This is a genomic window from Neisseria musculi, assembly GCF_014297595.2.
GTDB classification, from domain to species: domain Bacteria; phylum Pseudomonadota; class Gammaproteobacteria; order Burkholderiales; family Neisseriaceae; genus Neisseria; species Neisseria musculi.
On record NZ_CP060414.2, the window covers coordinates 737,691 to 851,509 of the forward strand.

Consider the following 113,819-nt stretch of genomic DNA (forward strand, 5'->3'; position numbering starts at 1 on the left):
AAGAAAATATTGTCGGCCAGATATTCGTCGCGGTCTTCGGGGTCAGCGTATTCTTCTTGTTGTAATTGCCGGTATTTGGTCTCGAAGCTGTCGGAGATGTATTTCAGAAAAATCAGGCCGAGCACGATATGTTTGTATTCGGCGGCGTCAATATTGTTTCGCAGTTTGTTGGCGGCTGCCCAGAGAACGGTTTCAATGGCTTGGGGCGCGGCGGTTTTGGTTTGGGTTCTGGCCATAACGGGTACTTTCCGGTTTGTTTAAGCGGGCCATTATAAATCGGTTCGGCTTCTTTTTATCGGCAACGGGAAGTTAAATGCGCTGCGTTGGCGGGGCGGTTTTCATTAACGGCTTTTATCAGGCTGTTAAATACCTGTCTGAAACTTTCAGACAGGCATTCTGTTTTGTTTGGCCGTCTGAAAATTTGCACGGGCATTTCCGAATCATGCAGCCGATTATTGAATTTTTTTCACAGCGTTATGCGGGTTTTTCCTACTAAATCAGGCAGGAAAGTCGGGGCTATAATGGTTGCGTGTTTTCAGACGGCCTTCGGTAATTTTTTTAAGCCGTTGTCGGATAAAGGATGTTTTATGAGATTTTATGCGGTTTTGTCTGCCCTTGTGTTGGCGTTGGTGGCTTGCGCCGCGCCGGATGTGCCGCATTTGGCGGTGCGGGAGTAGGGCAGTTTTACCGTGGGCGGGCGTTACGTTACCGCGCCGGGCACGTTCAAGCAGGAAAACTTTCTGGCGCCCGATGGCCAGCGCGCTTACGGCGATTTTGCTTATGTGTTCTACCAAACGCCGGTCAATGCCAAGCGCCTGCCGCTGGTGTTCCAGCACGGCGGGGCGCAGTCCAAACGCACTTGGGAAAGCACGGCAGACGAGCGCGATGGTTTCCAAAATCTGTTTCTGCGCAAGGACTACAGCGTGTATCTGCTCGACCAGCCGCGCAGCGGCGAAGCGAATCTTTCCATCCGGGCGGTCGCCCCCGATACGCCGTGGGTCAGCAATCCGATGTATCACGATAAAACGTTTTATATCCTCTCACGCATCGGGCATTTTGATGCAGACGGCCGCCCTGTTGCCAACGCGCAGTTTCCCGCAGGCGATGCCGCTTATCAGGCATTCCAGCAAAGCTGGTCGGTGGGTTCGGGGCCGCTGGACAATGATTTGAACGCCGATGTGCTGGCGCAGTTGGCCGATAAAACCGGCGGCGCGGTACTGGTAACGCATTCGATGGGCGGCAACATTGGCTGGCGCGCGGCGATGCGCTTGAACAAGGTGAAAGCCATTGGGGCATGGGAGCCGGGCGGCACGCCGTTTGTGTTCCCCGAGAACGAGATGCCGCAGATTGTGCAGGCGAGTTTCCCCGCTTTGAGCGCCACCGCTATCGGCGTGCCGCTTGAAGATTTCCAAAAACTCACCCGCATCCCTATCGTGCTGTATTACGGCGACCACATCAAATTGGGTTCGGATAATGTGGGCGAAGACAAATGGGGCACCGAGCTGGCGATGGCCAAACAGTTTGTGGCCGCCGTCAACCGCCACGGCGGCGATGCCGAGCTGGTGCACCTGCCCTAAATCGGCATCACCGGCAATTCGCATTTTTTAAGGGGCTGACGTAGATTAGCAGTCATGACAAGCTGCTAAAACGAAGATAACAAACTGTAAATTAAGCAAAAAATCACAGAAGACACTACTCGGATATTTTGTGCCGGAAGTTACCGCCCGTTCGGCTGCCGATGTCTTGGGTATCCGGCCCAACACCGCCATACTCTTTTACCGCAAAATCCGCCTCGTCATCAGCCGTCATTCGGCCTTGGAGGCCGATCAGGTTTTTGAAGGTTCCGTAAAGTCAGATGAGAGCTGCTCCGGCGGTAAGCGCAAAGGAAAATGCGGCACAGGAGCCGCAGGCAAAGTGGTGGTTTTCGGTATCCTCAAACATGGCGGCAAGGTTTATACCGTGGTCGTGGATAACGCCAAAAAAGAGAGTTTGTTGCCTGTTATTGCGAAGAAAATCATGCCGGGCAGTGTGGTGTATACCGAAAGTTTAAGCAGCGATGATGTCCCGGATGTCGGCGGTTTTCACCACCATAGGATTAACCACGGCAAGACATTTGCCTAGAGGCAAAACCACATCAGCGGCATTGGGAATTTTTGGAATCAGGCCAAGCGTGTGCTGCGCAAATACAACGGAATCGACTGAAAGTCTTTTCCCCTATTCTTGAAAGAATGCGGGTTTCGTTTTAACTTTGGCACACCAACTAGCAGTTGAAAATCTTGCGGGATTGGTGTGGTATTTAGGGCTAAGCTACTTCAGCCCCTTTTTTAATGGGTGAGAAAACAATGCCCGATTGGCCGATTTGATGGCCGATTGGTTGAAGGGAAAAGGCCTGGATCAATAAAAAAAACCGGCCTGCCATCCACATCACCAAAGAAAAATCCATGCAACCGCGCCTTGTCTTCATGAAAAGCATGATGGTTTCTGCTGCGCTACTGGCTAGCAGTGCATACGCCGCGCCGTTTGCAGTGCGCACACTGTTGGCGACTTGCTGGCTGCACCGGCATTTGCACCCTTTGCCGTGCGCTTGCTGCCGTGGGACGGTAGAGCCGCCGATCAGGCCTTGCCCGTGTCGCAGATCGGGCGGCTGACGCCGTACCACAGCGCGGTGAATACAGCCGACATACTCGATGCGCTCAACGATTTGCAGCAGCGCGCAGCGCAGGGCCAAACCGTGTTTTACGAGCTATATTCCCCGTAGGAGCGTGCCGCCGATCCGGCCAAAGCGCATACCGGGTTGTTTTTCTACCCCGGCAAACCCGGCGCACCTTTTACGTTGATTGCGCCCGGCGGCGGTTTTCAGTACGTGGGCCACGCTGCACGAAGGGCTGCCGCTGGCACGGCGCATCGCGCAGGCGGGTTATCCCGCTTTTGTCATCAAATACCGCGCCGGACAAGGGTGGCGTGTCAATAGGCATGTAAAACTGGACCAGGGAATTGGGGAATGTGCATCTAAAAGTGCACCACCCCGATGATTGATAAACTCTCCGCTTTTGCGGAGTTTTCCTGGGAATGATTAACATAGAAACTATTATCAAGGTTCAATGTCTGTTTCATCAAGGCGTACCCATCCGAAAAATCGCCAAACAGTCCAACATCAACATTTGCCGCTGCTCAAACGCAAACCCGGTACATTGAGAAACGACGAACCGTTCAAACAACGGATAGTGCACGACGTTAGCACCATCAAAAGAAAACAGCATGATTTGCGGGCTGTTTTTTTTATGTCTATTGCCATCTAACCCCATAAACCAAGATGCAAGCATGGCGGGGTTTTCAGGCTGATTACCGATGTTTTCAGACGGCTTTAATTGTCTAACCTCGTGTAATCCTGTCTAATTGAATAAACCAAAAATTTACAGTATCTTTTACGATATCTGAAAAATACCGCTAAAAAAGTACCGTAAAAATGCCGTTAAACGACTGCCAAATCAAGGATGCTAAGCCCGCCGAGAAGCCCTATAAGCTGGCAGACGGGCGTAGCCTTTATTTGCTTGTCAAACCCAATGACGGCAAATACTGGCGGCTTGATTATGCGATAGACCGCAAGAGAAAAACGCTTGCAATCGGCGTTTATCCTACTATCAGCCTAGCTAAAGTCCGAGAAGCCGCCGAAAATGCCCGCCGCATGATAGCAGCAGGCCAAGCCCTCCAGTGCAGCCAAGCAATAGGCCAAACATTGGCTGCGGCTATAGACATTCAGGCAGCTTCGAAAGGATTCAGGGTGAGGTACTTCAATGTATTGATTGGATGAGCCATTTAGAGAAAGACCGTGACAGTTTGGAAGACAAAATGGCAGGGCAACTGAGCTGGTATGATCTTCTAATATTGGATGAACCGGGCTGTTTGCCATTCGGCCTAAGCCGAACAAAACAAGCGGCAAACAGCCCCCGGCTATCTTCAAGGCCATATACATAAAACGATTGAGAATCTGACAAGCCAAATACAAGAGGTAAAGGCAGATTTGCAGGCGTTCTATTCATCAAACCCGCGATACAGCGAAAACCGCCAACGCCTGAAAACCATAACGGGCATAGGCGAAAACACCGCCGCCGTTTTGCTCTCGACCATAACATCACGCTTTGATACCGCTGCCCAACTGGCCGCCTATTTCGGTTTGGGTCCAAAACGGCATCAGCCGGGAACAAGCGTAAACGGCAAAGAACGGATTTCAAAGGTAGGCAAGTCCGACTTAAGGGCAGCCCTATACATGCCCGCATCGGCCGCCTACCGCATGAACGCCTTTCCCGCCTTTATCGGCCGTCTGAAAGCCGGGAAAAAACCGCCGAAACTCATCTATTGTTGCAATTATGCGAAAGCTGGTAACCATCGCTTTCTACATTTTGAAAAACCAAACGGAATACGACAAAACCCGTTACGGATTAACAATATAAATTAACAATACCAAACAGAAAAATGCCCTGCAAAAGCAGGGCATGGCTTGGTTGGAATATACCAATGGCATTGATGCCTCAATAAACTATTTTTTGCAGTTAAGCCGGGCACATTAGCCTAATGCTTTGCGTGCGCCGGCAAACAGGCGGTACCAGCCGGAAAGTTCGCTGTTTGCCCATGACTCGGGGTGCCAGCTCATTTGCGCGGTGCGGTACACGCGCTCGGGGTGCGGCATCATAATGGTGATGCGGCCATCGGTGCTGCTCACGCCGGCGATGCCTTGCGGCGAGCCGTTGGGGTTGAGCGGATAGGTTTGGGTGATTTCGCCCAAACCATCGATATATTGCAGCGCGATGTCGAGGCCGTCTGAAACGACGGAGCTACCCAAGTGGCTGAAGTCGGCGCGGCCTTCGCCGTGGCTCACCACCACGGGCAGGGTCGAGCCTTGCATTTCGGCCAAAATCAGCGAGGGCGATTTTGGCACCCGAACCATGCTCAAACGCGCCTCAAACTGTTCGCTTGCATTACGCTTGAATTTCGGCCAGCCTTGTGTGCCGGGAATGATTTCGGCCAGATTGCTGACCATCTGGCAGCCGTTGCACACGCCCAAAGTGAGGGTGTCGGGGTCGGCAAAGAAGGCGGCAAACTGTTCGCGCAGCCCGGGGTGGAACAGAATCGATTTCGCCCAGCCTTCGCCCGCGCCCAGCACATCGCCGTAGCTGAAGCCGCCGCAGGCGGCGAGCATGTTGAAGTCGGCCAGTTTGACGCGGCCGGCCATCAGGTCGGACATATGCACGTCATACGCATCGAATCCGGCGCGGGTGAAGGCGGCGGCCATTTCCATCTGGCCGTTTACGCCCTGTTCGCGCAATACAGCGATTTTGGGTTTGGCACCCGAGTTGATAAACGGCGCGGCGAGGTCTTCTTTCAGGTCGAATTTCAGGTCGGCAAACAGCGCGCTGCGTTGGTTGTCGGCAAGCAGGGCGAATTCGCTGTCGGCGCATTCTGGGTTGTCGCGCAGGCGTTGGATTTGGTGGGAGGTTTGCTGCCAGGCTTGCTGCAGTTTCAGACGGCTTTCGTTAAATACCGTTTCGTTATTCAAACGGATGCTGAGGCCGTCTGAACCGAATGCGGGTTGGCCGATTAAGCCTGCTGCCAAGCCTGATTTTTCAAGCAGATCGGCAATGTGTTGCGCATCGGCTGTGCGGATTTGCAATACGGCGCCCAGCTCTTCGTTAAAGAGTGCAGGGATAACGGTGCTTTGTGGGTTTTCACCGCTAAGCAGCCCGTCCAGTCGGATATCTAAGCCGCAACGCGCCGCAAACGCCATTTCCGCCAGTGCGGCAAACAGGCCGCCATCACTGCGGTCGTGGTAGGCCAAGAGTTTGTTTTCGGCCACCAATTGCTGAATTACTTCATAAAACGCTTTCAGACGGCCGGTTTCGATATCGGGTGCTTCGCCGCCCAAGCGGTTATACACCTGGCTTAAAGCCGAGCCGCCCATGCGTGTCTTGCCAAAACCCAAATCAACCAGCAGCAACACGCTGTCTTCCATGTTTTTCAATTCGGGGGTAACGGTTTTGCGCACGTCCTGCACCGGTGCGAATCCGGTGATAATCAGGCTGAGCGGTGAAACCACGGCTTTTTGTTCGCCGTTTTCCTGCCACACGGTTTTCATGGAAAGTGAATCTTTGCCCACCGGAATGCTGATGCCCAATTCTTGGCAGGCTTGCGACACGGCTTCAACGGTGCGGTAGAGTTTTTCGTCTTCGCCCGCGTTACCGCAGGCGGCCATCCAGTTGGCCGAGAGCTTGATGTTGCCGATGCCGCCGATATTTACGGCGGCCAGGTTGGTGAGGGTTTCACCGATGGCCATGCGGCCAGAAGCAGGCGCGTCAAACAGCGCCACGGCGGGTTTCTCGCCCATTGCCATGGCTTCGCCTTTGTGGGTGTTGAAGCCCATCATGGTAACCGCAGCATCGGCCACGGGGGTTTGGTAACGGCCGACCATTTGGTCGCGGTGGGTCAGGCCGCCGACCGAGCGGTCGCCGATGGTAATCAAAAAGTTTTTGGCGGCCACAGTGGGCAGGCTCAATATGCGGTAGGCGGCTTCTTTCAAATCGATGCCCGATGTGTCGAACGGTTTTTCAGACGGCTTCACGGTGTGGTCGCTGCGGGTGGTTTTCGGCGGCTTGCCGAGCAACACGTTTAGCGGCAGATCAACCGGATAGTTGCCGTATAAATCATCGTGCACCTGCAAACGGCCGTCATTCGTGGCAGTGCCGACCACGGCAAACGGGCAGCGTTCGCGCTCGCAGATTCGGCGGAATAAATCGAGGTGTTCGGGCAGAATCGAGAGCACATAACGCTCCTGCGCTTCGTTGCACCAAATCTGCATCGGGCTTAAGCCGTGTTCTTCCAGCGGCACATCGCGCAGTTTGAACACCGCGCCGCGGCCGGCATCGTTCACCAGCTCGGGGAAAGCGTTTGAGAGGCCGCCCGCGCCCACATCGTGAATGGCGATAATCGGGTTGCCGCTGCCAAGCTGCCAGCAGCGGTCAATCACTTCCTGCGCACGCCGTTCGATTTCGGGGTTGCCGCGCTGCACGGAATTGAAGTCCAAATCGGCGGCATTGCTGCCGGTGTCCATCGAAGAAGCCGCGCCGCCCCCGAGCCCGATCAACATGCCCGGCCCGCCGAGCTGGATTAAGAGCGCGCCTTCGGGAATGCGGTCTTTATAGGTTTGCTGCGCCTGAATATTGCCCAGGCCGCCGGCAATCATAATCGGCTTGTGGTAGCCGCGCACCCGGCCTTCGTGCGCCTGCTCGAAAGTACGGAAATAGCCCAACAGGTTGGGGCGGCCGAATTCGTTGTTGAATGCCGCCCCGCCGATGGGGCCTTCGATCATGATGTCGAGCGCGGAAGCGGTGTGGCCGGGTTTGCCGTAGGGCTGCTCCCACGGCTGCAGCGCATCGGGCAGGTTGAGGTTGGACACTGAAAAGCCGGTTAAACCTGCTTTCGGGCGCGCGCCTTTGCCGGTGGCGCCCTCATCGCGGATTTCTCCGCCGGAACCGGTTGCCGCGCCCGCAAACGGAGCGATGGCGGTGGGATGGTTGTGGGTTTCCACTTTCATGATGATGTGGGTGTCTTCCTCATGAAAGCGGTAGCCTTGGTTTTTGGCGGCATCGGGGTAGAAACGCTCGATTTTCGCGCCTTCGATGATGGAGGCGTTGTCTTTATAAGCCACCACCGTGCCTTCAGGGTGGGCGTTGTGGGTGTCGCGTATCATGTCAAACAGCGATTTCGGCTGTTTTTCGCCGTTTAAGATAAAGTCGGCATTGAAGATTTTATGGCGGCAATGTTCGCTGTTGGCCTGTGCGAACATCATCAGCTCTACATCGCTGGGGTTGCGCTGCAAAGCCTGATAGTTTTCCAAAAGATAGTCGATTTCGTCCGGTGAGAGCGCCAGCCCCAGCCCGCTGTTGGCGCAGATTAAAGCTGTTTTTCCTTCGGCAAGAATGTTTATGCTGCCGAAGGTTTGCGCTTCGGGGTGGGCGAAGAGCCGGTCGGCCGTCTGAAAATCAGGCAGTACGCTTTCGGTCATGCGGTCGTGCAGCAGCGCCGCCCATTGTTGCCGTTGTTCGTGGTCCAGGCTGCCCTCGAGCCAAAAGGCCGTGCCGCGCTCGATGCGCTCGATTTCAGAGAGACCGCAGTTGTGTGCGATGTCGGTGGCTTTGGAAGCCCACGGCGAAATGGTACCGATGCGCGGGACGATTAAAAACAAATGCAGGCCGTTTGCCGCTTCGGGTGTGTGTTCGACACGTTCGGCGGCCAAAAGAGCCTGCAGTTTTTCTAAGGATTCATTATCCAAGGCGGCTCCGCTGCCCACGAAATACCAAAATTCGCTGCTCAAACGCACCTCGGGCAGGCCGACGGCACGTGCTTTCTGCAACAGTTTTTCAACACGGAAATCAGACAGGGCGGGTGCGCCGCGCAGGGGCAAAACAACGGACATAACGAGGCTCTCGGATAGCGGTTGGAAAGTCGTAATTGTACGCGAAAGCAGGGTGGGCTGCTCGGGTATTTCCGTTTCAGATGGCCTATTAAAAAGCTGCACGGGCTGATTGAAGAATATCGGTGTTTATGCTAAAAACAGGCCGTCTGAAAACCTTTGAAAGCAAGCGGGTAGCCATGAAAAAAATTGAAGCCGTTATCAAGCCGTTCAAACTCGACGACGTGCGCGAAGCCCTTACTGAAATCGGCATCACCGGCATGACCGTAACCGAAGTGAAGGGTTTCGGCCGCCAGAAAGGCCACACTGAAATCTACCGTGGTGCCGAGTATGCGGTGGACTTTCTGCCCAAAGTGAAGCTGGAATTGGTGTTGGCCGATGCCGATGTGGAGCGTGCGGTCGAAACCATTGTAGAAACCGCGCGCTCGGGCAAAATCGGCGATGGCAAGATTTTTGTGCTGCCGGTGGAAGAGGCCATCCGAATCCGCACGGGCGAGCGTTCGGATGCGGCGGTTTGACTGCGGTTTGCCGACAACCCGGGTAACTATACCCGAAAGGGATGGATTACATTTCAAAAGTAAGGTAAAAAATTAAATTTTGTTAATTTTTATATCGTTGTGGAAAATCTGTTCGATTTTTGCTTTGGCACTGTCGGCATTGATGATAATCGGCTGTGAGACTTTAACTTTGGATGCGGATCATGCCTTGTTGGGTAAAACCAATCCCAATGCACAACCTTTAGTGCCGCAGGATTATGCGGTCGAAGTGGAAGTGAATGAAAGAGTTGCACGGCAGGCAACTGCGGTAGGCATCGAGAAACTGGTTGGCCAAAACCTGCAAACGGCTTTGCACAAGGCCGATATTTTTACCCCGAACGGCAGGGGATATTACAAGATTCGGGCGAAAATCGTGCAGGCAAGCCAATCTGCCTTCAGTGTTGGGGGATTCCTCGGGAAAATGGAAATCGAATATCGTAACCAATCAAGATTCTGATCCGGTTTTTGTTAAGAAAATCTATAACGAAGGGGAAAGCGGCAAGAATTACTTTACGGGTGCCAAGAGACATATCCGCTCCCGCATCGTTACGGTTGCCGGCAATGTAAACCAATTCGTTCAGGAATTTAATGACATGGTGCAGGCGGATCAAAAAACACCTGAAAAAACGCCTGAAGAAAATAATTAAGAAGTAAAAGCCGTATCGGTAAAACCGGGATATATTCTGATTTATCGCGAAAATATAGTAATCCGATTCAAGGCCGTCTGAAAGGCTGTTTTCAGACGGCCTGAAGTTTTAGGCCTGTTGTAATGATGGGCGGAGATTTGCAGAAACACCCCGTAAGGCCGTCTGAAAAGCCAGATGCCGTTATTTCCGCCTGGGCAAAATAACGGCACTCGTTTTTGGTTTTTTTGGTGGGGGATGCTGTGGCTCTTGTAAAAGTTTCGGATAGTGCGCCGGCAAAACGGCAGGGCTAACCGTTGCCGGGATGTTCCAAATCGTAAATCTGTGCCACGGCATCGACCAGGTTTTGATTTTGCGTGCCGGCTTTGTTTAAGGTGCGGGTGGGCGAGTGCAGCAGTTTGTTGGTGAGCTGCACCGACAAACGCTCCAGCACTTCCTCGGGCGTGCTGCCTTTGGCAAGCTGTTTCATGGCGTTTTCGAGCACTTGGCGGCGGGCACGTTCCCCTTCATCGCGCAGGGCGCGGATCAGCGGCACGCTTTGGCGGCTGCGCTGCCATTCGACAAATTCGGCCACTTTCTGCTCGACCATCATTTCGGCTTCGGCTGCGGCTTTTTGGCGCGCCTGCCGGCCGGTTTGGACGATATTGGCAATATCGTCAACGCTGTAGAGATAAACATCGTTTAAATCTTCTACTTCGGCTTCGATGTCGCGCGGCACGGCCAAATCAAGCATAAACACAGGCATATGGTGGCGTTGTTTGAGCGCGCGTTCCACCATGCCTTTGCCGACAATGGGAAGCTGGCTGGCGGTGGAAGACACCACAACATCGTATTCGTGCAGGATTTCGGGCAGTTCGGCCAGCAGGCGTGGTTCGGCATTGACGCCCAGTTTTTCGCATAATTCCTGCGCACGGGGCAGGGTTCGGTTGGCCACGGTAATCAGGCGCGGGGTTTTGGCGGCAAAGTAGGTGGCGACCAGTTCGATCATTTCGCCCGCGCCGATAAACAAAACGTTTAAGTCGCCCACCGATGGAAAAATCTGTTCGGTCATCTTAACCGATGCGGCAGCCATCGAAACCGAGTTTTCGCCCACCGCCGTGCCGGTGCGAACTTCTTTGGCAACGGCAAAGGTTTTTTGAAACAGGGCGTTGAGCCAGGTGTCCATTGTTTGCTGCTCTTGCGCCACCCGCACGGCATCTTTGATTTGTCCGAGAATCTGCGGCTCGCCCAACACCATGGAATCTAAGCCGCAGGCCACGCGGAAAGCGTGGCGTATGGTGTCGCTGCAGCCGAGGGTGTAGAGATAGGGGCGGATTTCTTCGATATCGAGACGGTGGTAATCGGCCAGCCAGCGGATAATGTGTTCGGCATCGCCTACGCAGTAAAGCTCGGTGCGGTTGCAGGTGGAAAGAATCACTGCTTCTTTCACGGCCGGGCCGGCGGCCAGCGCACGCAGGGCATCGGGCAGGCCGGCAGCGGCAAAGGCCAGCTTTTCGCGTATGCTCAGGGGAGCGGTTTGGTGGTTGAGGCCGACGGCGGTGAGTTGCATTGTGATTCAGGGAAGGGGTAAGAAAATGGCAGCGCGCTATTATAGCTGAAGTTGCGATTGAAAAAAATGTTGGAGCGATAGCAGCACTTGATGGCTGCGGGCGGCATGAAAGGCCGTCTGAAAAGGCCTTTTAAAAGGTTGGGGCGGGGTGTTCGTATGCTGGGGTTGTTTGCCGCTTTTCATGCCGGGTAGTTTTGTTTTTTGCTGAATAACTGTTGCGCTATTTCCGGGCGCTCTCAAAAACAACGTGGCTTCGCCGTGCTTTCCGGCATTCTTGCCAATCCTCAAAAGCCTTAAAACGGGTTTTGAGACAAAAATAAAAAGTGTGGTTGGCTACAGTTTTTGCCGTTGCCGGAAAGCTCGAGTGCGGTTTAACGGCGTTGTCTGCGCAGCGGTAACTGCTGTTTTACCGGCCTGCCCGAAAGTTTTGAAGGCCGTCTGAAAAGGCACAAACTTTTTTCAGACGGCCTGAGGCCTTTGCAAAAATATCCTCAATGCCGTAAGCCTCTCCGCTCCCGCACAGGCGGGAATCCGGCCTTAAAACCATCAATTATTTTATTTCGATAGCTGACAAAAAACGAACGGTTTCCCGCCTGCGCGGGAATGACGGTAGTGGAATCTTTCAGGCGGCCAGAATGAGTTTTGCAAAGGTCCCGGCCTATTTGGGTTTTGAAAGGCCGTTTGCGGCCTGCCCGAAAGTTTTGGCGGCCGTCTGAAAGGGCAAAAGCTTTTTCAGACGGCCTGTGCGGGCTTGAAAAGCCTTTTGGGAAAATCTTTTGTCTGTAAGCTGTTGTTATAAAAAGTGTGATAAAACCCTGCCCGTATGTTTTCCTGCTTCAATAGCGGCGGTAGCGCGGATAGGCGGGCATCACGGGTTGGGCTTCCTGATAAATCACCGTGCTGCCGGGCGGGGCGTTGATGGTGATGTTTTTATTGACGGTGGTTTGGCTGTGCAGCGGCAAATCGAATGCCGCCGCGCGCCCGTATGGGGTTTCGGCGTAGAAACAGCCGCCAAGAGGCAGCGCGAGCAGGATAAGGAGTGTGGTTTTCATGATGGCGTTTTTTCAGACGGCCGGTGGCGGATTTCCCAACACTGGTGGATTTTTTTGTTACGGAAGTCTTCGGGAACGGATTGTTTGGAAATGTCTTTTACCAGATAGCGCTCTGTTGTGCTGCCGCTTAATGTGAAGCTGCGCAGGTTGTTTGAAAAATACATCAGGCCGTCTGAAGCGAGCAGTTTCATGGCATCATCGATCAGTTGGGGGTGGTCGCGCTGGATATCGAGGGTGGCGGGCATTTTTTTGCTGTTGGAAAAGCTGGGCGGATCCATCACGATCAAATCGAATGTTTTGCCTTCTGCGCGGGCGGTTTTGAGGTATTGGAACACATCGGCGCGCACGATGCGGTGCTGCCGGGCATCGATGCTGTTGAGCTCGAAATTGCGTTTGGCCCAATCGAGATAGGTGTTCGACAAATCCACGGTTTCGCTGTATGCGGCACCGCCGGTGGCGGCATAAACGCTGAAGCTGCCGGTATAGGCAAACAGATTGAGAAAGCGTTTGCCTCCGGCGGTTTCGCCCACTTTTCTGCGGGTGTTGCGGTGGTCGAGAAACAGGCCGGTATCGAGATATTTGTCGAGATTCACCCAAAACCGCCGGCCGTTTTCACTGATGATGAAGCCGCCGCCTTCTCTGCCGGTTTTTTGGTATTGCTGCAAGCCTTTTTGGCGTTCGCGGCGTTTGAAGTGAATGTGTGCGGGTGCAAAGCCGGTTACAAACGCAACGGCATCGAACACGCCGGCAAGCCAGGCTTCGTATGCTTCGGGCTGCATCAGCCGGCCGGTGTCGTATTCCTGCAAATGGATTTGGTCGCCGTAAATATCAACGGCAAAGGGAAACTGCGGAATATCGCGGTCATACATACGCCACGCTTCGATGCCGTTGCGCCGTGCCCATTTCAGATAATGTTTGATGTTTTTGCCCAAGCGGTTGGCAAAGGAAGTGGTGTCGGTCATAAGTTCGGTATGTTTTCAGACGGCCTTGAGGCGGCAAACGGGCTTATTTTACCGTAAAAGCGCGTGTATGGCCGCTCGGGCGGCGGTGCTGGTTTTGCGGATACTTTGTGTTAAAATCGTTCAGATTTTGTAAGTGAACTTTAATGACGATAGTTTGATGAAAAAAGTTTTATGTTTTTTGGCTCTGGCCGGCGCATTGGCACACGCCCGCGCCGATGCGCCCAAGCCTGCTGCCGCGCCGCCGCTGCCGCAACCCAAACCCGAGCCGGAACTGACCATCCACGCCGCAGAGCCGTCTGAACGCACGGCTGAGCCGGATGTGCCCGATGCGCAAAGCAGCGGGGGCAGGGTGTTGGAAGTGGATGAAACCGTGTTGCTGGCCGATACGGAATTACTGTCGCGGGCAATGTATTCCGCCGTGGTAACCATGAATGTTGCCGGCATCAAAGTGTTGCTGCCGATTTATGAAAAATGGCCGCAGCACGATAAAGAGTCGGCTATGTTCGGCCGTGCGCTGGTGCTGCAACACGAGGGGCGGGCGGCCGAAGCGGTGAAACTCTACCGCATTCTGATTGCGGCGCAGCCCGATTCGCCCGTTATCCGTCTCCAGCTTGCGCAGGCGCTGTTTGAAGACCAGCAGAACGAAGCCGCTGCCGATCAGTTTGACCGCCTGAAAACCGAGCAGTTGCCCGAAGCAGTGGTGCAGCGTATCGAGGCTTACCGCGAGGCGTTGCGCAAACGCGATTCGTGGCAGCTTTATGCGGGGGTAAACATTGCCCGCGAGCAGAATATCAACCAAGCGCCGCGGCAGCAGCGTTTGGGCAGACAGCTTGAAGGCGAGGAATGCAGGCAATACCGCCAAAGAATCAACGAGCCGGAAAACGACTGCTTTATCGGCTGGCGTTTCAACCCGCCCATCGATGCCGCCGGCCTCACCTATCAGGCAGGGGCGGAAAAGAAGCAGTCGCTGAAAAACGGCTTTTATGCCAAAGCGGGTGCGGATGTGTGGGGCAAGGTTTACCGCTCTTATTCGCAATATAATGATGCCACCGCGCGGCTTTCGGCAGGCTTGGGGCGTGCCGGCCAGCGCAACGATGCGGGTGCCGCCGTGTTTCACGAACGCCGCTTCTACGGCAACGATGCCTACAGCTACACCAACGGCGTGCGCCTTTATTGGAACCGCTGGTGGCGGCCGAACCTGCAAAGCCTCGCTGCTTTGGAAACCGGCGGTCTGAACAACCAGCAGCGGCAGAATGCCGACATCCAACACCGCTTGGCCAGCGCTTCGCTGGTGTTCCACCGCAACGCGCGGCAATATTGGCTGTTGGGGCAGGATTTCTACCGCGAACGCAACCGCGACGACCGCTCCGATGATTTCAACCGCTTCGGCCTGCGCGCCGTGTGGGGGCAGGAATGGAAAGGCGGCCTGTCGAGCCGTGTGCAGGTGGGCGCGGCCAAGCGTATTTATTACACACCGAGCCTGTTCAGCCGTCAGGAAAACCGCCGCGATAAAGAGTGGAATGCTTCGGTGAGCCTGTGGCACCGCGCTGTTCATTTTGCCGGTATCACTCCGCGCATTACGTTCGGCCACAACGGCATTTCGAGCAACGATGTATATTACGGCTACCGCAAAAACCGTTTGTTTGTCGAGATGGGTAAAACGTTTTAAAGGGAAATTCGCCTGAACCAGGCCGGGGCTTTGCAAAAATACCTTCAGGCCGTCTGAAAAGACCCGCTATGCTTTTGCCTGAAAGCCCGTTTGGAAATGGCTGAGGGTTGCTGAGAATGCCCGAAAGCACGGTGGAGCTGCATGGTTTTTGAGTATAGGCAAAATCACGCAGCCATCGTTTCCGGCAAAAAAACCAACAGCCGTGCGGCATGGCGGGTGTAAACACGGCCTTTTCGATATTTTAAATACCGTCATGCGCATAAGGGCAGTAAACCTTCTGCGGTGTTTTGGGGTTTGGCCGAAGCATCAGGCCGTCTGAAAGTGGTTTTCAGACGGCCTGTGTGTATTTTTGCAAGCGTGTTCGGAATCTTTATTCATCGGAAAACAGGCTCTTAAACCACAACACGATGCTGTCGTAGGCGCGGCCGAACCAGCCCGCTTCATCAACCGCGTTGAGCGCCACCACATTTTTTTCGGCCAAAATGGTGCTGCCGTTCATGATTCTGAGTTTGCCCAGCACTTGGCCTTTTTGAATCGGCGCAAGCACCGGCTGCACGGTTTCGAGCACGGGTTTGATGTTTTGGCCTTCGCCGTGGGGAATGGTAACGTAGGCGGCATTTAAAAAGCCCACGCCCACGGCATTGGCGCTGCCTTTGTACACCTTAACCTGAGAAATGGTTTGGTTGGCATCGTAGAGTTTGGGCGTGTCGTAAGACTGCAAAACCCAATTGAGCAGTTTGCTGCTTTCAGATGCGCGCGCTTCGGTGCTCTCTGTGCCCACCACTACCGAAACCACGCGGCGGCCGTTGCGCTTGCTGGAGGCCACCAGGTTGTAGCCTGCGCTGCTGGTGTGGCCGGTTTTGAGACCGTCGATGCTGGAGTCGCGGTAGAGCAGCAGGTTGCGGTTGGGTTGTTCGATATTGTTGTATTTAAACGATTTCATTGAATAAATCGGATAATACTTGGGAAAGTCGCGGATAATCGCGCCGGCCAGAACGGCCAAGTCGTTTACGGTGGTTAAGTGGCCGTCGCCGGGCAGGCCGGTGCTGTTGGTGTAGTGGGTGTGGGTCATGCCCAGGCGTTTGGCTTCGGCATCCATCATGGCGGCAAAGCCTTCTTCGCTGCCGCCGATGGCTTCGGCCAGCGTGATGGCGGCATCGTTGCCCGACTGCACAATCAGGCCTTTAATCAAATCGCTGACGCTGGCGGGCTTTTTCGGGTCGAGAAACATACGCGAGCCTTCGGCGCGCCAGCCTTGAGATGACACGGTAAGCATCTGGTCGGGTTTCAGGGTGCCGTTGTCGAGCGCTTTGAAGGTGAGGTAGGCGGTCATCAGCTTGGTGAGCGAGGCAGGCTCCACTTGGGTGTTGATGTTTTTGCCCGCGAGTATTTGGCCGCTTTGCAGGTCTTTCACCAAATAGGCGGAAGCGGCGATTTCGGGCGCGGCCACGGCTGAGACGGCAGGCAGCGCGGCTGCGGCGGTTATGTGTGCAGAAGCTTCGGCGGAGGCGGCTTGGGGTGCGGCGGCGGCCTGGCCGGCAATCAAGGCGGCGGCCGACAGGCCGAGTAGGGTTTTCTTCATCATTTGCAATGGTTTCTTCACGATAAAAAAGGAATTCAGTAGTGAAAAATGAAGCCGTCTGCCAGTTTCAGACGGCCTCAGTGGGATTGGTTTGCACCGGGCCGTGCATGAATGGCGGTCGGTTTTTGCAGAGCGGGCATTATACCCGTTAATGTTGGTTTTGCTAAGTTCCGCTTCAGATTTTTCTTGCTTTCAGACGGCCTGCGGGGTATGGTTTTGCCTTTGCCCGGGCCGGCTTTTCTGCCGCTGCGGGCGCATGATTTCCCATTTGAAGCCAAACCGCATGAACACCCTGTCTTATTCTGATTATCTCATCCGTATCCTTACTGCCGCCGTGTATGATGTGGCGGTGGAAACGCCGCTGGAGCAGGCGCGCGGGTTGTCGCGCCGCTCCGGCAACAATATTCTGCTCAAGCGTGAAGATTTGCAGCCTGTGTTTTCGTTTAAAATCCGAGGAGCCTACAATAAAATGGCCAAACTGCCGAAAGAGGCGCTCTCGCGCGGCATCATTGCGGCCAGCGCGGGCAATCATGCGCAGGGCGTGGCATTGTCGGCGCAGCGTTTGGGCTGCCGTGCGGTGATTGTGATGCCGGAAACCACGCCGCAAATCAAAATCGATGCGGTGAAAAACCGGGGGGGCGAAGTGGTGCTCAAAGGGGTGTCGTATAACGATGCCTATGATTATGCCGTGAAGCTGGCCGAAAAAGAGGGGCTCGCTTATATCGCGCCGTTTGACGACCCTGATGTGATTGCGGGGCAGGGAACGGTCGGCATGGAAATTCTGCGTCAAACGTCTGAAAACATCCATGCCATTTTTGTGCCTGTCGGCGGCGGCGGCCTGGCTGCGGGCGTGGCGGCGTTTATCAAGCAGGTTTGTCCGAAAATCAAAGTCATCGGGGTGCAGACTCATGATTCGTGCTGCATGAAGGCATCGATTGCCGAAGGCAGGCGGGTGGAGCTCAAAGATGTAGGCTTGTTTTCAGACGGCACCGCTGTGAAGCTGGTGGGCGAAGAAACCTTCCGCATCTGCCGCGACCTGCTCGATGAAATCATCACGGTAGATACCGATGCCGTTTGCAGTGCCATCAAAGATATTTTTGACGACACCCGCAGCATGATGGAGCCTGCCGGGGCATTGGCTTTGGCGGGATTGAAAGCCTATGTCGGCCGAGGGGGCACCGAAGGCGAAACGCTGGTGGCGGTAACCAGCGGCGCCAATATCAATTTCCACCGCCTGCGCCATGTGTCGGAGCGCAGCGAGCTGGGCGAAGGCAACGAAGGCATTTTTGCGGTGTCAATCCCCGAGAAGCCGGGCAGTTTCCGAAAATTTATCAATGTGTTGGGCAATAGGAACATCACCGAATTCAATTACCGCTACGGCGATGAAGAAACCGCGCACATTTTTGTGGGCATTCAAACCGCAGGCGTGCAGGATTTGGCCAAAATCAGCGCGGATCTTACCGCTGCGGGCCTGCCCAACACCGATCTCACCGACAATGAAGTGGCGAAAATCCACACCCGCTATATGGTCGGCGGGCGCACCCACAAAGTGGCGAACGAGCGTGTGGTCAGTTTTGAGTTTCCCGAGCGGCCGGGCGCGCTGGCGCGTTTTTTAACCCGTATGCAGTCCGATTGGAACATCACCCTGTTTCACTACCGCAACCACGGAGCCGATTACGGCCGCGTGTTGGTGGGGGTGGACGTGCCGCCGCAGGATACGCGGGCGTTTGCCGATTTTCTCAACGGTTTGGATTATGCTTATGAAGACGAAACCCACAATGCGGCCTACAAACTGTTTTTGGGTTAGCCCGCAGGTGCAGGCCGTCTGAAAGCCTGCAAAGCCTGCTGCGCCTGCTGTTTTGAACTGGTTGTTTTGAATTGAATGTATTGAGGGAGTATCCGGTATGGAAAATGAAAAATTAAATCCTTTGGTGTTACCCGATGAAAACGGTTTGTTCGGCAAACACGGCGGCAAAACCGGCCATCCCGAATTGGCCGGAGCCTTGGCTGAAATTGAAGCGGGCTTCCGCAACATCATTCAAGATGCCGGCTTTATCAGCGAAATGCGAAGGCTGCAGGCCACTTATGTCGGCCGCCCAAGCCCCATTTACCATGCGCGTACATTGTCGCGGCGCGGTGCGCAGATTTATCTGAAGCGCGAAGACCTCAACCACACCGGTGCGCACAAAATCAACCACTGCATCGGCGAGGTATTGCTGGCGAAAAAGCTGGGCAAGAAAAAAGTGATTGCCGAAACCGGTGCGGGGCAGCACGGCGTGGCTTTGGCCACCGCCGCCGCGCTGATGGGGCTGGCGTGTGAAATCCACATGGGCGTGGTCGATATTGCCAAAGAACACCCCAATGTTTCGCGCATGAAGATTTTGGGTGCGGAAATCGTGCCGGTGTCGGCGGGCGCGGGCACATTGAAAGAAGCGGTGGACAGCGCATTCGCATCCTATATGGGCCAGCTTGGCGAAAGCATGTTTGCCATCGGCTCGGTGGTCGGGCCCGCACCCTATCCCGAAATGGTGGCCTATTTCCAATCCCTTGTCGGCCATGAAGCGCGCGCGCAGTTTCAGACGGCCTACGGAGGTTTGCCGGACGAAGTGGTTGCCTGCGTCGGCGGCGGCTCAAACGCGCTGGGTTTGTTCAACGCCTTTATTGACGACCAACAGGTTGCACTGGTGGGCGTGGAGCCGGCCGGCGAGGGTTTGGACAAGCCCGGCCGCCACGCCGCTACCTTGACCCTGGGTAAATTCGGCAGCCTGCACGGTTTCAACTGCTACTATCTGCAAGATGCAGACGGCACCCCCGCCGCCGTACATTCCATCGCTTCGGGGCTGGATTACCCCGGTGTCGGCCCGCAGCACTGCCATCTGAAAGACAGCGGCCGCGCGCGCTATGAAACTGCCACCGATGCCGAATGTTTGGATGCCTTTATGGCTTTGTCGCGCGAAGAAGGCATTATTCCCGCATTGGAATCTTCGCACGCCGTTGCCTATGCGCTGCGCCGTGCCGCAGAGCTTGACAGCAGCAAACGCCTGTTGGTGAATCTGTCGGGGCGAGGAGATAAAGATATTGATTTTGTACTGGAAAAAATCGCCGTTTAACCGGCAGATGCTTTGTTTGACGGTAAGCCCGCTTCATTTCCGTTACGGCGCTGCTTGCACTCCCGCCCAAAGAGAACGGTTTGATAAACCGCCCTATCTGCCGCCTGGTGCCGGAAATGAATGCGGGTTGGCAATCACACCCGTTCAGACGGCCTGAATATCCTGCAAAACTTACTGGGGCCGTTTGAAACATTCCATTATCGTTATTTCCTTTCCCGGCAGGCTGAGGTTTGATTTAATTTCAAATATTTTTTCAACCCCGTCCGGCCGCTGAAATCAAGCCGCACAGCCGGCCCGCTTAACATCATGGCACCGGCTCTTGTTTGCGGCCACCCTTACCATAATGCAGCGGCTGGATGGCGCCTGTTTCCGTGGGCAGCTACCGTTGGCTTACCGGTTTGCGCTCCGGCGCGGCAATGGCGGCATAAAATTTTGGCCGGTATTTTTCGAATTTTTGCCCAAATTTCCACTAAAATTCCTACTTGGATGAATGTGCGGAGATTGGAGATTTCAGACAGTCAAGGCAAGCTGCTTTGCAGCCCGCCCGCTATTTCAGTGGATTGGGTCGACAAAAAAAAGGGCTCTGTTGCGCAGAACCCTTTTCAGACGGCCCGGTGGGGGCGGCGTGTTTAGAATTTCACGCGGACACCGGCAGAAAATTCGTTGGTGTGGACTTTTGTGGAAGATTCGTATTTGCCCCAATAGTTGTAGCGGTAGCCCGCATCTAAAGCAATATTGTCGGTTACATTCACACCCACGCCGGCCAAAACGCCCACGCCGGTTTTGGTTTCTTTTTTCGAGCGGTAAAGGCTGCTGGCGGCGCTGGAATAGGCGTATTTATCCGAGAAGTGGTTGATGCCGGCACGCGCTCCCAGATAAGGTTTGACTTTTTCGCTGACAGGGAAGTCGTAGAGGGCTGAAACACCGATGCTTTGAAATTTGGCTTTGCCGTTTTCAGAAACGCCGGGTCTTGTGTAATTGTATTTGATAGATGTATAGTGCGTGTAATCTACACCGCCGCGCCAGTTGTTGCCGAAATCGTAGCCAACGGTAATGCGCGGACTGAAACCGCTTTTAGAGGTTGAAAAACCCTCGTTGTCTTTGGCTTTTAACCTGCTGACACCGGCATCACCCTGAATATAGAAGCCGGGGTCGGCAAAAACCGGGGCAGACAACGCGGCAAAAACGGCAGCAGCAAAAATTTTCTTGTTCATAGTGAACTACGTTAATTTTGTTAAAACAATGATTTGTATAACGCACCGTCATTTTATGCCGCAGATAATGCTTATGCAAGCAGGGCAAAATAAACGGTATGGAATATCGATGGAAGCTGACATAGGTCAAACACCGTTGAACAAAAAACCGCAGATAATCCGTCTGCATTTTTTAACCCGAAAAGGAGTTGTTTTATGAAAATCTATTTAGCTTTGATTTCTGCTGCGGCTTTTGCCTTAAGCGCTTGTGGAGGGCAGGAAGCTGCCGCACCGGCCGAACAGCCGGCGGCTGCCTCCGAAGCACCGGCGCCGGAGATGGCTGAGCCTGCATCCGAAGCCGCACCGGCCGCATCTGCCGCCGACAGCGCGCAAGCCGCTCCGGCAGAGGGCTGCGAAGTGGTGGTAAGCTCCGATGACCAAATGAAATTCGACAAACAAGAGCTGGAAATCAAAAAATCCTGCAAAGAATTCAAGATTGTGTTGAAACATACCGGTACCATGCCCAAAGCGGCAATGGGGCACAATATTGTGATTTCCAAAGCCGAAGACGCGCAGGGCGTAGTAAGTGACGGCGCGGGCGCGACTGCCGAGAAAAATTTCGTGAAAGAAGGAGATGAGCGTGTGATTGCCTACACCCCGCTTATCGGCGGCGGTGAAGAAACCTCGGTTACGGTTGATACCTCCAAATTCGCCGAAGGCAGCCAATACGAGTTTTACTGCACGTTCCCGGGCCACTACGGCATGATGCACGGCACGGTGAAACTGATCTGACGCGTTGCATTTCGCGCAAAAACGGCCTGTTGCGATGCAGGCCGTTTTTTTCCGGCATATTCCTGCTTTCCAAGCCGGTGTTTTACACGATTCGAAAACATCACAAAAAGTTTCTTTCTATGGCCTCAACCCGAACGGGGGGGCGGTGAATCAACAGCTGGTCAAAATAAAAATGATACGGCCTTGCCGTAACGGAAATGAAGCGGATTCACTATCAGATATTTCAGACGGCCTCTAAGCCGCTGCTACACCGTAGGGGCATCATATTGCCCGTGCCGCGGCCTTGTCGGCCATGCTTTAACAACTGTGGCGCAACAGGGCAGGGTGGTGCCGTTTATCTGCCATACAGCAAAAAAACAGGCCGAACCAGCCTGTTTTGATATCTGCCGGGCGTTTATTGGAAAAGGCCGGCTATGCCCACCACAACCAATGTCAGCACGATGGCGAGTGCGCAGCCCACTTTGGCAATGACGCCTACGATAAAGCCGGCAAATGTGCCCAAGCCCACTTTTCCTGCCGACCATAAATCCCTGCGCGCCCAAAATTCGCCTGCGCCCGCGCCGATTAAAGGGCCGAGCAGCAAACCGGGCAGCGAGAAAAACGCCCCGGCAATGCCGCCGATCAGCGCGCCCCAAATGGCGGTTTTGCTGGCACCGGTAAATTTAGCCCCCAACATACCCGCCAAATAATCGGTGGCCATGCCTAAAGCGGCAACGATACCGAGAAAAACCAGCGTATTGCTGCCTATGGTTTGATAACCATCGGCATAAGCCAACAGCCACGCGCCGGCAAACATCAGCCCAAGACCGGGAATGGCCGGATAAATCGTGCCGAGTAGGCCGGCAAGCAAAGCAATCAAACCCAGAATAATCAAAATGGCGGTCATGAAGTTCTTTCTTAAAAATAAGCGATAAATAAAAAATAAAGCATAGAAAACAAAGAATAAGCAGGCCGTCTGAAACACGGGCAGCGCCGATGTTTTCAGAGGGCCCGGTTGTCATCAATAGCGGTGTGGTCGATATGACCGCAATAGTACAGATAATCAAGCGGGAAAAGGCATCATTGTGAAGCTGCGGTCTTTGCAAAAATTCAAAAAAACATCACAAGAAGTTTATCTACTGCCATTCCTGCACGGGAAAAATTCAAATATTTATCACTTAAACTTTTGTTTAAACAATACTGCAGTGTTTTATCCGAACACCTTCCGCGCGTGGGGCGCAGCGGGCTTGCGAAGCAAGCAATGGTGTTGGAACTAAAGTGTTTTGCAAAGGCTTGGTGGGAAAAGGCCGGGCTTTATACCGAACGGTTTTTGTATTTCAATGGTTTTGTGATTTTTGGATAAGTTAAAAACTACACGGCCACACCTTAAAAATTCCCAAATACGCCTCCAAGCCAAAAACAAAAAAGTAAAACAACGCCGGTTTTTTTATACCAAGCCGTCTGAAAATCTGCCCGGCACAGTTAAAAGAGCTTTTTTGAAATCACTGCATCACCGCGCAACCGCGTGTTCTAACCGCGTTCTGCGCTTTTGACCGACAAGCCTGCTTCGTGAGGGTTGATGCGCTCCCGGGTTTCCTGCCCCAAACCGGCCAGTTTGCGCAAGCGGGTTATATAGGCATTAACGTCCAACCCGCGTCCGAAGCGCTGCGCTTCCCAAATCGTTTCTGCCAGCGCATCGGCCATTTCGTGTTCGGCCCGCACCCAGTCGCCGTGTTTGGCGCACAACTGCTCGTGTATGGCGCGGATACCGGGCGGCTGGTCGATGGCGGCCTGCTCCTGCAGCGAAAGGTGTAGCGACATATGCAGAAACGGGTTGCTTTCGCCTTCTGCGGGTGTCCAGTTTTTATCAAGATACTCATCGATATTTTCTAAATAGTGGTGGTATTCGGGGTGCGCCTCAATAATCCGCAACGCTTTCTGCTGCAAGGAATCGAGCTGCAAGGGCTGCAGACGCTGTCGCCACACACCGGCAAAAAAACGGCGCACATCGTGCGTATTGACGTCATACATAAAATTACTGCCTGCATGGTTGTTCAGACGGTCATTATAACGGATAAGGCCGTCTGAAAAGGTTAAGCCGAGCTGGCAATTTATGCCTTAACTACGTATAATCGGCTTTTCCTATCTGGGGGCGATCTTGGTTTCGACGGGGGTTGCGAAGCAGATGCGGGCATACCGGGGTCTCAGATTCCCGTAAAACACTGAATCAAAATAGTCGCAAACGACGAAACTTACGCTTTAGCCGCTTAAGGCTAGCCGTTGCAGCAGTCGGCCGATGGGCTGTGCAGGGTAACACCTGCGGCAACGTCATCTGACATCGGCTGGTTTTCTGCCGGGTTACTTGGCAGGAAATAAGACTTAAGGTAACTGGCCTTCAAACAGCCCGTCTGCCGGCGGAATGGGGGCAAGATTCGAAATAGGCAAGACTAAGTATGTAGAACGCTTTGTAGAGGGCTTTCGGACGGGGGTTCAATTCCCCCCGCCTCCACCAAACACTATTTTCCTGAATATGCAGGAACACCTAAAACCCCTGAAAAATCAATAATTCAGGGGTTTTTTATTGCCCGGCATATTCAGCAGTATTCCAGCGTTTTCGCAATTTATGGGGTAATCTATGGGGTAATTTTTAATGGATATCCCTAAAATTGATTAAAAAATAGGCAAATATGCCTGAATTTATCAAAACAGGTTACTCCAAAACAGACTACCCCCTTTATCCATAAGGGTTGCAGCAAATCGTATCAATTACCCGAAATCGAAGTGAAATGCCGAGACCAATTACCCCGCTTACAGATAGCCAATGCAAAAAACTGAATACCGAAAAAGCGGGGTTACTCAAATATCAGACGGCGGCGGCTTGGTTTTGCAGGCAGATAAAAGCAGGAAATACTGGCGTTTCCGCTATTACAGACCACAGGATAAAAAGCGCGATGAAATACGACTTGGCACATATCCCGATATAAGCCTGAAAGAAGCGAGAGCCAAGCGGAAAGAAATGCGCGCCCTGCTAGTGAAAGGGATTGACCCCAAACAACACAAGCAAAGAGAAACGCAAAATCAGGCAGACCAAAAACCGCTAACACTTTTGAAGCCGTTGCCCGCAAATGGCAGGCAGGCCAAGCGGCCAAGCCCGACAAATGGAAGCCCGACCATGCACGGCGCGTTATCCGCAGCTTGGAGCTTCACATTTTCCCCGACATTGCCCGCAGACGATAGGCGAAATTATGCTGCTTGAAGTTTTGGGGCTTTTGCAGCGGCTGGAGGCACAAGGGGCAAGGGAAAAACGACACCGCCCACAAAGTGTATGGCGTAGTTAATCAGGTTTTCAGATTTAACCCTGCCGCCGAATTGCGGGAAGAGCTGGCCGTAGTCAATCAAGAGCATTACCGAACCGTTACAAACCCCCGAAATAGGCCGCCTGCTGAATGCCTTGGATAGCTACATAGGCAACCCGCAGACCCGCGCATTAATCAGGCTTTCCCCACATCAAAGCGGCAGATTTACCCCGTTGTAGATGAAACAGCAGAACAGAATTATTAGACCACATCTTGCAAACAATCATTGTTCGATAATTCAGGCAGGCATTGCGGCGGCGCGGCTGCCGTACCGCCTTTACTACACGATGCGCAGCAATACCATTATTTTCATGCTGATAGGCGGGAATAAAGGCAAATTGATGCAAGCAATCAATGCAGCCACCAAAACGTGGGGTATGTGCTTTGGCTGTTTTATTTGGTACATTATTGGCACATACAGACTTTTTATCTTAATTTTTTCTACTGTTTTTCTGTCATTTACCTATTGTTAATAATATTTAATCAGCATTTTTATACTGGTACGCCTTAGCTGAAGAGTTGCTCACATGGGACTCGCTCTAGCCATTAGATTCAGCATGGCAAATGTGTGCTACGTGTTGTAATGTATTGCAATACCTTATACTGGGTATTTTTATCGCATGTTGTCAAGGCCGCCATATTGATGTTTCATACACTATCTGTTTTGTATTCACTCCAATCAAGCTGGAAAATCAGGTTAGCTCGAATGCTTTGTGTAGCACACGGGTGGCCAGTTCCATGTATTTCTCGTCTATTAATACAGAGACTTTGATTTCAGAAGTAGAAATCATTTGGATATTGATGCCTTCTTCGGCCAGTGTGCGGAACATTTTTGAGGCTACACCCACATGCGAGCGCATGCCTAGGCCCACGATGGAAACTTTGCACACGGTGTCGTCGCCGTCGATTTCTGCTGCTCCGATGCTGTCTTGCAGGCTGTTGAGGGATTCCAAAACGGGTTTGTAGTCGCCGTGAGGCACGGTGAACGAGAAGTCGGTGGTGCCTTCGGCTCCCACGTTTTGAATAATCATGTCCACTTCTATGTTGGCTGCGGCCACTGCGCCTAAAATCTGGTAGGCCACGCCGGGTTTGTCGGGCACGCCCCGCACATTGATGCGGGCTTGGTTTTTGTCGAATGCAATACCGGATACGGCTGCTCTTTCCATGTTGTTGTCCTCTTCAAAGGTGATTAGTGTGCCGTTGCCGCCTTCTTGAAGGCTGCTCAACACGCGCAGGCGCACTTTGTATTTGCCGGCAAATTCAACCGAGCGGATTTGCAGTACTTTTGAACCCAGGCTGGCCAGCTCGAGCATTTCTTCAAAGGTAACGGTGTCTAGGCGGCGCGCTTCGGGCACTACGCGGGGATCGGTGGTGTAAACGCCGTCAACGTCCGTGTAAATTTGGCATTCTTGGGCTTTGAGTGCGGCGGCCATGGCAACGGCGGAAGTGTCGGAGCCGCCGCGTCCGAGTGTGGTAATGTTGCCCTGGCTGCTTACGCCCTGAAAGCCGGCTACAATCACGACATGGCCTGCTTTCAAATCGGCGTGTATGGCTTCATCATCGATGCTTTCGATGCGTGCTTTGGTGTGGGCGGCATCGGTTTTTACGGCAATCTGCCAGCCTGTGTAGCTCTTGGCAGGCACGCCGATGTCTTTCAGAGCCATGGCAAGCAGGCCGATGGTAACTTGTTCGCCGGTTGCCAAAACCACATCAAGCTCGCGCGGGTCGGGCAGGTTTTGCATTTCGTGCGCCAATGCCACCAAGCGGTTGGTTTCGCCGCTCATGGCGGATACCACCACCACTACATCGTGCCCTTCGGCACGGGTTTTGGCAATACGTTTGGCCACGTTTTTGATGCGTTCGGTGGAGCCTACCGAGGTACCTCCGTATTTTTGTACGATTAACGCCATGTTTTCGTGCTTTCTTGATTATTGGGATATTAGGAGATGCAACGGCAGAATCGTTGCTGTTTGGAAAGGTGTTGCATTATTACCTATTTTTACGCCGGAAAACAAGTTGGCGGAGCAGATTAACCGGTGTTTTACGGCGTGGCCGCCGTTTGTTTTGACACGCATCAAAGCAGGCCGTCTGAACGATGCTGTGCCTGAAAACCGGTGTTAGAAAATCCGTGGTGTTGACAGAGTGAGTTGGAGCCGTCTGAAATATTGATTGTCTGCCGTTGGTGCGGGCAGGGTTCCGGATGAAAGCCAACCGGTTTTTATTTTAATAATTGATAAAACACAAACAGAGTCTTTGCCTGCACGGACGCGGTTAAAGAAACTTGTTGTGATGTTTTGGAATGTTGCATTTGAGTTTTGCAAAAGCCACGGATTGATGTTTGGGCAGGGTGGTTGCCGCCACCGTTATTCTTTTTGGGTTTTAGCCGCCAGCATGGCCTGCAGGCCGGCCAAATTGCTTCTGCCTTCTTCTTTGCTCACGATGGGGGCACCTCCTTTGCGGCCTAGGATTTTCAAATCTTCCTGGGGCATCTCGCCGATAAAGCGGCTGGGTTCGGGAAACTGCCAGGTGCCTTGGCGTTTGCGTTTGATACAGTGGGTGATTGTGAGCCGGTGTTTGGCGCGGGTGATGCCCACATACATCAGCCGCCGCTCTTCTTCTACATTGCTTTCTTTGATGCTGTCGGCGTGGGGCAGCATGCCTTCTTCGCAGCCCACCAGAAATACATACGGATACTCCAGCCCTTTTGCGGCATGTAGGGTGGAAAGTTTGACTGCATCAGCTTCTTCTTCGTTTTTGCCTTCCAACAGCGTCATCAGCGCAATGGTCTGTGCGATTTCCATAATGTTTTTGCCGTCTTGCCTGCTTTTTTTCGCCAGCCAGTCGGTTAAATCGCACACGTTGCGCCATTTGCTTTCGCCCGCTTTGCCTTCTTCGTTGTTTAACAAATGCGCTTCGTAAGCGATGTCGTTCAAGAGATTGGTGATGAGTTCGCCGGCATCATTGTGTTCTGCGTGGGCGCGGTAGTTTTCCATCAGGGCGACAAACTGTTGCAGATGTTCGCGGTTGGCGGCGGCGAGTGCAGACTGCGCCTCTCCGCTTAAGGCGGCTTCATAAAGGCTGCATCCGTGTTGTTGGGCATAGGCATTGAGCTTGCCCAATGTGGCTTCGCCGATGCCGCGTTTGGGCGTGGTGGCGGCGCGAAGGAAGGCCGGGTCGTCGCCGGGGTTGGCCAAGAGGCGGATATAGGCGAGCACGTCTTTGATTTCGGCTTTGTCGAAAAAACTCTGGCCGCCTGAAAGTTGATAGGGAACGCGCGCGCTGCGCAGGGCTTCTTCAAATATGCGTGCCTGATGGTTGCCGCGGTAGAGTACGGCGAAATCGGCATAACGGGTTTTGTCGCCGCCCATGAGTTTTTGTTTCACAATCTGACCCACTACCCATTCGGCTTCGTGCTGTTCGTGCCGGCAGGCCACGACTTTGATGTGCTCCCCCATACCGAATTGCGACCACAAGGTTTTTTTAAACAATTTGGGGTTGTTTTCAATCACTTTGTTGGCCACTTTTAGAATCCGCGCGGTGGAGCGGTAATTCTGCTCGAGCTTAATCACTTTCATCTGCGGATAATCGGCCTGCATTTGGCGCAGGTTTTCCATATTGGCACCGCGCCAAGCGTAGATGGATTGATCGTCATCGCCCACAGCGGTGAACATGCCTTCGACACCGGTTAAGAGTTTCATTAAGGTATATTGGCAGGTGTTGGTATCTTGGCACTCGTCCACCAGCAGATAACGCAGGCGAAGTTGCCATTTGCGGCGTACCTCGTTGTTTTGCTGCAGCAGTAGGGCGGGCAGACGGATCAAGTCATCAAAATCCACCGCCTGATAGTGTTCCAGTGTAGCCTGATAGCCGGCATAAACAGCGGCCGTTTGCCTGTCCCATTCGTTGGAGGCCGTCTGAATAATGTCTTCTGGCGTTTTTAAATCGTTTTTCCACAAAGAAATCCGGTGTTGGGTCTTATATAAGGCCTCTTTGCCGGTGCCGCCCAACAATTCGTTGAGGATTTTGGCACTGTCGGTGCCATCGAGTATCGAAAAATTCTTTTTATAACCGATATGCAGCGCTTCTTCACGCAGAATGCGCATACCGAGCGAGTGGAAAGTACAGACAGTCAGCCCACGCGTGCTTTTTTTCGGCAACATTCTACCTACGCGCTCCTGCATTTCACGGGCAGCCTTATTGGTGAACGTGATGGCCGCCACATGATGCGGCGAATAGCCTATATTGGTAATCAAATATTTGATTTTCTGGGTGATTACGCCGGTTTTCCCACTGCCTGCACCCGCCAGCACCAGCAGCGGCCCGCCAAGATATTCCACAGCTTGCAGCTGCTGGGGGTTGAGCTTCATGGAGATAGGCCGTCTGAAAGAAGAGGCAGGATTATAGTCAATCCACTCAGTTTTTGCTATAGCACCAGCCCGAAGAAAAGGTTTGTAAGCCGATTGAGCACAACGGGATCATAAATAAATTAAAGAACTACAATAGAAATAGAATCAGTTTAATGTGCCCGTATTGCCTGTGGTCTACCACTTTGTTCTATCTTAAATTTAATTTACGATAAAAAAGAAAGGGGCTGAAGTAGATTAGCCCTAAATACCACACCAATCCCGCAAGATTTTCAACTGCTCACTTGGTGTGCCAAAGTTAAAACGAAACCCGCATTCTTTCAAGAATAGGGGGAAAAGACTTTCGGTTGATTCCGTTGTATTTACGTAGCACTCGCTTGGCTTGATTCCGAAAATTCCCGATGCCGTTGATGGTTTTTATAGTTTCTGTGGTCGGCAAACCTCTTGGAACGGTTAATGCGGTGATGGGTAAAACTGTTCACACTCAAAGTATCGCAACTACTCCGGCTGTCCGTATAAACGATACTGTCCGGCATGATTTTCTTTTTGATTACAAGCATTAATGCCTCGGATTCGGCATTGCCAGCTACAACCGTATCAACCTGAGTGTGCCGTTTCAAAATGCCGGAGATGACAACTTTTCCTGCCGTACCGCGTCCGCGTCTGCCTTTGCGTCTGTCACTGGAATAACTTTCGCTTGACTCAACGCAACCGTGAAAAATCCCGTTGACGGCCGGCAACAAATAATGGTTGATAACTTGGCGGATTTTGCAGTAGAACAATGCCGCCGAATTGGGATGGATGCCAAAAATATTGACAGCGGAACGGCAGTAACTTGAAGCACGCAAAACGCAGCAGTTATTTTTGCACTTTTTTCTTTAATTTGCAGGGTGTTATTTTTATTTTTGGAGGGGCATATCTGCTAAGCTAGTACAGCCCTTAAACTAGGCCGTCTGAAAAGTTTTTCAAACGGTCTGAGGTTTGCTGCCAAATAAAATCAAACAGCGGCCTACTGTTTTTTCAAACCCAAAACGTCCTGCATGTGTATCCGCCGTAATATCCAAATACACAGTAAACCGTGCCGTTCTTAAGCATGCCCGAGAATCACGCAGCCGTTATTTCGGCAGACAATGCAAGCTGTCCGGCATAGATTGACCACGTCCATGCCGGAAACCACTCTGCCGAATACGGCGTAGCCGTAACCTTGAACCGTTTTTATTTTTAAAGTTTAAGAAGTCGTTGTCGGCCACGTTGATGAAAAATTGGCTGGTGGCAGAATTCGGATTGGTCGTGCGCACCATGGCAATGGTGCCGGCGGTATTTTTCAGACCATTATCAGCTTCATTGACAATGGCTTTTTCAGTGGCTTTTTGAGTCATATCCGGCTTAAAGCCGCCGTCCTCAATCATGAAGCCATTGATAACGCGGTGGAAAAAAACCTTTGTTTACATAAGCAGTAAAATTGGCTACGGTTTCCGGTCTTTTTTTCGTCCAGTGCCAGCTCGATTTTACCCATATTGGTGTCAATAATGACGCGGGTTTCGGCCTGCACGGAGAAGGCGGTGCCCAATGTGAGGCCGGTGAAGATGAGTGCGGATAATTTTTTCATAAAAGGTTTCCAAAAATTCCAGATTGTTTGTGAACTGCGGAATTATCGTGGGTTTCTATGCAGGCTTATTTTTTCGGACAGGTATAACATATGTCATATTAAATCAATGATTTAAATGAAAAAACATGATTAATATGCAGTATGCCGATGCAGCGAAAAAGGCTGAAATCTTATCGGAAACTTTGCCGTATATCCGCCGTTTCTCCGGCAAAATATCGTTATCAAATACGGGAGCAATGCCATGAACAATCCGTAGTTGAAAGAGGGGTTTGCCAAAGATATGGCGCTGCTGAAGCTGGTGGGTATCAACCCCGTGATCGCGTGGACGGAGGAGGCCTGCAGATTAACGATATGCTCAATAGGGGGCAAAGAAGGCACATTTATGCAGGGGATGCGGGTTACCGACAGTGAAACCATGGATATTGTGGAGATGGTGCTGGTGGGCGGTCATGTAAACAAAGAAATTGTATCGCTGCTCAATCAATACGGCGGCAAAGCCGTGGGCGTTACCGGCTGCGACAGTAATTTTATCTGGGCTAAAAAACTGTTTATCGATGCGCCAGAGTGCAGCAGTGTGGACATCGGTCAAGTGGGCGTGCTGGAAAGCATCGACTGCTCGTTGGTTAAAAGCATCATCGCTTACGGCCATATTCCCGTGGTTGTCCCTATCGGTGTCGACAGCAACGGCGAAGCCTTTAATATCAATGCCGAATTGGATGCAGAAAAACTTTTGATGATGAGCAACACTGCCGGCGTGCTCGATAAAAACGGCAACCTGTTTACCAACCTCACGCCAATTAGGGCTGCAATCTAAAATTTAACATAATTATGATTATGCGAAATGTGGTAGAGTTGATACCGAGAGAAATAGTCTGATATGGGATTTTTATTTTGCGAAAGGTTGCATTATGTCCGTTTCAGTCGGTGTAATCGGTACCAAAGGAGGTATCGGAAAAACTACTATTGTAGCTAACCTCGGTGCCATCCTTGCAGACATGGGTTTCCGTGTTCTGATTATTGATGCTGATCCACAGGCATCAGTTTCAAAATATTTCAAACTGCATCACAAAGCGCCTAATGGCATTGTAGAGTTTCTTTTGGGTGAAAATTCTACCGATTTGATGCGGTCCGTTATCTCCAAAACAGTATTTCCTAATTTAGACATTATCTTATCCAACGACTTTAAAGATGACGTACGTCGCCGCGTTGATGAACGTATCGACCGTGCTTTTTTGGTGATGTCTAAGCTCGTCATGCCGTTTTTTGATAAGTCTTATGATTTCATTTTGTTTGACACGCAAGGTGCAGTTGGCCCCGTTCAGGACGCTGTCGCATTGGCATCAACGGTTTTACTGACCCCTATTAAACCGGATGTTCTGAGTGTCCGCGAATTTATTAGCGGCACCCAAGAGTCTTTAAACCGTATCCGTCATAGTGCGGTGATGAATTTAAAAGTGCCTCCAATGAAGGCACTCATATACGCACAAGATCGTATCCGCGACTCTCGTATGATTTCCGAGGAAGTTAAAAATTATTTTAAAGTCAACTTCTTGGATGGAAATCAAAAATTATTGAACACTATTATTCCGGCACAGAAAGCTTTTAAAGAAGCTGCCACTCTTCAAAAACCTGTTCATTGCATCGAGCGCGAACACCTGGGTAAAAGTGAGCCGGCGTTACAAATCATGCTTGATTTGGTCCATGAGTTGTTTTGTATCGATAATAAACCTAAGTTTTTCAATGAATTGAGCAACTTATTGCCTGAGTATGTCAATCCCGAGAATGCGGATAAGGAGGATACTCATGACTAACAAGCTCGATATGGGTGTTGTTGCAGCCAGTATATTGGCTGCAAACCCGTCTCAGTCAAAAATGGATATAGGTAAAACCCCTACCCTGCCCTCCGGCTTTTCTATGACTGTGCCTGTGTCCGAGATTGATTTTTTTAAATGGAATCCGCGCCGCATTCACGACTCTGAAGAATTCGAACATCTGAAAGAATCTATCCGTGAAGTTGGTGTGCAGCAACCTGTATACGTTACCACGCCTCCCGGATCTGACCGTTATATGCTGGCGAGAGGAGGCAATTCCCGTTTGCTTTGCCTGCAACAACTATTGTCAGAAACAGGTGACGATAGGTTCAGTAAGATTCCTGCAATTTACGTCGAATATACATCCGATGAAGACCTATTGGATGCCCATCTCATTGAAAACGAGCAACGCTCAGATATGTTTTTTTGGGACAAAGCTTACGCCTATGCGAAAAGACGTGATTTGTTCCAAGATGCCGAGGGTAAATCAATTGGGTTACGGCATTTGGCAGATAAATTTGTCAACAAAGGGATAACTAAGACCTCTTTTTCAAAATTGTCTGTCTATTTATTCGCTGCTGATACACTTCAGGCTTTAGGTAGCCTGTGCATTTATTTGTCAATTCCAAAAGCATCAGATTTGCGTAAAACTTACAACGATTTGGACTTGGTTTACAAGAATGAGGGCAAAACGGACGAGGAAGCATTTCAATTCTTTTGGAACAATTGCCTAGAAAACTGGAGCAATATCAACGCCGATACAGATGATTTGGATGTTCCAGCTTTGCAGCAATTCATTAATGAACGCTTTGCAGCAGAATTTGACATCAAAGTTGATGGTGGTGAATCAAAAACACCCCACTCTACTCCCCTGCCCCAACAGTTATCACAAGAAAAAACTGAGCTAGAAAAAAATGAACCAAAGCTTAGACCTGCTGCAACTTCAAAATCCGAAAATTCTGCAAATTCAGACGGCCTGACTGCCAATAAAAGCAATCTTAACTCAGGAACAGACAGGCCTCAGAGCGACAGCGTGGGTCGGCAGCCGGTCGATCCGGCTGGCGGCACAATCATCCCGGGCAATCTATCTTCCCCTAGAGAAAACGACACCGCGGCGGATATTTCATTCCGATATCAGTTTAGAGCGCACCCGTGATGCTATTCAGGAAGACCTGATTACTTCAGTCAGACGTCTGCTCGAATGTGTCAACTTGGAAAAGTACCTGATTATAGACCTCAATATGCCTTATGGCTTTTTACTCGGGTTGCCCAACTGCAATCAAGAACCTTTGGCCAGTAACTTCAATCCCGAAATTTTAAACGGCTATATTAATTGCTTGCATCCTGCTGCCGGAGCGGTTTACCACTACCTGTGGGTAATCAGTTCCGAAGATGCATTATGGGATGGTTTTCAAACTTTACCCAATAATCACAATCCCTTTGATAAACCCGGAATTCAAGGACAATTGTTCAAAGAAAACCGAGCCTCCGAAATTACTAAAGAACAAACGTTCAACGGCATTCTCAATTTTGCAATGTATAAGGAACGTTCTCAATGGCTATTTTTTGAGTTCGTTACACAGAGCAAGCTGCATTGTCGGCCTATACGGATTTTCTTCGTTTTTGCGCAGAGCTGGAAGCAAATGGCGGAGACAATATCGATTACATGGAAGCCGATGCCAATTGAGCCATTATAAAAACGAGTAATTGGGAGAAAAATCATGATGGAAAATAACAACATTGTAGTTGCTATACACAGCAAGCAAAATCAAGCCGGGAACCAACATCAAATTCAAATCCAAAATGAGACTGAATTGACCCGTATGCTTTTGGATATATTGGCCAAACCAACAACAAAAGACATAGAGAGCCTGAATCCGCTTACGCCTAAGAAGTATAGGGATGTTTTCATCAAGCTTGGCGAAATGAGTGCCGATGAAAAGGCAAAACTGTATCCGCAAATCGCTAAATCAAAGGCCATAAGTGTTTTATACCATATGCAAACTATTCAGCAAATCCTCGAAGAAGACGAGTTGCTGAAGAAAAAACATCAAAAGCAACTTGAAGAGGCACGCTGGCTTGTCCGCAACGGTGCATCAAATGCCTGTATCCGCGAAACTTGTACCAGAGTCAGCGAACTGGAGATTAAAAAAATCCGTTATGACACTGCCTGTCCTGTAAAGGTAGGCAGAAACAGGGCTTTGCCGGAAGAAGTGAAGCTGGATGTCATCAATTTTTGGAAAGCCGTCGTTAAAGTCGAACTCAATCAATATAACCGACTGAGACAGTTACAGGAAGCATTCCCCAATTACGATTTGAGTATGCTGTATCCCGCGACGCTTGAGAAATAAATATGGAAGAAGAAATGAATTTGTCACTTTTTCAATATCCGCAGCTGAGCGCAGAGGATCAGGGTATTCACGCCAATGCCCTACTCGGTTTGCTTTTTGAAAAAGAAATCCTGTACCAGCCATCCTATGCACAATTGGTTGGTGACACCTATGCCGCTTATTGGCTGTCATGGTTTGTCAGCCATTGCCGTTACGGCGAAAGCATCGAATTGAATGATGATGATATGTCGCATCAATTCGGCTTCAGTATGGCTCGTTGGCACACTATCCGCAGGTTGCTAAAAAAGCTCGGATATTTGAAAAGCAGCAGAAAATCCGGTGTGGTCTCCTACTCCTTGGATGAAAAAGCTTTTTCCGATGCCCATGGCGAGATTTCAAACAATGCTCCACTCATCCCGGTAGACCGTATCACAGCGGCTGCCATGTTGGATAAGGGAATGAATATGACTGATGTGTTGATTTTCTCAACGATCAAGTTTCATATGAGTATCCGAGATTTACAGGAGCAGAACAGCCTTGATGCTTCCGGAAATTTTAGCACTTGGCAGGATCACGACAGCGAGCAAAAGAACAATCTATCAGGCTATTCGGAAGTTGAGCAATATAACTCTATAAAAAAGCTTTCAAACTTTGAATTATTGCAGGTTGTGTTAATAAAAGAACTCAATATGCTTCGTTATCGTATTAATTACAAAGCCTACGGTGAACTGACTTACGCCTACGTTCATGAGTATGTATAAGGGTTATACAGGATGTTTCCCACCAAGAATACATTCAGTCCGACTGCGGTAATGTCTCCGGAAGAATACAACAAAACGCTCATGCAATGCTGGAAAATGTTGCAGGCAGGGCGACGCGTATCCATTCACCGCAGTTTGATCCAAATTACCGGTAATGACATTAAAACTGCCGCCTTCCTGTCGCAGTTGCTTTATTGGCTGCGCGTCGGCACCGAAGTGGAACAAAGGGATGGCTGGATTTTTAAAAGCATCCAACAGACGGAATATGAAACAGGCCTGACTAAAACAGAGCAGCGTAAATGCAAGGACGATCTCAAAAAGCTCGGATTCATTCAAACCGGTTTTTTCGGCCAAGGCCGCAACCTTGCATTCAAGATCAATATTGACGCAATTTGTAAGGCCGTCTGCGCCCAGTTTGGTGTTCAGAATATGTCCCAAATTACCTTGGAAGACTGGCGCAAACAGGAATTGGATTTTTTCCGCATCTATTTCAGCGATTCCGTGGTTTACCACATGTCTCTCGTTCAGATGACCGGCGATATTTATATAGCCATCATGCTCAGCGATATCTTACGCAACTGTGCCAAGAACGGTTCCGAAACATCAAAGCTGTTCAAACGGCAACGGTTGTTCAGTACCGCTACTATGCTTGAGTGGGAGAACCGCACCTTTATCACCCGAACCACTCAAAATCGCGCCCGTAAATTTTTGAAGCACCATGGTTTGATTGTTGAAGCACACTATCTTCGCAATGCCCGCATCTTTACACACCCGGACGGGCTGCTGCTGATGCAATTGTTGAAACAACGTGTGCGCCTTCCGAAACTGAGCCAATCGGTTAAACCACATGCTGCTCATCCGGAAATGCAGCAACAGTCCTTACTGCCGCAATCAACCTTTTCTGAAAACTGCGGCAACATCGCTAAACCTGCAACTCCGCAAGTGCTGAATCCTGCATCTTCGGGTTTGGCAAGTGCTGAATCCTGCAACTCCCTTATATATAAAAAACCTACGGTTTTTTCTATTACAACTACTACAAACAGCCATGAACAGTCCGAACATTCCGAGAACGGTCACAATGATGTGGTAGTGGTTGTTGATAAATGTTTAAACCAAGAACAGCAAGCACGAGCATTTGTGGCTGTCGGTAAATTTTCAGATTTAGTGTTTCCACCGAATATCCACCACGAAGACAAATCTTCGGTGCTCAAAATATTCAACCAGTATTTGCCCAACGCTGATTTGGAAACTTATCAACAGATTTTGGATGAAACCGGAGCTGGGGGAAAAAACATCAAAAACCCTCTATCGTACATTGTCGGCATTACAAAAAATGCAGCAAAGGGCGAGTTTGAACCTACCAGAGCCAAGCAATATCGACGACAACGTGAAAACACTGAGCGCAACAGGGCTAACTACGAAAAAAGTCTTAGACCAAAATTTAACGAAGAAAAAAACTGCCTGCAAACCGCTGAAGAAAGCAGAGCTGCATTACGTGAATATTTAAAAAAAGGCACAGTCGGAAGTAAACAATAAGTGTATCCACTGGATACAGTTTGAACAACCAGCTAAGTGTATCCACTGGACACAGTTTGAACAACCAGCTAAGTGTGTCCACTGGATACGGTTTGAACAACCAGCCGGGTGTATCCCCCGGATACAGTTTGGAACCAACAGCCGGGTGTATCCCCCGGATACAGTTTGGAACCAACAGCCGGGTGTGTAGCCCCTACACACTTGAAACCAACAAACCGGGTGTGTAGCCCCTACACACTTGAAACCAACAAACCGGGTGTGTAGCCCCTACACACTTGAAACCAACAAACCGGGTGTGTAGCCCCTACACACTTGAAACCAACAAACCGGGTGTGTAGCCCCTACACACTTGAAACCAACAAACCTGGTGTGTAGCCCCTACACACTTGAAACCAACAAACCGGGTGTATCCCCCGGATACAGTTTGGAACCCCAATTACTTATAGGAGAACTACTATGACCGCAACAAATGTAGAGCAGCCGGTTTCCAAATGGGACCGCCGTTTGGTAAAACAACAAATCATTATTCAAGCTCGTTCTATAAAAGCCGGTGCAGATACCGGCATTCGCGGAACAACTACCGAGTTCCCGACAACTGATAAATCTTATTTTAGTGACCGCTATGATTGGCAGGGAGAGAAAGAAAGACTGGGCATTTTGGCAACCGGTGCCGTGTATGTCTCCGAAGACGACGAAAATTACGCCAGTGTTCAAAACTTTAAATACCACTCTATGCTGCTTCGTAGGCACATTCACCGCAACCACTCAAATGGGCGGCTACGCTCTCGAATCAAACCCGAACAAATCAATCTCGATAACTATGAAATTTACACTTCCGAAGACGAGAGCTTCGGTGCCGTAGGCAATCTTACGGACGAAGAACAGGATTTCATCGAGTTGCATACCAAAGATGCCGTATGTCTTTGGACGGGTAAGAATGATAAGAAATTAGGCAATAAGCGATACGCCGGCATTCAGTACGTTATTCCGCTCAGCATTCAAATATGGAATGAAGCTCGAAATAATAATCCTTTCGCCTATGCTGCTTTATTTGCAATTGAGACAGAACTTGACACGCTTATAAAACACCTGCGAGCACAAATACAGATACTGAAAAACCAACTGGATAAAATCAATCAGACAGGTATTCATGTCAGTTTGCGTGTCAACAAAGATACGATAAAAATTCCTGTGCGCGTAGCTAATCTGGGTTTTCAATTGCTTGAACTGCTGACTATGTACGATGAACTCATGCGTTACTGCTACATCTACTTGAACAAGAAAATTGAACTCAACGAGGAAAGTGTAGAAGCAACCGGTTTCGATTCCGTTTTCGAACTGAAAAAACACGTTTCAAGTTCCTGTCGTATATTCAATCAAAATGTGTATCACCGGGCCATGAAAATCCGCTCGTTAAAAGAAATTAAATGTCGGTGTTCGGATTTATTGAACGACGTTGACGGTGAAATCGGCGAAAAACTCAGCATGGCCGTCAAAGTAAAAATGGTAGAGCCATTAACACCGGAAATTCTCAGCTATGAAGTCAAACTGAAAAGCGGAAACCTGAAAAATCCATTTTCACAGGAAGCTACTCAACAACTTATAGAATACGCCCGTAAACATGGGTTGATAGTGGAAGAGAACAGTATTCAGAAATCAGATGCCGGAGAATAACAAACTCTGGTTCTCGTTAAGACTGTATCCGGGGGATACACCTACAACTAACACTGAGTGTGTCACCCATATACGGTTGAGAACCGACAGAAAAGTGTGTAGCCCCTACACACTTTAAACAGCAGCCGAGTGTGTCCACTGGACACAGTTGAAAACCAACGGCCGGGTGTGTCCCCCGGACACAGTTTGAAACCAACGGCCAAGTGTGCCCACTGGGCACAGTTGAAACCAACAGCCAAGTGTGCCCACTGGGCACAGTTGAAACCAACAGCCGGGTGTGCCCACTGGGCACAGTTGAAAACCAACGGCCAAGTGTGCCCACTGGGCACAGTTGAAAACCAACGGCCGGGTGTGTCCCCCGGACACAGTTTGAAACCAACGGCCAAGTGTGCCCACTGGGCGCAGTTGAAACCAACGGCCAAGTGTGCCCACTGGGCACAGTTTAAAACCAATATCTGGGTGTGCCCCCCAGGCACAGTTTGAAACCAACGGCCAAGTGTGCCCACTGGGCACAGTTGAAACCAACAGCCGGGTGTATCCACTGGATACAGTCGGAACCAACAGCCAAGTGTGCCCACTGGGCACAGCTGGAACCGCAAACAGGTGTGTCCCCCGGACACAGTCAGTAACATAAAAAAGGGGAAAAATGCCTAGACAATTCGATACTTTTCAGGATCTCAGTGTCCACTATATTTCCGATAGCTACAAAAGCCTTTTAAGGGTAAGGGGGGGAGAAGAGCTGCCCCAGCAAATTAACCGTTTGGAAAACGAGTGGCTCCAACTCATTAAAGAAGCCGATACCTTCATGAAAGAGTGTAAAAACCTTTTCCAGCGAAAATACCTCTTCCTATCGTTAAAGATCGTGTACCAATATAACAAGTCCGAAAACATGAAACACTACGATCGTAAAAATTCTATCTGCCTTACCTGAGTTTCTGTTATCGGAATAAAAGTCTGACGCAATGGAAAGACGTGCAACCTCTGCTCCAGCAGATGCAGGCTACGGTGGAGGAGACTATATTGCATATGTGGGTGTTTAAGGGCTGCAAAGATTTTTACTTACGGGCGAGAATGCTTTCATCGCAAATCGATAACTTGACCGAATACCACAATCTAAACTCACAATTGCTCCAATCTACCAGCCTGGAAAAATCTATGTTGCCAAAAGCCATGTTAATGGTACCGGATGAGAATAAACTGCCCGGCTCGGGTTATTGGGGTGTGTAGGGGCTACACACTTTGGCGAAAGCCGGCACAACAGATAGGGTGTGTGCCTCCCAGGCACAGTTGAGAACCACCAGCCGGGTGTGTAGCCCCTACACACTTTGAGCAACAGTGCTAGAAATGAACACCTTAGGCAATTAAATTTGAAAGGCGATACTATGCAAAATCAAAATGAGACAAAACAAATTTTTGAATGGATTTCAGCCGAGAGGCCGTCTGAAATATTACCTGCCTCAGTGGCCGGCTGTATTTTTGAATTTTCACAGGTTATTTCGCGGATGATGGGAGAATTGAACATTACGCCAACTCGTGAAAATGTGCTTATGACGGCAAAACAGTTTTATATTCTGGCAAACCAATACTTAAATAAAAAGCTGCCGGATGTAAACGGCAGCTTGGAGGGTTTAACCGAATTCCAACTTCAACAGTCGGTTTATCAAAAGTGCCAAACGGCATTGGATGGCAAATGTGATGATGGTTTAAACCGATTGAAATCATATTTGGGTTTAGAACAGAACTTTATGCAATATCTGGGATTGGTTACTTAAAAAGAGTTATCCCATGTCGAACAACATTAAGTTTTTTTCCGATGCTGTTTAAAAGAAATTGCTGTTTTTCCCTGATGACAGCCAATTGTTTAGTTGGTGCGGGTTCGGCCGGATTTCCGCAATCTACATTGATTATTGGCATAAGTTCGACAAGTTCTGTCACGATTTCTGCTAGCGCATCGAAACGCTTTTGAAGGTCTTTGTGATCAAAATCTTTCATATTCAGACATTTTAGTTCCTATCGTGGTTGGTTATAGGACGAGGAACCATAACTATACCACGGTGCTAGCGGCAGCATTAAAGCCGTGACCGCCGGGAAAGACCGGCATTTCTTTCACTGTGAGTGTATAACCCCTACACACCCGTATTGCTGGATAAAATCATGACCAACGAAAAATACCTGTCGCAGGAACTGAAAACAGAGCGGCCTCTGCCGCGTTTTATCGCTTATCTCAAGTTGGCAATGGCAGTATTGGCCGTACTATGGTTCGTAGGCATGACTTTTTTTGTGGCATACCTTCTAATGACCTCAACCGGCATTGCCGATGTTCCTACATGGATAATCTATTTACTGGGTGGCGGATTCTTCGTACTAGGTTTTACTTCGACGATAATCAATGCCGTGGGGAATCAGTGGCAATACGGTCACTTAAAGCTGGACAATACTTTGATACTGATGGCCTGGATGATGGTTTTCGGTGTATATAGCGGCATACAGTTGGTCGGTGATGAGAACCGGCTGGGAGATAACGACAGGGTTTTAATTATGCACGGGATAAACAGTTTGGCATCACGAGCTGCGGCTAACGATGATAGCGAACAGTTAGCGTTTTGGTGTCAAGAACGTGTACGTTATGAACAGCAATTTAAAGGGTGGTTGCTACCGGATATGCCAGACGCTTGTAAACACTAGAACATAGTAAAGGGGACTTTATTCCGCTTTTGAGGCCGTCTGAGATTTTCAGACGGCCTCTCTGTGTGTCCCCCGGACACAGTTTGCAACCAACAGCTAAGTGTGTCCCCCCGGACACAGTTAGAATCACCAGCCGGGTGTGTCCACTGGACACAGTCGGAACAAAAAAAATGTTTGACATCTGCTATTGAATGAGATAATATAACTATACCCTATCTTTATTTATTTAATTTGGGATAGTTTATTCCAAATTTCAAATCCGCAGATCTCCTGGGTCAATTATTCAGGAGATTTTGTGATGTCTGTAAAAATTGAAATCCGTGGCAATATCGGCGACGGAATCAAAATCCAAGAAGGCGAACGTAACGGCGAGCAATACAAGGTTTTGAGTTTTTCCGTTGCCTCAACCAAACGAAAAAAACAAATTGTAAATGGTAAAGAGGAATATGTGGCAGACGGTACCACTTGGTATAACTGCTCATATTGGAACAAGGACGTTGATGTTTTACACGCAAACCTGCAAAAAGGGTTGCCCGTCACCGTTACCGGCCATGTCGCCCGCACCGCCACTTATACGTCTAAACAAACAGGCGAGATTTTGCCTGCAATCGACGTACGCGTCGAAAACGTCTACTTAAATCTTAACAGTAAACGCCTCGAAGAAATCAAGCTCAAACCCGCGCGCGGTCCCAATGAGACCGACTCGGATGATGAGGGCGACCCGTTTTAAGCCGGTGCCGGAATATTTCGGTATTCCGGCTATTCGTATTTCCTATATTAATTTTTCGGTAGATGGCCATGACCTTAGATTTTTTCAAAATAAATCAGAATCGGGATCGCGGTGTCCAGTTCATCAGCCTTAAAACTGCGCTTGATGACACCAAAATCCATTATTTTGAAAAGGAAAATGCAATCGGCGTGATCGGCGAGTTCGCGCCGGTCTCCGGTTGGTCGAGAACATTGCGTAATGCCGTCGTGGAAATGCTTAATATGGATTTCCCGGCTGACACCTTCACCCAATTCATTCAGCTCAACTATCCGTATGTCGATACACGATTGGAACAATATCTGAAAGAGCGTGCCGGCTGTGACGGCGATATATCCGTCCGCATGGCTCAGCAAGCGGTCAGAGAGCGGGCAGCTTTCCTGCGTCAGGGCTGCGAACATGCTCTGATTCCTTCTTCCGATATCAGAACCTTTTCATCCTTGGGGCTTTGGACCCTCAAAATTCCGCTTAAAAAAGCCAAAAACCCGATTAAGGCCAACGACGCCGAACTGGATCGTTTTTACGACGAGTGCGATCAATTCCTTAAATTGGTCGCAGTCTGCTGTTCCCATTTGGATGCGGCCGGCCTTCCGGTTTCTTTGTTAGACCGACAGCTCTATGCCGTCCTGCGCCGTTATTTCAATATCAAAGGGCCTTGGGACAGCGGCCTGTCTGATAACGAACCGCTCAATGAGCAGCTGTTCCCCCCGGGGAGTGCGGGTGACTGGGAAGCCGTCAATACGCCGTTTATGCACTTTTCCAACTTTGGTGAAATGGGACAGGAACAATATGTCGGTGCCCTGACTATCGACCGCTACCCCGACCAAACAACAAAATGGCATATGTCGAAAATGAACGAATTGCTCGGCAATCCTGCCGGCCGCAACCCGCAGCCTGGGGTGCCGTTCGCCATTACAACGACCATCCATTACCCGGAGCAAAACAAAGAACGCGCGAAATTCGTTGCGGCTACTACAACAACGGAAAAATCAGCCAAACAGGAATCCACCAGAAAATACAATAACCGTATCAGTGCCCGCCAGGCCGGCTTCAAATTGATGAATAAAAGCTTGGGTGAAGGCGGCCAAGTGGTTAACGTCAATACCACCATCCAGTTTTTCCATGAAAACCAGGAAAAAGTCCGCGATGCCATGACAAGAATGCAGTCCTATCTGTCATCCATGGGCATGGTCATGAAGCCGGAAACTTTCCTGCCGGAAGTGTCGTTCCTCAATAATTTGCCGATGAATATTTCGGCAGAGAGTGTCAAAAAGACATTCCGTTTCCGCACTATGACCAGCCGGCTGGCAGCGCATTTGCTGCCCGTATTTGACGACTGGGGCGGATACGGAAACGAAATGATGTTTACCACACGACGTGGCAAACTCGTTTCATACAGCATTTTCCACGACAACAACAGCAACTACAACACGATGATTTTGGGCGAACCCGGGGCGGGTAAAACCACCGTGACCCAAAATATCATCGAAGCCCTGCTTTCCTTGGGAGCCAAGGTGTGGACAGTGGATACGGGCAGCAGCAACGTGGCTTCAGCCAGCGTCCGGGGTGCAGAAATTCTCGACATACACGAAAAGTCCGACCTCTGTCTCAATCCGTTTACCAAAGTCAGCGATTTCAACAAAGAGGCAGAAATGATCTTGCCGATACTCGGCAAGATGGCCAAGCCGATAGAGGGTCTGAACGATTACGAAAACGTGCTCATGCTCGATGCCATGAAGCAGATGTTTACCCGCAATCAGAATCATACCGATATCGACGACATTATTGACTATCTCTACTCGCAATCCGGAAGAGATGCGGAAATCCAGCACCGGCTGGCACGCCTTCTCAGCCCTTTCGGAAGCGATATGCCGATGGGGCGGTGGTTCAACGGCACCAATAATTTCCGGACCGAAGCGGATTGGACCTTAATCGAGCTGTCCGGCATGAGCAATAACGAGCATCTGCGCGACGTAATTTTGATGGTTGTGGCATCAACCATCAAACAGGAAGTCTATCTCAGCCGCGACAACCGCAGAAGAATTTTGGTGTTGGGCGAGTGTGGTGAATTGTTGGGCAACCGGCCTTTTGCCGAGTTTACCGCCCGTCTGACCTCCAAAAACCGTAAAGAAGACGGCGGCGTGGTGGTAGAGGCCCAACATTTGGGACAGGTTCACGCTACCGAGTACGGTGCGCTGATTCAGGGTAACTGCTATACCAAAATGTTCCTCAAAACACCTGCGGATTCACTGAAAAATGCCAGAAAACAAGGATGGTTCGAACCTTCTCCCTATATCGACGGCCTGCTCAAGAGCCTGCACACGGTCGCCGGTCAGTATTCCAAAATCTGCATCATTGCCGGTGACAATCTGGCCACAATCGTACGCCTGATAGAAACCCCCTATAACCGCGTTATGTACAACACCAAAGGCCAAATGTTCAAAGAGCTGCAAAACAGGGTGCGCAACGGGGAGGATGTTACCGATTTGATTGCCGCCGAAGCCCGGGCGCTCTACGGCGACGGAACTTACGACTAAACGGAAAGAGTACAGCAAAATGAATGAAAATCAAACTCCCTTCCCCCAACAACCCATCCCGGCTCAAGGCCAAGATAAAACCCCTACAAGTGCTTCAGGGATGTTTTTCATCGTTTTGATGATCAGCCTGCTGGCTTTGCTTCTCGGCGGTTACAGTTTTTACAAAATCGTATATGGCAATAATTCTGCATCCGGTATCTATATGGTGGACGGTGTGAGGTTGACTGCATCCTACTTGGAAAAAGCCCGTAAGGAACAGGCAGCCGGTTACAAGACACCCGATCAGATCGAGCGCGAGACGTTGGCTACCGAGCAGGCGGTTCAGGCGGCCATCGATAAACTGGCGGCAGACGGCAAGGTGGTCATTCAAAGCCGGAATACGCTTGCCTATCCCGGCGAATCGGATATTACCGCACAGATTGCAGAAGATTTAGGCATCACTTTGTTACCGGAAAACCAACAAAAGGAGCTGTTGGGACAAAAAATAGGATCGGCTGATGCGATACCTGCCGCATTGCCGCAAGACGATAGCGATGCCAGAACCGGCTCGGGATTGGATTAACGCATGAAACACTTCGACTTCAGCCGTAAACGGTTGCTGACAGGCTTCATTTTAGGCTTGGTCTTGATTGCGGTTAAAACCGGGTACGACCATGCGTATCCGAATAGAAAGTTACTGGTGGGCAAACAGGTCATGAGCTGCCTGCCCTGGGATTTTTACTACTGGGACAGTGACCGGCCTGCCGGCGAAATCAAGCGTAACGACCTTTTGATATTCCCGGCAAGAAAAATGCAGCCCGTCATCAAGGACGGAGAAAAAATCGTCAAGATGGCCGCCGGCCTGCCGGGAGACAAGGTCACTATCCGCGACGGTATCGTTTCCATCAACGGTTCGGTCATCGGTGATATGGCGTACGGCGCAAAGAGCTTTAGCAAACCGATGAATTACTGGGACAAGGAATATGTGTTACAGCCAAACGAAATTTTCGTATTCGGAACAGAGTACAACTCCTACGATTCGCGCTACTGGGGGGCTTATCCGATGGATTTGGTCGACGGCCACGTTTCTGTGCTTTTCTAGTGCATATGCGCAAATCGACTTTGCCCGGCCGGTTAAAGCGCCAAACAGCCATAATACGCAGGCATTACAGGCCGAAATTGCCGGCTATGCCGGCCAATCCGCTCAAAGCACCATGCTGCTGCCCAACGGCCAACACCCGACCATGCGCGAGCTGTCTCCGACACGCACCGTGGTTTTTCTCTCCCGCAGTATGCCTGAAACCGTATTGATTCACCTGTTGAAGCAAGGGGCAGGCCGCAAAGATGTGGTTTTTGCCTTTCGAGGCTGGGGCGACGGTCCGGTCACAGATATGTTCAAGTACAGCAAAACTCTGCTTGGCAAACTGCCCGCGCAAGCGCGCAAAAAACCGCCCCAAATTATCGTGATGCCGGCCGCCTTCCGCGAATACCGTATCCATTACGTCCCAGCTGTACTGCACCGAGACAACGACAATAAATGGTATTTACTGCAAGGGGCGCAGTCCCTGGATGCTGCCGTCGGCACCATCCGCGCCCGTCGCTTTAACGAACGTGTCAGCCGGCAATACCGGGTTTCTGAACCCGACCAAGCCGTGGTGATGGAGCAGAAAATGAAGCGGCAGGATATACGGCCGCATATCCAAGCGGCACAACAAAGCGCCCGCAAACTGTTGGAGGGAACCGTAACCCTACCCGTCAACACCGAATACCGGCGCTACAACTATGCACCTTTCGTGGCTTCTACCTCCGATATCGTCAACCCCCGAGACGGTAAGGTGCTCTACCCCAAAGGCACCCGCTTCAACGTTTTGGCTTTGGATCCTCAGGGAAAACGGGCCATGGCCGTAATCGACGGCCGCAGCCGCTGGCAGGTTGAATTTGCCCGTCATCTGGTGGCAAAAAAACCGGATACATTAGTGCTGTACACCAAGCTAGGGTATTTGGCCGACGCAGGCATACCCGCTTCACCGTTGGATGCCGCCATGAAAGTCCGTCTGAAGGTTACGGGTGTGCCGACCTATTACCGGCAGAACGGAATGGTATTTAACGTAGTGGCCGTGCGGGAAGGAAAAAGATGAAAGCAAAACGGTTTTCTTTAATCGCCCTCGTAGCGGCCTGCCTGTCTGCATGGCCGTTAGCGGCAGCTGCCAATACCTGTTCCAACGCCGGTATCAAAACACTGATGCAGTTCGATTTCGATTCCGCATTTCCGCTGCGCATTATGGGACAGACGGTTGTTGAAGGCGGCGATGTGCCCAATCCGCCGGGAGCAACTTCCAAATCCGTCTGTAAATGCGGGGAGGAACCCTATGTCATTTACGGCTACACCCGTGGTATGTGGCTCCCTACCCGCTTTGTCGAGGTGGTGCGCGAAGCAACCTGCTCACCGGTGTACGGCTCATCGGTAAAAACCATGCTCCGGCAGTTGGCCAAAGTGAACGGTGTGGCCGCCAAGTCCGTAAAGACAAGCACCAACCTCACCGGTGGCGGCGAAGGCATGAATGCGTATGAAACAGGATTCCGCCACTATCACAGCTGGTCTTTCCCTTATTCGGATATGTATGGTTGGACCCCACGTTGCTTTGTCAAAGGTGGCGAACTGGAAACCTCCATAACCCAACCGGCCTGGTCGGGCAGCGATCAGGTGTTTTCCAATTTGCTCTACCCCGAGTGGATGGCTCTGGGCGTTTTGACGGCAACGCCGCTGTTTGATCTTGCCGCCCACACGGCCTCCTGTGCTGCCAATACCACCGGTGTGGGCTGGGGCATGGTGGATGATGCGGGCTATTGGCTGGGCGGCTGCATGGGCATGAATCTGCCCGCCGTCGGTGTCATGTCTTCAGAGCGAAACAATATCGTCGGTACTTCCACCATTCTCAACCGTTCCATCATGGTATCAAACCGTACCGGCGGCTTCGCTTCCATGAAAACCGTCGGTGACGATGCTTTATGTTCGCCGATTCCCGCACCTTTTCCGGCCAAATCCGAATTCAAGGCCGCCATGTTGTTCCCCTACCCTGAAAACGGCAGCGGTGCGGGTAGCAGTGATTCGGTATCAGGAGGGGTTTCGGCCCAACTTTCCGGAGCGGTAGCCGATTTCTTCAATATCGGCAGTAAAGGCGCACACCGCCTGGGAGCTTCGGACTTCTCATGGGCGAAAGGGCGTAACGACCAATCTACCAACAGTAACGATACCGATGCGGTGTATCTGCTATGGCGGTGGGTGGATTGCTGCGAATTCAACTGAGGAAAAACATGAAACCGAACACGATTGCTTTTGCCTTGATATTTTGTGCCGCTATGGCGGCAGCCCAGCCTTCTGCGGAGCAAAAGGTATTCGGGATGCCGGGGGCTGCAACCGGAACGACGGAAGCCAAAACACCGCAGCCGCAGGCCGCATCGAAAACCGTCAAAACCGCGAAAACGGCCAACAAACTGCCGCCCCAGGCTCAGGCAAAGCAGATGTATGACCGTTTTAACGCCGGTGATCTGCTCTATGCCTCAAAGCTTAAGGATGCAGCCAATGCCGGAAACCCGTGGGCGGCATTGCAATACGGTTTTTTGGCGCATAGGGGGCGTTTACCCGGGCAGAAAGGGGTTAACCTTGCCTTGGCTCACAAAGCATATATGAAAGCCGTCAGACAGGGCGGAACGCTGACCGGAAACCATTTGGCCGCATACAACTTGGGATTGATTTATTACTACGGCGGCAACGGCTTTGCCAAAGACGGACGCGAAGCATTGAAATGGTTCGGCCTCGCCAACCAGTCCTACCGTGAATTCAAAAAATCACAAGGTGCAACGTTTTGGCCGGCGGCGCTGTACAGCGCACAAATACTCGAAAACGGTTATGGCGGCGTCAAAGCCGACAAAGCCGCAGCCAGGGTTCACTGGCAGGCAGCCGCCCGTGCCAACGACCCGGCCGCTCTTTACGGCTTAGCCCGCTCGGTTGCCCCCGAAAACCCTTTTGTCGCCATTGCCTCATTTAAAAAAGCGGCTGACCGTTGGCATGTACCCTCCATGCTGGCTTTGGCCAAGTGGTACTCGACCGAAGACAGGCTGCATCAGGCCGATCCCGTTCAGGCTGCCGCATGGCTGCAAACGGCAGCCATGGTTGACCGCAGATTTTCGGCTCAGGCAGCCGGTTACAGCCGCCGTCTGAATGCCAAACAGCAACAGACGGCCTCGAGCAAAGCCGCACAATGGTTTAAATCCCGTGGGATGAAACCGCCCGTACATGATTATTCCGCCCCTCTTAACGAAGACCCCGCCGCCCGCTAGGAGTGAATGATGAACCGAAAATTGAAACTGTCTTTGATGACCGTAGCGATGTTGTCGGCTGCCGTCGCCTGGTCACAGCGAAACGCATTTGATGCGGCTCAACCCGAAGGTTACTTTTGGTACAAGGACAAACCCAAACAAGTAAAGAAAGAAGAGCCGAAACCGGAAGAAAAAACACCGCAACCCCAACCGGCTGCGCCAAGCCAAAGTCCCGTATTAAAGCCCGGCAGCGCCGAATGGTTCCGTCAAACCGAGCAGAAGCTGTTGGACAATTTGAGCAGTGACCCTTCGGAGAAAAATGCTTTGGCCTATAAAGCGTTCGAGCATTTGCGTAACGACCGCGTGGACGAAGTAGCTCGTACCACCGAAAAGATTCTCAACAAATATCCCTATTTATCCGAGGCCGTGCGCGTACCGATTGCCGCCCATGCCCGCCAGCAGGCACTTTGGCAGATAGACCAAGCCAAAGAAGGCATCATCGGCGACCTCCGCAATAAGGCCGGTCTGTGGATGTTTTTCGACAGCAACTGCAATTTCTGCCACGCCCAGTATGAAACGGTAAAAATGCTGGAGCAAAAATACCGAATAGAGGTGCGTTATATCAGTATCGACGGCGGCGTTATCAAAGGCATGAACCAAAAACAGGTCCGATTCGACAACGGCGGTTCCCGTGCACGCCAGTTCGGCATTAAGGTAACACCTGCCGTAGTGATGGTGGTACCCCCGGAAACCGCAGCCATCATCGCCCACGGCGCCATGAGCCTTTCGGATTTGGAGGAAAAGATAGTCACGGCAGCCATCGATATGAAGATTGCCGATCCGAAACTGACCCGTACCGCCAAGATGAACGAGCGCGGCATGATTGAGCAGAGCGACTGGGAAGCTGCCGGCTTTACCGGCACGGAAACCCCGGAAGAGTTGTCCGAAAAAATCTACCGCATCATTACCAAAAAAATGGAGCAGTAGCATGAATGTTTTCAAACTCACCCGTGTTCAGGAAGCATACGGGCGCGATTACAGGCAGGCATATCCGATTATCGGCGAAATCTGCGCCCATGATTTGCAACGCCGCTGCGAGCTTATCGAAGAGAGGGAAAAAATGATCGGCGAAATCGGCGAGCACATGAGCAGCGTGTTTTACGAACGTATGGACAGCTACTTGATTCGACGCGATACCGTTTGCGGATCGGATTTGGATGCGCTGTTGGAAAAAATTGAAAAGTTTCTCGGAGTACCCCCAGTATGAATCTTATCAAAAGGCTTTCGAATGTTATCGGCATTCTGCTGACAGTCGTTCTGCTGGCCGTCAGCGTGAATGCCCGTGCCGATATCGGCAAGGGCATGGATATGATGTGGACGCAGACCAATCCGTCTTTCGGTGCGGTCAACGGCAACTACGGCGGCCAGCTCGGCGGCTTCAGTATGCGCTCCCCCGTGCGTTCGTTCAATATTGTCGCCTACGACCCGCCCCGCTTTGCCGCCGGGTGCGGCGGCATTGATGCGTCGTTCGGCTCGTTCTCAATGATCTCGCTCGACAATATGCGCAATATCATGCGCGGCATCATGTCCAATGCCGGCGGCTACACCGCCAAAGTGGTATTGGACAACCTTTGCACACGCTGCCAGGGCATCATGACCGGCCTGCACGATCTGACATCCAAAATCAACAGCGCATCCAAAAATACCTGCCAAATCGGCAGCCATTTGGTCGATGCAGCCCGGGGCACCACCCAGCTGGGCAGTTTGTGGAAAAACGACGGTTTGTCATCCCGTGAAGCAGTAACAGCCGCTGCCAAGGGTGCATTTTCGGATTTCTACGAAGCAAACGAAAACCGCTTCAAAAACGGTCAAAATGCCAACCGTGAAGGCAATGCGGCCGACGAAAGCACCATTTACGGCAACAATCTGATGAACACCTTGGCCAGCACCGGTGTTTTCGGAAACGGCAGCAGCGCCGCCGCAAGCATCGATACCGCCCCTTACGGCGGCGACCAGGGTTTTCTCGAGCTGGCCATGAACCTCTACGGCACCGACATCAACCTGACCGGCAGCAATGCCGCCTCCTCTTCTTCCGGCGGCGATTTCGCCAAAGGTTCGACCAACCGTAAAGACAAGCAGCTGGCACCACTGTGGAGTTTTGACGATTTGGTAAACGGAGCGCCGACCGGCGGCAACCTGAACGGTTACAGCTGCGAGGATTTCAATGTCAGCAAAGCCGACAGCTGTCAGAACGTTGCGGTCAAACAGACAGAATATCCGGGCACCAAGCGCTACATCATCGGCCTGCTGGCGGGCAAACAGACGAATATGGGTGACAGTAATGTTATGGGCGATTCCCGCACATCTGCCATCGCACCCGACAGCATCATGGCTTACCTCTCCGACAACTCCGTAACCTTGGACGAAAGACAACACCGCTTCCTGAACGCCTTGCCGATCGAAACCCGTACCGCCTTATCGTCGGTAGCCGCCACCGGCAATACCGCACTGATGGCCATGATGGTGGATTACGTCGCAGAATCGCTCGGCCGCAATATGGCAGCGGAGCTGGTTCAGGCAATGAACAAAACCCTGTCTGTTTCGTATTCGGCCAATGTATCGAACGGCAAAGACATCGCTCCGATGTCCGAAGTTCAGAAAGCGCAATCGGACAAATTGGAGAGAAGGGCTGAAATTTACCTCGACCCGGAAAGCCGTAGCCGGATGCAGCGCAGCATTCTGAATCAGACAAACATTACCATGAAGCTCAACGGCTTGAATTAACACCATAGAGGCCGCGTCATGTCAGCAATCAAACAGTACCTTACCCGAATTTATATTCTATTCCTGCTACCTTTGCTCTACGTTCCGGCGGTTTGGGCGGAGCTTCCGCAGGATACGGTTGAAGGAGACCCCGGAATCTTTACGATTTGGGTTTCCGGCGACCTCGAACCTGCCTGGCGGGCATTCAAGATGGCTGCCCTGCTCTTCGGCGGCGATGGTCCGTTTATTTTCGGCGTTATCAAGGTCGGGTTACTGATAGCCTGTTTGATGGCGGCCATCTATATCATGACCGCAGGCAAACTGACACCGTTGCAGAACCTGTTCATGGTGTTTTTATTTGCCGTGCTGATGGTACCCAAAACTACCGTATATATTGCCAATTATATGGATGAAAACGGTATGGCCAATGCCGGTGCCGTCCGTTTCAAACAGGTGGACGGTGTTCCGTTCGGTGTGGCCGCCCTGCTGGGTTTTTTCAGTACGCTCAGCTATTACACAACAGTCGGGGTCGATACGGCCGCCCAGTTCGTCGCTGATGTCAATTGGACGGGCGCTTCGGGTTTCGATACCGGCACGGAGGCGGGCGGTTTGCCGCTATACGGTTCGCAAGGCGTACACAGTCCCCTGAAAACCCTGATTGGACTGCGTCGCACCTTTGCGCAAGGCGGCAACCCGATGCTGACCACCAATATGGCCACTGCCGCCCAAGACTGCAAAACCTGGAATAAACGCTGGGGGGGAAACCACAAACGGCGGTTATCTCAATGTGATCACCAAAGGCTTGCAGAGCGGTGAAACCAAGGTTTGGCTGGAATCGGGTGCAGGTGACGGCAAGGTGGTACAGGCTGCCATGAATTGTGCCGATGCGGGTAAAGTGATTGCTGCGCAATCTCTGGCATTATCCACACCAAAACCGGGTAAAACCTATTCTCCGGCAGCTGAGCAATTACAGGTGGGACTACGCAATATCAGCAGCGGCAAAACCATGCAAATCGGTTCTCAGGCGGCAGTGATACAGAAGGAACTTAATGCCCTCCCCTCTGCGGTGGCGTCGATTTCCGGTGCTTCGGCAGGCAGCGCCGAAACCCCCCACAACATCTTGAAATTCGCCTATGACCGGGTAATGGCCAACGGCGGCCATCTCAACCCTAACGAATTGGCACGTTTTTACAGCGCGGGCGTGGCGGTAGATGCCGCCAGTATTCAGTCGGCGTTGATATTAAACCGTGTCGCACAACGCTGTATCGGTAATTCCGACCCATCCTGCGAACGTGCCGAACAGATTATGGGTGAGGCCTTGTCGGCAGCGGCCGTGGATGCGGCCGGCGAAGCCAGCGGCTGGCAGAGTATGTTCCAAAAATTTATGAATTTCATGCTCTCTTTCTACGTCATGATTACTCCGCTGATGATCTTCGTCGTTTTGGTGCGCGGTGTGAAGAGTTTTGTCATTCTCGGAACTTATGTCGTGTTGGCGGCGTGGATGAACCTGCTGTTACCGGTGCAGACCATCGCCGGCCATTTCCTGCAATACGCCTTGTCCGACGAGCTGTATAACATGCTGAGTGAAGCGGTATTGAGCCAGAAACCCTTGGCGGCTTTATCGCCGCAGTTTACCGACAGGGTTTTCGAAGAGTTGCAGAAAACCATTCTGACCGGCTCGACGATTATGTCCGGTGTCTCCACCCTCGCCCTGTTGGTGCTGATAGGTTCCCCGTATGTGATGAGCCGCTTTGCCGACCGTTCCACTATGGTGGGACAAGGTAACATCGATGAAAAAACAGAATCGCCGAAACTGGACGAATCGCCCGTTATCGACGCAGCCGGCATCATTTCCCGTTCCGGTGCGGGTCAGGCTTTGGAGCGCGGCAGTCAGCTGATGAGCCAGGCCGAAGCCGCCTTCCCCGGCAAGCTGGATTTGAGTGTCAGCAGTGCGGTGCAGCAGCAGGCGGTTTCCACCGTCGATGCCGCCCTGAGCAAGGCGGAAAGCCAAACCCTGTCCGAAATGCTGGCCACCACCGACAGCAGCGGCAGGGTGCTGGCAGACGGCTTTGTGCTCTCTAAAGGTCATGACGGCAAATGGACTTTTGATTATGCCCAAAAAGGCGAACAGGTTATGTCGGATGGCAATTCGCAAAAAATTACGGCAACCGCCAATGCGGGCTTCCAAGCGTTCGGTTTTGTGGGCGCGGGTGTTCGGGGTAATGCAGAGGCAGGACAGGCTGAGGAACTTAAATACGTCGACAGTAACGGCAACAGCCACAGCCTGTCGGCCTCGACCAAACTTGACGATATCCGCAAATTCGAAACCTCATCCGGCACGATGGACGCAAGCACCTTGCAGGAAGCCCGCCAGCAGGCTGTTACCGATATGCGCAGCGAACGGGAATCGCTGCAAACCGCTACCAGCTCGACCTTGTCCAACGGTGCTTCTGCCAGCATCGATTTGGATACCTTCCGCAAAGTGGGATTGTTGGATCATGCCGGCGGCCAAATCGGTCCGGACGGCCGGTATGTTTACGGTGCGTCTGATCAGATTTTTGCTGCGGCCAAAGCAGCCGGCACATACAACCAAACGGTAGCCGATGCGGTCATGCGTGCTGCCGATGCGCCGGGCAATGTCGATGCCAACGTGTACAAAGAGCTGTACGGTTACAGCGTCAACGGCAGCGATGCCGAAAAACTGGCCGCCACCGCCGCCTTCCAAAGAGTGTTTCAGACGGCCTCCGAGCACGGCCTTGCCGGCGCCAAGCCGATTGCCGACCAGTTCGAGAGCAAACTCAATGCACTGGAATACGGCACCCGTCACAGCGCGGACGTGCAATCCAAAATTAACGGCGGGATGGATGCGGCCGCAGCGGACAGACTGGGTTCCTATGCTGACCCGATAGACAAAGGCCGTCTGAACGGAGTCGGTCAGAATGTGGCGGGGGTGCAGGGGCGTGTTAACGGTGCGGAAAGCGAAATGACTGCCCGCCAGCAGATTTGGGAATACAACAACCAAAAAATCCGTGAGGCAGCGCAGGAAGTCAACAGCATACAGAAACAGATTAACGAATTGGAAAATCCTGCCAAGCAGGTTGGCAGGGGGGTGGAGGAAGTTCTTGGCCCGGACAACACCAAAGCGGCTCTAGTGGCTGCCGGTGTGGCCGCCGCTCCCACACTTAACGCCATACGGGCAAAAACGGCTGAAACCGAAGTACAGCAGGAGCAGACAAAAAATCAGGAAGACATTCAGCGGCTGAAAGAAAGAAAAGAGGAGCTGATTCAAAAAATCAACAGCTTCGATCCCGGCAATATGGTGCGAACCTTCGACGGCAAAGCGGTATCCGAAGTGTTGGGCTTCAATCCGGCGGAGCGTTTCGGCGGTGCGGACAGAATGGATCTGCGCGATGATACTCCCGTTCAAAAACAGTCTCCGACCGCCTCCGCTAGCACCAATGACGCTTCGCATGTCGGGATGCAGAAAGCGGCGGAAATGGTTAAAAAGATTACCAGCGAGAAGTTTTCAACTGATCCGGACAAACTGATCCATACTCCCGACCATATTGCCGCCCGGCGCGGGCTGGGAATGTGTGCCAACGGCACGGCGCTGATTCTCGGCAAGGCCGACCTGATAGACGACCGCAAGCACGGTAACGCCCAAGAAATGGGCAGGGAGCTGCAAAGCCGCTACGGATGGTCGGTGGTGGCCGGCGGTGATGTGACCGACCGCAAAGGAACAATCGAGGGCTATACCCCGCGAGACGGCCAAGTGGCATTGATTTCGCCGCACGGTATCGGGCCGAAAGACGGCAAAGGCGGCGACGAACACGGCCATATCGCGGTTTGGGTACAGGCTGCCGACGGCGGCAGAGGAGCCTGGGTATCCGATTATTATCAGGGAGACCGTATGGTACCCAACGGCAACTATATAAACGGCGGTTCCAAGATTACCATTTTGGAAAGTCCGCAGATGAAAGAGCATTTTGCCAAGCTGGAAGCCAAAGCTCCGGAAACGGCTGAAAACACGCAGAAAGCACCGGACGGGTTTGCCTCATCGATTAAATCGCTGATTGCCAAAGCCGAAGGCAACTACCATTCCGTCAATCTCGGCCGGGCTCACGGTAACCGCTCTTCAAGCCGCGATTTGTCGAATATGACCGTAAACGAAATTATGGCCGCCCAAAAACGCAATGAGTTTAACGTGGTAGGCAAATACCAAATCGTTGGAACCACTTTCCGCGATGCCGTTAAAGCATTGGATCTGAAAGGTAACGAGAAATTCACCCCCGCATTGCAGGAACGTATTTTTAACGACTACCTGCTGAAAAAAGCCGGCGGCGGTGCCGCTTGGGACTATATCCACGGCAAACACAACGACATCAATAAGGCGTTGGTGGCATTGGCCAAGGAATGGGCGGCATTTCCGGTTCCGGCTGCCATGAAAGGCCATGTCGGACAAGTTCAGGCCGGTCAGTCTTATTACCACGGCCACAACGGCAATAAGGCGCGGTTGAGCATTAACCAGGCTCGGGCGGCTCTGATGGATGCCCGGAAATGATTAAAACAGACGGCCTGCACACAGGCAGGCCGTCTGAAACCAATGGCGGAATTATTTTGTCATGGAAAAAAAGACATAGGATGCTATAGCGGTCATACACAACAACTTGAAGACGGTGGCAATGACTTTGACGGTTGTCCACGGTGTATTTGGGTCGCCGAAGATGTCCGTTTTTCCGTAGTAAATGTTTCTGGGATTATCAGCATGCATTATGTCGTTTTCGATGCTTTCATCATAAGAATCATTTTTGTATAAAGACATTATTTATTCTCCTTATATTTTAATTCAGGCCGTCTGAAATCAGGAGTTCAGATAGGCAGTAAACAGTACTATGGCTAGAACGGCACACAGAATCAAAAATATCAGAACTTGGTGCAGCCTATAACCGCTTTTATGCCGGTTGTTTTTGACATAGTAGGCTTTTTCTCCCCGGTGATTATTCACGGTTACGTTCTGTTGGATGATTTGTCCCGGTGGTGCAGTTTCCTGGAACTGGGGTGGTACCGCATCGGCTTTAGGCCGTTCGGCTTTTTTAACCATCAGGACATCGTATGCCCGCCAAGGATTCGTCCGTTTCGACAGAGTTAATTCGACCTCGTCGCCATGGTGTAGGTAAACGTAGTCCCAATCTTTGACTGAAAATCCGGCCGGTCGGTTCCCGTTGTCTGCTTTACGGACGAGAATGTTTTCGGGCAAAAGTATATCGTTGGGATGGAAAAAGCAATAATTATTGTAGCCGAGGGCAATGCGGATTATTTTACGGCCATTTTCCATCACTTCTATTCTGCCGTATTGCCTATTTTTTGGAGTATTACTCATGATGTTTTGTAGTCTCCTGTATAACTTATCGCCTGCCCCGTGTCTTTTAGCGGATGACCCTGACCGAGCGTAAATGCTGGAATTTGCCGTTTTTCAGCAAAAAATAATGATAACCGAACTGGCTGCTGCCCATGTTGTCGTTCAAACGGTCATCCATACAACCGGAGGCGATCACCAAATTGCTGCGGGGGTCGGAGCGGAAATCACCGTACTCCTCCGACGTGCCGCAGCCCATAAGCATATTGCCCAAGTATATCGGCGTACCGGTCTTGTTGTCGATGGCACCGATTCCGACACAGCCGGAAGAGCCGCAACCGAAAGTAGAATATTTGCCCGCCGCATTGGGTTTGTTTTCCGCCAATACGTTGGTCAGGCGGGTTTTAAAAGTCCGAGCGTAGCGGTTTTTCAGGTTTAGCGGTGCGCTTTTACCGTTAAACCGGTTTTTGGTGGGATAACCGTCAAACCGGTATTCGCGCTGTTTTTGAGCGGCTTCAAATTGAGCTGCGGTCATGTTTAGCTCAGGCCCGGCAGATGCCGGTAATGCGGCTGCCGCTATTAACGTGGCAAAAAAAACTTTGGGTTGCATATCGGTAAGCTCCTTGTTTTTATATTGTTGTCAATATATCATAATATGATATGTTGTGTACTGATTTTTGAAGGGTGTATCCAAATGAACAAACTGATTTGGGCAGTTACTGCCGCCCTATTCCTCCCGACTTTAGCGGAGGCAGGCCAGCGCGAGCGGGTCGAAAGTTGTCTGAAAGGCCGTAAGCAGACCCCATCCTGTCGCAACATGCTCGCGAACTATTGGAAGCACGAATCGGTAATCGAGCGCGGAGCCTGTTTGGAGGGTGTGGATCCGAGGCTGATGAAGTCATTGATTGCTTATGAAAGCATGTACGACAACAAGGCCGTTTCCCCCGTCAGTGCCACCGGACTGACCCAGGTAATGCCGGCAACCGCCATGAGCGAGTTCGGCCTAAACCGAAGCCGCCTGTACCACCCTGAAACGTCGGTACGCGCCGGGACACGCTATCTGAACAAAATGCACAGACAGTTCGGCCGCCTGGATTTGGCCTTGGCGGCTTACAACGCAGGCCCGGGAAAGGTCAAACAAGCCGGTAACCGGATCCCCAATATCGGGGAAACAAAAGCTTATTTAAACAATGTAACGGCTTTATACTCAGCGTTCAAACAAAAGTTTCCAGGCCAACAGTGCGTTGGCCAAACAGCGAAAGCGGCAGCTACAACGCCTGTTCAGACAGCCTCAAACGGTGGCCGTGTTACCCTGCCCTCAAAACTGACATTTGGCAGCTACGGCGCAGCAAAGCAGAAACAGGCGGCTGTTCATACGACCCAGCCTGTTTCCCGCAATAATGGCGGCCAGCGGATTTCTCAGCCTGGTGGGACACGGTTTGGTAGGGAAAACAGCCGTATGGGATCTGTGTCAGGAAATGGAATTTACAGCAATTGAATACTGAGTTCATTTTTGGGCAAACAGTAACATAAAAAAGCCGTCTGAAATTTCAGACGGCCAAAGATATTAGGGTGGGAGAAAGGTATAATCCCTTAGTCAAGCTATTTTAAATAAAGAATATGGATGTATTTAGATATTCTCATCTTCAATGTTGCTCCATTGTCCGTAGAAAAACTTTGCCCTTGAAACCTTTTCTTCTAGAAAAGCTGTAATGTTGTCTTTACCTAAAGCCTCTTTTGCAGATTGTTCTGCATTGCCAACAAGTATTTTTTTAGCTTCTTCAGTTGTCTCATCCAATCCGACAAAAGGAACAGAACTGTGAGTCAAAGTCTCATCGATAATAACCAAATTATCCTCAATACGATGTTTAACCATCTGTTGCATGAACAATTGCTGGGAACTTAAGGTAATATCCATAATATTTTGAGGCGCTTTTGTTGGGTTTCCCTCCCCCCAGTCCCAAAGTCCTCCTTGATTTCTTTTTGGATTCACAGTTTTTTTGGCTGACATGGTGCCTATGGATAAAATTTTAATGTATTCTATCGGTTGTTGAAAAAATATTTCGGCCTCATGCAAGCCAATCAGACTAGGGCTGTTCGCAAATAACCCACCATCGATATATTCGCTCTTCCCTATGGTATGTCTCTGAAAATAAGTCGGAGCTGCCGAAGTGGCCAAAGCTACATCAATGATTTTTTGTTCCCAGTCCATTCTAAACGTGGGATGGTGGGGTGTTTTGAAAACGACAGGCTTTCCGGCCGTAAAGTTGATAGCAGGAATGGCGACAGGATGTTTCAAACTGCCTATCAGATTATCTCCGAACCAATCGTGTAATATATCCCGCAAAGCAGCAGAACTATATTTTGCTTTTGAAAAGTAGCCGCACGACTGTTTTTTAAATATATGCTTACCTTTCTCATCAAATACTTTAACGATTTTCTCTGCTGGGATTTCGGCTGCAAGAGCCAGTGCAATAATGCCGCCGATTGATGTGCCGGTTATCAGGTCAAAATAATTTGCCAAACAATCTTTAGGATCCTGTTCTTTTAATTTTTTTTCTAGTTTATGTAAAACCGTTACCGTATATAATCCTCTATAGCCTCCGCCTGATAAAGATAATATTTTAAAATCTTGTTTATTATTCATGTTCTACTCCATAAAAAGGACATAGGGGATTGACTGGGACAGAGAAATCTGGAATTTGTTTTCCATGATAATGCGAACTGTATCTAGTTTGATAGTTGTTAACGACTTTTCCCGTTTCACACCATTCTAAAATCATATTGACACCCAATGAAGCTGCCATCATCCCACACGAAACCGCATAAGGAATGTAAGCAGAACACACACCTACGCCTTGTTCTGGGGAGAGATCGGCTACAGGGATATAGTCGGGATGAAGACCTGAACCAGATGAGCCAAGGCAGGCAATACAAGCTTTAAACGGATGTTGCTGGCTCGGTTGTACCCATAAGCCTTGAACACATTCTCCGTTACCGAATACCCACAAATGAAGAATGATTGGCCGCTCGGATATAGGAATGCTTTGAACTACTTCATTGATATACTCTTGAACTTCGATACTGCCTGTGGCATCGATAATTAGGTCGAACTTATTTCTTTGAAAATCGTCTGACGAATAGTTATTAATATTACGATTGTCTGTTTCAATATGCTTTGCTTTATAAAAAGTTTGTTTTTGAATATATGCTTTAAAAGCCGCAGCTTTATAGTGATAGTCTAAATATTCAAAGCCCAATAGGTGCCTTCCGATATTTTCAATTTTCAAAGTATCATCATCTACTATGGTAAATTTTTTTTCCAATCCGGCCCCAATCTTAACTAGGGCATCTGCCACATAGCCGCCTACTGCTCCCAGTCCGACTTGAAAAACCTTTTTATTCAACAATCCTTGATTAAATTTAGTTGGCAGATTGCGTAAAACACTGGATTTGAAATCCACAAGTATAATATTGTGAAATTCGACCGGTTTTTGTAGAAGAATTTTGTTACTTTCACAGTTCAAACCCTTGCCTTCTTCTCTCGGCCACTCAAAAGAAATTCCGGCAAGGAAATTTTTCCATGAAATAACCAGGTTATTCAATGGTTGTTTCTTTTTTAAATATTGCATCAATATCTGGTAAGCTTTCATATCCCATTTTTCGATGCAATCAAATAATTGCTTGATAGTTACTTTATTGGAGCTATTAAGAAGACCGGTGAAGTCGGGCTTTTTATCTTCGCTGATTTCTAAAATAAAAATTTCTTTTATACCGTCAAATAGGAATTTTGGCTTGCATTTTATAAGTGGCCATTGTTTCACTTCAGGATTGGTTGCATTAACAAGTCCAATAATTACACCGCCGAAGTCGACTGTATATTCCTCAACATATTTTTCTTTATCAACCAATTTAGAGAAAAATGTGTACAAATATTGCTCCACGAGAGCAACAAGTTTTTTTAAATCAGTTCGTGGAACAACTGACTCATTATCCAATTGGTAACAAATGGAAAAGAGTTTTTCATTGATATAAAGTATAGAGCTAAGGGTTAAATGAGGTATTGGTTGCTTTATATGAGAAAACTGCATCTGTAATCTGTCCAGTTGTCCAGACGAAAGATAGACTGATGGGAAACTTAATAACGAGAAATCGCTAAAATTAAGTAAGAACTCTATTGAAGTATTCCCAACATCAATTTTCTTTTTGAAAAATAATGGATAGTCTCGATTTGTATTATAAGCGTTACAGGATATTTCAGTTATCGAGACTAGCTTGTAGCCAAGTGGTATGAGGGTTTTAAGAATTTTGCTTCGAATATTGGTCATTTTTCACTACCAGATCAAAGAAAGTACCGTTTATTTGGATATTCAACCAATCTCTTGAACAGCTCTCCGTTCCCAATATTACAAACAAACGAGTATCTTGACCGAAATATCTGTTTTCGGGAAGCATTCTCCAATTAATATGATCGGTTAAAGATGGTGTTGGCTGTATTTGGGGGTGTGTATGCCACTCCCCCAAATAATGCAGCTGATGGTTTGATTGTCGATTCAACCGTTTCAGAGTATGGAAGTTAAATTCTGCCGACTTCTCCGTTCTTATACACCAGAAGCGATTGAGTTCGTCAAAAGGTGTAGGAACAGTAGCAGCTTTTACCCAAAAAGCAGTCGGCCAAACCAGTCCTACCAACAACCCCAAGGATTCCGGTTCATTACCGGATAGGGTTTGGCGGAAGGCCGCCAACTGGTTCAATACAGACATATCAATCCGTACTGTAAAATCACAGTCAACCGCTACCCATTCGAGAAATTCCATTATCCTTGCCGTAGTGGTGTTTGTGAAGTTATGATACTTTGAACCAATGGAGTGGTATCGAAAACGTCTTCTCTCCGGGGTATTTCAATTAAACCGGTGTCTCTCGGTATTCTGTCGCCCCATTGCCCATCCATATAGTTAATGATTTCTTCTTTGTCAGTACTCAACAAACTGCTTAAAAAATGGTTATATAGGTCATCTGCTCGCTTTCTAGCATATTCCCGTTCGTTCGGATTCATGCGGTTGAAATCTTCGTTTTCATGTTCCTTTATGCTTTCGTATACATCATTGGCCAATGCTTCCGGCAACTTCTCTAAAACATCGGCTAAAGCTAAGTCATCACGACTTTCATTATATGAATAATGCTTACAAGCAATAATCATCAACAAAATGGAACTTGGTGCACCCGATTCAAAAATCCAATCCCGCCACGCTTTCAGATATCGACAAATACTACGTAACTGTTTTCCATTATCAGGTTGCATTTCCAATTTATTGGAAAACCACTCCCGGATAATTTCACAATCACTGGACTGCCAGCTTCCATCCCGCTTGGCCATATGGATAGTTGTGATATTTTTATTTTCGAGTGACTCGAAAGAATCTTCAGCAAAATCAATCGAGCTTAGTTGATAATCTTGTGTGTACCACTCGTTCAACATAACTCTGTTTGAAGCAGAGTCGTATTTAGCAGCCTCGGCAGCCAACATTAGAGTATTTCTCTCGACCAAAGAATCAAACATATTATCGGGAACTGCATACAGAGGTACATCCATATGGGCATTCGGTTTAATTTTTATCCGAATACAGGTTGATTTGCTTGTGTCTAATTCCCATTCTTCACTTTGGCACAATTCTTCCAAGAATTTTTCCGCTTGAGCAAAATAATCTTTTGCCTGAGTGCTTTCACTTTTCGAATTAAAGCTGGTAAATGCACTAACGGGAAGATAGATACCATAATCAACATCCATCTCTTGATCGGGTCTTGCAGGCAGGTTGCATGTGCCATAAGCCCAAGACCCTTGCACTCGGAATTTGGGGACGATGTTCTGTATCCCCTGGCTTTCCAAATATTCTTTCATTTTAGATTTCAGACAAGCTCTGACTTTTGTTTTTGCTTCATTTAATGCTTTAAAATCAGTATCAGTCGGATGAATGCGGTACTTAAAGCCAATACGTCTTGCTGTGAAGATACGGTGAAGGTTGTTGTAGTTTTCCGACATGACAATATCCTTTTTGAAATAGTTCAAACGGATACTATATATGGGTAGTCAAAAGAATTTAAAAGAGGGATTATATTAAATTTAAATATATAAAAATCATATATTTAAAAATTTGCATATAAGTTTTTCATTCTATCCTTTGATGAAAATGTGCATCATATAGTATTGGAACAGGCATAAAAGCGGAAATGAAAGCAGAAATTTTGTGATATATTAATATATATTACCATTATATTTTTACTGCGATGCCAAGACCACTTAAAGAACGTACCCAGGAAGAACTACTCGAAGCGGCAGAAAAACTGAATGAACAGCGAAAAACCGCTTCCAAAAAATACGGCGATAAAGTCCTCCGTGAAGGTGGGATGCGTGTGTCTATTTTGCTTGAAAAAAAGTATGCGGAATTATTTGAAGTTTTGATGGTTGAACACGGTAGTAAAAAAAAGGCATTCGTTTTTCTTTTGGAAAATTACTTGCAACCGAATACCATAGATGAAAAGTAATGAAGTGGCGAATTTATCGCCGCTTCTCAATTTCCCACATCGGAAAAATCTGGAATTGCATCATTCACTTTGACAAAAGCAATCTTGCATTTGCCACACCATAGATCCAGCGTGGGCTTTCCCCATGCTCTGTCACCACAGCATTGGCAAACATAAGCGGTTTTACGTTTGGCCGATGCTTCTTTTTCGCGGCTCTCTGTGAGTTCTGCAACATCAATATCAAATTGCTCCGAAAAAGGCTGCATCAGCGAAATCTCGGCTGCGACATAGGCATCGGTATCAGCTTCTACGTCGGCCTCTGGGTTTTCTGTTTCTGGATCATCGGTTACAACATTATCGGCTATCGGTGTTGAAATGCCCTGCTCTGTCTCCTGATGCTGTATAGCGCTATAAATAGCCCCAGCAAGCTCTGTAATCGCTTCTTCCACCTGCGTGCTGTTGTTCCTTATTTGACAAGACTCTGTTTTGGCATAACGGTCATAGAATGGCAGTTTATAGCCCATTTGGGAGAAGACTACGCATTGGAGATAGAACGCCCCGTTTTTAATAGGGTAGTCGCTCATCTTTTGCCCGGTGCGCTTACCACCGGGTTCCCCCGTGCTGCTGGGCATCAAGCCGATTGATTCCATCTTGTCCGCCCATTCTTTGTTGTGGTAAGTCCGTTGGCTTGGTTTGCCGAACTCGTGCTGCCATAGGTGCACCATTTCATGCACTAGCGTTTGCATCAATTCCAACGGGCGATGGGTAATGAAAAAAGACGGATTAAGCGCGATTTCATGAACCTGTGTTTTACCGCTGCCCTGCTGCCATCGGTTGCTTGAAAAATAACCCATCACATTGCTGTCACGCTGCAACGTGAGCAAGCAAGCCGGAAGTTGGCCGTTGAATAAACGGTCATTGAAAAAATCGTAAGCATCCTGCACGAATGTGTACATTTGCATGGTGGGTTTGGCGTTCATTACATTGCCTTTTTTTATATCGTACGATATAATTTTAGAACAAAATTTTAAAAAAAACCAGTACAATCAGTTACTTTTCTGACTATACGAATGTAATGTTAAAATATAGTAGGCTGAACAGGACATCAACTGCATTTGGCCGTAAGTCGGAGTATTGAATCATGGCGAACACAAGTAAAATCGAGTGGACCGAAAGAACGTGGAATCCGGCGGTTGGCTGCACGAAGGTTTCACCGGGGTGCAAAAACTGTTATGCGGAAACCATGGCTTGCCGTTTGAAAGCGATGGGCACACCTGGCTACGAAGACGGTTTCAAGCTCAAGATTTTGCCGGCCCGCTTGGATGAGCCGTTAAAGCGTAAAACACCGACTACCTATTTCGTCAACTCCATGTCGGATCTGTTCCATGAAGACATTCCATTTGAGTTTATAGAGCGGGTGATTTCAACCATTGAGCAGGCTGATTGGCATACATTCCAGATACTGACCAAACGTGCCGACCGGATGGAGCAGTTTTTTATAAACCGAGCGGTTCCGAAAAATGCGTGGCTGGGAGTAACTGTAGAGGATAAAAAATATGGAGTGCCTCGAATCGACAACCTGCGTCGCATCAAGGCAGCGATCCGTTTCTTATCAGTTGAACCTCTCTTGGAAGACATAGGCAGGATTAATTTGACCGATATTCACTGGGTAATTGTTGGCGGGGAATCCGGTAGCCGGGCAAGACCAATGAGTATTGAATGGGTGGAGAATGTGCGTTTGCAATGCGAAACCGCCGATGTTGCCTTTTTCTTCAAGCAATGGGGTGGATGGGGAGCCGATGGAAAAAAACGTGCCAAGAAGGCCAACGGTAGAGAATTGAACGGTCGTACTTGGGATGAAATGCCTCTTGTGCAAATACCATCATAAGAACAAACAAAATATTTACGAAGGAACACCATGTCGTATCATCACTATGACTGGAAGAACGGCCCTGCCGAAATCCAGCAACACAGTGTGGCTAAATTAAACGTCTTGGAAGCGTATCTCATTCAATATCTTAAAACCTTGGCCAGCCTTCCCCAGCAAGATGTATTTAAACTCACTTTGGTGGACGGTTTTGCCGGAGGTGGTCTTTATTATCACAAAGATACTCAGGCGGAGATTCACGGATCACCATTGGTATGCCTTCAGGCCGTCCAAACCTCTGAATATCTGCTCAATCAAGGGCGCACTAAACCATTGGTGCTGGATGTGGACTATTTCTTTGTCGAAGAGAACAAAAATACTTACAATCATCTGCTTCAGACGCTCAAGCTCAAAGGGTATAATCCCGATACAAACAATAAAATTCATACCCAACACGCCAACTTTCGTGACCGCATTCCTTCCATTGTTGAGTTTATCAATAAGAAAAACCCCCGCAACGGTCGTTCTATTTTTATTTTGGATCAGTATGGGTATTCAGATGTTCCCACTGATTTGATCAGAAATATCCTGAACAAGCTGCCAAGTGCGGAAATCATTCTTACTTTCAGTATAGATTCCTTCATCAATTTTGCCAGCGGTTCGGAAACAACCGGGGATCTGTTGAAGAAAATCGGCATTCAGGCACCGGAGATATTCAACCCCATCAAGTTGAATGAGCTTAAACAGTCGGACAAGAACTGGCGTTTTTTCATACAGAGCGCACTATACGAAAAATTAACTACTGCTTGCGGAGCCAGGTTTTTTACCCCGTTTTTTATCCGCAATTCCGGAGGTCACGGGGACTATTGGTTAATCCATATGTCTCAGCACTATAGGGCGCGTGATGTCATGACCGGTGTCCATTGGCAATATCAAAATAACTTCATTCATTACGGCGCAGCCGGACTGAATATGTTTAACTTAGTGGGTTATGATCCAAATAGAGACGATAACTTTACCGGGCAGTCCTCATTTGGTTTTGAGTTTGATGATATGGCCAAAGCTGCAAGTATAAATCAGCTATCTGAGCAAGTTCCCGTGTTGATATATGCTCACGACGACGGGTTAAGTTTCGGCGAGCTGTTTTCGTTAACCTGCAACGGATCCCCGGCATCTTCGAGTATTTATAAAGAAACGATAGGTAAGCTCATTGAGGAAAAAGAAATCCAGGTAGTAGGTGCAGATGGAACAATCAGAAGAAACGGAAGAAATATCAAGAATAATGACCAAATCCTACCTCCGGTTCAGCGAAGTTTGTTCAGTCTTTAAACTTTCCCGTATTCCATATGGCAGTATATTTCCGGACGCCTACATTCCTTCCATCCTAAAAATTTTAAGGTAAAATCATGCCCTTACTTGAATGGTCTGACAAACAAAAAGCGATACGGGCTGCAAAGCAAAGCCCCTACCGCTTACTTGTTGAAAATCCTGAATATTCTTATAGCTCAGCCAGCCAGCCAGCCAGCCAGCCAGCCAGCCAGCCAGCCAGCCAGCCAGCCAGCCAGCCAGCCAGCCAGCCAGCCAGCCAGCCAGCCAGCCAGCCAGCCAGCCAGCCAGCCAGCCAGCCAGCCAGCCAGCCAGCCAATTATACCAAAAATAATGATTTAAATCAGCAATTTGATGGCAATATCATTATTCAAGGCGACAATCTTGATGCCTTGAAGTCTCTGCTGCCGTTTTACGCCGGCAGTATCAAATGTATCTTCATCGATCCCCCATACAACACCCAAAAAGCTTTCACTCATTACGACGACGGGCTGGAGCATAGTATCTGGCTGAATATGATGTATCCGCGTCTCGAGCTGCTGCATGAAATGCTGGCGGAAGACGGCAGTATCTGGATCACCATAGACGACCGCGAAGCGCATTATCTGAAAGTAATGTGCGACGAGATTTTCGGGCGAGATAATTTCATTGCCAATTTTGTTTGGAACCACCGTAAAAGCGTCCAAAGTGACATCATTGTCAGCTCTGCCCACAACCATATTTTGGCTTATGCAAAATCTAAAGAAACGGTCGGTTTTAAAAGATTGGAATTAGTTGACGCTGAGAAATATTCAAATCCCGATAATGACCCCCGTGGAGCATGGTACCCTACTCCGTTTGACGCTCCTGAAGTCCGGGTTAATTTGGAATATCCAATTGAAAACCCAAATACCAATAAAATTTATTATCCTCCACAAGGACGACATTGGCGAACAACTCAAGAAGAATATTTGAAAGCTTTTGCCGATAACAGAATCATATTCGGTAAAACAGGTAAATCCCGACCTCAGATGAAGCGTTTTCTCTATGAAGCAGAATCCAAAGGAAGTAGTGTTAAAACCTGGTGGGATGATACCGGCACGGCAACTGAGGGCACCAAAGAGCTTCAAAAGTTGAACCTTAATTTTGATACGCCCAAACCAGAGAAGTTGATTGAGAAAATTCTGCGGATAAGCACCGAACCTTGCGACATCGTTCTTGACAGTTTCGCAGGCTCGGGAACCACAGCCGCCGTCGCCCATAAAATGAACCGCCGCTATATCGGTATCGACATCGGAGATCACGCAAAAACCCACATCGTGCCCCGTCTGAGGCAGGTGATAGACGGTGAACAGGGTGGCGTTTCCAAGTCTGTCGGCTGGAACGGCGGCGGTTCGTTCCGCTTCTACGAATTGGGCGAACATATCTTCAACCACTACGGCGATATCAACGAACAGGTCAGCTTCGACGGTCTCGCTGCCTTTATCTGGTTTCATATTACCCATCGTCCGCTATCCGTTTCAGACGGCCTCAAACCGAACACACCGCTAATAGGTGTACACGAAGGCACGGCTTATTACCTGCTGTACAACGGCATTTTGGGTGATAAGCGGCCACAAGGAGGAAATGTGCTGACCCGCAAGGTGCTGTCTGAACTGCCCAACCTGGAGCGGTTTGTTTCAGACGGCCTCAAAATTACCGTGTACGGTGAAGCCTGCCGTTTGGGCGGCTCAACGCTCGAGCAAAAACGGATAATGTTCAAACAAATCCCGTACCACGTTACGGACAAGTAAGGGGAAGATGATGGAACTGAAGAAATACCAGCAGGATGCCTTGGCCGATGTGTCCGAGTTTTTGACTTTGTGCCGAGAGATGCCGTCTGAAAACGCATTTGCCCAAATGCAGCCGGACACGGGCTACCGCAAACCGAGCGAAGAGCTGAATATTCCCTATGTCTGCGTCCGCATCCCAACCGGAGGAGGCAAAACGCTACTGGCGGCGCATTCCGTTTCCTGTGCGGCCCGGGATTATCTGGATACCGACTTCCCCGTAGTTTTATGGCTGGTTCCGAGCAACCCCATCAAGGCTCAAACCGTTTCCGCGCTCAACAACAGCCGTCATGCTTACCGGCAGGCTTTGGATTCTGCATTTAAGCGCGAGGTAACGGTCATCGCGGTCGAAAACTTCACACAATTGAAACCCCAGGATTTCGGCAGCACGGCCGTTGTTGTTGTTTCCACCTTGGCCAACTTCCGTATCGATGACAAAAACAAAGATATGCGTAAAATCTATAACCATAACGAGTATTTGGAAGCGCATTTCGCCCGATTGCCGGAAGCTGCCCATTCGGGACTGGAACAGATTGCCGAGCAGGACTTATCAGAACAAGGGCTGCAACCCTCCTCAATCGGCAAGACCAAATGTTCGTTTGCCAACCTGCTGGCAGCCTACCGGCCGTTGGTTATCGTCGATGAAGCGCATAATGCCCGAACACCGTTGACTTTCGATACCTTGGGCCGTCTGAAACCTTCCGCCATTTTGGAATTTACCGCCACGCCGAATACGGATGCCAAATTCGGCAGCAACATCCTCTACCACGTCGGTGCGGCCGCGCTCAAAGCGGAAAACATGATCAAGCTGCCGATTTATGTTCAGGACCACAGTTCGCATAACTGGGAAGAAATCGTTGATGCTGCGGTAATGCAGCGTGCAGACCTTGCCCGAAAGGCACAAATGGAGCAGGAGTATATCCGCCCCGTAGTGCTGTTTCAGGCGGAAAACAAAAACGGGACGGTCAGGGTGGATGTATTGCGCGACTACCTGATTGAAAAACTCAACATCGCTGCCGGGAAAATCGCCGTTGTTACCGGCAGCCAGCGCGAATTGGACAATATCGACCTTTTGTCGCCGCAATGCCCGATTGAATACGTTATTACCGTCGAGGCCCTTAAAGAAGGTTGGGACTGTCCGTTTGCCTATGTTTTCTGTTCGCTGCAGAACGTTTCGTCCGCCAAAGATGCGGAGCAGCTTCTCGGCCGCGTATTGAGGATGCCTTATGCCAAAAAACGGCTGGTCGAAGATTTGAATTGTGCGTACGCGCATTTGCAATCACCCCGGTTCGGCGCGGCCGCAGCCATGTTGGCCGACAAACTGGTCGATATGGGCTTCAACCATCTGGAAATCGCCAAAATGCTGAAGCCGGATGTCAATGGTTCCGGCGGTACTGTTCCGGATCAAAACGACCTATTCGGTACGGGCGGAAAAGAAACATCTGCCCAAACGGTGTCGATATTCGAGCTGACCGGTTCCCCCGATGTGGCCGCCCTATCCCAACCGCAGCGTGAAAAGATCAGGTTAACCATACTGAAGGACGGTTCCACATTGTTGCAGGTCAGCGGCGGCATTGATGAAGAAACCTGCCGTTTGATATTGAAACATACCCCCGGCGGAAAGCAGCGCGCATCGGCGGCCAACCAGATCAAGATCCATAACGAAAAAGTCGAGCTGGCCAAATCGCCGGCGGAAAAGGGCGAAACCTTCCCTGCCATTCCCCAGCTTTGTTTAGTGCACCAGGATGAGCTTGAGCTGTTTGAAGCGGATACCCTTGCGGATATTATCGGTTGGAACATCAACGACTATCCGGCCAACATTACTTTCAATACTGAGGGAGACCGTTTTTTCAAAATCGACTTGGACGGAGAAACCGATAAAGAGGTGGTTTACCGCACCGCCAATCAGACACTGGAATCAAACGACGGATTTTTGGAAATCACGGCCGATGACCTTGTGCGTTGGCTGGCCGGTAAAATCGAGCACCCGCACACGCCTTTGAAACAAATGCTGCCGTTCCTGCGAAGGATAGTCGACAACCTGCTGTCCAACCCGGAAAACAGTTTGGGCGATTTGCTGCACCATAAATTTGCCCTGAGCCGTGCCATCTCCGGGTTGATAGACAGTTACCGTAACCAGGCGGTGAAAGAAGGTTATCGGCAAACGCTATTCGATGATGATTCGGAATGGAATGCCTGCCTAAGCTCTGAATTTTGTTACAGTTTCCATCCCGAAAATTATGCCCCAGTACCGCCGCTGTACAAAGGGCAATACCGGTTTAAGAAACACTTTTTTAACGAAATTGAGAATCTCAAAGCGGACGGAGAAGAATTCGAATGTGCGTTTTATCTGGACAATTTGAAGGAAGTAAAGTATTGGATACGAAATCCCGACAAGAACAAACGCGGCTTCTGGCTGCCGCTTTCGGGTGTCAGGGGTAACCGTTTCTTCCCAGACTTTATCTGCGAACTTCACGACGGCAGACTGTTGGTAGTCGAATATAAAGGAGATAACCTCTCTACCAACGACGACAGCAAAGAGAAAGCCGCTATTGGCCGCTATTGGGCAGCGAAAAGCGAAGGGAAATGCCTGTTTGTGATGGCCGTCCAACAGGATGAGCATGGCAGGAGTATGCAGCAGCAGATTCAAGCCGTTTTAAAAGGCTGAAGCAGTCTCTTCACTTTAAAACCGGGCCGCCCTGCTGCCAAACGGATATGTGGGGCAATAAAAAAGCTGCCTGTTTCTAACAGGCAGCTCTCAGACGGTTAAACCGATTTCGGGGGTTACAAATTAGAAAAATGCTTTACGTTTACTCGTCATCATCACCATCAAACGTCCAGCCGAAGTGTTCTTCTGCAAAACTTCTGAAATCGTCGTCCTCACAGAGAGAATCTTCCAGCAGGCCGTCTGAAGCGGTGTAGGTTCCGGCAAAACCTCCGCCTTCATCAATGTAGAGTACCTCCATTTCCACATCAGGAAAGGTATCGGCCAAAGCGGCAAAGACTGGCTCAGGCGGTGACCATGCGGTATCGAACGAGATGCAGAATGAAGTATCCGACCATTCCGACAGATACTGATGGTAGGCATTCCACTTGGTTCCCCAATGGCGGTAGCACCATTCGTACCAAGTCGGGCAGCCGTATATAGCGAGATTATGCTGAATTTTCTCGATATACTGCTGGCTGAGGCCGATTTTGGCCAGCAGGCCGGGTTCTCTGGCAGTCACCTCTTTCAGACGGCCTACCGTATCGGTTTCCCAATCAACGTACTCGGAAGAATGTTCTTTCAATCGCCGTGTGATCAGCAGTTTTTCCATTTCTTCTCCGGAAAGCAGCCAATCATCTTTCAAATTCAGCCAGTCTTCAGCCCAAGAGGACATTGAACCGCAGTCAATGTTCAGGCTGTCAGGCATCGGCAAAATACCGTTGAAATCAACACACATATCAGGCAAATCCGAATTGGTTTTGCCGTCCGGTGCTTGGTGCCGGAACCATACTGCTTTCAGTTTGGCAACGGATTCTTCCGGACCTTTGACGGTCATGATGTTGGTAACATGATTAGGCATAGTTTTTACTCCTGTAAAAACAGGGGCGGATAACCCCGGAGGGGTATCGCGCCCCTCGGGGTTAAAAAAAGAGCCGTAGCCGCACAAGGCGGTCGGATGATGGTTAACGGCAGCATTCGGTCAGCTGAGCGGCTGACGGCGCATAAAACAGGTTTTTTCAGACGGCCTCAGTCAATATCGCCAACAGGCAGTCTGAAAAAACCTGCTCTAAAGCAGGTTGTGTGCAAATTCCGTGTCACAAGGAATGCTAGGAATGCTTAACGAGCTGGAGTGCCCAACGATAGACGACTTCCCATAAGATATGCGGGGATTTGTCGAGTACGTTTTCAAGATAGAAGTCCAAATCGTCTAAAGTAAGTCCCTTATCGGATTGCCACTGAATGATTGCCGATTTGTGGCGGCTGTAAAGCCATTCCATATCGGCAGAGGTAAAGTCGTAGATTTTCATATCGACATTACCCGGATCCCATTGCGTTTCCTTGAGCAGGTAACAGATATCTTCCAAAGCACCGGCAATGTTTCTCGGGTGTTCCGAATACGCCCAAGCTATATGTGCTGCATAGAAGTTTTCAGACTTGGATAAACCCGTTTCTTCATTATTTAAGGCACGCATAAACGCATCTAATGGCATCAGCCATTCTTCACTGACAGCTTCCGAGGGAAAGCCTTGTGACAATAGATAACCGGCTATTTCCTGAATCAAAGACAGGTTGTTGCGATAAGGGAAAACGGTTTCGGCCAAGTTGTTGGAAATGCGCTGGGCCTCCTCGCATTCGGGATTGATAAGAACAACATAATGTTGCATGGTTTTCTCCTAAATAATGAGGGAGTGTTCCATGCCTGGGGGCACGGTTGCCCCCAAGTGATTGGACATTGCGCATAGCGCGGTTGAAAAGAGCCGTGACCGCATGGCGCGGCGGACGGTGGCTAACGGCAGCGTCCGAGACAGATCACAGTCTGTCGGCTGTGAAACAGGTTTTTTCAGACGGCCTGAATGACAAGCTCTCTGAAAAAGCCTGCTTTGGGAAAAGCAGGGAATTATCACAATTAAGTTTTAGGGGCTGTCCTAGATAACTAGAACAAATCCTGCTTTACTAATTGTTTTAAAATAGAAATTTGAAATTTTATCTCACTGTTGTTAAAACGCCATTCACACTCTTTCAAATACAGTTCAAAATGCTCTTTGGGAATGCCGTTAAACTTGCGTAAATGGCGTTTTGCTTGGTTCCAAAAGTTCTCAATTCCGTTAATGTGATTTTGTCGCTCAGCAAAATGTGTGCTGTGATTGATCCGAAAATGTGAAAATTCGCTCACATCAAGAACGTCATAACTTTTGTAACAATCGGTATAAACAATGCTATCAGGCTTCACTTGCTCGCGGATAATTGGCAATAAAGTCGCAGTTTGTGTATTGGGTACGGCAACGGTGTAAACCTTACCATTACGCTTCAAAAGCCCGAATACAGCCACTTTGCCAGCCGCACCGCGACCACGTTTGCCTTTGCGTTGTCCGCCAAAATAACTTTCATCAACTTCTACTTCACCATCAAGCATTTCCAGATGCGGGCTGTTGTGATAGATAAGTAAGCGCAAACCGTGGAAGTAATAGGCAGCGGTATTTTTATTGACGCTAACTAATTGCGCCGCTGTGCGAGCGGTAACACCTGCAACAAATAGTTCAATCAGTTTGTTTTGCTTGTACTGACTTAAACGACTTTTTCTCATAGGGATTATTCTAACCTGAAGTTAAATTTCCCTAGTTATCTAGTACAGCCCCAAGTTTTAAGTTGTTGGCAATTTTTCCGCCTGAGTAAGTCTGACGTTTCCTTATTGCGTTTTGCAATCAGACAGTCGTTGTGGGCGGTAAACAGATTCAGATAGTAGCTTGAGGGCAAGCCTGATTGTTTGGCGCGTTCAGTTGCACTGGGAACCAATATGATAGGTTTTCCGCAGATGGAACATTTACGGTGCGTGGTCATCGTGATGCCTCCAAAAAAACAGGGGCATCACCACTGGGGCAAGGCCCCGTGTGGGTTAAAGATAAAGTCAATATTCGTGAGGAAATAGCAAGGTGGTTACGCTTCTGTCCCATTCCGTAATGATCCAGATTATTTCACCCGCAATTTCATAAACGGACATGATTCGGCTTTCTTTACCCGGTTGGATGGCCGAACGGTTTAGTTCGCCGTCCTCCCCCGGCAGATCGTCCCAGCCCACACCACGGATGTGTGCATGAACCAATATACTGACCCAAAGATCGTCCATCAGTAATTTTGCGGGAAAATGTTGCTGCGCCCAATTATGCAGACCGGTAGTTGACACTACTGTGCCGGTATCAAACAAAGCAGGTTTGAGATGCTGCATGGCAGCCAAATTCAAAACCTCGTCCATGGTATATCCTTTCATTTAATGTTGAAGCCGGATATACCCCCTGCGGGATATACCCGGCAGGGTGGTTTAAGATCAAATATGACGGTAATCGATACCGTGTTTGTCCAACAGGTCTTCCAGCATCTCCATACGCGATATTTCGTCTCGTTTGGATATGGCGGTAACCCCTACCCCTAAAGTACCTAACGCATCTTTCTGCAACAAGTCAAAATTGGGGTGGCGTTCGTTGTATACGACAGGTAACTCTTTCATTTGAATAACCTCACTTAATGGTCAAAACCCGGCCGTAATCCGAGGATCCTTCAGTCAGGTTGACGGCGCGGATACTCGGAACAAAGCGGTCGGTAGCTGTCAGGGTAACAATCAACCGGTCTTTGGCATCGTACTCTTCCGACTTGGTTTCCACCCGGGTTTTATGGGTGGAGCCTTTGACCAGCAGCCTGCGGCCGTCGGCAGCCGTTACGATTCCGTTTACTTGGCCGGCAGCCAGTGCGAGCGCTGCGTGCCATTGTCCGAGCGCGCATAACGGCCGTCTTTTTTTCGCCGCTGCGGCCGCACCAAAATATTGACCGAAATGCGGCCATAAAGTACGACTGCGCTGCTGCTTCAGTTCGCCGGCCAAAATATTCTGTTCCAGTTTGAAACTCATGGGGCGGAAAGCTTTGCCGGTAACGGCGGGAATGCGGTACAGAATATCACCGGGTGTATCGCAGCCGGGAGCTGAAGCAAAATCCATCAGCAGGCACTGTTGGGCTTCAGCCAGCTTTTTGCCGATTGTTGCCCTGTTCTTCGGACGCACGGCAGTGATGACGTACTGGCGGTAAGTATCCACAGCTGCCCTGAACATCCGCACGTCAATGCAATGGGTGGCGATTTCGTAAGTGAGGTGCTCTGTCAGCGCGGCCTCCGGCACAATCAGCAGCAATACGCCGCCTACCTGCAACGTACCGAACGTCTTGGCGAAGAATATTTCTTCGAGGCGTTTGGTCCGCAGGTTGGAAAGTTGATCGGTGGCCGTGAAGCCATAGGGCGGGTTTAGAAACAGCAGCCCTACCCCGCCAGCCTGCATGGTGCAGTTTTCAACATCGGCGCAGATAACGTGGTTCAGACGGCCTTTGGCGGCCTCTGCCCGCTCTGTATCCAGCTCGATTCCGAAACTGTGGCATTGCGTACCACCTGCTTCCAGATGGCCGGCTAACGTTTCAAGGGCGTGCCCTTCTCCGCAGCAGGGATCGAAAATCCTTATCTGACCGCCGACGGCGGTAAGCCTGGAGGCAATGGCCTGTAAAGTGCCGTAGTCGGTGGGGAAGTACCCGTTGTCCCGGTGGTTGTTTGCCACCCGGGGGTGCATTAGATGGTTTTTTTCCATAATGGTCTCCATAAAAAAGCGGAGACCTACCCTTACGGGAAGATCCCCGCAGGGTTGGATAAAGCGGCTCAAGGCCGTCTGAAAAGGTTTAACCGGATTTACGCTCCGTATGGCGGATTTGGCGGCGGAAGTTATGCAGTCCCACGAAACGGCTGCCGGGACTGCACGGAATTGCGCAGATTCCGCCGTTGATATGCCTCAATGCCGCATGTTTGCGGCGGCCTTTAGGAATGTAAAACCAGTTGCCTGATTCGACCAATTTCTTAATGTATTGGTCATAGTCCTTATTGCTACTGTACAACATAGCAATCCTCCAATGAAAATCCCGCACCGGACGCACAGGCGTTCGGGCGGGATGGTTTTAAAAGTACCTTGCGGTACGGTTATCGGACGGTTTTTTCGTCGTCTTCATTCATGATTTTATTGCCGTACCATGCAATCAATGCACAAATACACAACATGAAGACTGCAAAAAAACCAACTGCAAATGGAAGTCCCATGTTTAATCCTTTCTCTTTTTGGCAAGGTGCCGTAACGCATTCGCGCCCCAAGCTCCTGCCATAATGGCAGTAATCATACTGCACACCATAAACCATCTCAAACCGACGGTATAGGTGCCGAATAGAATCACCGCAGGCAAACCGATGATGGCCGCTTTTACGACATCATCTAGTATTTTTGCCCAAGAATCAAGAGTTTCGGACAAAACTGAAAACCGGAAAATAGGATTTTCAGATCTTGCTGCCCGCTTTAGCTTTTCAGCTGGGGGCAGTCTCGGTTTTGACACAAAATATCTCCTTTCGTTTAAAACGCGGTGGAGATACGCCTCCGTTTGCGGGGGTGACGTGCTCCCCGCAAGGGTTGGTAAAAAGTACGGTTAGAACGTACGGTAAGAAAAGAGCTGCAACCACAGGGAGTGGTCGGACAATTTCAGCAGCAGTGCCCTGACAGTAAAAACAGACTGTCGGCTGTAAAAACCGGTACAACATGCTTTTTCAGACGGCCTAAAGTGTAGGCCGTCTGAAAAAGCCTGCTGATGCAGGCTGGTAAACCAAGGTGGATTTTCTTGATTAAGAATGTATCCACACGTTGAACAGTTCATCGTTTTTCAGTTTGCAAAACTGAGAAGCGGCTGCAACAGCTGCAGGATTGGGTTTTGATTCTGCCGGAATAAAAACCCATAAACGGTTGTGTTTGAACAAATGAGGCTTACATTCTTTTACTGCTTTCATGTTGAAGTACATGTTTTACCTTTCTTACTAATTAGCCTGGGCTTTCTCGATAAGGCGTTTGGCCAACTCAACCTCGATCGAATCTTCGGACTGATTGAGGATGTCCAAACCTGAATCAGGTATATCGCCGGATGTAGATTGGCTGACGGCGATTTTCTTGCCCATGAGTTCCAAACAGATTTGCTGCGCGGTTCCGTTGTAACCTGCGAAGTACACCTCTACCCCCAGCTTTTGGCCGATACGCCATGAGCGGCGGGCAGCCTGCATCAGGGTATAGACGTTGTAGCCGGTCTGCATGAAATAGATGGTCGGGAATGCCAGCAAGTCGAGGCCGGTTTTCACCAGCTCAGGATTGCAGATAACCACTTGTACACCGTTCTCCAACTGGTTTTCCACCCAGTCTTCGCGTTCGTCTGCTTTAACGGATGCCTTCATCACGGCGGCTTTGATGCCGTGCCGCTCGAGCATCTGTTTCAGACGGCCTGTGGTGTCGCGGGTGTCTGTGTAAACCGTATAGACCAGGCATTTTCTGCCTTTGGCCGAACTGTTTTGCACCACATCGAGCATATCGGCTTCCTTAGGCGACAACTCGTCTGCTTCAAACTGCGCATCGGTACGGTACAGTGTTTTTCCGCTGCTGCGCCAATATACCTCCTGTTCTTTGTAGCAGCAGTCTGGCCAGGACAGCAAAGCACTCATTACAACGCCGGTAAGGGTGTTGTCATGATGAGCAAGCGCTTCTTTGAGATGCTTTTGCAGTTCTCTCTCCATCTGTTCGTACTCCATCTTTTGGGTTTCGGTCATTTCCACCGGCCGGAAAACTTCCCGGTATTCCGGCAGAACACCCTCGCCCAAATCACGGAGTTTCAGAAACACCGTTATCGGCAGCACATAGCGCATGATGCCCAACGGCGAAAATCCGGGGGCTTTGGCCGTGCGCACTTGGTTGCGCTCCGCTTTGGAACTGCTGAACGCCCCTTCACTGTACTCCCTACCAATAGACGGACGATTTCCTTCAATACGCCGTGCTGCTTCATAAACGCCATGCCAGCCGTGCCTAGTGTATTGGCTTTGTTGTAGACGTAACCGTCTTCAATCATCATCTGCGGCCATAAACGCCATAACAGATAAAAAAGGTCTTCTGCGTAGCCACCCATCAGGGTGCCTGTCAGACAGAGCACCTTTTCGGCGCAGCGGGCCAATACACCCATGGCCTGCCCTTGTGCAGTACCATAGTTTTTGTACTCATGCCCCTCATCCACAATCATTAACCCGAAGAAATGCTTGGGCAGATAGCGTTTGATGAATTCGGTCGGCTGGTAGCCGCCACGTCCGAGGCTGAATTCGGCATTGCCCAAAGCACGGTCGATGCGGGCTGCCTGTCGTTCGTTGAACAGAAAGTCTCCGCTTTCATCCATCAGATTCGAAAACGCCTGAATGTTGTTTTCGAGAATGGAAGCCAGATACTCCTCTCCATACAGGCCGATGAGTTTTTCCGCTGTTTTAGGACCGATGCCCGGTAACGATGTGACGGTTCTGAGCACGCGTTCGTATACCGAAGGTGCGATACCTTCGGAAACATCTTTGCGGCAAAGTGTCCATAACGGCTCACCACATAACCGCCCCTTAACGGGTTCCCGCTTGCAGAAGCGGCGGTTTTTGGCCAAATCATTTTTCAGCTTTTGCTCCGACGCATATGTTTGGCCGTCTTCATCCCTTATTTCACCACCGCATTTGGGACAATAAAACTCGGTAACAGCATAACCTTCCGAAGCGCCCTCGCCAGAAATCCATCTGCGGCGCGTCGCATAGGATGGCCGCCAATGGTAGCCCATGCGCATCCGGACACGTCCCATAATGAAAAACTCGGGGACTTCCGGTTTGCGGTCAAGTGCGCGGATCTCCAACAGCTTGACCAAGGTGTCTGTTCCGTTGAGTATCCATACCCGTGCATCCGGGATAGTTTTGAGGATTTCCCGCCGCCATTTGTACACAAGGCGCGGGGGACTCAGCACCAGTGTGCGGTGTCGGCCGGCATGATGCAGTGCGGCCGCCGCCGCAATCGACATCATGGTCTTACCCGTACCCATTTCGGCGTTGATGATGGCAGCGGGCTTGTCTTCGACGGCAAGCTGCTGGAACACCGCCCGCACCACTTCGCGCTGAGCGGCAAAAGCGGCCGCGCCAAAGCATCGAAAACGGTTTCGGTTTGCGGATAGGTCTGACCGTGATATATAGGTCGGTTCTGTTCCGTAACTGCTTGAAACAAGCTGTCGCCGAAGTCGCTGAGAAACTGCGTCAGCGGCATATCGGAATCCGAATCGGCGGTAGCGTCCGTATCAACGGCTTCTTCGATCAGCTTGTTGAACTCACGGATGATGTTTTGGTGTTGGCTATGAGAGATCACACCACTCAGTTCTTTATAAAGCTCTTCGTTACTGATTAAGTGGTTTTCATCGAAATCGTTAGGTAGATTTGGGGTTTGTATGAATTTCTCCTTAAAGAAAAACGGGGCAAACCCCAGGCGGGGCTTGCCCCGCAGGGTTAAATGAAAAGATTGGTTACAAGATAGTCAACTCGCGCCCTTCTCTGTCTGTCATACGGATATCCGTACAACCTTCAAGGGCAAGCTCCAACAAAATGTTAAGTACACCGTATTTACCATCTACCGAATCCGGGAAACAGATACCGTTTGCAACGGTATCCTCCACCGGAGATTGGTAAGTAATGGCGCAGTTCTGAGCCGGTATTTTAATTCCGGTGAAAGGTTCGCTATGGACTATAAACGGATAATTAGAATCGACATGAGGCATGACATTGCTCCTTTATAACAAATTGAAAACAAGAGGAAATCATGCCCCTTGCGGGAAGCATGTTCCCGACGGGATTGAAAAAAGCCGTATCCCTTGCGGGACTCGCGGTGTTTAACGGCAGCGCGAAAGACAGATAACGGTCTGTCGGCCGTAAAACAGGTTTTCTCAGACGGCCTGTTGGCGATATTCAGCGAGGCCGTCTGAGAAAACCTGCTCGAAAGCAGGTTGTGAAAAGTATGGGAGCAAGTTAGCGGACGGCAGCCGTAAAGTCGGGTTTATCGCCCTTCCCTACCGCCAAAATCCGCACGTCGGTAAAACCGTCCTGCTCGGCAGAGGTTTTGATTTGTTGAGCCAATTCCAAGCTGTCGATAACGGCAGTTGTACCGTCTGTCAAGCCGACAGTATCGGTTAAAAATGCCTCGTATTTCTCTCCGGACGGCTTTCCAAACAGGGCATAAGTTGTATATTCGCTCATGCTGCCACCTTTGAATACCAAGTTTCACCATTGTTGAAACGCGCCGATACACGATACTCTTCGCAGTACGGCTCGATCAGTTCTTCATAACGCTGCCAAAGCACCTGTTCCAGTGCACGTAAGCGGTTTTCAATCCCGAGTCTGTACCGCATGGTTTGGGCTTTGGTTGCTACGCTGTAATTGTCAAACTCTTCAATGATGTAATCCACAGCTTCGCCCGGGGCACCGTCGCCGTAATCTTCAAAATGGGCATAAGCCATATCAGGCATGGACAGTTCCATGTACTGATCGAGACTACAGCCGTCGTAGTAGCCGTGGCGCAATACCACTGCCATTTCCAACCGGATGACTTCACCAAAAAACACGGTTTCCGTCCAAATTTCAGCCAGTTTGGTACCGCCGAAATTACGGTCTGAATACTTCCGGTCATCATCAGCCAACATCATGTCAGAGTGGATTAATAAACGGTTAACTCGGTGGCTTTTCGGAGGAACACCCCTGTCGGATCCCAGTTCATCCGCTCTGTATTTCAAGTCTGTTATGAAGTTTTCCGTACGAAGGCTTAAAATATTCCGGAGGCTTTCATAGTCGTCTTCATACAGCTTGTCGTTTTCGTCGATGCCTTCATTGTATGACTCAAAGTCAAACTCGTCGGCAGACAGTCCGGATACGACATTTAAACGATGGTTAAATAAAAAATTTGCGGTACCCATAATGGTTCCTTTCGTTAAGAAAGGGGATACCGTGCCCTTTGGGGAATGGTATCCCCAAAGGGTTAAAGAATCGTTTATCGGCTGCATTCGAAAAAACGCTTTGTGCGCATCGAACATAGCAGTTCATAACGGTCGTTATGAGGGCCGTTCAAATGGGTTTGCCAACCACGACCGGCCATCATCCGACGGTATAAAGCCATAACAGCTTTATTGCTGCCGGTAACTTCCCGTGTAGTTTCCAAGGTTTGGATGTCGTCAAAATATACTTCGTACTGAAAAACCCTGATACTCAAGACGGCATAAAGAAATTGTTTGACAGGGTCGGTATTCATGATAGTACCTCGTCAAATGTGTTCAAATTCTTCTATACCGAGTTGTCGGTATACGTTTTTGGCCCATTCATCGTAGCCGATGGTGCCAAATATACTTAGCCAATCACCGGTAACATGGACTTTTGCCGGTTTGCAAGTTTTATCTTCGACAACAAACTTGCCTTTCCGACTTTCATAAACCTTAACAAGAACATGCTTACCGTCATCAGATTTATGCTGATACAGAAGCTTGCCTTCGAAAAGGTAGTCGGGGCCGTTAGGGTTGAATACTTGATATTTTGCCGAAGTCGCATTGCTGCGGAGTTTCTCTAAAATGTTCATGATATTTCCTTTCTTTGGTGAAGGAATACCATGCCCCACCGGGGCTGGTATCCCCGGTGGGTTGAGATTGAAAAAGAACCGTCTCCCGAGCGGGAGCCGTACTGGGTAACGGTAGTACGGAAACAGTAAAGCAGACTGTTAGCTGTGGAAACGTGCTTTTTCAGACGGCCTGTTTGGCCAAACCGTCTGAAAAAGCCCGCTTGGGGCTTAAGTATTATTGAGAAGTTAGGCTTTTGTTGCGCAACAGGTCAGTAATACGATCACCGAAATCTGCGGGCACTTCCACCTTGGCAGCTTTGATACCGACCAAGGCATAACGCTCGCAGACGGCAGGATTAAACCGCTGTATAAACCGGTCTGCCTCCAGCTCGGCCAGTAAACAGTTTTGCCAATGATCCAGCAACGGAACATCGGAAAGCTCTTGCAGGCATTGCCACACAGCCTTGTCCATGTCGGCGGACAGGTCATCCAACAAAACCCAACCGCTTTTTGCTTCGCGGTTGAATTCTGTCAACTCCGTCGCATACAGAAACATATGCGTAACAGCGCCGTAGTTGTGTGTTTGATACCGGGTTACATGCTTGGTCAGACCGCTCAGAATTTCGGCAGTGGTAAACATCGGCCAGCTCCGTTGGTCTTCAGGTTGCCTGAATCCCAATCTATCCGCTGAGTAGTCCCGACTCACCTGAAGTTGCGCCTGAAATGCCAACATATCAGCATCGCGGCCGTGCAGCGATGCGAACATCAGCCGGCTCTCCATAATGAAGAAGGCATCAGCCATCAGGTTATTGCGCGAAGTCAGGTATAACATGCCCTACCCTCCTTATTGCAAACGCCAAACATGGGCGTGTGGCTGGAACCTGTATCCTGCTTCCATCATAAGGTTTCGGGCTGTTACCAAGGCGTCTCTGTCCGAAAGCATGTATTCGCCAAGGCAGATTTCTTGCTGGCCATTACCTATCATGGCTTTAACCTGCTGGACCGTTTGGGCAAACTGGGGAATCTCTATCCCGTCTTCGGGATAGGTATCGAATGACGAAACGGCAATGTCAGGGTAGTCTTTTTCTTCCAAACCGGAACCGCATTCATGGGCAAACTGCTCCAAAGCTGCCCAATCCAAAGCCGCATCAATATAGGACGTGGCTCCGCCGGCCCATTCGTAGGCTTTTACCTTGATCTGCTCCAGGATGAAATTGCCTTGGTAGTCGCCGGGCGCGAACTGCATCAAAACGGGGTTCTTTATTTCAAAGATCCCGATTGATGTTGCGAGTTTGGCCACGTTGAACGGGCCACGCCGGCCTTGGATGGTCTGTACGGTTAACATACCGGGAAGCGTGATAGACATAGTGGTATCTCCTATTTTAAAGACAGGGATACCGGCCATGGAGCAGGTATCCCCATGGTGGGAAGGCCGTCTGAAATCAGCAGACTGACAGATAAGATTAAACTGCGTCATGTTCGATTTGAGCAAGATAGCTTTCATCTGCAATGCGGAAACCTAGCAATGTCATCAGACGGTTGTCGTTGATGATGGCATTGGTTGCCAGCACCAAGGCTTTACGGACATTTTTTCTACCGTGCACATCAGTAGTGCTGCGGCAGTATGTCCGTATAGCTTTGGTTTTGCGGATACGGTTAATCCTGCCTTTTGGACAGACGAGCAGCAAATGATTGCGGCCGACGTGGGCAACAATGGATTTGTGGTGGTTGTAACGGTGGGTAAGGATATCACCCAAATGTATGGAATCGATGCCGAGATTGGCATGTAAGACAGCACTGTGTTGGTGCAATAAGGCATTGAGATGGTGAAACATGGTGTACTCCTTGATATAAAAAAAAGGGGTACACCTTGCCCGATCGGGGAGTGTACCCCGATGGGTTGAAAAGGAAGCTGAAAAGCTGAATACCGTAATAATACGATAGGAGAAGCCCGATCCGACTTACTTTCGGGCAAGCCGGAGAGCGGGCAAAAGAGACTGTACAAGCAGTCATTCCGTAACACCGCCACACCCGGGTGTGGCAGCTCATCATCTAACAGATCGGGTCTGTTTTACAGTACGGAAGGCTTATCCCTTGTAGGACGCCGCACAGTAAAAGCCATGGCCACCGATCCTTCGATTGGTCAAAGAAAATAATTCCCTAGTCCTCTCGATATGGGAAGAAAGGATTTAGGGAGCGTAGGGTTTGGTAAACAAGAGTCGCACAAACGGTATTGTTGATAAATTACAGCGACAGTTATCTAGGCAGTTAAAGATGCCAGCTTATCAAACATCGGCAAGCCGATGCGTGAAACAGGTTTGCCCTGATAATCGATTCGACAAGCATCAGGGCAAACCTGCTTATTAAGCAGGTTTGGTTTGACCGTACTTTAGACGGCCATGATATATAGGTTATCCACTAAAGTTGTGGATAACTGAAAATAAAATAGTATTAGTCCCAATTGTTAAAGAACATTTTTTCCATGCCTGTTTTTTAGGCAACTTCGTTTGCGGATACCTGCTTTACCGTAGTGAAACAGGCATCGACAAAAAAAGTGAGTGGTAAGCCAGGTCTTAAAAGGCAGACCTTACCTGTACTGCAAAAAAATAAAACTTACTCTAGAGTAGACCACCTGTCGGCGGTTGATGGTAGTTGTCCCAAACACACTATATTAAAGTCGGCTTGGGACAACTACCTCCGATGTGAGCGTGGTAGTATCCCCAAAAAGGAAATAAGAAGAGAAAACCTTAAAGGTTTTCTCTTCATAAAGACGGTAAAGACCGTCCGGTATTTAAAAATCCGATTATTTTGTCATGCTGTGCCAAATGAATTTGAGCACAAACAGTATAAATAGGATTTTAAATGGGCCACTCAACCATGATGCGCATATTATTGTCCTTGATGGGCCTGCACCTAAGCGCTTTGTTGCATAGGTTGCGGGCGGTGCTGTTGTGAGTTCTGGTAACCTTCTTGCGGTTGCGGAGCATAATGCTGTTGCTGTGCAGGAGGGTTATTTTGAACCTGGGGCTGCGAATGCGGAGTCTGTGTTACAGGCTGCTGCGGCTGTGGGTTCTGGTAACCTTCTTGCGGTTGAGGAGCATAATGCTGTTGCTGTGCAGGAGGGTTATTTTGAACCTGGGGCTGCGAATGCGGAGTCTGTGTTACAGGCTGCTGCGGCTGTGGGTTCTGGTAACTTTCTTGCGGTTGCGGAGCATAATGCTGTTGCTGTGCAGGAGGATTATTTTGAACCTGGGGCTGCGAATGCGGAACCTGAGCTTCAGGCTGCTGGTCTTCGTTAGTTTGAAGAGTAAAAAACCGTTGTTTATTTACATTTATCCAGCTAAGCTTAAACAGCCTTCCCCGAATACAGGACACATGTTCACCTTTTTTGTTCGTAAAACCATCAGGTACTCCATCACCTATGGTAAATCCACAGGTTACAGTTACCTTGGGTCCCGCTTGGGGATCAAGAAGTTGGGGATAGGCTTGAAACAGCATATTAAGAGCTTCTCGTGCCTGTCCGAAGACGTTAGTCTCAAATATAGTAGAGACTCTTTGCCGTCTTGACCATACCAAGCGTTAATAGAACAAGTCAGGTAAGGTTTGCCTTTATCAGGTGTCACCCAACGAGGGCGGTTAAGATAACCTATGCCGGTAGTTACCAAATCAACATAATTGTTTTGGGCAGGATTTTGGTTTTGAGTTTGATTAGTCATGATGTATCTCCAAATAAAATGGGGATACATCTACCCCTGCGGGGAAGTGTATCCCCAAGGGGTTTAATAAGAAGTCGGCTTTATCACCGATAGAAAAGAAAAGGGTAGCTATCTCTAAAAGACCCGTATGCGAGCTACAGTTACGGCTTTTGCTTTTTGATGAAGCAACAAACATCTAGTACGGTTTCATTGTGCAAACAACCATTGAAATTGTCAAGCAATTTTTCTTCTTAAAATATTTCCCCAATCATTAATCGCTTTTTAATCATGCTAAGATTTATTCTGTCATCCAATATTGTATAGAAACAAAATATGAAAGAACCCATGAAGGTAATCGCCTACACCGGCCAATACAACAATGAGACTGTGACAGCATTGCAGGCGCAGATGCTCGGCCTTGATGTAGTTTACAGTTGTCATAAACCCGGGGAACGTCTTGAAATGTACAAGACCCGTCGAAAGCAAACGCATTATTTTGCCTACAAAAGTACAACCACACATGAAGGTAAAACTGCTCCCGAAACGCTGACGCACACCTTGTGCAAACAGATAATTGCTGAACTCGCCAACCAAAACATTCAAACCAAGTTGAGATTTTTTAAGGGGCTGTCCTAGATAACTAGAACAAATCCTGCTTTACTAATTGTTTTAAAATAGAAATTTGAAATTTTATCTCACTGTTGTTAAAACGCCATTCACACTCTTTCAAATACAGTTCAAAATGCTCTTTGGGAATGCCGTTAAACTTGCGTAAATGGCGTTTTGCTTGGTTCCAAAAGTTCTCAATTCCGTTAATGTGATTTTGTCGCTCAGCAAAATGTGTGCTGTGATTGATCCGAAAATGTGAAAATTCGCTCACATCAAGAACGTCATAACTTTTGTAACAATCGGTATAAACAATGCTGTCAGGCTTCACTTGCTCGCGGATAATTGGCAATAAAGTCGCAGTTTGTGTATTGGGTACGGCAACGGTGTAAACCTTACCATTACGCTTCAAAAGCCCGAATACAGCCACTTTGCCAGCCGCACCGCGACCACGTTTGCCTTTGCGTTGTCCGCCAAAATAGCTTTCATCAACTTCTACTTCACCATCAAGCATTTCCAGATGCGGGCTGTTGTGATAGATAAGTAAGCGCAAACGGTGGAAGTAATAGGCAGCGGTATTTTTATTGACGCTAACTAATTGCGCCGCTGTGCGAGCGGTAACACCTGCAACAAATAGTTCAATCAGTTTGTTTTGCTTGTACTGACTTAAACGACTTTTTCTCATAGGGATTATTCTAACCTGAAGTTAAATTTCCCTAGTTATCTAGTACAGCCCCTTTTTTAATATATACGGCCCATATTTAGGCAGAGCTGACGAAGAAATTGTTTTTAATGGGGGTAATGTAGAACAGCGCATCAATGTCAATGGACATACTTATATAATAGATGCACTCTGTAGTTTTAGTCAGCCTTCTGCAAAAACTTCCCTATTCTCGCTGGAACAGCAATGGGGTGGTCAAATTGCTTTTGAAATTTACCATACATCTAAACTAACGGCAGACTCACCCAAATGTCGAGACTTAGAGGCGGCGGGTATTCCCGTCCTTCAGATTGCAACAGGAGATCCCAAAAGTGCCCTTTATCTTGATGAAGCAGCCATTGCCCAAATGAATGAGCGTGATGCGGATTACGCGATAACTGTCCATCTCAATAAACTTCGGAATATCTTTCGTAAATCGATTGGGGGTGTGGTATACAACAACCCTAAATCAGCTGTCTTTGCCGAGGCAGAAAAATTGTCTGCCAAATTGGATGCGGCGCAACGGGAGGTTGAAACTTGGCGGGAAACAGAAATGCCCAAAGTTGAACAATTGCTCAAGCTGGGTAAGGAACTGATAATAGAAAAACAAGACCACGCTAAAATCGGGGAAGCATACAATGAATTAACTCTCAAAATGTCGAACGTATACGACGAAAACAACCGTTTGAAAGACCAGATTGAAAAAATAACAAATGAAAATACCCAGCTCCGTGCGGAAATTGAAAAAAGTTGGCTGTCCAAGCTTATCCGGTTATTCGGTAAATAACCGGAGTTATGCAACCTATCCCACTAGCGTACCCATTCTGTCGGGTTTCAGACAACTATTTCTCTGGTATTTTGTTTGGCAGTAATTGATTGTCCTGTGCATATTGCAGAGTAAATTCACGCTTGGAAAGAATCGACTCAATGGTTTTGTCATCTAACCCGGCATTTTTTAAATCCCTCTTCAGCTCTTCGAGGCTACGCTTGAAGGACTCTCTTGCTGCCTGGACTGAATCAACAATAAATTGGGCATTAAAGTCATCCTTTAATTCATAAAATTGAATATTTGATGCGCAAGCGTGAAACCACTCGAACCTTGCAGCAACTTCTTGCAAGGCCAGTGTTCCATGAGCCTGGCGAATGCCTTCTTTACTTAGATAAACTGTACCTTGAATATTGTCGAAACCATGCCTGTTCAATATACGCCATATATCGGTGTAAGCATTATTCCAACTTGGGTTATGGTAGTGTTGCTTTAAGCAATTTGTATCCATATCAAATACAATAAGGGTTCTGTCCATTTTTAGGCTTTCTGTTTCGGTTGGGCAAAAATATCGAATTGGTCTTTGTCGCTAGATTTGTGATTTGCTTTATAACTGCGCCTTACCTTGCTGACGGTAGAGGGGCTGCAATTTAGTGCTGACGCAATACCGGAAATACTGACGCCTTGCATGGTTAGCTGAATAATGCTGTTGTGTAGCGTTTTATTGGGCATTCTGCCTTTCATTTTTATTTTAGAACCTAAATCCGAACAACATTTCCTCCGGCTTGTCTTTCAGATTAATAATGATATTGCCGTCCAAATCGAAGCGGTAGTTTATTCCCCGACTTCGGTCACCATCTCCAATCTGTATCTCGTCTTCATTGAAAGTGGTGATATATTGAAAGCTGCTTTGTTCGCTTCGCTCGTGAATGTAGTTCAATAGGTTGACTTTCTTTCTGATTTCGATACCGTGGAATACACCGTCATGTATCAGAAAATCGGGTAGCGGGATATTCCCCCGTACGGCATTCAGAAATACAGTCAGATCATAAATGACCGTTTTCAGCTTGGTCTGTCCCAATGCTTCGATATGAGGAAAACCGATTTCTATTCTTACCGGCATTTTTCTGTTTTTCAACTGCCCCTGAGCAGAAATGTCCAAATAAACACCCTTTGCTTCATAGAGAATGTCTTCAAATGCGGCGGCAACGATTTCGTTAAACAGACTCCGGATGGTTTCAACGGATTCCGAACACTCAGACAGGGCAACCTGCATCTGCATATGATGCATGCTTTCATCGTGATGCATCCTACCGAGTTCGGCATGTATTTTTTCAATACTGTCCAGCCTCTGACGGATTTCGGCAATTTTTGTACTTTCCAACGCATATCTGCCCCATGCTTCAGTCAATGACATATCCATATTATCATCAATCGTTTTCATTAACCCCGCACGCTGTGCATCCTTCTCTTGAATTTCTGCCAAAAGTTTTTTATGCTCCGAGGACAATTCGGTCATACGGCTGCCGTAAAATTTCAGCCGTTCTTGGGTAATGGATGCTCGAAAATCCAGTACTTCTTCCAAACTTTTTCTGATAATCCGGCCCAAATCCAGAGCCACCGATTCGTATTGTTTCCGGACATCATCCACATCAATCTCGTTTCGGGAAGATTCCGTGAATTTCTTTAATTTTTCAAGCTGATTGCCGGTTTGGCGCTCTTTCTTTCTCAAGTTGGCCAACTGTTCGTCCAACTCGGCAATTCTTTCGGAGACTCTTTTGAAGGAATCGCTGAGTTTGAATTCGCTTAATGACTGTCGAATGAGTTCCAACTCTTTTCTTTTGACCGCCATTTCCGAACGCAATTGGGAGACAGACTTACCGGATGTATCCGTCAGGTATTTTTGCAGAACATTGGCTTCCCGAGTCAGCTCCTCCGTTATTGTCCATGTTTCCAGCAGACTGTTCAGATGTGTTGAAGGTAGTCCGAGTAAATAAAGGTTCAACAATATCAACAGACTCTTTTTGGCCCCTCCATGCTGGAGATAGATAACGGGATCATCGCGTTTCACACTTGTCAAATCATCTTTGACAAAGAAATTCATTAAGTTTCGGTGACTTCCTTCCGGATATTTTCTCTCGGCGGTCTGTGGAAAGAATTTTCCGGAAAAAAGTTTTTTGGCTTCCTCGATCTCATAAGGATATTCGGCCTGACCATTTTCCTGGATGTACACTTTCTTCGTCTCTCCGAAACTGCGGCGGATTTGCAGGAATTCATCCCCGTTATCAAGAAGCAGGCAGACCTGATGCTCCTGCTCTCTCAGAAACGCATATTTTTTGCTGTTGAAAATTTTTGCAGCATCCGAAGACAACAGTAAGTAATCGATCAGACGTACAATACTGGATTTGCCGATACCGTTTGTTCCGTGGGATTGTCCATATTTGGCAGAACCGATGATAAGGTTCAAACCTGGCTTGAAGTTTATATCTTGCAACAACAAGCCGGTCGGTGACCAAAGTTTTTTCAGCATAATAGGGTTTTCCGTGTCTAGTCGAAGATGTCGGTTTGGACCGGCTGTCGACAAATCGAGATATGATACTGTTCGTGTTCCACCGCACCTACCGCATACAGAAACCCCAAAGACGAATAAAAATTGACGATTGTCCGGCGGCGATCCTGTTTGAGAAATAACGCAAGCAGATCATCAATCATAACCGGGGATTTTTTTGACAGAATTTTCAATAATCCTGCGCCCATTGCCACAACAGACAGGCTCAAATCACTTTCAGGATGCAATAGCGCCATTCTAATTACCTCTCGGCTTTGTACCGATATGGCATTGTGAAAAAACATACCATACCAATGCGGCTATATAAGCCGAAAGCATATCGTCCTTCAGTTTGCCGTTATAACGCTCTTCGTAATTCGAGATCAACTGTTTCATTTTCTGAAACTCGCTGAGTGGTAGCGATGCCAATTTGCCATAGTCATTGAAAATCCGGTTTTTAACGGTATTGATGTCGCGGTCTGCATAGGCATTCAATGCTTCTTCTATTTCAGCCTGAAACGCATAAGTGGCCTTTATTGAATCCTCAAATTCTTTATATTCGGATTCTGTACTGTTGGACCGGATTTTGCGCAAAATTTCAGGAGCTTGTTCCTGATAGTCTATTTGGTCTTTTTCGTAATCCTGACTGCACAAATCATCAAGCAACTTTTCTACAAAGTCCCTGCCGAGATATTCATCACCAATGTTTAATTCGCGACACAGTTTGCACTTCTGAGAATATATCCTGGGTCGCCCGTCTGCTCCCGTTTCAATCATGTATAAAATATGACCAAGCCCGCATATTTTATGCTGTTTTCCCCAGTTGACAACCAGCTGGATATGCTCGGGAGCTGGTTCAAGATTGGTATAGAAATGCCAATCCGGATACAGCTGCTGCCAGTTTGATTGGTAAGAGCCAAAATCATCGTGTAGCTTCTTGGTCATTTTTCCAGCTTGACCGGCTTTCTCCGGCGCATAACAGGCAACACAAATCCCTGTCTGTATCAGACAGTCGGCACCTTGGTCTTTGACCCGACGGACTTCCTGAATTTTGTCGCTTCCGTAATGGGTGCGCAGGAGGGATATGATAAATTTCTGAAAATCGAAACCAGCAAGATTCGATATTTGGGTTCGGATGAGGTTTTTTAGCGGGCTATCCATTTATACAACCTCCCCGGATAACGGCATTTTTTCAAGATTGGCCTCAAGTAGCCGATGTATGTCTTTCAGCAGTCGGAGCAGTCCGGATTCCAAAACGGGATATTGGCGTATCAGATTTTCAATATCTTTCAATTCCTGAATCGCAGAAACTTCACTCAACTGATCGTACGGATCAATTTGTAGGAAAACGCACAAATCGACAACCCTACGGCTAATGACCTTACACTTCCCCGATCTTACCCGTTGGATGAAATCCTTATTCAGCGGTGCTTTTATGTTGTTGGCGATATCATCTTGATACTTTCGGTTATAAGTATCAACACAGTCGCGCAAAGTCAGCCGTTGTGCTTTGAGCACGCGATCAATTTCCGAAGCAATTTGGAGATATGAACGGTAATTCTTCATTGTATTTAAAAAATAATAAATTTAATGAATTATATCATTTTTTTGATAAAAATACATAAGATAAAAAGGCTGTCTGAATAAAATCAGACAGCCCCCTATTTATTAACTCCATAAATATGGAGGATTTCGGTATTCGGATTGGCTTTTCAGAGCCATCCCTTCCCGAAATATTCTCAAATCAACAATTTATTTTGCGGCAAGCTTGGTTTTTTTACCCTGCCTTTCCAAAAGTTTGACTGCTTTTTTGTCGAAAGAACAAAATATTTCACCTCCCAGCCAGTTACCTTCATAAGCAATCACACCGTCTGCAAAATCGCCGCTGGCTTCCAGTACGGACAATCCGGCTTCGACTGCAGGCCGGTTCATGGCCACCTTTTCCGTATTGAGCAAATCACGTACAGTTTGGGCTGCTTCCTCCCTACTCAGCTTGGCACCACGCCGCAATATCCAAACCAATTCGCATAAACTCGGCAAGGAAACCGCCACCAAATCTGCGGAACGCAAGAGTTCAGAGGCAACAGCAGCCTGCTTCGGATCATCCTGCAAAACTGCACGCAGCAGAATGTTGGTATCGGCGGTAATCTTCATTCCTGCCCCGCCCAGCCGGAGGCAGCTATTTCATTGATCTCCTCCAAAGTGAGCGGCTTTTCGGCTTTGCCGGCATGACGCCCGATAAAGTTCTCTATCGAGCCTTCCGCTTGGGCAGCGCGCATTCTGATTTCGCCGTTAGGCAGCTTGTCGAACTCCACCTTCTGTCCCGGGGCAAGCCCTAGGTGTTGCAACAAATCACGCTTCAGCGTTACCTGTCCCTTGGCAGTAATAGATAAAGTCCCCATTTCTTATCTCCTATTTTATAGATGACCATAGATAATACAATTTAAATGTAATGCGTTTTTTCATTACCGTCAAATTTTTCTGGAGCGTACGAATATATCGAACTGGTTTTTATCGCCCGATTTGTGATTGTCTCTATGTTTACGCCTTACCTTGCTCACAGTGGACTCACTGCAATTCAACGCTGATGCAATTCCGGCAATACTGACACCCTGCATGGTCAACTGAATGATGTGCTTATGTAGTTGTTTATCGGCCGGACGGCCTTTCATTTTTCCTTCCCTTTTGGCACGTTCGATACCCTGTTTGGCACGTTCGCGTCGGGTTTTCCAATCCTCATGCGCAATGCTTAAAGCCATGCGCAAAAACATTTTCTGCAATGCCTCCATCAATGGTTCGGAAAGATATTTGGGCAAGGAATCGCCCTGCCCCATTAATTCATCGATATTGCCGAAGGAAAATACATCGGGAACATGCAATTTGGCCCCCTTTTCCGTAATGCGCGCAATCAGCTGTTCCGCTTCGCGGGGCGGAAGACGGGTAATACGATCCAGTCTTTCGGCAATGACCCAGTCTCCCTCTTGGAGGTCGCTGATTAACCGGTTTAATTCCGGCCTGCTGGCATTGACACCGCTGGCCTTCTCTTCATAGACGCCGGCTATGTAAAAGCCACTTTCCTTAGCCTGTTCGATAATTTCGCGCTGGCGCTCCAAATTCTGTTGTAGAGTGCTGACTCTAAGATAGATACGGGCAACTTTTGGCGCACTCATGTATTTTAACTCCTATAATTAAGCTAGTGGATTTTAAGTCCATTGCAATTTATTTTACAGATACCCTTTTGTATTTGCAAATAACCATAGTCAAAATACAGGATTAAATAATATTTTTATCGTACGATATAAATTAAACTCTTCAAATCATTCGCACTCAAAAACTTGACACGGTAAGGAAATTTCCTTACCATGGCAAAACGGCTGAAGCAATGAGCTGAGCCATATTTTTAAATTACAAAGAAATCCCGAGCCATTTCGCAAATTGGAAAATGCATACAATAGGACATTTATGTCGCAAGCTATGTAAAAGTAATCGTAACTATGAAGGCAGGGTACCACGAATGAATATGAAGATTCTCTTGAATGCTGTGTCAACACTAACCAGCAAAAACCAAACAACCATCCCTGAACCGGTGCGTAAAGCATTAGGCTTGGGCAAGCAGGATAAAATCCGATTTTCGGTTTTGGAGGGCGGGCAAGTGCTTCTCGAAAAGAACATCTCCGAACAAGATGAGTTCGAAAGTGATCCGGTAGTCGGCCACTTCTTACACTTCTTGGAAACTTCCATGTTGGAAACCCCCGGTTCCATTAAGCCTGCTTCCAAATCCCGCTATGCTCGCTATCGCCAATTGGTCGGAGATGCACAATAGCAAAGGATTTGTATGCCTGATGATTTTCAGATAAATGGCTATACCGTTTATGAGCATGAATGCTTCAGCTCCCAAATGGAAAATTTAGCCGATGAAGTAGAAGCTTGGAAGCAATCCGGTAAAACCGGCCAGTGTCCTAATGCTAACTTATTAAAACGGATACTGGAAGAAATTGAAAATATTGCTCGCAATCCCGACAGCTCGGAATACAGGTTGGGAAATACTCTTGGCCAAAAGCATAAACATTGGCGACGGGCAAAATTCATGGGCAGGTACAGGCTCTTTTTCCGATACGATTCAAGCAGCAAAATCATTATTCTTGCTTGGGTCAACGATTCGGAAACAAAGAGGACATACGGTAGTAAAAAAGACGCCTATGCTGTCTTTAAGAAAATGTTGGAGAGTGGAAATCCTCCTACAGATTGGTCGACTTTACTGAAGGCCACTATTGATAAATAAAACCAGGCCGTCTGGATTTTTCAGACGGCCTGGTTTTATGTAAAGGGACCGTAAAGCCCTCCTGCCTATCGCCGTTAAAATGCTGTTAATTGCAATGCCTTGTCTAAAGGTGGCATTTTTCTGCCGGGGTTTTCGCTTAAATAGCAGTACAAATCTATCGGTGCCGTATGGAAATCGATGATTTGCTCCCTTTCGGAAATAACCCCGTCAATCTCATAAAAATCATCAAGAGGTTTTCCGCCTAATTTGTCTTCAACCTTGTCGAACTGCAATTGCGAATTCAGCTCCATCACCGAACTTATCCTGCGGTCTTCCGGCCAGCTACTCGGCCTCCTCAACGGGTATTTTTTATTTTCGATTGACCATGAATCGAGAAGCATGAAATTATCGCTAAACAGCGGGTAATCATCATCCAAAAGACGGTAGCGGGTAATATGTTTGAAAACGAAGCCAATGTCCGGCTCCCCCCTTTCCAGCGGATAAACGACCCATTCGCATATCTTGGTAAAGTTTGATAGTGACTTTTCTGACTCAATAACAAAACCGATGAGATTTCTACCATGAAAGCCATGCCGTAAGCATCCTATGCTGTAGCGCTCATTTGGATAGGGTTTGATTGTTTTCAGCTCTTTATCGGTTAACTGCAAACCTAGCTCAGGTATTTCAAAAGATTTCAGAAAGCAATCCCGATCCGGATCATCAGCAAAATATTTTGGTATGAAATGGTAGTACATATATTTCCTTCTGTGCTTTTATCAATTTTTCTATTTACCTAGCCATTCACGCATTCGGCCGGTATCGATATGCGTAAAACCACGGTATGTCCCTACCCCGCCCCCACGAAAATGTTTGGCCATCTCTGCCACCCTCCACGGTTCTATGCCGCACACGACGATGTCGGCGGCTTTGCCGTGAATGTGCATGGAATTCAGTGCCGCCCCTTCTATGCGGCTGTTTCGGCGCGGAGTACGATAGCCGCTATTGATGGTAAGCAGCGGATTGGACTTGCCGGCCATACGCGCCCACTCTTGGATGGCGTATATCAGATTAAACAGTTGCACGTCCATTTGGGCGACAGCGTTGTTGTCTTTGGCATCGCGAAAGAAATAACAGGCATGGCGGTAGCCGTCACGCAAATAACGGCCGTTTCCATAAAATTCGATTCGGGCACGCTCCTTGGTATCGGCCCGAACACAGTCTATGTAGCGGTCTTTCAACCAAAACGGATGTGCTGCCGCCGTGCCGACGGCCTCGGCCTCGTCAGAAAACAGAATTCCGGCGGAGCCGACTGCCGTATAGGCCACGGCGGCGGCCGCACTTTTCAAAAAGATACGACGGTCCATGATGATTCCCGAAGTTATGGTCGTGGTGCAACCAAGTTATTGGGGCGGTGGCAGCCGTATCCCGGCGAGCAATTTAAAGAGGTAAAAACATACGGCTGTTTTGAGTTTTTAGGGTAATCAGGGTTGTGTCGGATATAACCGATTTCCATCATAGTCTTGTAGGACAAGCCAGATTCATGTACACCGGGTGCGAGTCCGTTACGCCCGCCACCGGCACCGCCTACACGGGTATTCTTGTCTGGCAAAGCCTCGGCGCGGCGTTCAGATTTCGGCGTTAACGCACGATTCACCGACTTCAAGCCGTCCTCTACTTTACCGGCCGCATGATTGAGCGGGTTATCGGCCCAGTTGATGCTGCCATCAGAGTTTGTCGAACATGCTGTTAGAGCCAATACTGCAACCAAGGATACATATAGCGCTTTCATTTTTTACTCCTTCTTTTTTCAATTGTGTTTTTTACTAACTTGAATAGCCTTTCCCAAGGGTTCACATTTGATAACAAACGGTTTCGTCGGTATATCCATTACCCCATGGATGGTAATACCCTTGTATAAGCGTATTCTGTCTTCTAACTCAGTCATAAAAGGATTGGGATGTGAAAATGTGAAACGCCGCTTTCGCATTATCGACCACACCACCCATACATAAAGACTGACTATGAATGAAAAATGAAAAGAGGCGTTGATGATAAGTCTCAATACTGTGGCTGAGTTCTCCATCAGTTTTGCGATGAACTGCGGCCACGCCTCGGGACTGTGTGCTGCCGCCCATAAAATGATCAAGCAAACAAACGGTGTGATGAGAATGGCGTACCAAAATGCTTTGAGAAACCATGCCAGTATAGATTTCACCAAAAGCAGCCACGCCCGGAAAGACTTTAAAGTAGCAGTTTTCAGGGGTTCGATTTCACTATGATTAATGGTGCAGACCTGTTGACCGCCAACGTACACATCCCAATCAGTGTTATCTGGACTCAAAACAGCATGATAAAAAATCATGTCTTTGATAAACCGTATAATTTTTTGGTACATTAACTTATCCTTTCGCTACTGGCACCACTCAAAATACTTACAGTCCGGGAAATTCGAGCAGCCAAGATATTTCTTCTCAGGTTGGTCTTTGATATGTTTTTATCGCAACAAACCGATTCCGCAATCCGGACATAAATCGCCTTCTTTAACCGTCGCCGCCTTTGCTGAATGATGGTTTTGGCCGTGTGGCTGCGACAGCTTTCGCTTCCTCTACCATGCTGGTAATCATTTTGCCTTGAAAGGCAAGAAAATCCTCCATGGTCAGACGGCCTTCTTCAATCGCGGCCAAAGCCAATTCCCATTTAGCCGTTGTTACCGGATCCGCAATTTCGTGCGGAATTTTAGAAATCAGGTTGCGACCTTTTTCGGTAGAGAAAATTTTACCTTTCTGTTTTTCCATATAGCCCATCTCGAAGAGTCGGTCTATGATGGCGGCCCGGGTAGCCTCCGTACCCAGTCCCTGTGTACTGCGTAGGACTTTTTTGATTTGTTCGTCATCGACCTCTTTCAAATAGTCACTGAGTTTCTCCATTTCATCCAACAGGGTGGCTTCGGTAAAGCGTGGCGGCGGTGCAGTCTTTTTGTTTTCGGTTTTGCAACCGGAAACAGCCAATACGTTGCCCACAGATACTGCCGGTAGTAAAACGGCATCTTCTTCTGCGCTTTCGTCATCGGCTTTGCCCAATAAGGTACGCCAACCCTGCACCCTCGGCTGCTGGCCGGTTGCTTTGAAGATTTGGCTGCAACTTTCCACCATGATAACCGTCGCATCGTATTCATAGTCCGGATAGAACTGGGCGATGTAGCGGCTGCGGATCATCAGATAGATTTCACGCTCGTTTTTATCCAATACCGACATGTCGAACGTAGCTGTCAGGGTCGGAATAATGGCATGGTGGGAGTGTTTATTGACCTGAGCGTCATTCCAAACCCGTGACGGACGATTGGGATCGGCTTTAGCCAACACCGGTGCAAGGCTGCCGTCGATAGCGGCCAGGGCTGCAAACACACCGAGCACTTCCTGCTGTTGAGATTTGGGAAGATACCGGCATGGTGTACGCGGATACGATGTGATTTTGTATTCTTCGTATAGCTTTTGAGCGATTTGAAGCACCTTGGAAGACGATAAGCCAAAGCGTTTACTGGCCTCTTTCTGTAATGCCGACAAACTGTATGGCAGCGGTGCAGGGGTGTTTTTACGCTCGGTTTTGGCTACGGAAACGATACCTGTCGCAGTTTCCAACTGTTTGGCTAACGCTACAACAAAAGCCTTGTCAACACAGAGGCCGTCTTTGTTTTGTAGGGATTCCGGTATCTGCCAGTATGCGGTAAAGGCTTCCTGTGAGGCCGTCTGAAAATCGACACTCAAACCGTAATACGGATAAGGCTGGAATGTATCGATGATACGGTCACGACGGACGACCAGATTCAGCGTTGGTGTTTGAATGCGGCCGATGGAGAGAGTATGCTCTTTGCCGAAACCGGAAGCATAAGCAACGGTATAAGCGCGGCTTAGATTCATACCGACCAACCAGTCGGCCCGGTTGCGTGCCAAGCCTGCCTGATACAGCGTCTCAGTCTGTTTGCCCGGCCTGATGGCCGCCAAGGCTTTTTTGACCGAAGCTGTATCCAAACTGCTGATCCAGAAACGGGAGACTTTTTTGCGGTAACCGCAGTATTCCAAAATCTCCCGTGCAATCACTTCTCCTTCGCGGTCGGCATCCGTAGCGATGACTACCTCGTCGGTTTTGGCCAACAGCCCTTTAATAGCCTTGAACTGCTTGGCCGTCTTAGACGACACTTCCATTTTCCATTGCTGAGGCAGTATAGGCAGAGATTCGATATTGCCGAAATCCGCATAAGCCTCGCCGTAGGCATCGGGCATGGCCTGAGTCAGAATATGCCCGAATGCCCATGTGACAGCAGTATCGCCTTTTTGGTAATAGCCGTCGTAACGGCCATCCAAAACGCCGAGTACCTTGCCAATTGCTTTGACTTGCAAAGGCTTCTCGCAAAGGAAGAGCTTCATTCCCAGCCAGCCTTTTAAAGGACTGGAATGGTAGCTGTTAGTGAGCCTGTCATCGCAGGCACGACAAACATAATTACTGCATAAATGCCTAACAAGATAAAAAATGCTTTGTATTGTTGGGCGAACAAAGCGAAACAAACGATTGCACCGGCAATACCTATTAACAGCTTACCGCCCGTCCCTTGTAGTACATTCATCCAGAAATCAAATGTTTCTTGGAACATATCATCAGTACCCGCGCGTGCCTGCAAAGCGACAAATGCGGATAAGAGCAAATACATCAAGTAGTCTTTTTGTTTCATCAATTTATTTGAAACAACAGTTGATGATGTAGTTTTTAATATTTCCATGGTCAATTTCCTTATTGAAGAGGGGCAATTAAGCCTTGTGGTAAAGAGTTGGGAATTTGTTCGTTGCTATCTGTTTCCTCCCCCTGAGACTGAGCAGTTTTTGCTGCCTCCGAAGCTGAAGCAGGTTCTTCAGCAAGGGCTTTTTGGGGCGGAGTGGATTTGGGAACCAAGGGCGTGACACGTTTGCCTTTGTTGTCACCTGAGCGTTTGAGTGAATAGCCTGTATCCCATTTTCGTTGTTCTACTTCGGTATAAACACGAGTCGGATAAACCAAATTTCCATCCTCGTCTTCGTAAGAGTTTATCCATACCCTCATTACCTTTGCCTGATTCAGCAGAGGGCTGGGATAGTCTGATGCGTTTTGAATTGGTTGTGGTGCGAATGGACTGATGGATTTTTTGGCATTCTGACGACTCATCCGCCCATTTTCTTCCATAGCTGTAACTTCTGCTTCAGGATCATATCCTTGTGAAGCATGATAAGCTGCCCTAACGCTGACGCATGGTGTTCCACGGCCTGAAGTGCTACATTCAGTAATATTGTTATCGATATTAAACATGGAGGAGCAACCACCAAGCATAATTGCAATAAAGCATGCTGGAATCAGTTTCATATCCATTATTTAATCTCCTTTGAAAATTCCAAGGTAAGACCTTCGGTCAAAACAATTTCGCCAGTTCGACCAGGTTCAACTTCAATTACAGGAATGGCTTGTTCACCGTATTTTTCATAAATGTTGGCCATTTTTTCAAATGCCGTTCCTGCATTCCTTGCAACCGCTTGCCCAGCCGTCCCACCCAAATTAATTTGTGTTCGTGCCGTTCCGTTTGAAGATGAACCACCCACATTAACATTTAATCCGTTTGCCGCCCCTGCACCAATATCGGCGAGTGTTTGATAAATCCCAACTCTGGCAAGTCCGGCCAATGCTTTACCGGTACGGGAAACGGTACGGCCGTGCCATCCGGCTTTACCATCTTCCCCATTGATTTGGCCTGTAAGTGTGGCCTCAACAGCCTTACCGTCATCTCGAATGCAGCTGATTTTGTTAGTGCGCCCTACTGCGCGGGAATCCATGTATTGGCCGAATACGGCTGCTGTCACAAAGCAATCTTCTAAATGCGCCGAAAATCCATTTGGTAAAATGGCATCTCCTTTAATAGTGAGCAGAGCAACCGGGGGATTCTTATCATCCGCGGTCAAATTTGTAGGTGCGTTAATACCTGTCAGTAAGTAGTAGGACAGAACAGATCCCGGGGGCAGAAATGTTTGATTATCATCAGATTTTCCTCCTTTGGCCGCGCTTTCTTCTTTCATCCTACGCAAACCCTGTCTTTTGCCAGCAGGATCTTGGTTGCCAACTTGGCCGCTTGCTGCTGAGGCGACATTCGCTGATTGGCCTTCGGTTGAGTCTTCATTCATACCTAGTAAAGGGGCGTTCTGTCCGGCCGGGTTTTGACCTTGGGTCTCAAATGGATTTCCTGTCGGTGTACTTCCCGCACGTGCATTGCCAATCTTTTCGGCAATTTTTCGCTCAAGTAAGGCGTTCAACTGTTCTTCATTAAGTTGAGAACTTTGTTTGCTAGATTGTATAGCTCTTATTTCGTCGCGAAGATGGCGTATTTCACCGGCTAGATTCTGGTTGCCTACGTCGGGTTGAGTATTTTGAAGCAATTGCTCTGTTCCTTTTTTCTTACCAAAATCGGCTTTTGAAATATCTCTTGAAAGAAGGACACCGGCTATAACTAAAAATACTATAATGCCTACGCCGATAGCGATATTGGTTTTGGAAACTGCGTTGCCACCCCCAAAATGTTCTCTAAGTTTCTCTTTCACGATTTCCCACCCCCACGTTTACTGATCAAAATAAGTACGTCTGTGGATTCACCCGGGTAAAGTGTTGTCTGCGGATAAGACGTTACTGCACGGACACGTTTGTTGATTTTTCTGAAGGCTTCTTCACTACCCTCGTCAAATTCAAATTTTGCATTGCCAATATTGGTTATCCGATAACGGTACACATCAAATTCAACACCGGAATATCGTTCCACCGGCACGGTTTGCATGTCTTTAGAAAGAGAAACCTTCTCACGCAATGGCCTTACAGTAAATCCAGCCGGCAGTTTCTGCATGGCAATGCTTTTCAGAATATTGGTAAGTTTTTGTGCGAAGCTGCCGGATGAGGGGTGCAACCCATTGGCTATCTCACTAGGCGATTTCTCAACTGTGACATTAATCGTTTGAGACATCATGCCCGCTTTGGGTATGAGGGTCAGCGTAACCGGCAAACCTCGCGGATTAGCTAAGTCATATATAGTCAGCCAAATATTTTGATTGTTGCGAGGAGTTACTATCAGATTAGAACCGTAACTGTCCAAACCAAAGTGTGTTTTATTGCCGTTGTCGTAAACCTGAGGGTCGGCAAAAGGCGTTAAGATAGTATTTGGATAATTCCGGGAAATACTGACTGTATGATTTTCTCCATATCTGGAAGTTATATTGTGCACGCCTCTGACCCGCCTTTCCTGAATGTCAATTAATGTGCCTTGAGAGGTTTTTCGGGGAGCGGATACTTGAACAATTCTGCGCTGGGCGTTGCTTGGCAAAGCTGTATTAGTTTTGCGTGTTTCCGCTACAAAATCCCTTTGTCGCGCATTCTTGGTTTTGCTTTGTGCAGCACCCTCTTGGACAGGAGCCACAGACAACTGATCCGGATCTTTTGACGATGAACAGGCAGCGAGCAGTAAACTAACAGCTAAGATAGAAATTTTACCGGTTGTTTTCATGCTTTTATCCTAAAGTAAGTCATCTTGCGAATTGGCTGGAGAGCCGGTTGGAGCCGGTGGCTGAACTCCACGCATAATCTGTGAAGCTGTACTTTCTGGCGGTTGCTGGCTATCTGATTTTGATATTTCAGATGCAGGCATGCTGTCGGCTGCTTCATCATCAGTAATGCTGTAATCTTTTTCTTGCACAATATCTTCTTCATCAGCGTGTGGATGCGTTTGATGGTTTTCTACTGTTTTTTCTAATTCAGCTTCCCGTTTTTTGGCTAACTCAGGGTGTTTTTCTTTCCATATTTGTGTCATTGGCACACCTTCATAAGGTCGCCAATGTGTAACCTTGGGAACCCCTGCAAACATTTCCATACGGACTTCGTAGGTTGCATAGATTGAACGGACAGGTTGGATTCTTCCCTTTCTGTACTGAGCAGAGGTTAATTTGCCATATACGTAAAATATTTCTGTGCGTGGCTCGTACTCTATTCCTTCTATTGAGAAGTAGCTCATCAGATTGATACCGTTGAACTTTGGGTTTGTTTTGATGGCCAAGATCTGTGGTCCGAGATTAGCCCATACTTCATCGATGAAGAATTTTCGAGTCCATTTGTATACTTCATCTGCATTTTCAGGAGTGGCAGCCGATATAGATCCAACCACCATTTGAACAAATGGTTGATAATATTCCTTAGAGGCATGGTTTCTACTTACTACTGCTTCTTCGGATAAATGGGGCGGAACTAATATTGTTTCCTTATTGACCGTCAGCTGATAAATGACCATGCCTAATAATGAAAGTGCCAATACCGTATTTATTGAGGCTTTGGAAAAAAGGTCTTTTGCGTGTTGTTTAATACGCGCTTTTGCTTTATTGAACTCCATTAGTGCATCCACCTTCTCATTAAACCGTATTGAAATATTTTGTTCATTCGATAAATGCCTATGGTGTATAGTTTGTGAAATATCATTCCTGATAAATTTTCCTGTTTTGATTGAGCATATTTTCGAGAAGAATAAATTCCAATCAAAATTCCACTTACTTGAACTGTCCAGTGATCAATTAACATACTGAGTAAGACGCCCCCCTCAAATCCGATAAAAAATGGAATGATGTCGTCAGCTTCCCAAAACATAATCGGAACAAAGTTATCAACGTATTGGGGAAAAACAATGGTTTCTTCGTTCATGTTTTATTCCTCACAGTTGAGAATATCGGGTATGCGACTTTCGCCGTAAGCGCATTCATCGCGTGTTGAGATACCTAATTTATTCAGGGTATGCCTGACGTTTGCTACCCTTTTTTCAGATAGCTTTTGGTTATAGCTATCTGAACCACGTGGGTCGGCATATCCTGATAGCGTCACACCTTCATTAAATAAATGACGTTTATTTTTTAGTGAACGTTGCTCAGCTTGAGACATTTGGTGGGAAGCGGTTTTAAAGTGAACTGTGTGCAACAGCTCAGGCTGGGTTGTGTGTTCATCGAATGACACAACCAAATGGCGGAGCTCCGTATCGTCCCCTTGAACCAAATACGGCACATTGCTAATGCCGGGTACCACTGAATCAGAATCTGTCACAGGCGTTGGTAGCATGACGTGTTTTAATACTGGCACTTTATCGGCCATATCAAATACGGGTTCGGTTGATGCACAACCGGTAATTGATATGGCCAACATATATCCCAAAATCATGACCGGTTTCATTTCTACTCCTTTGATAATTTTCTTATTTTGCTGATGGTGAAAAAGGCACTAATGAGCGCTACCAAACCAGCAATTAAACTGTTCCAAAATTTGTAAGCCGAATATGCCTGATTTTGAATCGCATCCACTACGACATAAGACCATCCTTTATCCGACTGCCCTGCTCTGCCGATTGGTGCAAAACAGCTTGGATATTGTTGTAAGCTCAATACGGACAACAGAGCCGTTTGCATCGGTTTTGATACATGGGCCATGACAAATCTATCCTCTTTATGTACTGCAAATTGATGCGGACATGTTCGCGGCTGAAAGGCCAAGGAAAACATAAAGCAGACTGTCAACATGGTGCCCGCCAAAATCTGTTTATGAGGTTTTTTCAATTTCATCGGTAAGCAACCAATTTAAATTATCTGCAACCTCTTTATAGGTTCCGTCTCGGGTAAAACCGGTATGTGTCAGGTATTTGCCTGTGACACCGAATACCGGGGTTCTATCTATCGACCTTACTTTGTAACGATTAAACAACATCATTGCCCTGGCAATTCGTTTCTGAGTGATTTCGTGTCTAACTGTTTGTGTAACTTGCTCATGGGTAAAGCCCATTTTGTATAAAATGGCTAGATAGTCTTGGCCGGTCACGTTCTGTTTCTGTTGCAACGCAAAAGCTTGTGTCAAAAATACAGGCGTTCTAGTTGGTGCCAGCTCTCGCACAATATAAAAAGCTGTTCCGGCTATATTTTGTACTTTGTCACTAAATATCGGCACATAAACAAACTTGTACGGGTTCGGAAGGCCTAAACCGTATTCACCGAACTCCCGCCATGTTTGTGCGCAAAAAATGCAGGCAAAAGAAATGAACATATAGATGCGGTGTGCATCTTCTTTGTGATTACCAATTAGGGTTGCCGGCTTAAACTGACGCACAGCCTTGTCATCTATTTCTTGCCGCCCGGAAGACATACTGAGATCAGGTGCTGCTTTTACTGTCGTCATTAGAGATGCTGCAAAAACAGACAGTAGAAATTGTCTTCTTTCCATACCGTTATACTTTCATGACCGTTGTGTCAATCAGACTTACCGCATCATCAAAATCTACTTTTCCCTCTGCTGAAAGCTCCAATGCCGCCTCAGCAAGTGTTCGGTAATTCTGTTGTTTCAGCAGTTCCAGTTTTATGGTTTCTAAATCTTGATGCAAAATGGCTTTTCTGATTTCCGGTGTGTTAAAACCCATTTCAAAAACAGGGATTCTGCCTATGTGACCTTGATGGGCGCATTGACTACACCCTTTAGGGTTGGCAAACGCGTAAGTAGAAACCGGAAATCTAGTAGGGGGTACTTCTCTAGGATGTTTTATCAAACAGCAATATGGGCAAAGGCGTTTAAGTAGCCTTTGCGAGAAAAAGCATAAAACGGCAGATGCCAATTCAAATGGCTCTGCACCAAGCTGAATTAGCCTGATAATGGATTAGGGTGCATTACGGGCATGGGTGCTGGTAAATGCCAAATGACCTGTGAAAGCAGCATTTACTGTTATTTTGGCTGTTTCTTCGTCTCGTGTTTCGCCTACTAGAATAATGTCAGGATCCTGTCGCAATATGTTTCTGAGTGCTTCAGAGAATGAAAGCTGAGGCGTAACATTGGTTTGGTTGACCCCCGGGGCAATGATTTCTACCGGATCTTCAACTGTAGCCAAGTTTTTGGTGTTGTTATTCAAATATCCAATACTCGCCATCAATGTTTTGGTTTTGCCCGAACCTGTTGGGCCGCTGACTAAAATTAAACCGTTTTCGCTATTAAGTGCCTTTATATATTGCTCTCGGAGCGCATCATTCATTGCAATATCTGCAAGAGGTAATTCTTCAGCTTCGCCTAATAACCGGCAAACTATGTTCTGACCAAACATAGTGGGTTGAAAGCTAATGCGGATATTCAAAAGTTCTTGGTTACGGACCATGTGGAACCGAGAACTATGGGCCAGCCTTTTTTCAGCATCGCTTATGTTGCTTTGTGATCTGAGCCGTTTTTCGACGGCCTCACCATCTTCACGGGATAAGTGCATGTAATCAGCCATTTTCATGCTATTAAGCCGAAAACGTACGTTCACACCGTAGGCATCAGATTGAAAATGGATGTCAGATACGCCTTCACTTTTTGCGTACCAAAACAACTCGTTCAAATATTCAACAATATCGTTGCGTGAACCTGTTTGCTCGAAACGACCACTGCCCTTTAAATCCAATCGCTTTTTTGTTTGGCGATCTAGATGTTTAAACTGTTCAAGTACGACAAGTTGGCTGTTATCCATTTGTGAAATACCTATTCAAACACTTATGCGTTTCCGCATTTTTAGGCGGGAGCGCTTCAACGTCGAGCGGGTAACGTCGGCTGGGTGTGGGTAAGCCCAAGTAAACGCTCCCGCCTAAAAATGCGGTTGATTAGTCGGAAAATATGGATACCCCATCCTTTATTTCCTGTTCCGCAGATCGGTTAACGAAAAGTTGTCTAGTTGACGTGGTTGATTTTTCACAAAAAAGTGGAATTTGGCATCAAACAAATAAAAATGACCTTTTTGAGATTGTTTCTTGACAAAGGCCGTCTGAATATGGTTGTTCAAACGGCCTTTTTTGTGTGAAATACTATTTAGGCCGTTTTGGATTGTTTCTTGACAGATAAGGCAATTTTAAGGTAACGGGCCTATCCAAAAGGCAAAAAGGCAATATGCTAAAAAACCGCATATTGCCTTTTTAAAAGACTTAAGGGTAATTCAAAGGGCTTAAAGTTAAATAGAAAAGCTTTAAATATTAAGGGGAAAAGGCATTAATAGTAAGGAAGAGCAGGATAAGAGATGTTGCCATCTCTTATTCTGCTCTTCCAAAAGAAAAAAGGCTGGGGTAGGCTGAAACACAATTCAAACCTTACTGTCAAGAAAAAATCTCAAAAAGGTCATTTCATATTATTGATTACCCCAAATAGGTCAGTCGGTAAAACTTTGATTATTTGACAATACACGGTAGTCAATATGAATCCGACCGACTTTAACCGTTTGTGCGCCATTCTTGAAAGATTCGAAACGGCCAGCCCCCGCTGGCCGGCCATCTTGGTGCATCTGATAGACAGGTGTGACGGCTTTTTTGAAGAGTATACATTCAATGACATACGCACCTCAGACTACCTGATAAGCAAGACGGAGGAGTTGCTGAAACATTTGCCCAATACCCCTTGCGACAGAGACCTGACCGAACTTATTGCCAATGAATTCGAAGGCTTTTATCTCACAGTTGTAGCCAACAAAGAGCTGTGGAACAGCTTGGTTGAAAGCTACATCGGCTATAAAAAGCGTGTACATAGGATTTCGGATATTGCGGTATCTTCCGAACCGCATGTGCCTGTTGAAAAATCGCGGGAATATATTTTCAATATGCTGGGTGCCGACACCCTGCCGCAGGACCTTTATCAATGAACTGGTCTGCCAGCGAACTATTAATGGCTTGCGCCCTCGGTGCCGCCGGGTGGCTGTTTTTGCGAAGCAGAGCCAATTCACCGGCACCGTCCGAGACTGCTCCGGCTTCTACCACGTCGCCCAAAATTATCGGTGACCGTTTTCGCATTTTGGAAGCCGATGAGCTTATCTATGAGCTGGGCCTTGCACCGACAATCGCCCAAATTAAAAGCAATCTCGGCTTATCCAACGAAAATTGGGAGTCAGACGGCCTCCCATTGCTGCACAATTTCATCCGCTTCGTCCAACGATTACCGGCCTCCGAATCCCATCATCACGCGGGAGACAGAGGCTTGGTCAAACATACGCTGGACGTTGCCGCAATGGCCCTGCTCGCCTCCAATGCCAAAAGCTGGCCGCCGGGGGCTAAAACCGAAGAAATCGCGCGGCTGACATCCGTGTGGCGCTACGGCATTCTGACGGCCGCATTGCTGCACGACATCGGCAAAGTACTGACCTCCTACGATATAGAGCTATATGACAATCCGAACAGCAAAGACTATATGCTGTGGGTGCCGGATACGGGAAAGATGGAGGAAACCGGCCGCCGTTTTTACCGCGTTCTGTTTCCCGAGCATAAAACGGCATACGACGTACATAAGACGTTGGGCTGGACTTTCTTTCAAATCATTGTGCCGGCGGAAGCCCGCCGGTGGATGGGGGACTCGGATCCGGAGCTGATCCGCACCCTGCGGGTGTACCTGAGCGGCTGCAATGAACAACACCCGATGGCTCAGATTATCCGCCAAGCCGATATGACATCAACCGCCCGCGATTTGCGGGCCGGATCGCGGCAGCGGTTTGCAACGGCCAAGCGCACCCCGCTTATTGAAATTGTGATGGAAACGCTCAAAGAAATGCTGCACGAGCGGGGTGCTTATTTTTCTGTGGCTGTAACAGCCGGCGGCGATATTTTCCGCAAAGGCAACAGCGTTTTTGTGATGGCCAAAAACGTACCGGACAAAATCCGTGATTTTTTGGAAAAACACCATCCCGATACTGCGGCTTCTTTCCCGTCGGACAACCAGCGGATATTTGACACACTGCTGGAATACGGTGCCGTTCTACCGGCACCGCACGACGAAGGCAAAGCCGTTGCCAATGTCGAAGTCCGATTTGAGCGCAATGACGGGGAAGTTAAAAACCATCTGTTCTCCGTACTGCAATTCAACTTACACACCCTTTATCCCGAAGAACCCTACCCTGCCGAATTTTTGGGCAGCCTGGAGGTTCTGACTCATACAGTCAAACAGCCAAAGCAGGCCAGGGAATCAGCCGGCACTGCGGATGTTGCCACAGAAGATGATGCCGGTACGGTTGCCGTACAGACCGATACCGCAACATCCGAAACCGGGCAGGCAACCATCTCCTCCCTTCCCGAAAACTACGTTATTCCCGAACCGCCCAAAGCATGTAAGGAAACTGCACCAAAGTCCGAACCTGCCCCTGCTTCAGCTAACAGCATTGATGATTTTCTGATGCAGCATAATCTACTGGCCATCCCGGACGAGGAGGAAATTGCACCAAAATCCGAAACCGGATCTGAAGCTGTGCCGGATATACCGGCAAACAATACGGAGAAAGCTGCCGCAACCGCCAGCAATGCCGGAGCGTCTGAAACTGCCGCAACCGTCCTTCATCACGAAAAACAGCCGTCTAAAACCATAGCCAAGCCTGTTCCGACATTGCCGCAGAACAATAAGAAGATGACTACGGGCGCAATCAAAAACCTGTTTGCCGACAGCAAGCCGAAAACTGCCGCAATATCCGCTTCTGTGCAACAAGAGGATGCGGCAATCATTCCCGCAACGGAAAGTGCCGAAGCGGGATTGGCAGAAAGCCGCAAAGAAAGAGACAGCCGCCCTGCTCTGGCACCGCGTCCCGTCGAAGTGTTCAAAGGAGACAGCCCAGAAATGGATCAACTCTTCGGAGAAAACGGCACTCCGCCGAAACATAAGCCGAATAAAGCCATGGAAGAAAAAAAACTGGCCTTACAGGCCGAAGGCAAACGTTTCCTGAGCTGGCTTGCGGACAGTCTTGCAGACGGAAGCATCAGCATCAACCAAAACGACTCTATGGTGCACTTTATCGAGCAGGGCATGATTCTGGTTACACCGTTGGTGTTCAAAACCTATACGGGCGGTTTTTTCGACAAGAGTAATCCCACGTGTCCGGGACTGCTGGCGCAACAGGGTTTTTTGACGGTTGGCTGGCATGAAAGACATAACAATTCGGCTATTTTCCATGCCTATGCGGACGGCAAATTTTTACTCAATTGCCTGTTGATTCCCGAAAGAAACATACGTTTCTTTATCCGTCCGGGCAGTCGGCCGGCAAACAATACCGATTTATCGGTCAGCGACAAACGCGCTCCGTCAAATTTGGGCAGATTGGGCAAATCATGAGCATAACCCTGCAAGTGCCGGAAAACGTTTACCGGTTTCCATATGAGTTTTACAGTTCGGCAGTCTATTCGCTTGCCGCATTCTCTTTGTATGCCGTACCGGTTCCTGTCAATGCCCAAATGATTGCATCGACAGGCTTGGTATCGATGGCCGCCGTCCGTCTGAAACAGGGGAGGCGCATCCGCCGTTACCGAAAAAACTTGAGCCAACTACCGTTCTACGGCCTGACCTCCAATCAGATTCCCGTTTCGGGCAAAGCCCTGTTTATCGGCAAGGGCTTTGAATGGACACAAACCCATACCCAAAGACTGCTGCTGGCCAGGCTGCCGCAAAACAGAAAATATGCAGGGATTTTTTCATGAAAGTTGCGTTTTACAAGGGCACGTTGCCGGGTTGGCGCGGTTTGTTCAGCCGCTTGGTGCGCTGGGCAGACAGGGGAAAATACAGCCACTGCGAAGTGGTGTTTGCAGACGGCATGTGCGCATCGGCCAGCTGGTACGACGGCGGCGTGCGCTTTAAAAAGATTGCGTTCAATTCGTTGAATTGGGATGTGGTCGAAATGGACTACACACCCGAAGCAGAGGCAAAAGTGCGCGCATGGTTTAAACGGCACGAAGGCCGTCCCTACGATTTGCGCGGCAGCTTGGGCGTGGTATTCCGTCCGTTTGGTCAAGGCCGGCGCGGCTGGTTTTGCAGCGAGGCCGTAGCCGCCTCACTGGGGTTTGCCGAGCCGTGGCGCATCGGCCCGAATCTGCTGGCCGCACTTGTGAAACGGTAGAAATAAAAAGCCGTCTGAAAACGGTTTCAGACGGCCTTTCAGAAAAAATTTAAGACGGCGACGTATCAGTGAGGACGCACCGATACGCCGGCCTAGCAGGGATAGTCTGCATTAGCCAAAGCCGCCACCTCGCGAGGCAGCGGTATTTTATCACTAATGCATAAGGAATACCCGAAAAATGAAACACCGTTGCAAAAATTGTAACAGACTCTTGGCCGTCGGCACGGGCGACTTTGAAATCAAATGCCCGCGCTGCAAAACCGCCAACGCCATCCGCGCTTTAACAACCGAGAATGCCGCCGAGCATCCAACCTTTCAGAAAGGACGCAATGGATGCCCGGAAAACCCCCAACCCTAAACCCGCTCTCGGCAGCCTCTTCGCCGGCATCGGCGGCTTCGACCTCGGCTTCGAGGCCGCAGGATTTCAGACGGCCTGGCAGGTCGAAATCGACCCCGTCTGCCGCGCCGTGTTGGCCGACCGCTTCCCCCGTGCAGAGCGGCACGAAGACGTGCGCACCTGTCTGCCCGCACTCTCCCGCGCCGATGTTGTCGTCAGCGGCTTCCCCTGCCAAGACGTTTCGGCAATGGGCAAACGGCGGGGCCTTGCCGGAGAACGCACCGGGCTGTTCTTCGATGCAATGTGCATCGTGCAGCCCCTTCAACCGCGCTGGCTGGTGCTTGAAAATGTCCCCGGTCTCTTGTTTTCAAACGATGGCCGCGACTTCCAAACGGTGCTTGAAACGCTTGCCCAATGCGGGTATGTGGGATACTGGCGAGTGCTGGACAGCCGTTATTTCGGAGTCCCCACTAAACGCCGCCGCATATTCGTGGTCGCAGGTTTTCGAGAGCTGCCCCCCGTGGAGTTCTTGGGTGATGCCGGACCAATGGAGCGCCTATCTGGCAAGACGGAAGCGGGCAGCGCCTGGGCGGACGCTCATCCTACGCTGCTTGCGGGTTTCGCCGACGGGACAAGTATCGACATCTCGGGCGGAAATATCGTCGCTGTCGAAAACAGCAGGCATCAGATGGTTGAGCGGCAGCGAGCGTCTGAAGATTATGGGCTTCGGCGCGGACTGGATGCGGCCGACGCTCGCGAGGCTCGGGCTGCCGGAAACGCCGTCTGTCCGCAAGTCGCACAATGGATTGCCGAAAAACTCATCAAAACATTCTGATTAAACCCATCCGAGCGCCGCGAGTGCCGTTTACTCTATATATTAAGGAGAGAAAATGACACCCAAGCCCCAACCCATTGTGCCGTGGATGGGCGGCAAACGCCGCCTGGCCAAACACCTGCTGCCCTTGTTTCCCGAACACAGCTGCTATGTGGAACTCTTCGCAGGTGGCGCAGCCCTGTTCTTTATGCGGCCACAGCCTGCCAAATGCGAAGTGCTCAACGACCTCAACGGCCAACTCGTCAACCTATATAGAGTCGTGCAGCACCACTTCGACGAATTTGTACGCCAGTTCGAATGGACGCTCACCAGCCGCGAAGTGTTCACCCGCCTGCAATCCATACCGCCCGATGTGATGACCGATATACAGCGCGCCGCCCGCTTCTTTTATTTGCAGCACACCGCGTTCGGCGGCAAAACGGTTGACCAACATTTCGGCACCGCCACAACCGCCCGCGGTTTCACCGCTGCAAACATCGAAGGCCGTCTGAAAGCCGCACAACAACGGCTCAACGGCGTGTACATCGAAAACGAACCGTGGGAAAAATGCTTCAAACGCTACGACCGAGAGCACACCTTCTTCTACGCCGACCCGCCGTATTGGCAGCTCGCAGGCTACGACCGCTCATTCGATTGGGCTCAATACGAACTGTTGGCCGAAGCAATGGCGCACAGCAGGGGCAAAATCATGCTCTCCATCAACGACCACCCCGACATCAGAGAGCTGTTTAAAGACTTCTGTATCAAACGGCTGGAACTGGCTTACTCAGTCGGCCGCGACAAAACGCAAAAGACCAGCGGCGAGCTGGTCATCTGCAACTATTAAGGTAAAAGCGGCGGCAGCGCTGCTTTTTTTGCGGGCAGCGGTTACCGCAATCAGGTCGTGCAGGTAAGGCGTGTTTTGAGGCAGGCCGGTTTCCCCGGAGAGGCGGCGGCCAAACGTCCACGCATTCCATTTATCCACTGCTGCGGCTACCGCGGCCCGATTGTCTAAACCGCCGCCCAGCACATTGTAAACCTCATCTGCAAAATGGCGGCCGTGGCGGCTGTCCAAAAATACGGCCACATCCTCCTCATGTTCGCCTGTGACTCGGCAGATTTCGGTAACGGCCAATGTCCAAAACTCCTGAGGATTGTGATAAAGGGCGATGGTGCCGTAAAAACCGTAGCCTTCATTTTGGGTTGCAGGGATATTCATATCGTACTCCTCGGTTTCGCTCATTCGATGGACACATATTGCCGCACCTGTGCGACACTAGTCAGCAATGGCAGTGCTACGTTCGGGAGGTGTAAAAAAATCCTGCCGTTGTTTGGCAGGATTTGAAACATTGTTGCAGCGTGTGCAATAAAATGGAAACGGGTTTTTCTCAAAAAAATGCGCGGAATTTCTCGCGCGGCTTCAACCAGTTTCCTAATTCGACCAATTTTTTAATGTATTGATCATAGTCTTTATTGCTACTGTACAACATAGCAATCCTCCAATGAAAATCCCGCACCGGACGCACAGGCGTTCGAGCGGGATGGTTTTAAAAGTACCTTGCGGTACGGTTATCGGACGGTTTTTTCGTCGTCTTCATTCAGGATTTTATTGCCGGACCATGCAATCAATGCATAAATACATAACATGAAGACTGCAAATGGAAGTCCCATGTTTAATCCTTTCTCTTTTTGGCCAGGTGCCGTAACGCATTCGCGCCCCAAGCTCCCGCCATAATCGCGGTTATCATACTACACACCATAAACCATCTCAAACCGACGGTATAGGTGCCGAATAGAATCACCGCAGGCAAACCGATGATGGCCGCTTTTACGACATCATCTAGTATTTTTGCTCATGAATCAATAGTTTCGGACAAAACTGAAAACCGGAAAACATGCCGGTTTCGGGCTGCTTAAGCAAGCATACTTTCAGGCCTGTTGTGGTGGGCTGGGACAGTAAAAATTCCTGCTCTCGGATTAAACGGATGTTGGAATTTTCCCTGTTGTCCCGTGTACTCGTGCATCGGCTGTTTGAGAAAGCCGTTTGCCGATACA

General features: G+C 49.0%; 115 protein-coding genes, 1 other RNA gene and 6 pseudogenes (2 of these 122 cut by a window edge). 52 read left to right on the forward strand and 70 right to left on the reverse strand.

What is annotated here, in order from left to right; translation table 11 throughout:
- Window positions 1-236: the start of a type I restriction-modification system subunit M gene (locus H7A79_RS03695; protein WP_187001080.1), read on the reverse strand. Its footprint begins 1,318 nt before the window's first position; the window shows 236 of its 1,554 coding nt (coding positions 1-236); its start codon is at window positions 234-236; its stop codon lies beyond the left edge, outside the window.
- 453 nt (window positions 237-689) lie between these two features.
- Between H7A79_RS03695 and H7A79_RS03700 the strand changes: the two genes are divergently transcribed.
- Both H7A79_RS03700 and H7A79_RS03705 read left to right on the forward strand, forming a co-directional pair.
- Window positions 690-1,577: an alpha/beta hydrolase gene (locus H7A79_RS03700; protein WP_214646409.1), complete on the forward strand. Its 888-nt coding sequence runs from the start codon at window positions 690-692 to the stop codon at window positions 1,575-1,577.
- 76 nt (window positions 1,578-1,653) lie between these two features.
- Window positions 1,654-2,300 (forward strand): annotated as a pseudogene (locus H7A79_RS03705) (IS1595 family transposase).
- Between the two features lie 2 nt (window positions 2,301-2,302).
- Here H7A79_RS03705 and H7A79_RS03710 read toward each other — a convergent pair.
- Entirely contained in the window at window positions 2,303-2,443 is a 141-nt protein-coding gene (locus H7A79_RS03710) for a hypothetical protein (RefSeq protein ID WP_187001081.1), read from the reverse strand.
- A gap of 102 nt (window positions 2,444-2,545) precedes the next feature.
- Here H7A79_RS03710 and H7A79_RS03715 point away from each other — a divergent pair, with 102 nt between their 5' ends.
- The 3 genes from H7A79_RS03715 to H7A79_RS03725 all read left to right on the forward strand — a co-directional run bounded on the left by H7A79_RS03715 (window position 2,546) and on the right by H7A79_RS03725 (window position 4,456).
- Window positions 2,546-2,758: a hypothetical protein gene (locus tag H7A79_RS03715; RefSeq protein WP_187001082.1), complete on the forward strand. Its 213-nt coding sequence runs from the start codon at window positions 2,546-2,548 to the stop codon at window positions 2,756-2,758.
- A 708-nt stretch (window positions 2,759-3,466) separates the two neighbouring features.
- Window positions 3,467-3,811 (forward strand): Arm DNA-binding domain-containing protein, encoded by a 345-nt coding sequence (locus H7A79_RS03720; RefSeq protein WP_135033866.1) that lies wholly within the window; start codon window positions 3,467-3,469, stop codon window positions 3,809-3,811.
- Window positions 3,812-4,021: 210 nt separating this feature from the next.
- The gene (locus tag H7A79_RS03725; RefSeq protein ID WP_187001083.1) at window positions 4,022-4,456 is read left to right on the forward strand and encodes a transposase; all 435 of its coding nucleotides are present in this window, start codon (window positions 4,022-4,024) and stop codon (window positions 4,454-4,456) included.
- A gap of 108 nt (window positions 4,457-4,564) precedes the next feature.
- Here H7A79_RS03725 and purL read toward each other — a convergent pair whose 3' ends face one another.
- Entirely contained in the window at window positions 4,565-8,467 is a 3,903-nt protein-coding gene (gene purL / locus H7A79_RS03730) for a phosphoribosylformylglycinamidine synthase (protein ID WP_187001084.1), read from the reverse strand.
- A gap of 176 nt (window positions 8,468-8,643) precedes the next feature.
- Here purL and H7A79_RS03735 point away from each other — a divergent pair, with 176 nt between their 5' ends.
- Together H7A79_RS03735 and H7A79_RS03740 are read left to right on the forward strand one after the other, a co-directional pair.
- Entirely contained in the window at window positions 8,644-8,982 is a 339-nt protein-coding gene (locus tag H7A79_RS03735) for a P-II family nitrogen regulator (protein ID WP_135033891.1), read from the forward strand.
- A 79-nt stretch (window positions 8,983-9,061) separates the two neighbouring features.
- Window positions 9,062-9,457 carry a hypothetical protein gene (locus H7A79_RS03740; RefSeq protein WP_187001085.1) on the forward strand — a complete coding sequence of 132 codons (396 nt, stop codon included), beginning with the start codon at window positions 9,062-9,064 and terminating at the stop codon, window positions 9,455-9,457.
- Between the two features lie 476 nt (window positions 9,458-9,933).
- On the opposite strand, the gene hemA is transcribed toward H7A79_RS03740, so the two are convergent.
- The 3 genes from hemA to H7A79_RS03755 form a co-directional block, all read right to left on the reverse strand.
- Entirely contained in the window at window positions 9,934-11,193 is a 1,260-nt protein-coding gene (gene hemA / locus H7A79_RS03745) for a glutamyl-tRNA reductase (protein ID WP_187001086.1), read from the reverse strand.
- 836 nt (window positions 11,194-12,029) lie between these two features.
- Complete coding sequence (locus H7A79_RS03750) at window positions 12,030-12,245, reverse strand: methionine-binding protein (RefSeq protein ID WP_135033871.1); 216 nt, start codon at window positions 12,243-12,245, stop codon at window positions 12,030-12,032.
- The gene (locus tag H7A79_RS03755) at window positions 12,242-13,207 is read right to left on the reverse strand and encodes a class I SAM-dependent methyltransferase (RefSeq protein ID WP_187001087.1); all 966 of its coding nucleotides are present in this window, start codon (window positions 13,205-13,207) and stop codon (window positions 12,242-12,244) included. Before H7A79_RS03755 ends, H7A79_RS03750 begins: the two co-directional genes overlap by 4 nt.
- Before the next feature lie 157 nt (window positions 13,208-13,364).
- On the opposite strand from H7A79_RS03755, the gene H7A79_RS03760 reads away from it, so the two are divergent.
- Window positions 13,365-14,876 (forward strand): surface lipoprotein assembly modifier, encoded by a 1,512-nt coding sequence (locus H7A79_RS03760; protein WP_187001088.1) that lies wholly within the window; start codon window positions 13,365-13,367, stop codon window positions 14,874-14,876.
- Window positions 14,877-15,246: 370 nt separating this feature from the next.
- Here H7A79_RS03760 and H7A79_RS03765 read toward each other — a convergent pair whose 3' ends face one another.
- Complete coding sequence (locus H7A79_RS03765) at window positions 15,247-16,458, reverse strand: D-alanyl-D-alanine carboxypeptidase family protein (protein WP_187001616.1); 1,212 nt, start codon at window positions 16,456-16,458, stop codon at window positions 15,247-15,249.
- A gap of 283 nt (window positions 16,459-16,741) precedes the next feature.
- Between H7A79_RS03765 and ilvA the strand changes: the two genes are divergently transcribed.
- Entirely contained in the window at window positions 16,742-18,265 is a 1,524-nt protein-coding gene (gene ilvA / locus H7A79_RS03770; RefSeq protein ID WP_187001089.1) for a threonine ammonia-lyase, biosynthetic, read from the forward strand.
- Between the two features lie 97 nt (window positions 18,266-18,362).
- Window positions 18,363-19,568, forward strand: a complete 1,206-nt coding sequence (gene trpB, locus H7A79_RS03775; RefSeq protein WP_187001090.1) for a tryptophan synthase subunit beta — start codon at window positions 18,363-18,365, stop codon at window positions 19,566-19,568.
- 629 nt (window positions 19,569-20,197) lie between these two features.
- Here trpB and H7A79_RS03780 read toward each other — a convergent pair.
- Window positions 20,198-20,782 (reverse strand): opacity family porin, encoded by a 585-nt coding sequence (locus H7A79_RS03780; RefSeq protein WP_187001091.1) that lies wholly within the window; start codon window positions 20,780-20,782, stop codon window positions 20,198-20,200.
- Between the two features lie 195 nt (window positions 20,783-20,977).
- On the opposite strand from H7A79_RS03780, the gene azu reads away from it, so the two are divergent.
- Complete coding sequence (azu, locus tag H7A79_RS03785) at window positions 20,978-21,553, forward strand: azurin (protein ID WP_187001092.1); 576 nt, start codon at window positions 20,978-20,980, stop codon at window positions 21,551-21,553.
- 394 nt (window positions 21,554-21,947) lie between these two features.
- On the opposite strand, the gene H7A79_RS03790 is transcribed toward azu, so the two are convergent.
- Together H7A79_RS03790 and H7A79_RS03795 are read right to left on the reverse strand one after the other, a co-directional pair.
- Window positions 21,948-22,439 (reverse strand): DUF456 domain-containing protein, encoded by a 492-nt coding sequence (locus H7A79_RS03790; RefSeq protein WP_135033877.1) that lies wholly within the window; start codon window positions 22,437-22,439, stop codon window positions 21,948-21,950.
- Window positions 22,440-23,062: 623 nt separating this feature from the next.
- Entirely contained in the window at window positions 23,063-23,563 is a 501-nt protein-coding gene (locus H7A79_RS03795) for a DUF1841 family protein (protein WP_135033879.1), read from the reverse strand.
- A 117-nt stretch (window positions 23,564-23,680) separates the two neighbouring features.
- Between H7A79_RS03795 and ssrA the strand changes: the two genes are divergently transcribed.
- Window positions 23,681-24,044, forward strand: a transfer-messenger RNA (tmRNA) gene (gene ssrA / locus H7A79_RS03800).
- A gap of 309 nt (window positions 24,045-24,353) precedes the next feature.
- Window positions 24,354-24,788, forward strand: a complete 435-nt coding sequence (locus H7A79_RS03805) for an integrase arm-type DNA-binding domain-containing protein (RefSeq protein ID WP_187001093.1) — start codon at window positions 24,354-24,356, stop codon at window positions 24,786-24,788.
- Window positions 24,789-25,580: 792 nt separating this feature from the next.
- Here H7A79_RS03805 and H7A79_RS03810 read toward each other — a convergent pair.
- The 4 genes and pseudogenes from H7A79_RS03810 to H7A79_RS03825 all read right to left on the reverse strand — a co-directional run.
- The gene (locus tag H7A79_RS03810) at window positions 25,581-26,798 is read right to left on the reverse strand and encodes an aspartate kinase (RefSeq protein WP_187001094.1); all 1,218 of its coding nucleotides are present in this window, start codon (window positions 26,796-26,798) and stop codon (window positions 25,581-25,583) included.
- Window positions 26,799-27,251: 453 nt separating this feature from the next.
- Window positions 27,252-29,255, reverse strand: coding sequence for a DNA helicase Rep (rep, locus tag H7A79_RS03815; RefSeq protein WP_187001095.1), 2,004 nt, complete (start codon window positions 29,253-29,255; stop codon window positions 27,252-27,254).
- A 240-nt stretch (window positions 29,256-29,495) separates the two neighbouring features.
- A pseudogene (locus tag H7A79_RS03820) lies at window positions 29,496-30,155 on the reverse strand (IS1595 family transposase).
- 250 nt (window positions 30,156-30,405) lie between these two features.
- A pseudogene (locus H7A79_RS03825) lies at window positions 30,406-30,861 on the reverse strand (peptidylprolyl isomerase); the annotation flags it as partial.
- 125 nt (window positions 30,862-30,986) lie between these two features.
- Between H7A79_RS03825 and argB the strand changes: the two are divergent.
- The 9 genes and pseudogenes from argB to H7A79_RS03870 form a co-directional block, all read left to right on the forward strand.
- Window positions 30,987-31,663, forward strand: a pseudogene (gene argB, locus H7A79_RS03830) (acetylglutamate kinase); the annotation flags it as partial.
- 106 nt (window positions 31,664-31,769) lie between these two features.
- Entirely contained in the window at window positions 31,770-32,672 is a 903-nt protein-coding gene (locus H7A79_RS03835; RefSeq protein ID WP_187001096.1) for a ParA family protein, read from the forward strand.
- On the forward strand, window positions 32,665-33,828 hold the full coding sequence (locus H7A79_RS03840; protein ID WP_187001097.1) for a ParB N-terminal domain-containing protein: 1,164 nt from the start codon (window positions 32,665-32,667) through the stop codon (window positions 33,826-33,828). The genes H7A79_RS03835 and H7A79_RS03840 overlap by 8 nt, the downstream gene beginning before the upstream one ends.
- 55 nt (window positions 33,829-33,883) lie before the next feature.
- Complete coding sequence (locus tag H7A79_RS03845; RefSeq protein WP_187001098.1) at window positions 33,884-34,369, forward strand: hypothetical protein; 486 nt, start codon at window positions 33,884-33,886, stop codon at window positions 34,367-34,369.
- A 24-nt stretch (window positions 34,370-34,393) separates the two neighbouring features.
- Complete coding sequence (locus tag H7A79_RS03850) at window positions 34,394-35,023, forward strand: hypothetical protein (RefSeq protein ID WP_187001099.1); 630 nt, start codon at window positions 34,394-34,396, stop codon at window positions 35,021-35,023.
- 2 nt (window positions 35,024-35,025) lie between these two features.
- Window positions 35,026-35,763 carry a hypothetical protein gene (locus tag H7A79_RS03855; RefSeq protein WP_187001100.1) on the forward strand — a complete coding sequence of 246 codons (738 nt, stop codon included), beginning with the start codon at window positions 35,026-35,028 and terminating at the stop codon, window positions 35,761-35,763.
- A gap of 12 nt (window positions 35,764-35,775) precedes the next feature.
- Complete coding sequence (locus H7A79_RS03860) at window positions 35,776-37,299, forward strand: hypothetical protein (RefSeq protein ID WP_187001101.1); 1,524 nt, start codon at window positions 35,776-35,778, stop codon at window positions 37,297-37,299.
- A gap of 456 nt (window positions 37,300-37,755) precedes the next feature.
- Entirely contained in the window at window positions 37,756-38,973 is a 1,218-nt protein-coding gene (locus tag H7A79_RS03865; protein WP_187001102.1) for an AcaB family transcriptional regulator, read from the forward strand.
- Window positions 38,974-40,340: 1,367 nt separating this feature from the next.
- The gene (locus H7A79_RS03870; protein WP_214646410.1) at window positions 40,341-40,745 is read left to right on the forward strand and encodes a hypothetical protein; all 405 of its coding nucleotides are present in this window, start codon (window positions 40,341-40,343) and stop codon (window positions 40,743-40,745) included.
- On the opposite strand, the gene H7A79_RS03875 is transcribed toward H7A79_RS03870, so the two are convergent.
- A complete protein-coding gene (locus tag H7A79_RS03875) occupies window positions 40,738-40,965 on the reverse strand; it encodes a hypothetical protein (RefSeq protein ID WP_187001104.1) in 228 nt (75 codons plus the stop codon). The two genes, H7A79_RS03870 and H7A79_RS03875, sit on opposite strands and share 8 nt — an antisense overlap.
- A 162-nt stretch (window positions 40,966-41,127) precedes the next feature.
- On the opposite strand from H7A79_RS03875, the gene H7A79_RS03880 reads away from it, so the two are divergent.
- From H7A79_RS03880 to H7A79_RS03910, 7 genes are all read left to right on the forward strand, one after another.
- Complete coding sequence (locus tag H7A79_RS03880; RefSeq protein WP_187001105.1) at window positions 41,128-41,658, forward strand: hypothetical protein; 531 nt, start codon at window positions 41,128-41,130, stop codon at window positions 41,656-41,658.
- Between the two features lie 298 nt (window positions 41,659-41,956).
- Window positions 41,957-42,388, forward strand: a complete 432-nt coding sequence (locus H7A79_RS03885; protein WP_187001106.1) for a single-stranded DNA-binding protein — start codon at window positions 41,957-41,959, stop codon at window positions 42,386-42,388.
- A gap of 68 nt (window positions 42,389-42,456) precedes the next feature.
- Entirely contained in the window at window positions 42,457-44,961 is a 2,505-nt protein-coding gene (locus H7A79_RS03890) for a TraC family protein (RefSeq protein WP_187001107.1), read from the forward strand.
- Between the two features lie 19 nt (window positions 44,962-44,980).
- Window positions 44,981-45,523: a hypothetical protein gene (locus tag H7A79_RS03895; protein ID WP_187001108.1), complete on the forward strand. Its 543-nt coding sequence runs from the start codon at window positions 44,981-44,983 to the stop codon at window positions 45,521-45,523.
- A 3-nt stretch (window positions 45,524-45,526) separates the two neighbouring features.
- Window positions 45,527-46,042: a signal peptidase I gene (lepB, locus tag H7A79_RS03900; RefSeq protein WP_187001109.1), complete on the forward strand. Its 516-nt coding sequence runs from the start codon at window positions 45,527-45,529 to the stop codon at window positions 46,040-46,042.
- 112 nt (window positions 46,043-46,154) lie between these two features.
- Complete coding sequence (locus H7A79_RS03905; protein WP_187001110.1) at window positions 46,155-47,078, forward strand: TrbC family F-type conjugative pilus assembly protein; 924 nt, start codon at window positions 46,155-46,157, stop codon at window positions 47,076-47,078.
- Window positions 47,075-48,247, forward strand: a complete 1,173-nt coding sequence (locus tag H7A79_RS03910; RefSeq protein ID WP_187001111.1) for a TraU family protein — start codon at window positions 47,075-47,077, stop codon at window positions 48,245-48,247. Before H7A79_RS03905 ends, H7A79_RS03910 begins: the two co-directional genes overlap by 4 nt.
- Here the strand turns inward: H7A79_RS03910 and H7A79_RS03915 are convergent.
- Complete coding sequence (locus H7A79_RS03915) at window positions 48,240-48,431, reverse strand: hypothetical protein (protein ID WP_187001112.1); 192 nt, start codon at window positions 48,429-48,431, stop codon at window positions 48,240-48,242. The genes H7A79_RS03910 and H7A79_RS03915 overlap by 8 nt on opposite strands.
- 238 nt (window positions 48,432-48,669) lie before the next feature.
- On the opposite strand from H7A79_RS03915, the gene H7A79_RS03920 reads away from it, so the two are divergent.
- The 6 genes from H7A79_RS03920 to H7A79_RS03945 are packed head-to-tail and all read left to right on the forward strand — an operon-like array spanning window position 48,670 to window position 56,584.
- Window positions 48,670-49,281, forward strand: a complete 612-nt coding sequence (locus H7A79_RS03920; RefSeq protein ID WP_187001113.1) for an SEL1-like repeat protein — start codon at window positions 48,670-48,672, stop codon at window positions 49,279-49,281.
- Between the two features lie 6 nt (window positions 49,282-49,287).
- Window positions 49,288-50,247, forward strand: a complete 960-nt coding sequence (gene traF, locus H7A79_RS03925) for a conjugal transfer protein TraF (RefSeq protein WP_187001114.1) — start codon at window positions 49,288-49,290, stop codon at window positions 50,245-50,247.
- 1 nt (window position 50,248) lies between these two features.
- A complete protein-coding gene (locus tag H7A79_RS03930) occupies window positions 50,249-50,527 on the forward strand; it encodes a hypothetical protein (protein ID WP_187001115.1) in 279 nt (92 codons plus the stop codon).
- Window positions 50,524-52,044, forward strand: coding sequence for a conjugal transfer protein TraH (locus tag H7A79_RS03935; RefSeq protein ID WP_187001116.1), 1,521 nt, complete (start codon window positions 50,524-50,526; stop codon window positions 52,042-52,044). The genes H7A79_RS03930 and H7A79_RS03935 overlap by 4 nt, the downstream gene beginning before the upstream one ends.
- Window positions 52,045-52,062: 18 nt before the next feature.
- Window positions 52,063-52,839 carry a conjugal transfer protein TraG N-terminal domain-containing protein gene (locus H7A79_RS03940; protein ID WP_187001117.1) on the forward strand — a complete coding sequence of 259 codons (777 nt, stop codon included), beginning with the start codon at window positions 52,063-52,065 and terminating at the stop codon, window positions 52,837-52,839.
- Window positions 52,811-56,584 (forward strand): 6TM ABC transporter family protein, encoded by a 3,774-nt coding sequence (locus tag H7A79_RS03945; protein ID WP_187001118.1) that lies wholly within the window; start codon window positions 52,811-52,813, stop codon window positions 56,582-56,584. The genes H7A79_RS03940 and H7A79_RS03945 overlap by 29 nt, the downstream gene beginning before the upstream one ends.
- Window positions 56,585-56,884: 300 nt before the next feature.
- On the opposite strand, the gene H7A79_RS03950 is transcribed toward H7A79_RS03945, so the two are convergent.
- Both H7A79_RS03950 and H7A79_RS03955 read right to left on the reverse strand, forming a co-directional pair.
- Entirely contained in the window at window positions 56,885-57,403 is a 519-nt protein-coding gene (locus H7A79_RS03950) for a hypothetical protein (protein ID WP_187001119.1), read from the reverse strand.
- Window positions 57,404-57,449: 46 nt separating this feature from the next.
- Window positions 57,450-57,914: a hypothetical protein gene (locus tag H7A79_RS03955; protein WP_187001120.1), complete on the reverse strand. Its 465-nt coding sequence runs from the start codon at window positions 57,912-57,914 to the stop codon at window positions 57,450-57,452.
- 159 nt (window positions 57,915-58,073) lie between these two features.
- On the opposite strand from H7A79_RS03955, the gene H7A79_RS03960 reads away from it, so the two are divergent.
- The gene (locus H7A79_RS03960; RefSeq protein WP_187001121.1) at window positions 58,074-58,877 is read left to right on the forward strand and encodes a lytic transglycosylase domain-containing protein; all 804 of its coding nucleotides are present in this window, start codon (window positions 58,074-58,076) and stop codon (window positions 58,875-58,877) included.
- Between the two features lie 132 nt (window positions 58,878-59,009).
- On the opposite strand, the gene H7A79_RS03965 is transcribed toward H7A79_RS03960, so the two are convergent.
- Genes H7A79_RS03965 through H7A79_RS03980 form a run of 4 tightly spaced genes read right to left on the reverse strand, consistent with a single transcriptional unit; the run spans window position 59,010 to window position 63,420 of the window.
- Entirely contained in the window at window positions 59,010-60,026 is a 1,017-nt protein-coding gene (locus H7A79_RS03965; RefSeq protein WP_187001122.1) for a CBASS cGAMP-activated phospholipase, read from the reverse strand.
- Window positions 60,019-61,707 carry a ThiF family adenylyltransferase gene (locus H7A79_RS03970; RefSeq protein WP_246408050.1) on the reverse strand — a complete coding sequence of 563 codons (1,689 nt, stop codon included), beginning with the start codon at window positions 61,705-61,707 and terminating at the stop codon, window positions 60,019-60,021. The genes H7A79_RS03965 and H7A79_RS03970 overlap by 8 nt, the downstream gene beginning before the upstream one ends.
- Complete coding sequence (locus H7A79_RS03975; RefSeq protein WP_187001123.1) at window positions 61,679-62,197, reverse strand: Mov34/MPN/PAD-1 family protein; 519 nt, start codon at window positions 62,195-62,197, stop codon at window positions 61,679-61,681. Before H7A79_RS03975 ends, H7A79_RS03970 begins: the two co-directional genes overlap by 29 nt.
- Window positions 62,197-63,420: a CBASS cGAMP synthase gene (locus tag H7A79_RS03980; RefSeq protein WP_187001124.1), complete on the reverse strand. Its 1,224-nt coding sequence runs from the start codon at window positions 63,418-63,420 to the stop codon at window positions 62,197-62,199. The genes H7A79_RS03975 and H7A79_RS03980 overlap by 1 nt, the downstream gene beginning before the upstream one ends.
- A gap of 245 nt (window positions 63,421-63,665) precedes the next feature.
- On the opposite strand from H7A79_RS03980, the gene H7A79_RS03985 reads away from it, so the two are divergent.
- Window positions 63,666-63,923 carry a hypothetical protein gene (locus tag H7A79_RS03985; protein ID WP_187001125.1) on the forward strand — a complete coding sequence of 86 codons (258 nt, stop codon included), beginning with the start codon at window positions 63,666-63,668 and terminating at the stop codon, window positions 63,921-63,923.
- A 26-nt stretch (window positions 63,924-63,949) separates the two neighbouring features.
- Here H7A79_RS03985 and H7A79_RS03990 read toward each other — a convergent pair whose 3' ends face one another.
- On the reverse strand, window positions 63,950-64,882 hold the full coding sequence (locus H7A79_RS03990) for a SprT-like domain-containing protein (protein ID WP_187001126.1): 933 nt from the start codon (window positions 64,880-64,882) through the stop codon (window positions 63,950-63,952).
- A 161-nt stretch (window positions 64,883-65,043) separates the two neighbouring features.
- On the opposite strand from H7A79_RS03990, the gene H7A79_RS03995 reads away from it, so the two are divergent.
- The 4 genes from H7A79_RS03995 (at window position 65,044) to H7A79_RS04010 (ending at window position 71,571) form a co-directional block, all read left to right on the forward strand.
- Complete coding sequence (locus H7A79_RS03995; RefSeq protein ID WP_187001127.1) at window positions 65,044-65,790, forward strand: DUF5131 family protein; 747 nt, start codon at window positions 65,044-65,046, stop codon at window positions 65,788-65,790.
- Between the two features lie 30 nt (window positions 65,791-65,820).
- Window positions 65,821-67,098 carry a three-Cys-motif partner protein TcmP gene (locus H7A79_RS04000; RefSeq protein WP_187001128.1) on the forward strand — a complete coding sequence of 426 codons (1,278 nt, stop codon included), beginning with the start codon at window positions 65,821-65,823 and terminating at the stop codon, window positions 67,096-67,098.
- A 77-nt stretch (window positions 67,099-67,175) separates the two neighbouring features.
- Window positions 67,176-68,867 (forward strand): DNA methyltransferase, encoded by a 1,692-nt coding sequence (locus H7A79_RS04005; protein ID WP_353663630.1) that lies wholly within the window; start codon window positions 67,176-67,178, stop codon window positions 68,865-68,867.
- 7 nt (window positions 68,868-68,874) lie between these two features.
- Window positions 68,875-71,571 carry a DEAD/DEAH box helicase gene (locus tag H7A79_RS04010; RefSeq protein ID WP_187001129.1) on the forward strand — a complete coding sequence of 899 codons (2,697 nt, stop codon included), beginning with the start codon at window positions 68,875-68,877 and terminating at the stop codon, window positions 71,569-71,571.
- A gap of 142 nt (window positions 71,572-71,713) precedes the next feature.
- Here H7A79_RS04010 and H7A79_RS04015 read toward each other — a convergent pair whose 3' ends face one another.
- The 19 genes and pseudogenes from H7A79_RS04015 to H7A79_RS04105 form a co-directional block, all read right to left on the reverse strand.
- Window positions 71,714-72,469: a DUF1281 family ferredoxin-like fold protein gene (locus H7A79_RS04015; protein WP_187001130.1), complete on the reverse strand. Its 756-nt coding sequence runs from the start codon at window positions 72,467-72,469 to the stop codon at window positions 71,714-71,716.
- Between the two features lie 247 nt (window positions 72,470-72,716).
- Window positions 72,717-73,274, reverse strand: a complete 558-nt coding sequence (locus H7A79_RS04020) for a hypothetical protein (RefSeq protein WP_187001131.1) — start codon at window positions 73,272-73,274, stop codon at window positions 72,717-72,719.
- Between the two features lie 269 nt (window positions 73,275-73,543).
- A complete protein-coding gene (locus tag H7A79_RS04025; RefSeq protein ID WP_187000931.1) occupies window positions 73,544-74,194 on the reverse strand; it encodes an IS1595 family transposase in 651 nt (216 codons plus the stop codon).
- Window positions 74,195-74,515: 321 nt separating this feature from the next.
- Complete coding sequence (locus H7A79_RS04030; RefSeq protein ID WP_187001132.1) at window positions 74,516-74,860, reverse strand: hypothetical protein; 345 nt, start codon at window positions 74,858-74,860, stop codon at window positions 74,516-74,518.
- A gap of 72 nt (window positions 74,861-74,932) precedes the next feature.
- A complete protein-coding gene (locus H7A79_RS04035; RefSeq protein WP_187001133.1) occupies window positions 74,933-75,112 on the reverse strand; it encodes a hypothetical protein in 180 nt (59 codons plus the stop codon).
- Window positions 75,113-75,122: 10 nt separating this feature from the next.
- Window positions 75,123-76,229 (reverse strand): DUF6094 domain-containing protein, encoded by a 1,107-nt coding sequence (locus H7A79_RS04040; RefSeq protein ID WP_246408054.1) that lies wholly within the window; start codon window positions 76,227-76,229, stop codon window positions 75,123-75,125.
- Between the two features lie 88 nt (window positions 76,230-76,317).
- Window positions 76,318-76,533 (reverse strand): hypothetical protein, encoded by a 216-nt coding sequence (locus H7A79_RS04045; RefSeq protein ID WP_187001135.1) that lies wholly within the window; start codon window positions 76,531-76,533, stop codon window positions 76,318-76,320.
- A gap of 198 nt (window positions 76,534-76,731) precedes the next feature.
- Window positions 76,732-77,016, reverse strand: coding sequence for a hypothetical protein (locus H7A79_RS04050; RefSeq protein WP_187001136.1), 285 nt, complete (start codon window positions 77,014-77,016; stop codon window positions 76,732-76,734).
- A gap of 472 nt (window positions 77,017-77,488) precedes the next feature.
- Window positions 77,489-79,769: pseudogene (locus tag H7A79_RS04055) on the reverse strand (SNF2-related protein).
- A 253-nt stretch (window positions 79,770-80,022) separates the two neighbouring features.
- On the reverse strand, window positions 80,023-80,274 hold the full coding sequence (locus tag H7A79_RS04060) for a hypothetical protein (RefSeq protein WP_187001137.1): 252 nt from the start codon (window positions 80,272-80,274) through the stop codon (window positions 80,023-80,025).
- A gap of 247 nt (window positions 80,275-80,521) precedes the next feature.
- A complete protein-coding gene (locus H7A79_RS04065) occupies window positions 80,522-80,749 on the reverse strand; it encodes a hypothetical protein (RefSeq protein WP_187001138.1) in 228 nt (75 codons plus the stop codon).
- On the reverse strand, window positions 80,746-81,462 hold the full coding sequence (locus tag H7A79_RS04070) for a hypothetical protein (protein ID WP_187001139.1): 717 nt from the start codon (window positions 81,460-81,462) through the stop codon (window positions 80,746-80,748). Before H7A79_RS04070 ends, H7A79_RS04065 begins: the two co-directional genes overlap by 4 nt.
- A 74-nt stretch (window positions 81,463-81,536) precedes the next feature.
- Window positions 81,537-81,794, reverse strand: a complete 258-nt coding sequence (locus H7A79_RS04075; protein ID WP_187001140.1) for a hypothetical protein — start codon at window positions 81,792-81,794, stop codon at window positions 81,537-81,539.
- A 12-nt stretch (window positions 81,795-81,806) separates the two neighbouring features.
- Window positions 81,807-82,115, reverse strand: coding sequence for a hypothetical protein (locus H7A79_RS04080; RefSeq protein WP_187001141.1), 309 nt, complete (start codon window positions 82,113-82,115; stop codon window positions 81,807-81,809).
- Window positions 82,116-82,329: 214 nt separating this feature from the next.
- On the reverse strand, window positions 82,330-82,926 hold the full coding sequence (locus H7A79_RS04085; protein ID WP_187001142.1) for a hypothetical protein: 597 nt from the start codon (window positions 82,924-82,926) through the stop codon (window positions 82,330-82,332).
- 12 nt (window positions 82,927-82,938) lie between these two features.
- Complete coding sequence (locus H7A79_RS04090; protein ID WP_187001143.1) at window positions 82,939-83,460, reverse strand: DUF3275 family protein; 522 nt, start codon at window positions 83,458-83,460, stop codon at window positions 82,939-82,941.
- Window positions 83,461-83,557: 97 nt separating this feature from the next.
- Complete coding sequence (locus H7A79_RS04095; RefSeq protein ID WP_187001144.1) at window positions 83,558-83,929, reverse strand: hypothetical protein; 372 nt, start codon at window positions 83,927-83,929, stop codon at window positions 83,558-83,560.
- A 1,078-nt stretch (window positions 83,930-85,007) separates the two neighbouring features.
- On the reverse strand, window positions 85,008-85,592 hold the full coding sequence (locus H7A79_RS04100) for a hypothetical protein (protein WP_187001760.1): 585 nt from the start codon (window positions 85,590-85,592) through the stop codon (window positions 85,008-85,010).
- Window positions 85,538-85,840, reverse strand: coding sequence for a DUF3577 domain-containing protein (locus H7A79_RS04105; protein WP_187001145.1), 303 nt, complete (start codon window positions 85,838-85,840; stop codon window positions 85,538-85,540). The genes H7A79_RS04100 and H7A79_RS04105 overlap by 55 nt, the downstream gene beginning before the upstream one ends.
- A 282-nt stretch (window positions 85,841-86,122) precedes the next feature.
- Here H7A79_RS04105 and H7A79_RS04110 point away from each other — a divergent pair, with 282 nt between their 5' ends.
- Complete coding sequence (locus tag H7A79_RS04110; RefSeq protein WP_187001146.1) at window positions 86,123-86,425, forward strand: hypothetical protein; 303 nt, start codon at window positions 86,123-86,125, stop codon at window positions 86,423-86,425.
- Between the two features lie 4 nt (window positions 86,426-86,429).
- Here H7A79_RS04110 and H7A79_RS04115 read toward each other — a convergent pair whose 3' ends face one another.
- Window positions 86,430-87,080, reverse strand: coding sequence for an IS1595 family transposase (locus H7A79_RS04115; protein WP_186999880.1), 651 nt, complete (start codon window positions 87,078-87,080; stop codon window positions 86,430-86,432).
- Between the two features lie 382 nt (window positions 87,081-87,462).
- Between H7A79_RS04115 and H7A79_RS04120 the strand changes: the two genes are divergently transcribed.
- Complete coding sequence (locus H7A79_RS04120; RefSeq protein ID WP_187001147.1) at window positions 87,463-87,882, forward strand: hypothetical protein; 420 nt, start codon at window positions 87,463-87,465, stop codon at window positions 87,880-87,882.
- Between the two features lie 55 nt (window positions 87,883-87,937).
- Here H7A79_RS04120 and H7A79_RS04125 read toward each other — a convergent pair whose 3' ends face one another.
- The 9 genes from H7A79_RS04125 to H7A79_RS04165 all read right to left on the reverse strand — a co-directional run bounded on the left by H7A79_RS04125 (window position 87,938) and on the right by H7A79_RS04165 (window position 93,579).
- The gene (locus tag H7A79_RS04125; protein WP_187001148.1) at window positions 87,938-88,399 is read right to left on the reverse strand and encodes a virulence factor; all 462 of its coding nucleotides are present in this window, start codon (window positions 88,397-88,399) and stop codon (window positions 87,938-87,940) included.
- 2 nt (window positions 88,400-88,401) lie between these two features.
- On the reverse strand, window positions 88,402-88,605 hold the full coding sequence (locus tag H7A79_RS04130) for a helix-turn-helix domain-containing protein (RefSeq protein ID WP_187001149.1): 204 nt from the start codon (window positions 88,603-88,605) through the stop codon (window positions 88,402-88,404).
- Between the two features lie 7 nt (window positions 88,606-88,612).
- Window positions 88,613-90,391, reverse strand: a complete 1,779-nt coding sequence (locus tag H7A79_RS04135) for a DUF2326 domain-containing protein (RefSeq protein ID WP_187001150.1) — start codon at window positions 90,389-90,391, stop codon at window positions 88,613-88,615.
- Between the two features lie 17 nt (window positions 90,392-90,408).
- Window positions 90,409-90,666, reverse strand: a complete 258-nt coding sequence (locus H7A79_RS04140; RefSeq protein ID WP_187001151.1) for an ABC-three component system middle component 6 — start codon at window positions 90,664-90,666, stop codon at window positions 90,409-90,411.
- A 1-nt stretch (window position 90,667) separates the two neighbouring features.
- Window positions 90,668-91,570, reverse strand: coding sequence for a hypothetical protein (locus H7A79_RS04145; RefSeq protein WP_187001152.1), 903 nt, complete (start codon window positions 91,568-91,570; stop codon window positions 90,668-90,670).
- Window positions 91,571-91,927, reverse strand: a complete 357-nt coding sequence (locus tag H7A79_RS04150) for a hypothetical protein (RefSeq protein WP_187001153.1) — start codon at window positions 91,925-91,927, stop codon at window positions 91,571-91,573.
- A gap of 234 nt (window positions 91,928-92,161) precedes the next feature.
- The gene (locus tag H7A79_RS04155) at window positions 92,162-92,563 is read right to left on the reverse strand and encodes a type II toxin-antitoxin system VapC family toxin (RefSeq protein ID WP_187001154.1); all 402 of its coding nucleotides are present in this window, start codon (window positions 92,561-92,563) and stop codon (window positions 92,162-92,164) included.
- Window positions 92,560-92,811 (reverse strand): AbrB/MazE/SpoVT family DNA-binding domain-containing protein, encoded by a 252-nt coding sequence (locus H7A79_RS04160; protein ID WP_135034235.1) that lies wholly within the window; start codon window positions 92,809-92,811, stop codon window positions 92,560-92,562. The genes H7A79_RS04155 and H7A79_RS04160 overlap by 4 nt, the downstream gene beginning before the upstream one ends.
- Before the next feature lie 69 nt (window positions 92,812-92,880).
- Window positions 92,881-93,579 carry a recombinase family protein gene (locus tag H7A79_RS04165; RefSeq protein ID WP_187001155.1) on the reverse strand — a complete coding sequence of 233 codons (699 nt, stop codon included), beginning with the start codon at window positions 93,577-93,579 and terminating at the stop codon, window positions 92,881-92,883.
- Between the two features lie 344 nt (window positions 93,580-93,923).
- Between H7A79_RS04165 and H7A79_RS04170 the strand changes: the two genes are divergently transcribed.
- Window positions 93,924-94,232 (forward strand): type II toxin-antitoxin system PrlF family antitoxin, encoded by a 309-nt coding sequence (locus H7A79_RS04170; RefSeq protein WP_246408063.1) that lies wholly within the window; start codon window positions 93,924-93,926, stop codon window positions 94,230-94,232.
- A gap of 12 nt (window positions 94,233-94,244) precedes the next feature.
- Complete coding sequence (locus tag H7A79_RS04175; protein WP_187001156.1) at window positions 94,245-94,691, forward strand: type II toxin-antitoxin system YhaV family toxin; 447 nt, start codon at window positions 94,245-94,247, stop codon at window positions 94,689-94,691.
- 74 nt (window positions 94,692-94,765) lie between these two features.
- Here H7A79_RS04175 and H7A79_RS04180 read toward each other — a convergent pair whose 3' ends face one another.
- The 16 genes and pseudogenes from H7A79_RS04180 to H7A79_RS04260 all read right to left on the reverse strand — a co-directional run bounded on the left by H7A79_RS04180 (window position 94,766) and on the right by H7A79_RS04260 (window position 106,236).
- Window positions 94,766-95,425, reverse strand: coding sequence for a DUF6012 family protein (locus H7A79_RS04180; RefSeq protein ID WP_187001157.1), 660 nt, complete (start codon window positions 95,423-95,425; stop codon window positions 94,766-94,768).
- Window positions 95,426-95,455: 30 nt separating this feature from the next.
- Complete coding sequence (locus tag H7A79_RS04185) at window positions 95,456-96,034, reverse strand: YcbK family protein (protein WP_187001158.1); 579 nt, start codon at window positions 96,032-96,034, stop codon at window positions 95,456-95,458.
- A gap of 14 nt (window positions 96,035-96,048) precedes the next feature.
- Window positions 96,049-96,459, reverse strand: coding sequence for a hypothetical protein (locus H7A79_RS04190; protein WP_187001159.1), 411 nt, complete (start codon window positions 96,457-96,459; stop codon window positions 96,049-96,051).
- Between the two features lie 18 nt (window positions 96,460-96,477).
- Window positions 96,478-97,065 (reverse strand): hypothetical protein, encoded by a 588-nt coding sequence (locus H7A79_RS04195; protein WP_187001160.1) that lies wholly within the window; start codon window positions 97,063-97,065, stop codon window positions 96,478-96,480.
- A gap of 15 nt (window positions 97,066-97,080) precedes the next feature.
- Window positions 97,081-97,158 carry a hypothetical protein gene (locus H7A79_RS04200; RefSeq protein WP_246408123.1) on the reverse strand — a complete coding sequence of 26 codons (78 nt, stop codon included), beginning with the start codon at window positions 97,156-97,158 and terminating at the stop codon, window positions 97,081-97,083.
- 52 nt (window positions 97,159-97,210) lie between these two features.
- Complete coding sequence (locus H7A79_RS04205) at window positions 97,211-99,094, reverse strand: DNA topoisomerase 3 (RefSeq protein ID WP_246408125.1); 1,884 nt, start codon at window positions 99,092-99,094, stop codon at window positions 97,211-97,213.
- Window positions 99,095-99,108: 14 nt separating this feature from the next.
- On the reverse strand, window positions 99,109-99,444 hold the full coding sequence (locus H7A79_RS04210; protein ID WP_187001161.1) for a hypothetical protein: 336 nt from the start codon (window positions 99,442-99,444) through the stop codon (window positions 99,109-99,111).
- 11 nt (window positions 99,445-99,455) lie between these two features.
- Window positions 99,456-100,064 carry a type IV conjugative transfer system lipoprotein TraV gene (gene traV / locus H7A79_RS04215; protein WP_187001162.1) on the reverse strand — a complete coding sequence of 203 codons (609 nt, stop codon included), beginning with the start codon at window positions 100,062-100,064 and terminating at the stop codon, window positions 99,456-99,458.
- Window positions 100,064-101,281 carry a TraB/VirB10 family protein gene (locus H7A79_RS04220; RefSeq protein ID WP_187001163.1) on the reverse strand — a complete coding sequence of 406 codons (1,218 nt, stop codon included), beginning with the start codon at window positions 101,279-101,281 and terminating at the stop codon, window positions 100,064-100,066. The genes traV and H7A79_RS04220 overlap by 1 nt, the downstream gene beginning before the upstream one ends.
- Window positions 101,278-102,231: a TraK domain-containing protein gene (locus H7A79_RS04225; protein WP_187001164.1), complete on the reverse strand. Its 954-nt coding sequence runs from the start codon at window positions 102,229-102,231 to the stop codon at window positions 101,278-101,280. Before H7A79_RS04225 ends, H7A79_RS04220 begins: the two co-directional genes overlap by 4 nt.
- Before the next feature lie 9 nt (window positions 102,232-102,240).
- Window positions 102,241-103,107: a TraE/TraK family type IV conjugative transfer system protein gene (locus H7A79_RS04230; protein WP_187001165.1), complete on the reverse strand. Its 867-nt coding sequence runs from the start codon at window positions 103,105-103,107 to the stop codon at window positions 102,241-102,243.
- Entirely contained in the window at window positions 103,107-103,412 is a 306-nt protein-coding gene (locus tag H7A79_RS04235) for a type IV conjugative transfer system protein TraL (protein WP_187001166.1), read from the reverse strand. Before H7A79_RS04235 ends, H7A79_RS04230 begins: the two co-directional genes overlap by 1 nt.
- 3 nt (window positions 103,413-103,415) lie before the next feature.
- Window positions 103,416-103,931, reverse strand: a complete 516-nt coding sequence (locus H7A79_RS04240) for an OmpA family protein (protein WP_187001167.1) — start codon at window positions 103,929-103,931, stop codon at window positions 103,416-103,418.
- Between the two features lie 2 nt (window positions 103,932-103,933).
- Window positions 103,934-104,317: a hypothetical protein gene (locus H7A79_RS04245; protein ID WP_187001168.1), complete on the reverse strand. Its 384-nt coding sequence runs from the start codon at window positions 104,315-104,317 to the stop codon at window positions 103,934-103,936.
- Window positions 104,295-104,969, reverse strand: a complete 675-nt coding sequence (locus H7A79_RS04250; protein ID WP_187001169.1) for a thioredoxin domain-containing protein — start codon at window positions 104,967-104,969, stop codon at window positions 104,295-104,297. Before H7A79_RS04250 ends, H7A79_RS04245 begins: the two co-directional genes overlap by 23 nt.
- Before the next feature lie 4 nt (window positions 104,970-104,973).
- A pseudogene (locus H7A79_RS04260) lies at window positions 104,974-106,236 on the reverse strand (GspE/PulE family protein).
- A gap of 714 nt (window positions 106,237-106,950) precedes the next feature.
- Here H7A79_RS04260 and H7A79_RS04265 point away from each other — a divergent pair.
- The 7 genes from H7A79_RS04265 (at window position 106,951) to H7A79_RS04295 (ending at window position 112,611) form a co-directional block, all read left to right on the forward strand.
- Window positions 106,951-107,391 (forward strand): hypothetical protein, encoded by a 441-nt coding sequence (locus H7A79_RS04265; RefSeq protein WP_187001172.1) that lies wholly within the window; start codon window positions 106,951-106,953, stop codon window positions 107,389-107,391.
- A gap of 23 nt (window positions 107,392-107,414) precedes the next feature.
- Window positions 107,415-109,835: a MobH family relaxase gene (gene mobH, locus H7A79_RS04270; protein ID WP_246408127.1), complete on the forward strand. Its 2,421-nt coding sequence runs from the start codon at window positions 107,415-107,417 to the stop codon at window positions 109,833-109,835.
- Window positions 109,832-110,197 carry a hypothetical protein gene (locus H7A79_RS04275; RefSeq protein ID WP_187001174.1) on the forward strand — a complete coding sequence of 122 codons (366 nt, stop codon included), beginning with the start codon at window positions 109,832-109,834 and terminating at the stop codon, window positions 110,195-110,197. Before mobH ends, H7A79_RS04275 begins: the two co-directional genes overlap by 4 nt.
- Window positions 110,194-110,613: a hypothetical protein gene (locus tag H7A79_RS04280; RefSeq protein WP_187001175.1), complete on the forward strand. Its 420-nt coding sequence runs from the start codon at window positions 110,194-110,196 to the stop codon at window positions 110,611-110,613. Before H7A79_RS04275 ends, H7A79_RS04280 begins: the two co-directional genes overlap by 4 nt.
- A 178-nt stretch (window positions 110,614-110,791) precedes the next feature.
- Complete coding sequence (locus H7A79_RS04285) at window positions 110,792-110,971, forward strand: Com family DNA-binding transcriptional regulator (RefSeq protein ID WP_187000111.1); 180 nt, start codon at window positions 110,792-110,794, stop codon at window positions 110,969-110,971.
- Window positions 110,943-111,785 carry a DNA cytosine methyltransferase gene (locus H7A79_RS04290; RefSeq protein WP_187000112.1) on the forward strand — a complete coding sequence of 281 codons (843 nt, stop codon included), beginning with the start codon at window positions 110,943-110,945 and terminating at the stop codon, window positions 111,783-111,785. Before H7A79_RS04285 ends, H7A79_RS04290 begins: the two co-directional genes overlap by 29 nt.
- A gap of 55 nt (window positions 111,786-111,840) precedes the next feature.
- Entirely contained in the window at window positions 111,841-112,611 is a 771-nt protein-coding gene (locus H7A79_RS04295) for a DNA adenine methylase (RefSeq protein ID WP_187001176.1), read from the forward strand.
- On the opposite strand, the gene H7A79_RS04300 is transcribed toward H7A79_RS04295, so the two are convergent.
- Together H7A79_RS04300 and istA are read right to left on the reverse strand one after the other, a co-directional pair.
- Entirely contained in the window at window positions 112,552-112,983 is a 432-nt protein-coding gene (locus H7A79_RS04300) for a hypothetical protein (protein ID WP_187001177.1), read from the reverse strand. The genes H7A79_RS04295 and H7A79_RS04300 overlap by 60 nt on opposite strands.
- Before the next feature lie 758 nt (window positions 112,984-113,741).
- Window positions 113,742-113,819, reverse strand: the final stretch of a protein-coding gene (istA, locus tag H7A79_RS04305) for an IS21 family transposase (protein WP_187000734.1). 798 nt of this gene lie beyond the right edge of the window; only the last 78 of its 876 coding nucleotides appear in the window; the start codon falls outside the window, past its right edge; its stop codon occupies window positions 113,742-113,744.

What these genes read in the sequence shown, in the direction of transcription:
- H7A79_RS04120 (WP_187001147.1), top strand. Translation starts at nt 87,463, where the DNA reads ATGAATGAGCGTGATGCGGATTACGCGATAACTGTCCATCTCAATAAA.
- H7A79_RS04005 (WP_353663630.1), top strand. Translation starts at nt 67,176, where the DNA reads ATGCCCTTACTTGAATGGTCTGACAAACAAAAAGCGATACGGGCTGCA.
- H7A79_RS04245 (WP_187001168.1), bottom strand. Translation starts at nt 104,317, where the DNA reads ATGAAATTGAAAAAACCTCATAAACAGATTTTGGCGGGCACCATGTTG.
- H7A79_RS04015 (WP_187001130.1), bottom strand. Translation starts at nt 72,469, where the DNA reads ATGCCTAATCATGTTACCAACATCATGACCGTCAAAGGTCCGGAAGAA.
- H7A79_RS04190 (WP_187001159.1), bottom strand. Translation starts at nt 96,459, where the DNA reads ATGAAAGCGCTATATGTATCCTTGGTTGCAGTATTGGCTCTAACAGCA.
- H7A79_RS04000 (WP_187001128.1), top strand. Translation starts at nt 65,821, where the DNA reads ATGTCGTATCATCACTATGACTGGAAGAACGGCCCTGCCGAAATCCAG.
- H7A79_RS04095 (WP_187001144.1), bottom strand. Translation starts at nt 83,929, where the DNA reads ATGTTTCACCATCTCAATGCCTTATTGCACCAACACAGTGCTGTCTTA.
- H7A79_RS03895 (WP_187001108.1), top strand. Translation starts at nt 44,981, where the DNA reads ATGAATGAAAATCAAACTCCCTTCCCCCAACAACCCATCCCGGCTCAA.
- rep (WP_187001095.1), bottom strand. Translation starts at nt 29,255, where the DNA reads ATGAAGCTCAACCCCCAGCAGCTGCAAGCTGTGGAATATCTTGGCGGG.
- traV (WP_187001162.1), bottom strand. Translation starts at nt 100,064, where the DNA reads ATGGATATGAAACTGATTCCAGCATGCTTTATTGCAATTATGCTTGGT.
- H7A79_RS04300 (WP_187001177.1), bottom strand. Translation starts at nt 112,983, where the DNA reads ATGAATATCCCTGCAACCCAAAATGAAGGCTACGGTTTTTACGGCACC.
- H7A79_RS04275 (WP_187001174.1), top strand. Translation starts at nt 109,832, where the DNA reads ATGAGCATAACCCTGCAAGTGCCGGAAAACGTTTACCGGTTTCCATAT.
- H7A79_RS04210 (WP_187001161.1), bottom strand. Translation starts at nt 99,444, where the DNA reads ATGGAAATATTAAAAACTACATCATCAACTGTTGTTTCAAATAAATTG.
- H7A79_RS04085 (WP_187001142.1), bottom strand. Translation starts at nt 82,926, where the DNA reads ATGTTATACCTGACTTCGCGCAATAACCTGATGGCTGATGCCTTCTTC.
- H7A79_RS03880 (WP_187001105.1), top strand. Translation starts at nt 41,128, where the DNA reads ATGACCAACGAAAAATACCTGTCGCAGGAACTGAAAACAGAGCGGCCT.
- H7A79_RS04065 (WP_187001138.1), bottom strand. Translation starts at nt 80,749, where the DNA reads ATGAGCGAATATACAACTTATGCCCTGTTTGGAAAGCCGTCCGGAGAG.
- H7A79_RS03835 (WP_187001096.1), top strand. Translation starts at nt 31,770, where the DNA reads ATGTCCGTTTCAGTCGGTGTAATCGGTACCAAAGGAGGTATCGGAAAA.
- H7A79_RS03885 (WP_187001106.1), top strand. Translation starts at nt 41,957, where the DNA reads ATGTCTGTAAAAATTGAAATCCGTGGCAATATCGGCGACGGAATCAAA.
- H7A79_RS04145 (WP_187001152.1), bottom strand. Translation starts at nt 91,570, where the DNA reads ATGGATAGCCCGCTAAAAAACCTCATCCGAACCCAAATATCGAATCTT.
- H7A79_RS04045 (WP_187001135.1), bottom strand. Translation starts at nt 76,533, where the DNA reads ATGTTGTACAGTAGCAATAAGGACTATGACCAATACATTAAGAAATTG.
- H7A79_RS03975 (WP_187001123.1), bottom strand. Translation starts at nt 62,197, where the DNA reads ATGGAATTTCTCGAATGGGTAGCGGTTGACTGTGATTTTACAGTACGG.
- H7A79_RS04285 (WP_187000111.1), top strand. Translation starts at nt 110,792, where the DNA reads ATGAAACACCGTTGCAAAAATTGTAACAGACTCTTGGCCGTCGGCACG.
- trpB (WP_187001090.1), top strand. Translation starts at nt 18,363, where the DNA reads ATGGAAAATGAAAAATTAAATCCTTTGGTGTTACCCGATGAAAACGGT.
- H7A79_RS03960 (WP_187001121.1), top strand. Translation starts at nt 58,074, where the DNA reads ATGAACAAACTGATTTGGGCAGTTACTGCCGCCCTATTCCTCCCGACT.
- H7A79_RS04035 (WP_187001133.1), bottom strand. Translation starts at nt 75,112, where the DNA reads ATGAAAGAGTTACCTGTCGTATACAACGAACGCCACCCCAATTTTGAC.
- H7A79_RS04180 (WP_187001157.1), bottom strand. Translation starts at nt 95,425, where the DNA reads ATGTACTACCATTTCATACCAAAATATTTTGCTGATGATCCGGATCGG.
- H7A79_RS03805 (WP_187001093.1), top strand. Translation starts at nt 24,354, where the DNA reads ATGCAAAAAACTGAATACCGAAAAAGCGGGGTTACTCAAATATCAGAC.
- H7A79_RS04250 (WP_187001169.1), bottom strand. Translation starts at nt 104,969, where the DNA reads ATGGAAAGAAGACAATTTCTACTGTCTGTTTTTGCAGCATCTCTAATG.
- H7A79_RS04140 (WP_187001151.1), bottom strand. Translation starts at nt 90,666, where the DNA reads ATGGCGCTATTGCATCCTGAAAGTGATTTGAGCCTGTCTGTTGTGGCA.
- H7A79_RS03910 (WP_187001111.1), top strand. Translation starts at nt 47,075, where the DNA reads ATGAAAGCAAAACGGTTTTCTTTAATCGCCCTCGTAGCGGCCTGCCTG.
- H7A79_RS04290 (WP_187000112.1), top strand. Translation starts at nt 110,943, where the DNA reads ATGGATGCCCGGAAAACCCCCAACCCTAAACCCGCTCTCGGCAGCCTC.
- H7A79_RS04135 (WP_187001150.1), bottom strand. Translation starts at nt 90,391, where the DNA reads ATGCTGAAAAAACTTTGGTCACCGACCGGCTTGTTGTTGCAAGATATA.
- H7A79_RS04060 (WP_187001137.1), bottom strand. Translation starts at nt 80,274, where the DNA reads ATGCCTCATGTCGATTCTAATTATCCGTTTATAGTCCATAGCGAACCT.
- azu (WP_187001092.1), top strand. Translation starts at nt 20,978, where the DNA reads ATGAAAATCTATTTAGCTTTGATTTCTGCTGCGGCTTTTGCCTTAAGC.
- H7A79_RS03765 (WP_187001616.1), bottom strand. Translation starts at nt 16,458, where the DNA reads ATGAAGAAAACCCTACTCGGCCTGTCGGCCGCCGCCTTGATTGCCGGC.
- H7A79_RS04155 (WP_187001154.1), bottom strand. Translation starts at nt 92,563, where the DNA reads ATGAAGATTACCGCCGATACCAACATTCTGCTGCGTGCAGTTTTGCAG.
- lepB (WP_187001109.1), top strand. Translation starts at nt 45,527, where the DNA reads ATGAAACACTTCGACTTCAGCCGTAAACGGTTGCTGACAGGCTTCATT.
- H7A79_RS04040 (WP_246408054.1), bottom strand. Translation starts at nt 76,229, where the DNA reads ATGGAAAAAAACCATCTAATGCACCCCCGGGTGGCAAACAACCACCGG.
- H7A79_RS04175 (WP_187001156.1), top strand. Translation starts at nt 94,245, where the DNA reads ATGCCTGATGATTTTCAGATAAATGGCTATACCGTTTATGAGCATGAA.
- H7A79_RS04280 (WP_187001175.1), top strand. Translation starts at nt 110,194, where the DNA reads ATGAAAGTTGCGTTTTACAAGGGCACGTTGCCGGGTTGGCGCGGTTTG.
- H7A79_RS04225 (WP_187001164.1), bottom strand. Translation starts at nt 102,231, where the DNA reads ATGAAAACAACCGGTAAAATTTCTATCTTAGCTGTTAGTTTACTGCTC.
- H7A79_RS03865 (WP_187001102.1), top strand. Translation starts at nt 37,756, where the DNA reads ATGACCGCAACAAATGTAGAGCAGCCGGTTTCCAAATGGGACCGCCGT.
- H7A79_RS03995 (WP_187001127.1), top strand. Translation starts at nt 65,044, where the DNA reads ATGGCGAACACAAGTAAAATCGAGTGGACCGAAAGAACGTGGAATCCG.
- H7A79_RS03980 (WP_187001124.1), bottom strand. Translation starts at nt 63,420, where the DNA reads ATGTCGGAAAACTACAACAACCTTCACCGTATCTTCACAGCAAGACGT.
- H7A79_RS03890 (WP_187001107.1), top strand. Translation starts at nt 42,457, where the DNA reads ATGACCTTAGATTTTTTCAAAATAAATCAGAATCGGGATCGCGGTGTC.
- H7A79_RS04185 (WP_187001158.1), bottom strand. Translation starts at nt 96,034, where the DNA reads ATGGACCGTCGTATCTTTTTGAAAAGTGCGGCCGCCGCCGTGGCCTAT.
- H7A79_RS03780 (WP_187001091.1), bottom strand. Translation starts at nt 20,782, where the DNA reads ATGAACAAGAAAATTTTTGCTGCTGCCGTTTTTGCCGCGTTGTCTGCC.
- H7A79_RS04110 (WP_187001146.1), top strand. Translation starts at nt 86,123, where the DNA reads ATGAAAGAACCCATGAAGGTAATCGCCTACACCGGCCAATACAACAAT.
- H7A79_RS04075 (WP_187001140.1), bottom strand. Translation starts at nt 81,794, where the DNA reads ATGAATACCGACCCTGTCAAACAATTTCTTTATGCCGTCTTGAGTATC.
- H7A79_RS03720 (WP_135033866.1), top strand. Translation starts at nt 3,467, where the DNA reads ATGCCGTTAAACGACTGCCAAATCAAGGATGCTAAGCCCGCCGAGAAG.
- H7A79_RS04170 (WP_246408063.1), top strand. Translation starts at nt 93,924, where the DNA reads ATGAATATGAAGATTCTCTTGAATGCTGTGTCAACACTAACCAGCAAA.
- H7A79_RS04130 (WP_187001149.1), bottom strand. Translation starts at nt 88,605, where the DNA reads ATGAAAGGCAGAATGCCCAATAAAACGCTACACAACAGCATTATTCAG.
- mobH (WP_246408127.1), top strand. Translation starts at nt 107,415, where the DNA reads ATGGCTTGCGCCCTCGGTGCCGCCGGGTGGCTGTTTTTGCGAAGCAGA.
- H7A79_RS03750 (WP_135033871.1), bottom strand. Translation starts at nt 12,245, where the DNA reads ATGAAAACCACACTCCTTATCCTGCTCGCGCTGCCTCTTGGCGGCTGT.
- H7A79_RS03855 (WP_187001100.1), top strand. Translation starts at nt 35,026, where the DNA reads ATGGAAGAAGAAATGAATTTGTCACTTTTTCAATATCCGCAGCTGAGC.
- H7A79_RS03990 (WP_187001126.1), bottom strand. Translation starts at nt 64,882, where the DNA reads ATGAACGCCAAACCCACCATGCAAATGTACACATTCGTGCAGGATGCT.
- H7A79_RS03950 (WP_187001119.1), bottom strand. Translation starts at nt 57,403, where the DNA reads ATGAGTAATACTCCAAAAAATAGGCAATACGGCAGAATAGAAGTGATG.
- H7A79_RS03930 (WP_187001115.1), top strand. Translation starts at nt 50,249, where the DNA reads ATGAATGTTTTCAAACTCACCCGTGTTCAGGAAGCATACGGGCGCGAT.
- hemA (WP_187001086.1), bottom strand. Translation starts at nt 11,193, where the DNA reads ATGCAACTCACCGCCGTCGGCCTCAACCACCAAACCGCTCCCCTGAGC.
- H7A79_RS04105 (WP_187001145.1), bottom strand. Translation starts at nt 85,840, where the DNA reads ATGTATCCCCATTTTATTTGGAGATACATCATGACTAATCAAACTCAA.
- H7A79_RS03955 (WP_187001120.1), bottom strand. Translation starts at nt 57,914, where the DNA reads ATGACCGCAGCTCAATTTGAAGCCGCTCAAAAACAGCGCGAATACCGG.
- H7A79_RS03755 (WP_187001087.1), bottom strand. Translation starts at nt 13,207, where the DNA reads ATGACCGACACCACTTCCTTTGCCAACCGCTTGGGCAAAAACATCAAA.
- H7A79_RS04230 (WP_187001165.1), bottom strand. Translation starts at nt 103,107, where the DNA reads ATGGAGTTCAATAAAGCAAAAGCGCGTATTAAACAACACGCAAAAGAC.
- H7A79_RS03850 (WP_187001099.1), top strand. Translation starts at nt 34,394, where the DNA reads ATGATGGAAAATAACAACATTGTAGTTGCTATACACAGCAAGCAAAAT.
- purL (WP_187001084.1), bottom strand. Translation starts at nt 8,467, where the DNA reads ATGTCCGTTGTTTTGCCCCTGCGCGGCGCACCCGCCCTGTCTGATTTC.
- ilvA (WP_187001089.1), top strand. Translation starts at nt 16,742, where the DNA reads ATGAACACCCTGTCTTATTCTGATTATCTCATCCGTATCCTTACTGCC.
- H7A79_RS03905 (WP_187001110.1), top strand. Translation starts at nt 46,155, where the DNA reads ATGCTGCTGCCCAACGGCCAACACCCGACCATGCGCGAGCTGTCTCCG.
- H7A79_RS04195 (WP_187001160.1), bottom strand. Translation starts at nt 97,065, where the DNA reads ATGTACCAAAAAATTATACGGTTTATCAAAGACATGATTTTTTATCAT.
- H7A79_RS04160 (WP_135034235.1), bottom strand. Translation starts at nt 92,811, where the DNA reads ATGGGGACTTTATCTATTACTGCCAAGGGACAGGTAACGCTGAAGCGT.
- H7A79_RS03965 (WP_187001122.1), bottom strand. Translation starts at nt 60,026, where the DNA reads ATGAATAATAAACAAGATTTTAAAATATTATCTTTATCAGGCGGAGGC.
- H7A79_RS04030 (WP_187001132.1), bottom strand. Translation starts at nt 74,860, where the DNA reads ATGGACGAGGTTTTGAATTTGGCTGCCATGCAGCATCTCAAACCTGCT.
- H7A79_RS03935 (WP_187001116.1), top strand. Translation starts at nt 50,524, where the DNA reads ATGAATCTTATCAAAAGGCTTTCGAATGTTATCGGCATTCTGCTGACA.
- H7A79_RS03790 (WP_135033877.1), bottom strand. Translation starts at nt 22,439, where the DNA reads ATGACCGCCATTTTGATTATTCTGGGTTTGATTGCTTTGCTTGCCGGC.
- H7A79_RS04125 (WP_187001148.1), bottom strand. Translation starts at nt 88,399, where the DNA reads ATGGACAGAACCCTTATTGTATTTGATATGGATACAAATTGCTTAAAG.
- H7A79_RS03985 (WP_187001125.1), top strand. Translation starts at nt 63,666, where the DNA reads ATGCCAAGACCACTTAAAGAACGTACCCAGGAAGAACTACTCGAAGCG.
- H7A79_RS03860 (WP_187001101.1), top strand. Translation starts at nt 35,776, where the DNA reads ATGTTTCCCACCAAGAATACATTCAGTCCGACTGCGGTAATGTCTCCG.
- H7A79_RS04295 (WP_187001176.1), top strand. Translation starts at nt 111,841, where the DNA reads ATGACACCCAAGCCCCAACCCATTGTGCCGTGGATGGGCGGCAAACGC.
- H7A79_RS04115 (WP_186999880.1), bottom strand. Translation starts at nt 87,080, where the DNA reads ATGAGAAAAAGTCGTTTAAGTCAGTACAAGCAAAACAAACTGATTGAA.
- H7A79_RS03875 (WP_187001104.1), bottom strand. Translation starts at nt 40,965, where the DNA reads ATGAAAGATTTTGATCACAAAGACCTTCAAAAGCGTTTCGATGCGCTA.
- H7A79_RS04205 (WP_246408125.1), bottom strand. Translation starts at nt 99,094, where the DNA reads ATGAAGCTCTTCCTTTGCGAGAAGCCTTTGCAAGTCAAAGCAATTGGC.
- H7A79_RS03760 (WP_187001088.1), top strand. Translation starts at nt 13,365, where the DNA reads ATGAAAAAAGTTTTATGTTTTTTGGCTCTGGCCGGCGCATTGGCACAC.
- H7A79_RS03795 (WP_135033879.1), bottom strand. Translation starts at nt 23,563, where the DNA reads ATGTATGACGTCAATACGCACGATGTGCGCCGTTTTTTTGCCGGTGTG.
- H7A79_RS03970 (WP_246408050.1), bottom strand. Translation starts at nt 61,707, where the DNA reads ATGACCAATATTCGAAGCAAAATTCTTAAAACCCTCATACCACTTGGC.
- traF (WP_187001114.1), top strand. Translation starts at nt 49,288, where the DNA reads ATGATGAACCGAAAATTGAAACTGTCTTTGATGACCGTAGCGATGTTG.
- H7A79_RS04025 (WP_187000931.1), bottom strand. Translation starts at nt 74,194, where the DNA reads ATGAGAAAAAGTCGTTTAAGTCAGTACAAGCAAAACAAACTGATTGAA.
- H7A79_RS04165 (WP_187001155.1), bottom strand. Translation starts at nt 93,579, where the DNA reads ATGAGTGCGCCAAAAGTTGCCCGTATCTATCTTAGAGTCAGCACTCTA.
- H7A79_RS04240 (WP_187001167.1), bottom strand. Translation starts at nt 103,931, where the DNA reads ATGAAACCGGTCATGATTTTGGGATATATGTTGGCCATATCAATTACC.
- H7A79_RS03810 (WP_187001094.1), bottom strand. Translation starts at nt 26,798, where the DNA reads ATGGCGTTAATCGTACAAAAATACGGAGGTACCTCGGTAGGCTCCACC.
- H7A79_RS04010 (WP_187001129.1), top strand. Translation starts at nt 68,875, where the DNA reads ATGATGGAACTGAAGAAATACCAGCAGGATGCCTTGGCCGATGTGTCC.
- H7A79_RS04070 (WP_187001139.1), bottom strand. Translation starts at nt 81,462, where the DNA reads ATGGGTACCGCAAATTTTTTATTTAACCATCGTTTAAATGTCGTATCC.
- H7A79_RS04265 (WP_187001172.1), top strand. Translation starts at nt 106,951, where the DNA reads ATGAATCCGACCGACTTTAACCGTTTGTGCGCCATTCTTGAAAGATTC.
- H7A79_RS03735 (WP_135033891.1), top strand. Translation starts at nt 8,644, where the DNA reads ATGAAAAAAATTGAAGCCGTTATCAAGCCGTTCAAACTCGACGACGTG.
- H7A79_RS04100 (WP_187001760.1), bottom strand. Translation starts at nt 85,592, where the DNA reads ATGCTGTTTCAAGCCTATCCCCAACTTCTTGATCCCCAAGCGGGACCC.
- H7A79_RS04080 (WP_187001141.1), bottom strand. Translation starts at nt 82,115, where the DNA reads ATGAACATTTTAGAGAAACTCCGCAGCAATGCGACTTCGGCAAAATAT.
- H7A79_RS03840 (WP_187001097.1), top strand. Translation starts at nt 32,665, where the DNA reads ATGACTAACAAGCTCGATATGGGTGTTGTTGCAGCCAGTATATTGGCT.
- H7A79_RS03710 (WP_187001081.1), bottom strand. Translation starts at nt 2,443, where the DNA reads ATGGATTTTTCTTTGGTGATGTGGATGGCAGGCCGGTTTTTTTTATTG.
- H7A79_RS04090 (WP_187001143.1), bottom strand. Translation starts at nt 83,460, where the DNA reads ATGTCTATCACGCTTCCCGGTATGTTAACCGTACAGACCATCCAAGGC.
- H7A79_RS04020 (WP_187001131.1), bottom strand. Translation starts at nt 73,274, where the DNA reads ATGCAACATTATGTTGTTCTTATCAATCCCGAATGCGAGGAGGCCCAG.
- H7A79_RS04235 (WP_187001166.1), bottom strand. Translation starts at nt 103,412, where the DNA reads ATGAACGAAGAAACCATTGTTTTTCCCCAATACGTTGATAACTTTGTT.
- H7A79_RS03940 (WP_187001117.1), top strand. Translation starts at nt 52,063, where the DNA reads ATGTCAGCAATCAAACAGTACCTTACCCGAATTTATATTCTATTCCTG.